General features: G+C 75.3%; 103 protein-coding genes (2 of these 103 cut by a window edge). 53 read left to right on the forward strand and 50 right to left on the reverse strand.

Features of this window, described 5'->3' with window-relative positions:
• On the forward strand, positions 1-1,486 hold the 3' portion of the coding sequence (locus SJY06_RS04775; protein ID WP_380165156.1) for a hypothetical protein. Its footprint begins 242 nt before the window's first position; only the last 1,486 of its 1,728 coding nucleotides appear in the window; its start codon lies off the left edge, out of view; the stop codon is at positions 1,484-1,486.
• A 37-nt stretch (positions 1,487-1,523) separates the two neighbouring features.
• Here the strand turns inward: SJY06_RS04775 and SJY06_RS04780 are convergent, their stop codons facing one another.
• Entirely contained in the window at positions 1,524-2,492 is a 969-nt protein-coding gene (locus SJY06_RS04780) for a hypothetical protein (RefSeq protein ID WP_380165158.1), read from the reverse strand.
• A 137-nt stretch (positions 2,493-2,629) separates the two neighbouring features.
• Between SJY06_RS04780 and SJY06_RS04785 the strand changes: the two genes are divergently transcribed.
• Together SJY06_RS04785 and SJY06_RS04790 are read left to right on the forward strand one after the other, a co-directional pair.
• A complete protein-coding gene (locus tag SJY06_RS04785) occupies positions 2,630-3,733 on the forward strand; it encodes a hypothetical protein (protein WP_380165160.1) in 1,104 nt (367 codons plus the stop codon).
• A 73-nt stretch (positions 3,734-3,806) separates the two neighbouring features.
• Positions 3,807-4,310 carry a DinB family protein gene (locus tag SJY06_RS04790; protein ID WP_380165162.1) on the forward strand — a complete coding sequence of 168 codons (504 nt, stop codon included), beginning with the start codon at positions 3,807-3,809 and terminating at the stop codon, positions 4,308-4,310.
• Positions 4,311-4,345: 35 nt separating this feature from the next.
• On the opposite strand, the gene SJY06_RS04795 is transcribed toward SJY06_RS04790, so the two are convergent.
• Both SJY06_RS04795 and SJY06_RS04800 read right to left on the reverse strand, forming a co-directional pair.
• The gene (locus SJY06_RS04795) at positions 4,346-6,079 is read right to left on the reverse strand and encodes an aminotransferase class V-fold PLP-dependent enzyme (RefSeq protein WP_380165164.1); all 1,734 of its coding nucleotides are present in this window, start codon (positions 6,077-6,079) and stop codon (positions 4,346-4,348) included.
• A 1-nt stretch (position 6,080) separates the two neighbouring features.
• Complete coding sequence (locus tag SJY06_RS04800; RefSeq protein ID WP_380165166.1) at positions 6,081-6,566, reverse strand: nitroreductase family deazaflavin-dependent oxidoreductase; 486 nt, start codon at positions 6,564-6,566, stop codon at positions 6,081-6,083.
• 114 nt (positions 6,567-6,680) lie between these two features.
• On the opposite strand from SJY06_RS04800, the gene SJY06_RS04805 reads away from it, so the two are divergent.
• Positions 6,681-7,259 (forward strand): DUF664 domain-containing protein, encoded by a 579-nt coding sequence (locus SJY06_RS04805; protein WP_380165168.1) that lies wholly within the window; start codon positions 6,681-6,683, stop codon positions 7,257-7,259.
• On the opposite strand, the gene SJY06_RS04810 is transcribed toward SJY06_RS04805, so the two are convergent.
• Positions 7,246-8,919: a hypothetical protein gene (locus SJY06_RS04810; protein WP_380165170.1), complete on the reverse strand. Its 1,674-nt coding sequence runs from the start codon at positions 8,917-8,919 to the stop codon at positions 7,246-7,248. The two genes, SJY06_RS04805 and SJY06_RS04810, sit on opposite strands and share 14 nt — an antisense overlap.
• Positions 8,920-9,149: 230 nt before the next feature.
• Between SJY06_RS04810 and SJY06_RS04815 the strand changes: the two genes are divergently transcribed.
• From SJY06_RS04815 to SJY06_RS04830, 4 genes are all read left to right on the forward strand, one after another.
• Positions 9,150-10,973, forward strand: a complete 1,824-nt coding sequence (locus SJY06_RS04815; RefSeq protein WP_380165172.1) for a tetratricopeptide repeat protein — start codon at positions 9,150-9,152, stop codon at positions 10,971-10,973.
• Entirely contained in the window at positions 10,970-11,680 is a 711-nt protein-coding gene (locus SJY06_RS04820; RefSeq protein ID WP_380165174.1) for a hypothetical protein, read from the forward strand. The genes SJY06_RS04815 and SJY06_RS04820 overlap by 4 nt, the downstream gene beginning before the upstream one ends.
• A gap of 37 nt (positions 11,681-11,717) precedes the next feature.
• On the forward strand, positions 11,718-12,407 hold the full coding sequence (locus tag SJY06_RS04825; protein ID WP_380165176.1) for an NADPH-dependent F420 reductase: 690 nt from the start codon (positions 11,718-11,720) through the stop codon (positions 12,405-12,407).
• Positions 12,408-12,476: 69 nt separating this feature from the next.
• Positions 12,477-12,686, forward strand: coding sequence for a hypothetical protein (locus tag SJY06_RS04830; protein ID WP_380165178.1), 210 nt, complete (start codon positions 12,477-12,479; stop codon positions 12,684-12,686).
• Here SJY06_RS04830 and SJY06_RS04835 read toward each other — a convergent pair.
• The 8 genes from SJY06_RS04835 to SJY06_RS04870 all read right to left on the reverse strand — a co-directional run bounded on the left by SJY06_RS04835 (position 12,659) and on the right by SJY06_RS04870 (position 22,316).
• Positions 12,659-13,159 (reverse strand): DinB family protein, encoded by a 501-nt coding sequence (locus SJY06_RS04835; protein WP_380165180.1) that lies wholly within the window; start codon positions 13,157-13,159, stop codon positions 12,659-12,661. The genes SJY06_RS04830 and SJY06_RS04835 overlap by 28 nt on opposite strands.
• A gap of 73 nt (positions 13,160-13,232) precedes the next feature.
• Positions 13,233-14,834 carry an SLC13 family permease gene (locus tag SJY06_RS04840; RefSeq protein WP_380165182.1) on the reverse strand — a complete coding sequence of 534 codons (1,602 nt, stop codon included), beginning with the start codon at positions 14,832-14,834 and terminating at the stop codon, positions 13,233-13,235.
• Between the two features lie 105 nt (positions 14,835-14,939).
• Positions 14,940-17,588 (reverse strand): choice-of-anchor I family protein, encoded by a 2,649-nt coding sequence (locus tag SJY06_RS04845; protein WP_380165184.1) that lies wholly within the window; start codon positions 17,586-17,588, stop codon positions 14,940-14,942.
• A 107-nt stretch (positions 17,589-17,695) separates the two neighbouring features.
• On the reverse strand, positions 17,696-18,373 hold the full coding sequence (locus tag SJY06_RS04850) for a M23 family metallopeptidase (protein WP_380165186.1): 678 nt from the start codon (positions 18,371-18,373) through the stop codon (positions 17,696-17,698).
• 34 nt (positions 18,374-18,407) lie between these two features.
• Positions 18,408-18,803 (reverse strand): hypothetical protein, encoded by a 396-nt coding sequence (locus tag SJY06_RS04855; protein WP_380165188.1) that lies wholly within the window; start codon positions 18,801-18,803, stop codon positions 18,408-18,410.
• On the reverse strand, positions 18,800-19,384 hold the full coding sequence (gene mug / locus SJY06_RS04860; protein ID WP_380165190.1) for a G/U mismatch-specific DNA glycosylase: 585 nt from the start codon (positions 19,382-19,384) through the stop codon (positions 18,800-18,802). Before mug ends, SJY06_RS04855 begins: the two co-directional genes overlap by 4 nt.
• A gap of 35 nt (positions 19,385-19,419) precedes the next feature.
• Positions 19,420-20,388 (reverse strand): hypothetical protein, encoded by a 969-nt coding sequence (locus tag SJY06_RS04865; RefSeq protein ID WP_380165192.1) that lies wholly within the window; start codon positions 20,386-20,388, stop codon positions 19,420-19,422.
• On the reverse strand, positions 20,385-22,316 hold the full coding sequence (locus SJY06_RS04870; protein ID WP_380165194.1) for a glycosyltransferase: 1,932 nt from the start codon (positions 22,314-22,316) through the stop codon (positions 20,385-20,387). Before SJY06_RS04870 ends, SJY06_RS04865 begins: the two co-directional genes overlap by 4 nt.
• A gap of 142 nt (positions 22,317-22,458) precedes the next feature.
• On the opposite strand from SJY06_RS04870, the gene SJY06_RS04875 reads away from it, so the two are divergent.
• From SJY06_RS04875 to fgd, 9 genes are all read left to right on the forward strand, one after another.
• Positions 22,459-23,577: a ferredoxin reductase gene (locus tag SJY06_RS04875; RefSeq protein WP_380165196.1), complete on the forward strand. Its 1,119-nt coding sequence runs from the start codon at positions 22,459-22,461 to the stop codon at positions 23,575-23,577.
• Between the two features lie 60 nt (positions 23,578-23,637).
• Positions 23,638-24,915 (forward strand): fatty acid desaturase family protein, encoded by a 1,278-nt coding sequence (locus SJY06_RS04880; RefSeq protein WP_380165198.1) that lies wholly within the window; start codon positions 23,638-23,640, stop codon positions 24,913-24,915.
• Between the two features lie 62 nt (positions 24,916-24,977).
• Positions 24,978-25,499 carry a hypothetical protein gene (locus tag SJY06_RS04885; RefSeq protein ID WP_380165200.1) on the forward strand — a complete coding sequence of 174 codons (522 nt, stop codon included), beginning with the start codon at positions 24,978-24,980 and terminating at the stop codon, positions 25,497-25,499.
• 10 nt (positions 25,500-25,509) lie between these two features.
• Positions 25,510-28,917, forward strand: coding sequence for an SNF2-related protein (locus tag SJY06_RS04890; RefSeq protein WP_380165202.1), 3,408 nt, complete (start codon positions 25,510-25,512; stop codon positions 28,915-28,917).
• A gap of 187 nt (positions 28,918-29,104) precedes the next feature.
• Positions 29,105-29,965: an HpcH/HpaI aldolase/citrate lyase family protein gene (locus tag SJY06_RS04895; RefSeq protein ID WP_380165204.1), complete on the forward strand. Its 861-nt coding sequence runs from the start codon at positions 29,105-29,107 to the stop codon at positions 29,963-29,965.
• A gap of 141 nt (positions 29,966-30,106) precedes the next feature.
• Positions 30,107-31,312 (forward strand): DUF418 domain-containing protein, encoded by a 1,206-nt coding sequence (locus tag SJY06_RS04900; protein WP_380165206.1) that lies wholly within the window; start codon positions 30,107-30,109, stop codon positions 31,310-31,312.
• Between the two features lie 67 nt (positions 31,313-31,379).
• Positions 31,380-32,369: an LLM class flavin-dependent oxidoreductase gene (locus SJY06_RS04905; RefSeq protein WP_380165208.1), complete on the forward strand. Its 990-nt coding sequence runs from the start codon at positions 31,380-31,382 to the stop codon at positions 32,367-32,369.
• Complete coding sequence (locus SJY06_RS04910; RefSeq protein WP_380165210.1) at positions 32,366-32,761, forward strand: STAS domain-containing protein; 396 nt, start codon at positions 32,366-32,368, stop codon at positions 32,759-32,761. The genes SJY06_RS04905 and SJY06_RS04910 overlap by 4 nt, the downstream gene beginning before the upstream one ends.
• Before the next feature lie 113 nt (positions 32,762-32,874).
• A complete protein-coding gene (fgd, locus tag SJY06_RS04915; RefSeq protein ID WP_380165212.1) occupies positions 32,875-33,894 on the forward strand; it encodes a glucose-6-phosphate dehydrogenase (coenzyme-F420) in 1,020 nt (339 codons plus the stop codon).
• A 21-nt stretch (positions 33,895-33,915) separates the two neighbouring features.
• Here fgd and SJY06_RS04920 read toward each other — a convergent pair whose 3' ends face one another.
• Positions 33,916-36,030 carry a putative bifunctional diguanylate cyclase/phosphodiesterase gene (locus tag SJY06_RS04920; RefSeq protein WP_380165214.1) on the reverse strand — a complete coding sequence of 705 codons (2,115 nt, stop codon included), beginning with the start codon at positions 36,028-36,030 and terminating at the stop codon, positions 33,916-33,918.
• 255 nt (positions 36,031-36,285) lie between these two features.
• Between SJY06_RS04920 and SJY06_RS04925 the strand changes: the two genes are divergently transcribed.
• Positions 36,286-38,073, forward strand: coding sequence for an FAD-dependent oxidoreductase (locus SJY06_RS04925; protein ID WP_380165216.1), 1,788 nt, complete (start codon positions 36,286-36,288; stop codon positions 38,071-38,073).
• A gap of 55 nt (positions 38,074-38,128) precedes the next feature.
• Entirely contained in the window at positions 38,129-39,175 is a 1,047-nt protein-coding gene (locus SJY06_RS04930) for a methanogen output domain 1-containing protein (RefSeq protein WP_380165218.1), read from the forward strand.
• On the opposite strand, the gene SJY06_RS04935 is transcribed toward SJY06_RS04930, so the two are convergent.
• Both SJY06_RS04935 and SJY06_RS04940 read right to left on the reverse strand, forming a co-directional pair.
• Entirely contained in the window at positions 39,130-41,010 is a 1,881-nt protein-coding gene (locus tag SJY06_RS04935; RefSeq protein WP_380165220.1) for a putative bifunctional diguanylate cyclase/phosphodiesterase, read from the reverse strand. The genes SJY06_RS04930 and SJY06_RS04935 overlap by 46 nt on opposite strands.
• Positions 40,938-41,651: a GAF domain-containing protein gene (locus tag SJY06_RS04940; protein ID WP_380165222.1), complete on the reverse strand. Its 714-nt coding sequence runs from the start codon at positions 41,649-41,651 to the stop codon at positions 40,938-40,940. The genes SJY06_RS04935 and SJY06_RS04940 overlap by 73 nt, the downstream gene beginning before the upstream one ends.
• Positions 41,652-42,060: 409 nt before the next feature.
• Here SJY06_RS04940 and SJY06_RS04945 point away from each other — a divergent pair, with 409 nt between their 5' ends.
• Complete coding sequence (locus tag SJY06_RS04945; RefSeq protein ID WP_380165224.1) at positions 42,061-43,038, forward strand: diguanylate cyclase domain-containing protein; 978 nt, start codon at positions 42,061-42,063, stop codon at positions 43,036-43,038.
• 88 nt (positions 43,039-43,126) lie between these two features.
• The gene (locus SJY06_RS04950; protein WP_380165226.1) at positions 43,127-45,223 is read left to right on the forward strand and encodes an EAL domain-containing protein; all 2,097 of its coding nucleotides are present in this window, start codon (positions 43,127-43,129) and stop codon (positions 45,221-45,223) included.
• A gap of 25 nt (positions 45,224-45,248) precedes the next feature.
• Here the strand turns inward: SJY06_RS04950 and SJY06_RS04955 are convergent, their stop codons facing one another.
• From SJY06_RS04955 to SJY06_RS05005, 11 genes are all read right to left on the reverse strand, one after another.
• Entirely contained in the window at positions 45,249-46,307 is a 1,059-nt protein-coding gene (locus SJY06_RS04955) for a copper resistance D family protein (RefSeq protein ID WP_380165228.1), read from the reverse strand.
• Between the two features lie 43 nt (positions 46,308-46,350).
• Positions 46,351-47,196, reverse strand: coding sequence for an ABC transporter permease (locus SJY06_RS04960; protein WP_380165230.1), 846 nt, complete (start codon positions 47,194-47,196; stop codon positions 46,351-46,353).
• Positions 47,189-48,127 (reverse strand): ABC transporter ATP-binding protein, encoded by a 939-nt coding sequence (locus tag SJY06_RS04965; RefSeq protein ID WP_380165232.1) that lies wholly within the window; start codon positions 48,125-48,127, stop codon positions 47,189-47,191. The genes SJY06_RS04960 and SJY06_RS04965 overlap by 8 nt, the downstream gene beginning before the upstream one ends.
• Positions 48,128-48,131: 4 nt before the next feature.
• Positions 48,132-49,487 (reverse strand): outer membrane lipoprotein carrier protein LolA, encoded by a 1,356-nt coding sequence (locus SJY06_RS04970; protein WP_380165234.1) that lies wholly within the window; start codon positions 49,485-49,487, stop codon positions 48,132-48,134.
• 102 nt (positions 49,488-49,589) lie between these two features.
• Positions 49,590-50,666, reverse strand: coding sequence for a hypothetical protein (locus tag SJY06_RS04975; RefSeq protein WP_380165236.1), 1,077 nt, complete (start codon positions 50,664-50,666; stop codon positions 49,590-49,592).
• Complete coding sequence (locus tag SJY06_RS04980) at positions 50,666-51,406, reverse strand: GNAT family N-acetyltransferase (protein WP_380165238.1); 741 nt, start codon at positions 51,404-51,406, stop codon at positions 50,666-50,668. The genes SJY06_RS04975 and SJY06_RS04980 overlap by 1 nt, the downstream gene beginning before the upstream one ends.
• Positions 51,407-51,571: 165 nt before the next feature.
• Positions 51,572-52,663 (reverse strand): PHP domain-containing protein, encoded by a 1,092-nt coding sequence (locus tag SJY06_RS04985; protein WP_380165240.1) that lies wholly within the window; start codon positions 52,661-52,663, stop codon positions 51,572-51,574.
• Between the two features lie 6 nt (positions 52,664-52,669).
• Positions 52,670-53,143, reverse strand: a complete 474-nt coding sequence (ispF, locus tag SJY06_RS04990; protein ID WP_380165242.1) for a 2-C-methyl-D-erythritol 2,4-cyclodiphosphate synthase — start codon at positions 53,141-53,143, stop codon at positions 52,670-52,672.
• Positions 53,144-53,151: 8 nt separating this feature from the next.
• Positions 53,152-53,973 carry a 2-C-methyl-D-erythritol 4-phosphate cytidylyltransferase gene (locus tag SJY06_RS04995; protein ID WP_380165244.1) on the reverse strand — a complete coding sequence of 274 codons (822 nt, stop codon included), beginning with the start codon at positions 53,971-53,973 and terminating at the stop codon, positions 53,152-53,154.
• Complete coding sequence (locus SJY06_RS05000) at positions 53,970-55,040, reverse strand: PIN/TRAM domain-containing protein (protein WP_380165246.1); 1,071 nt, start codon at positions 55,038-55,040, stop codon at positions 53,970-53,972. The genes SJY06_RS04995 and SJY06_RS05000 overlap by 4 nt, the downstream gene beginning before the upstream one ends.
• 37 nt (positions 55,041-55,077) lie before the next feature.
• Complete coding sequence (locus SJY06_RS05005) at positions 55,078-55,560, reverse strand: CarD family transcriptional regulator (protein ID WP_380165248.1); 483 nt, start codon at positions 55,558-55,560, stop codon at positions 55,078-55,080.
• A 228-nt stretch (positions 55,561-55,788) separates the two neighbouring features.
• On the opposite strand from SJY06_RS05005, the gene SJY06_RS05010 reads away from it, so the two are divergent.
• The gene (locus tag SJY06_RS05010; protein ID WP_380165250.1) at positions 55,789-56,424 is read left to right on the forward strand and encodes a hypothetical protein; all 636 of its coding nucleotides are present in this window, start codon (positions 55,789-55,791) and stop codon (positions 56,422-56,424) included.
• Positions 56,425-56,440: 16 nt separating this feature from the next.
• Here SJY06_RS05010 and SJY06_RS05015 read toward each other — a convergent pair whose 3' ends face one another.
• A complete protein-coding gene (locus SJY06_RS05015) occupies positions 56,441-57,121 on the reverse strand; it encodes a winged helix-turn-helix domain-containing protein (protein ID WP_380165252.1) in 681 nt (226 codons plus the stop codon).
• A complete protein-coding gene (locus tag SJY06_RS05020) occupies positions 57,118-58,320 on the reverse strand; it encodes a sensor histidine kinase (RefSeq protein WP_380165254.1) in 1,203 nt (400 codons plus the stop codon). The genes SJY06_RS05015 and SJY06_RS05020 overlap by 4 nt, the downstream gene beginning before the upstream one ends.
• Before the next feature lie 117 nt (positions 58,321-58,437).
• On the opposite strand from SJY06_RS05020, the gene phoU reads away from it, so the two are divergent.
• A complete protein-coding gene (gene phoU, locus SJY06_RS05025; RefSeq protein ID WP_380165256.1) occupies positions 58,438-59,109 on the forward strand; it encodes a phosphate signaling complex protein PhoU in 672 nt (223 codons plus the stop codon).
• A 19-nt stretch (positions 59,110-59,128) separates the two neighbouring features.
• On the opposite strand, the gene SJY06_RS05030 is transcribed toward phoU, so the two are convergent.
• The 3 genes from SJY06_RS05030 to mshA are packed head-to-tail and all read right to left on the reverse strand — an operon-like array spanning position 59,129 to position 61,843.
• Positions 59,129-59,887, reverse strand: coding sequence for a phosphoglyceromutase (locus SJY06_RS05030; RefSeq protein ID WP_380165257.1), 759 nt, complete (start codon positions 59,885-59,887; stop codon positions 59,129-59,131).
• Positions 59,888-59,900: 13 nt separating this feature from the next.
• On the reverse strand, positions 59,901-60,470 hold the full coding sequence (locus SJY06_RS05035) for a YbjN domain-containing protein (protein ID WP_380165258.1): 570 nt from the start codon (positions 60,468-60,470) through the stop codon (positions 59,901-59,903).
• Positions 60,467-61,843 (reverse strand): D-inositol-3-phosphate glycosyltransferase, encoded by a 1,377-nt coding sequence (gene mshA, locus SJY06_RS05040; protein WP_380165260.1) that lies wholly within the window; start codon positions 61,841-61,843, stop codon positions 60,467-60,469. The genes SJY06_RS05035 and mshA overlap by 4 nt, the downstream gene beginning before the upstream one ends.
• Positions 61,844-61,926: 83 nt before the next feature.
• Here mshA and SJY06_RS05045 point away from each other — a divergent pair, with 83 nt between their 5' ends.
• Positions 61,927-62,763 carry a class I SAM-dependent methyltransferase gene (locus SJY06_RS05045; RefSeq protein WP_380165262.1) on the forward strand — a complete coding sequence of 279 codons (837 nt, stop codon included), beginning with the start codon at positions 61,927-61,929 and terminating at the stop codon, positions 62,761-62,763.
• Here SJY06_RS05045 and SJY06_RS05050 read toward each other — a convergent pair.
• From SJY06_RS05050 to SJY06_RS05100, 11 genes are all read right to left on the reverse strand, one after another.
• A complete protein-coding gene (locus SJY06_RS05050; protein WP_380165264.1) occupies positions 62,687-63,811 on the reverse strand; it encodes a hypothetical protein in 1,125 nt (374 codons plus the stop codon). The genes SJY06_RS05045 and SJY06_RS05050 overlap by 77 nt on opposite strands.
• Positions 63,808-64,941 carry a sensor histidine kinase gene (locus SJY06_RS05055; protein WP_380165266.1) on the reverse strand — a complete coding sequence of 378 codons (1,134 nt, stop codon included), beginning with the start codon at positions 64,939-64,941 and terminating at the stop codon, positions 63,808-63,810. The genes SJY06_RS05050 and SJY06_RS05055 overlap by 4 nt, the downstream gene beginning before the upstream one ends.
• Before the next feature lie 38 nt (positions 64,942-64,979).
• Positions 64,980-65,660 carry a response regulator gene (locus tag SJY06_RS05060; RefSeq protein WP_380165268.1) on the reverse strand — a complete coding sequence of 227 codons (681 nt, stop codon included), beginning with the start codon at positions 65,658-65,660 and terminating at the stop codon, positions 64,980-64,982.
• Between the two features lie 266 nt (positions 65,661-65,926).
• Positions 65,927-66,373, reverse strand: coding sequence for a D-aminoacyl-tRNA deacylase (gene dtd, locus SJY06_RS05065; RefSeq protein ID WP_380165270.1), 447 nt, complete (start codon positions 66,371-66,373; stop codon positions 65,927-65,929).
• Positions 66,374-66,691 (reverse strand): DUF2516 family protein, encoded by a 318-nt coding sequence (locus SJY06_RS05070; protein WP_380165272.1) that lies wholly within the window; start codon positions 66,689-66,691, stop codon positions 66,374-66,376. It abuts the gene before it with no gap.
• 112 nt (positions 66,692-66,803) lie between these two features.
• Positions 66,804-67,817 (reverse strand): hypothetical protein, encoded by a 1,014-nt coding sequence (locus SJY06_RS05075; protein ID WP_380165274.1) that lies wholly within the window; start codon positions 67,815-67,817, stop codon positions 66,804-66,806.
• A 59-nt stretch (positions 67,818-67,876) separates the two neighbouring features.
• Positions 67,877-68,356 carry a helix-turn-helix domain-containing protein gene (locus SJY06_RS05080; protein ID WP_380165276.1) on the reverse strand — a complete coding sequence of 160 codons (480 nt, stop codon included), beginning with the start codon at positions 68,354-68,356 and terminating at the stop codon, positions 67,877-67,879.
• A 77-nt stretch (positions 68,357-68,433) separates the two neighbouring features.
• Positions 68,434-69,021, reverse strand: coding sequence for an aerial mycelium formation protein (locus SJY06_RS05085; protein WP_380165278.1), 588 nt, complete (start codon positions 69,019-69,021; stop codon positions 68,434-68,436).
• Positions 69,022-69,046: 25 nt separating this feature from the next.
• Positions 69,047-69,916, reverse strand: a complete 870-nt coding sequence (locus SJY06_RS05090) for a 3-keto-5-aminohexanoate cleavage protein (protein WP_380165280.1) — start codon at positions 69,914-69,916, stop codon at positions 69,047-69,049.
• Positions 69,913-70,920, reverse strand: coding sequence for a YgfZ/GcvT domain-containing protein (locus SJY06_RS05095; RefSeq protein WP_380165282.1), 1,008 nt, complete (start codon positions 70,918-70,920; stop codon positions 69,913-69,915). Before SJY06_RS05095 ends, SJY06_RS05090 begins: the two co-directional genes overlap by 4 nt.
• Complete coding sequence (locus SJY06_RS05100; RefSeq protein WP_380165284.1) at positions 70,917-71,456, reverse strand: FABP family protein; 540 nt, start codon at positions 71,454-71,456, stop codon at positions 70,917-70,919. Before SJY06_RS05100 ends, SJY06_RS05095 begins: the two co-directional genes overlap by 4 nt.
• 133 nt (positions 71,457-71,589) lie before the next feature.
• On the opposite strand from SJY06_RS05100, the gene SJY06_RS05105 reads away from it, so the two are divergent.
• Positions 71,590-71,973: a DsrE family protein gene (locus SJY06_RS05105; protein ID WP_380165286.1), complete on the forward strand. Its 384-nt coding sequence runs from the start codon at positions 71,590-71,592 to the stop codon at positions 71,971-71,973.
• Positions 71,974-72,197: 224 nt separating this feature from the next.
• Here the strand turns inward: SJY06_RS05105 and SJY06_RS05110 are convergent, their stop codons facing one another.
• The 3 genes from SJY06_RS05110 to SJY06_RS05120 form a co-directional block, all read right to left on the reverse strand.
• Positions 72,198-72,698: a DUF4395 domain-containing protein gene (locus SJY06_RS05110; RefSeq protein ID WP_380165288.1), complete on the reverse strand. Its 501-nt coding sequence runs from the start codon at positions 72,696-72,698 to the stop codon at positions 72,198-72,200.
• The gene (locus SJY06_RS05115) at positions 72,695-73,207 is read right to left on the reverse strand and encodes a TlpA family protein disulfide reductase (RefSeq protein WP_380165290.1); all 513 of its coding nucleotides are present in this window, start codon (positions 73,205-73,207) and stop codon (positions 72,695-72,697) included. The genes SJY06_RS05110 and SJY06_RS05115 overlap by 4 nt, the downstream gene beginning before the upstream one ends.
• A gap of 80 nt (positions 73,208-73,287) precedes the next feature.
• Positions 73,288-74,073: a hypothetical protein gene (locus tag SJY06_RS05120; RefSeq protein ID WP_380165292.1), complete on the reverse strand. Its 786-nt coding sequence runs from the start codon at positions 74,071-74,073 to the stop codon at positions 73,288-73,290.
• 48 nt (positions 74,074-74,121) lie between these two features.
• On the opposite strand from SJY06_RS05120, the gene SJY06_RS05125 reads away from it, so the two are divergent.
• On the forward strand, positions 74,122-74,823 hold the full coding sequence (locus tag SJY06_RS05125; RefSeq protein WP_380165294.1) for a winged helix-turn-helix domain-containing protein: 702 nt from the start codon (positions 74,122-74,124) through the stop codon (positions 74,821-74,823).
• Between the two features lie 67 nt (positions 74,824-74,890).
• Here the strand turns inward: SJY06_RS05125 and SJY06_RS05130 are convergent, their stop codons facing one another.
• On the reverse strand, positions 74,891-76,738 hold the full coding sequence (locus tag SJY06_RS05130; RefSeq protein WP_380165296.1) for a bifunctional metallophosphatase/5'-nucleotidase: 1,848 nt from the start codon (positions 76,736-76,738) through the stop codon (positions 74,891-74,893).
• A 221-nt stretch (positions 76,739-76,959) separates the two neighbouring features.
• Here SJY06_RS05130 and mshD point away from each other — a divergent pair, with 221 nt between their 5' ends.
• From mshD to SJY06_RS05230, 20 genes are all read left to right on the forward strand, one after another.
• On the forward strand, positions 76,960-77,976 hold the full coding sequence (gene mshD, locus SJY06_RS05135; RefSeq protein ID WP_380165298.1) for a mycothiol synthase: 1,017 nt from the start codon (positions 76,960-76,962) through the stop codon (positions 77,974-77,976).
• 12 nt (positions 77,977-77,988) lie between these two features.
• On the forward strand, positions 77,989-80,553 hold the full coding sequence (locus tag SJY06_RS05140) for an RNA degradosome polyphosphate kinase (RefSeq protein ID WP_380165300.1): 2,565 nt from the start codon (positions 77,989-77,991) through the stop codon (positions 80,551-80,553).
• A gap of 76 nt (positions 80,554-80,629) precedes the next feature.
• A complete protein-coding gene (locus SJY06_RS05145) occupies positions 80,630-81,778 on the forward strand; it encodes an extracellular solute-binding protein (RefSeq protein ID WP_380165302.1) in 1,149 nt (382 codons plus the stop codon).
• A 123-nt stretch (positions 81,779-81,901) separates the two neighbouring features.
• Positions 81,902-82,870, forward strand: coding sequence for a phosphate ABC transporter permease subunit PstC (gene pstC / locus SJY06_RS05150; RefSeq protein WP_380165304.1), 969 nt, complete (start codon positions 81,902-81,904; stop codon positions 82,868-82,870).
• Positions 82,867-84,051 carry a phosphate ABC transporter permease PstA gene (gene pstA / locus SJY06_RS05155; protein ID WP_380165306.1) on the forward strand — a complete coding sequence of 395 codons (1,185 nt, stop codon included), beginning with the start codon at positions 82,867-82,869 and terminating at the stop codon, positions 84,049-84,051. The genes pstC and pstA overlap by 4 nt, the downstream gene beginning before the upstream one ends.
• 31 nt (positions 84,052-84,082) lie before the next feature.
• Positions 84,083-84,862 (forward strand): phosphate ABC transporter ATP-binding protein PstB, encoded by a 780-nt coding sequence (gene pstB / locus SJY06_RS05160; RefSeq protein WP_380165308.1) that lies wholly within the window; start codon positions 84,083-84,085, stop codon positions 84,860-84,862.
• A 23-nt stretch (positions 84,863-84,885) separates the two neighbouring features.
• On the forward strand, positions 84,886-86,145 hold the full coding sequence (locus tag SJY06_RS05165) for an APC family permease (RefSeq protein ID WP_380169673.1): 1,260 nt from the start codon (positions 84,886-84,888) through the stop codon (positions 86,143-86,145).
• A 149-nt stretch (positions 86,146-86,294) separates the two neighbouring features.
• The gene (gene cysS, locus SJY06_RS05170) at positions 86,295-87,776 is read left to right on the forward strand and encodes a cysteine--tRNA ligase (protein ID WP_380165310.1); all 1,482 of its coding nucleotides are present in this window, start codon (positions 86,295-86,297) and stop codon (positions 87,774-87,776) included.
• Entirely contained in the window at positions 87,776-88,819 is a 1,044-nt protein-coding gene (gene rlmB, locus SJY06_RS05175) for a 23S rRNA (guanosine(2251)-2'-O)-methyltransferase RlmB (RefSeq protein ID WP_380165312.1), read from the forward strand. Before cysS ends, rlmB begins: the two co-directional genes overlap by 1 nt.
• 281 nt (positions 88,820-89,100) lie before the next feature.
• A complete protein-coding gene (locus SJY06_RS05180) occupies positions 89,101-89,874 on the forward strand; it encodes a sugar isomerase domain-containing protein (RefSeq protein ID WP_380165314.1) in 774 nt (257 codons plus the stop codon).
• Positions 89,875-89,955: 81 nt separating this feature from the next.
• Positions 89,956-91,389: an N-acetylglucosamine/diacetylchitobiose ABC transporter substrate-binding protein gene (gene ngcE, locus SJY06_RS05185; protein ID WP_380165316.1), complete on the forward strand. Its 1,434-nt coding sequence runs from the start codon at positions 89,956-89,958 to the stop codon at positions 91,387-91,389.
• Positions 91,390-91,421: 32 nt separating this feature from the next.
• Entirely contained in the window at positions 91,422-92,318 is an 897-nt protein-coding gene (locus tag SJY06_RS05190; RefSeq protein ID WP_380169674.1) for a carbohydrate ABC transporter permease, read from the forward strand.
• Positions 92,315-93,217 carry a carbohydrate ABC transporter permease gene (locus tag SJY06_RS05195; RefSeq protein ID WP_380165318.1) on the forward strand — a complete coding sequence of 301 codons (903 nt, stop codon included), beginning with the start codon at positions 92,315-92,317 and terminating at the stop codon, positions 93,215-93,217. Before SJY06_RS05190 ends, SJY06_RS05195 begins: the two co-directional genes overlap by 4 nt.
• A 16-nt stretch (positions 93,218-93,233) precedes the next feature.
• On the forward strand, positions 93,234-94,424 hold the full coding sequence (gene nagA / locus SJY06_RS05200) for an N-acetylglucosamine-6-phosphate deacetylase (RefSeq protein ID WP_380165320.1): 1,191 nt from the start codon (positions 93,234-93,236) through the stop codon (positions 94,422-94,424).
• On the forward strand, positions 94,421-95,443 hold the full coding sequence (locus SJY06_RS05205; protein WP_380165322.1) for an N-acetylglucosamine kinase: 1,023 nt from the start codon (positions 94,421-94,423) through the stop codon (positions 95,441-95,443). Before nagA ends, SJY06_RS05205 begins: the two co-directional genes overlap by 4 nt.
• Positions 95,440-96,279: a DeoR/GlpR family DNA-binding transcription regulator gene (locus SJY06_RS05210; RefSeq protein WP_380165324.1), complete on the forward strand. Its 840-nt coding sequence runs from the start codon at positions 95,440-95,442 to the stop codon at positions 96,277-96,279. The genes SJY06_RS05205 and SJY06_RS05210 overlap by 4 nt, the downstream gene beginning before the upstream one ends.
• Before the next feature lie 31 nt (positions 96,280-96,310).
• Positions 96,311-98,134 carry a glycoside hydrolase family 3 protein gene (locus tag SJY06_RS05215; RefSeq protein ID WP_380165326.1) on the forward strand — a complete coding sequence of 608 codons (1,824 nt, stop codon included), beginning with the start codon at positions 96,311-96,313 and terminating at the stop codon, positions 98,132-98,134.
• Positions 98,131-99,519, forward strand: coding sequence for an exo-beta-N-acetylmuramidase NamZ domain-containing protein (locus tag SJY06_RS05220; protein ID WP_380165328.1), 1,389 nt, complete (start codon positions 98,131-98,133; stop codon positions 99,517-99,519). The genes SJY06_RS05215 and SJY06_RS05220 overlap by 4 nt, the downstream gene beginning before the upstream one ends.
• Positions 99,516-101,306 carry a serine hydrolase gene (locus SJY06_RS05225; protein WP_380165330.1) on the forward strand — a complete coding sequence of 597 codons (1,791 nt, stop codon included), beginning with the start codon at positions 99,516-99,518 and terminating at the stop codon, positions 101,304-101,306. Before SJY06_RS05220 ends, SJY06_RS05225 begins: the two co-directional genes overlap by 4 nt.
• Positions 101,296-102,216 carry a MurR/RpiR family transcriptional regulator gene (locus SJY06_RS05230; protein WP_380165332.1) on the forward strand — a complete coding sequence of 307 codons (921 nt, stop codon included), beginning with the start codon at positions 101,296-101,298 and terminating at the stop codon, positions 102,214-102,216. Before SJY06_RS05225 ends, SJY06_RS05230 begins: the two co-directional genes overlap by 11 nt.
• Before the next feature lie 27 nt (positions 102,217-102,243).
• Here SJY06_RS05230 and SJY06_RS05235 read toward each other — a convergent pair whose 3' ends face one another.
• Positions 102,244-103,506, reverse strand: a complete 1,263-nt coding sequence (locus SJY06_RS05235; protein ID WP_380165334.1) for a DUF4032 domain-containing protein — start codon at positions 103,504-103,506, stop codon at positions 102,244-102,246.
• A gap of 89 nt (positions 103,507-103,595) precedes the next feature.
• Positions 103,596-104,726 carry an ABC transporter ATP-binding protein gene (locus SJY06_RS05240; protein WP_380165336.1) on the reverse strand — a complete coding sequence of 377 codons (1,131 nt, stop codon included), beginning with the start codon at positions 104,724-104,726 and terminating at the stop codon, positions 103,596-103,598.
• Positions 104,727-105,118: 392 nt separating this feature from the next.
• On the opposite strand from SJY06_RS05240, the gene SJY06_RS05245 reads away from it, so the two are divergent.
• From SJY06_RS05245 to SJY06_RS05265, 5 genes are read left to right on the forward strand one after another with little or no spacing between them, the layout of a single operon-like run.
• Positions 105,119-106,678: an ABC transporter substrate-binding protein gene (locus SJY06_RS05245; protein WP_380165338.1), complete on the forward strand. Its 1,560-nt coding sequence runs from the start codon at positions 105,119-105,121 to the stop codon at positions 106,676-106,678.
• Between the two features lie 19 nt (positions 106,679-106,697).
• Positions 106,698-107,639: an ABC transporter permease gene (locus SJY06_RS05250; protein ID WP_380165340.1), complete on the forward strand. Its 942-nt coding sequence runs from the start codon at positions 106,698-106,700 to the stop codon at positions 107,637-107,639.
• Positions 107,636-108,505 (forward strand): ABC transporter permease, encoded by an 870-nt coding sequence (locus SJY06_RS05255; RefSeq protein WP_380165342.1) that lies wholly within the window; start codon positions 107,636-107,638, stop codon positions 108,503-108,505. Before SJY06_RS05250 ends, SJY06_RS05255 begins: the two co-directional genes overlap by 4 nt.
• Entirely contained in the window at positions 108,505-109,545 is a 1,041-nt protein-coding gene (locus SJY06_RS05260) for an ABC transporter ATP-binding protein (RefSeq protein WP_380165344.1), read from the forward strand. The genes SJY06_RS05255 and SJY06_RS05260 overlap by 1 nt, the downstream gene beginning before the upstream one ends.
• Entirely contained in the window at positions 109,538-110,635 is a 1,098-nt protein-coding gene (locus tag SJY06_RS05265; RefSeq protein WP_380165346.1) for an ABC transporter ATP-binding protein, read from the forward strand. The genes SJY06_RS05260 and SJY06_RS05265 overlap by 8 nt, the downstream gene beginning before the upstream one ends.
• Here SJY06_RS05265 and SJY06_RS05270 read toward each other — a convergent pair.
• A complete protein-coding gene (locus tag SJY06_RS05270; protein ID WP_380165348.1) occupies positions 110,625-112,211 on the reverse strand; it encodes a hypothetical protein in 1,587 nt (528 codons plus the stop codon). The two genes, SJY06_RS05265 and SJY06_RS05270, sit on opposite strands and share 11 nt — an antisense overlap.
• On the reverse strand, positions 112,187-112,954 hold the full coding sequence (locus tag SJY06_RS05275; RefSeq protein ID WP_380165350.1) for an ABC transporter ATP-binding protein: 768 nt from the start codon (positions 112,952-112,954) through the stop codon (positions 112,187-112,189). The genes SJY06_RS05270 and SJY06_RS05275 overlap by 25 nt, the downstream gene beginning before the upstream one ends.
• Positions 112,955-113,050: 96 nt before the next feature.
• Between SJY06_RS05275 and SJY06_RS05280 the strand changes: the two genes are divergently transcribed.
• Positions 113,051-115,027, forward strand: coding sequence for a protein kinase (locus SJY06_RS05280; RefSeq protein WP_380165352.1), 1,977 nt, complete (start codon positions 113,051-113,053; stop codon positions 115,025-115,027).
• A gap of 142 nt (positions 115,028-115,169) precedes the next feature.
• Positions 115,170-115,343, forward strand: partial view of a pyridoxamine 5'-phosphate oxidase family protein gene (locus SJY06_RS05285; RefSeq protein ID WP_380165354.1) — the beginning only. It continues 300 nt past the right edge of the window; 174 of the gene's 474 nt are visible here — the first part of the coding sequence; its start codon is at positions 115,170-115,172; the stop codon falls past the right edge of the window.

The raw sequence follows: 115,343 nt of genomic DNA on the forward strand, positions 1-115,343 counted from the left end.
CACCACCGTCACCGACTTCCACGTCGAGGGCGGGCCGGACGACGTCGTGGCCTTCCTGGGCGCGGTGACGCGCAACCTGTCGGACCTGCCGGTCGCCCGGCTGCGGGACGAGGTGGGTGTCCTGCACGCGGAGCAGGCCCGCCGCGGCGGGTCCACGATGGACCGGCTCCTGTCGTGGCGCTACGGGGCGACGGACTACGGCCTGGGCGGGATGGACGAGGTCGGGCTGTCGACCCCGCCGCCCGCGGACGCGCTGCGGCACTGGGCCGCCCGACGGGCCGCGCGCGGCAACGCCGTGGTCTGGCTGTCGGGGCCACCACCGGCCGGTCTGCGGCTGCACCTGGCGGACGGCGAGCACGTCGCCCCACCCGACCCGAACCGCTGCGTCGCCGGCGCGTTGCCGGCCTGGTTCACCGACCACGACGACCTGGCCGCGGCCCTCGCGGTGGTGCCGCGCGGCTGGGCCTCGCCCGCGCTGCGCCACGTCGCGCAGGCCCGGCTGGTCGACCGGCTGCGGGTGGACCTGGCTGTGGCGTACTCGCCCGTCGCTGACTACTCACCGGTCAGCGGCGGCGAGGGCTGGCTGCTGCTGCACACCGACCTGGTCGGTGGTCGCCAGTCGGAGGGGGTCGGCCCGCTGCTGCGCCTGCTGGACGAGCTCGGCGGCGACGAGGGCGCCCCCGGCGCGGTCACCGACGCCGACGTCGCGGGCTTCCACGACGCGGCGCGACGCCAGGCCGCGGAGCCGTACGCGTGGGCGTCCGACCTGGCGAGGGCGAGCTGGGACACGCTGCTCCGGCACGTCGGCGACACCGCCGCCCCGACCGACGTCACCGCGGCCGAGGTCCGGGCCCGGGCCCGCGAGGCCGCCGCGTCGCTGCTGGCCGCCGTCCCCCGGGGCCTGGGCACCTACCGCGGTCGCTGGGTGCCGGCCCTGGCCACGACGGCCGACCCCGTGCAGGGGACCGTCCGTCGCGCCCTGGGGACCACCGAGACCGTGGTCACGTCTCCGGACGGGGTGTCACGCACCACGGAGGGCACCACGTGGACCGTCCGGCGGGACGCGGTGGCCGGGGTGCTGCACCGCCCGGACGGCCAGCGGGTGCTGGTGGGCGCGGACGGGGTCCAGCTGCTCGTCGAGCCCACCGTCTGGGAGGACGGCGCGGGCCTGGTCCGTGACGTCGACCGGACCTTCCCCGCCGACCGGTTCGTGGCCATGGCCCCCCGGGCGCCGGGCCAGGTGCCCGTGCCGCTGTCGACCGCCCCGGGGCCGCCCCGTCCCACCCGGACCGAGGTCCTCGACCGGTGGGTGCTGCGGCACCGACGCCTAGCGCTCGTGCTGTGGCTGCTGCTCGTCATGCTGGTCCTGGGTGGACCGGCCGCGTTCCTCGTGGTCGGTGGCGGGGGGCCGCCGCCCACGGTGGCGGTCCCGCTGTTCTGGGGGGCCGTCTACGGCGCCATCTGGTCGTTCCGGCGGCGCTACTGACCCGGCTCGTCGGCTCGTGCGCAGGTCGCGTCGTCGCTCAGCGGGCCGCGCCGATCTGCTGCAGCACCTCCACGTAGACGGTCCGCGGGTCGTCGGCCAGGTACGCCCAGAGCCACGACGGCCGTTGCCCGGTGCGGGCCAGGTGCAGCCGGGCCCGCCGCTTGTCGTCCACCGCGGCGAAGAACCAGCCGAACGCGTTGTGGGCCTCCACGGCCCGCGGGTGCTCGTCCCCCGCGGCGAGCAGGGGCTCCGACAGCGCGGCCATGAAGACCGCGTCCTTCTCGCGGCGGGCCGTCGCGTCCCGCTCTCCGGCGGCCAGGTACTCCAGGTGGGCCACCGGCAGCACCGCGGTGGTCGGGTGGCCGGGGGGGACGACCGCCGACGTCTGACGCACCAGGTCGAACATGGCATCGTGGCTGCCGCGCCACTTGGCGCTGACGGCCTGCAGCATCTGCAGGTGCGCCGGGAAGCACAGGGGTTCCTCACGGCGGGCCACGTCGAACCGGTGGACCACCTCGTCGCCGGGCACCCCGCGGACCCGCGCGGTCACCAGCCGGGCCAGCGCGCAGCCGGGGTGGTCCGGCACGGCTCGCAACCCGTCCAGGGCGAGGTCGTCGGCCTCCTCGACCAGGGCGTGGAACGCGCGGGCGGGGTCCGGTGCCGTCTCCGGCCCGGCTTCGCGGAGGCCCCAGGCCGCGTGCACGGTGGCGCCGGCGGCCAGACCGGCCGCGTCCGCGACGTCGGCCGGGGTGGCACCCGCCCGGGCCGCCGTCACCAGCTCGGCGTGCAGGTCGCGGGTCGCCGGGGCCAGCGCCTCCTGGGCCAGCAGCTGCCGCTCGACGTCGCCCCGCCGCGCGGTCACCGTCGACAGCGCCCGGCCCGCACGTTCCGCCGGGTCCCGGCCGGTGTCGGTGACCACGAGCAGGGCGGCGTCCAGCTCCTCGTCGACGTGGCAGCGGTCGAGCAGGACGTCGTCGACGCGGACACGGGGCTTGCGGCTCGGCACGCGGTGACCGTATCCGCGGGCCGGGTCGGTCGGGGCCGGTTCGCGGTCGGGCGACGCGGCCGGCCCAGCGTCGGCCCGGGTCCTGGCGACGGAGGCGCGCGTGCGGTCGGCCCCGGGCGTGCGCCACCATCGGGGTCGTGCCAGAGACCGCCGAGGAGGCGCTGCGACGTCGTCTCGACCCGGTCGTCGACGAGCTGTACTCGGCGGCCCCGTCGGGCTTCACCGCCCGCCGGGACGAGATCGCCGCCGCCGCGCGCTCCGAGGGTGACAAGGCCCTGTCGGCAGCGGTCCGCAGGCTCCGGCGGCCCACGACCGCCGCCTGGGCGCTCAACCTGCTCTGCCGTCAGGAACCCGACCTGGTGGGACAGCTGCTGGAGCTCGGCGGACTTCTGCGGCAGGCCCAGTCCGGTCTGGACGGCGCCGCCCTGAAGGACCTGGACCGGCAACGCCGCGGGGTGGTCGGGGCGTTGGCCCGGCGGGCGGCGGCGCTGGTCCAGGAGCACGGGCACACGGTGGACGCCGAGCTGACCCGGCAGGTGGAGCAGAGCCTGGCGGCCGCGCTCGCCGACCCGGAGGCCGGGGCGGCGGTCACGAGCGGGCAGCTGACCCGGGCGGTCAGCGCGGTCGGGTTCGGCGTCGCCCTGGACCCGGACGCCGTCGCCGTCCCCGAGCTGGTGCTGGTCGGGGCCCGCCGTCGACGCGACGGGTCCACCGGGTCCTCCCGGCGCCGGTCGACCACGCCGTCCGAGGGGGACCGGGGCGGCGGGCCTTCGTCGGGCGGCAGCCGCACCCGCTCGCTGGACGAGGCGCGGACACGCCGCGAGCAGGGGAGCGAGGAGCGAGCGCGGCAGGAGCGGGCACGGGAGGAGCGGGCGCGGGAGGCGCGTGAGCGCCGCGCCCGGGAGGAGCGGGAACGCCAGGAGCGGCAGCGGCTCCGCGCCCGGGCCCAGGCCGAGCTGCGTGCCGCCCGCGCCGCGCAGGTCGACGCCGAGCGGGTGGCGGAGCAGTCGGCCTCGCAGGTGGCCGCACTGCGGACCCGCGTGGACGGGCTGGAGGTCGAGCGCGACCGGTTGCGGGCCCGGCTCGCCGCCGTCGGGTCCGAGGCCGCCGACGTGGCCGACCAGCTCGGCCAGCAGCAGGGGCAGCAGGCGGCGGCGGACCGGGCGCTGCTCGCGGCCCGACGCGCCACCGCGAGGGCCGAGCGGCGGGCGGAGGAGGCCGACCGGCCCTCCGCACCCTGACGCGTGGGCCCGTCCCGTCGTCGGACCCGGCCCCTACCGTCGGGCCCACCACCCGGCGACGAGAGGACCGACCATGGCCGGCACGGACAGCGAGCGCGCGGACATCCTCCAGGCCCTGCGGACCCACCGTGCGTTCCTGCGCACCACGGTCCAGGGCCTGACAGACGAGCAGGCCACCCGCCGCACCACCGCGAGCGAGCTGTGCCTGGCCGGGCTGGTCAAGCACGTGGCCGTCACCGAGTCGCAGTGGGTGGACTTCGTCGAGCAGGGCACGAGCGCCATGGAGGTCGGCCCCGACGAGTGGGTCGAGCACGAGAACAGCTTCCGCCTGCTGCCCGGCGAGACCCTCGAGGGTGTCCTGGCCCGCTACGAGCAGGTGGCCGCCCGCACCGACGAGCTGGTGCTGACCGTGGACCTGGACCTGTCCCACGCGCTGCCCGAGGCGCCCTGGTTCACCCCGGGCGCGCGGCGCAGCGCCCGTCGGGTGCTGCTGCACGTGGTGGGCGAGACCGCCCAGCACGCCGGGCACGCCGACATCATCCGCGAGTCGCTGGACGGTCAGAAGACGATGGGCTGAGGCGGCCCGACGGTGCTGCCGGTCCGGTGGTGGGCTCAGCCGTGCGGCGGCGACGTGACCAGGCACTCGGCCGGCAGCTCGAACCAGCGCAGCCGCTCGAACTCGGCCGAGACCCGGCCCGTGCCGGAGCCCGGCTGAGCGGGCACCGACGCGGCCGCCCGGCGGCGGGCCACCAGCCGCTCGGCCTCGACCAGGTACCCGGCCAGGGCGCTCTCGGGGACCGGCTCGTCGTGGTGCGGGTAGCGCATCTGCCCGGTCACCGGGTCGTAGCTGACCTGGTCCAGGCGCAGCGGCGGCTCGACCGGCCCGTCCCGGTGCCGCCACAGGCCCGTCATGGGGTCGAAGGTGTAGTCGGCCAGCAGGTGCCAGCCGTGGCGGGCGACGAACGCGACCGCCGCCAGCACGTGGTCCACGACCGCGTCGGACACGAAGTAGTTGAGGTTGACCCGGACCCAGCCGGGGCGGATGCCGTCGCAGCCGAGCGCCGTCTCGCGTTCCAGGGCGTGCGAGCGCTCGGCGTCGATGCCCAGCAGCCGGTGCCCGTACGGCCCGGCGCACGAGCAGCCGCCGCGGGACTGGATGCCGAACAGGTCGTTGAGCAGGGCGACGACGAAGTTGTGGTGCAGGTGCCGACCCGGGTTGCCGGCGGCGTCCGGGCGGCGGACGACGAACGACACGATGGACAGCCTCTCGGTGTCGAGGTTGCCGAGGATCTCGATCTCGGGCACGGCCTGCCAGTGCGCCACGGCGCGACGCAGCAGCACCTGCTCGCGGGCGCGGATGACGTCGACGCCGACGGCCTGCTTGAGCTGGAACACCAGGCCGGCGCGGATGGACCCGACGATGGCCGGCGTGCCGCCCTCCTCGCGGTGCTCGGGGTCGCGCAGGTAGTGGTGCTCGGTCGAGCTGACGAAGCGGACGGTGCCGCCGCCCGGCACCACGGGCACCCGGTTGCGCAGCAGGTCGCGGCGCACCGCGAGCACACCCGGCGTGCCGGGCCCGCCGACGAACTTGTGCGGCGAGCAGAACACCGCGTCCATCCCCACCTCGGACATCCGCACGTCGACGTAGGGCGCCGCGGCCGCGAAGTCCCAGAACGACAGCGCCCCGTGCGCGTGCAGCAGGTCGGTGACGGCGCGGGTGCCGGTGACGATGCCGGTGACGTTGGACGCGGCCGAGAACGAGCCGATCAGCAGCGGCCGGTCGGCGTGAGCGAGCAGGGCCCGCTCCAGCGCGGCCAGGTCGACGTGGCCGTCGGCGTCCTCGGGGATGGTGACGACGTCGGCGATGCTCTCGCGCCAGGCCAGCTCGTTGCTGTGGTGCTCGAACGGCCCGATCAGCACCACGGGCCGCTCGGCCGCGGGGACGTGCTGCGACAGCCGGTACCGGTCCTCCAGGCCCGACGGCACCCGCAGCGACAGCAGCCCGACCATCTTGTCGATCGCGGCCGTGGCGCCGGAGCCGCAGAAGATGACCGCGACGTCGTCGTCACCGCCCAGGCCCTCGCGGACCAGGCGCCGGGCGTCCTCGCGCAGCCGGGTGGTCTGCAGCCCCGTGCCGCTGGACTCGGTGTGGGTGTTGGCGTAGCGCGGCAGCACCTCGTCGCGGACGAAGTCCTCGAGGAACGACAGGGCCCGGCCGCTGGCGGTGTAGTCGGCGTAGGTCACCCGCCGCGGTCCGTAGGGCCCGTGCATCACCTGGTCGTCGCCGATCACCGACTCCCGGATGCGCCTCAGCAGGGCCGGCTCGTCCGCCGGTGCCGTGGCCACGTCAGGTCTCCTGGCCGGACCGGGTACGCAGGACCAGCGCCTCGCGGACGCCGAACACCCGCCCGACCCGACGCTGCGCGGGCGTGAACGCGTCGGCGACGTCGGCCACGTCGACCACCTCGGCGGCGGTCACCACGTGCTCGGTGCCGTCGTGCCGCACCCCGGCCGGGCCCCCGGCCAGGACGTTGCGCACCCAGTCGGTGCCCCGGCCGTAGACCATCGCCACCACGAACCCGTCGGGTGTGCGGAGGGCGTCGACCGGGGTCTCGTAGGTCCGCCCGGACCGCCGACCGGTGTGACGCACCAGCGACGTCGTCGACCCGGCGACGCCGGCCGAGCCGCGCTGCCGCGGGTTCAGGTGGTCCCGGTTGAGCCGGCGCTGCGCACGGACCACGGCGGAGCCCTTGTCGCGCATCCCGACCAGCCACAGCAGCACCAGCGCGAGCAGACCGCCCGCCGCCAGCGCGAGGGTCCTGGTCACGCTCATGGCCGACCTCCCCGGTGCGACGCGCGACGTCCGTCGGACCTGATCGTCCCGCAGACCCGGGCGGGCGTCGAGACCCGGACGGGGCTGTCGGTGCGCAGGTCTACCGTCGCCGCCATGGCCGACGACGACGCGCCCCCGCCGTGGGAGCCGCCCCTGGCCGGTGACGAGGCCGCCCACCTGCTGGGGGCCCTGGACCGGCAGCGTGCGACGTTCCGCTGGAAGGCCGACGGCCTGGACGCCGCGGCGCTCGCCGCCCGGCTCGGCCCGTCCGCGCTGACCCTCGGCGGGCTGCTCAAGCACCTGGCCGCCGTGGAGGAGGAGATCTCCACCTGGCGCCTGGCCGGCGAGCGGCCGGGGGAGCCGTTCGACGTCGAGGCCGGCCACGACACCTCCTTCGCCACGGCGGCCGCCGACCCGCCGGAGCGGTTGTACGCCTGGTACGACGAGGCGGTGTCGCGCTCGCGGTCCCGCTTCGCCGCCGCCGTGGCGACCGACGGCCTCGGCGGCCGCGTCCACCTGGGCGCGCCCGACCTGGTGGTCAGCCTGCGGCGGCTGCTGTTCGACCTGCTGGAGGAGTACGCCCGCCACACCGGGCACGCCGACCTGCTGCGCGAGTCGGTCGACGGCCGGGTGGGCGAGGACCCGCCGGAGGACTGGCGCCCGCCGTGGGGGGACGCGCTCACCGTTCCGTGACCCGCTGCACCAGGGCGTCGAGCTCCTCCAGCGACTCCCGGGCGCTGTCGCGGGCGCGCTCCAGACCCAGTGCGACACCGCGGGCCAGGACCTCGTCCAGCCGCTTGTCCAGGGAGTCCTCGTCGAGCCGCTCCTCGTCGGCGAACGCCTCGTGGACCGCGGTGAGGGCCGCCCCCAGGGCCAGGTCCAGGACGGGCGACGGGTCGAACCAGGGCACCCGCTCCGGCTCGGGCCGCCGCACCGGCTCCCGGACCAGCCACGGGTCGATCTCGGGGAACAGCTTGGGCAGCGCCTCGGCCCAGACCAGGTCCAGGACCAGCCGGACGGACTGGCACGTGCTCGTGCGTCGGCCCAGCACGTCGCGGGCCTGCTTGCCGATGTGGCGCAGCAGCACGGGGTGGGCCTTGGCCAGCTCGACCCGGTCGGCGGTGGCCACGGCCTCCAGCACGCGGTCCTGCCACACCAGGTCCCACAGCAGCCGGCGGTTCATGCAGCGGATCGAGTCCGGCGGGCTGATCCAGGTGGCGATGTTGCGGTAGTAGGTCCGGATCCGGGCCAGGTGCGCCTGACCGGCCGCCGTGGCCAGGAAGCCCTGGTTCTTCGGCGGGACGGCGCCGGCCTCGCCCACCAGGTTGATGTTGACGAAGTGGTGCCAGGTGGCGTCGGTGACCACCCGGCCGACGCCGGCCAGGTGCCCGTCGTAGGCGGCGATCCCGCCGAAGGTGTGCCCCTGCGTGGCGTCCTTGCCGCCGGAGGTGGTGCCGGCCAGCACCGTGGAGGTGGCGACGACCTGCGGCAGCGGCTGCGGCCCGCCGGTGCCGGGCGGGTACTCGACGAACGACGCGCCGGCCACGGTGACGGTCTGCGTCGTGTCGGCCGGCTCGCGGCACTCGCCCTCGTGCGGGTGGTCCGGCATGACGGTGATCGCCCCGTCCGGCCCGCACAGCAGCGGGTGGGGGTAGACGGCCTCGAGCAGCCCGACCCGGGTCCGGTACCAGCGGGGCTGGATGGTCTGCGGCACGTCGTCGGACTGGTCGTCGAAGGTCGACGCGGCGTCGTGGCCGCGCCGGTTGGTGTCCTTGCGCCGGTGCCCGGCCATCGACACCTCGTCCACGCCGGGCGTGGAGGCCCACAGCCGCATCGACCGCACCCGGGGGATCCGCCCGCCCATCGCCTGGCCGAGGGCGGCGTGGTCGCCGGTGGCGAACACGCCCTTGCCGGCGGCCATGAACTCCGCGACCGCGCGGACCTCGGCGTCGTCGATGCCGGGTGAGGTCTCGATGCCGAACAGCCACAGCTGGTCGTAGTCGTCGACGCCGAAGTGGCCGCCGTCGTCGAACCGGAAGCCCGTGATGCGGCGGTCGATCCGGTTGTCGCCGTCCATCATCGCGTCGCCGCTGCGGGAGCGACGGTGCGCGAGCGTGATGACGAACCGTGCGGGGTAGGTGCCGCTCAGCAGGGTCGTGACGAACGTGCGCAGCCCGAAGGCGCCCGAGCCGAAGTCGAGCCCGCCGTCGGTGACCAGCAGCACCCGCACCGGGCACGGTCGCCACCAGAGCCGGTGCAGCAGCTCGGGCTGCAGCACGTGCAGGGTGTCGCGGCGCTCGACGAACTCGCGCAGCTCGCGCTCGGCGAACGGGGTCAGGCGTGGCTCGTCCATGACGTTCTCCTCCTGAGGCGCCGCGTCGGGGTACGCGGTCGGTTGCAGGAGGCCCGCCCGGACCGAGCGATACGGCCGCCCGGGCGTCGGACGGGCGCAGTCCGACCCTGGTCTGCGTCCGATCTGCGCGGTACGTACGGGTTCGTCGTCCGACCCCGGCGACCCTGGCGTCGCGACACTCCGTGACTCGTGACGGAACAGAGTCACCGTGTCACCATTCGTGCAGGTCAGTGGGCCAGGGCGGGGAGGGCGACGACAGCATGGAGGTGCTGGACGTGGTGCGTCGCGAGGCGGTCCTGGTGAGCGCCGACGTGGCGGGCTGGTCGCGGCTGCTGGCCGACGACGACATGTCCACCATCCAGGCCATCACGGGCTTCCGGGCGGTCGGCGAGGCCGTGGCCCGCGCGCACGGCGGCCGCCTGGTGGACTCGCCCGGGGACAACCTGCTGTTCGCGTTCCCCACCTCGCAGGCGGCGCTGGACGCGGCGCTCGACTTCCAGGCCGACGTCCGTCTGGCCAACGCCTCGCGACCACCGCAGCAGCAGATGCACTTCCGGATCGGGGTGGACCGTGGGTCGGTCGTCGAGCAGGACGAGCGCGTGTACGGCCACGGCGTCAACGTCGCCGCCCGGTTGGAGCGGCTGGCCCGGCCCGGCGGCATCTGCCTGTCCCAGGCCGTGCTCGACGCGCTGCAGCACCACCCGCCGCTGGAGGACATCGGCGAGCAGCGGGTCAAGAACATCGAGACCCCGGTCCGGGCCTGGTTCGTCGACGTGCCCGGGCAGGTGCGCACCGAGGTCGCCGTCGACCAGGCGCGGCCGACGCTGGCCGTGCTGCCCTTCGACGACCTGGGCGAGGAGCCCGACCGGGCCTGGTTCGCCGACGGCCTGGTCGAGGAGCTGCTGACCTCGCTCGCGGTCGGGCGCCACTTCCCGGTGATCTCGCGCAGCTCGTCGTTCGCGCTGCGCGGCAGCGGCTACGACACCCAGCAAACCGGCACCGCCCTGGGGGCCCGCTATGTCGTGGTGGGCAGCGTCCGGCGCGCGGCGGGCCGGGTGCGCATCGCCGCGCGCCTGGTCGACGTCGAGGACGGCGTCCAGGTGTGGGCCGACCGCTGGGACACCACCGTCGACGACGCGTTCGACACGCAGACCGAGGTGGCGCAGGCCATTGCGGTGGCGCTGCGCCCCGAGCTGCTGCGCGCGGAGTCCGTGCGGTCGCTGCGCCGCCCGCCCGCGGACCTGGACGCCTGGGACTACGCCCTGCAGGGGCTGTGGCACCTGCACCGCCCCGACGCCGTCGACAACGCCCGGGCTCGCGAGCTGCTGCAGCGCGCCGTCGACCGGGACCCCACGTCGGCGTTCGCGCACGGGCTGCTGGCCCACGCCCACTACCTCGCGCTGACCCACCACTGGACCGACGACGTCATGGTCACGGTGGCCTCGCTCGCCCGGCACGCCGACCTGGCCGTGGCGTGCGACCCGCAGGAGGCGGGCGGGCACCTGTACCGCGGCCTGGTGGCCTCGGTCCAGGGGCGACGCGACGACGCCGTGGCCTCGTTCCGCCGGGCCGTGGAGCTCAACCCCAGCCTGCCGGTCGCGCGCTCCCTGCTGGGGCAGTTCCTGGCCATGGGCGGGGACCACGAGGCCGGCGCCGCCGAGGTCGAGCACGCCATCCGGATCAGCCCCAAGGACCCGCAGCTGGCCTCGCTGCTGGCCGCACTCGGCCTGGTGCACTTCCAGGCCGGGGACTGGGCCGCGGCGCGGGAGGTCTGCGAGCGGGCGCTGGTGGTCAGCCCCGACTCGGCGCCGGCGCTGACCACGGTTGCCGCCACGGCGGCGCTGCTGGGCGACCTCGACCGGGCCCGGGCCGCCGCGGACGCGCTGGGCCGGCTGGCGCCGCGACTGAGCGCGGACACCCTGCGCCTGGTGTCGGCCAGCGGCCGGCCCGAGGTGGTCGAGCAGCTGCTGCGCGGGCTCGCGCTCGCCGGCTTCACGGGGGCGGCGGGCCTCGCCGTACCCCCGTCCCCGCCCGCCACGAAGGAGCCCGTGTGAGCAGCCTGCTAGACCCCGTGATCCCGCCCGTGCCGTACGCCGACGTCCGCGACACCCTGCAGACCGGTGACGTCCTGATGTTCGCCGGCGACAGCACGCTGGACTTCATGATCCAGACCCTCGACGAGGTGCAGGGCCTCGGCCCGTACTCCCACGTCGGCATGGTGGTCCGCGACGGGCAGGACCTGTACCTGTGGGACGCGCCGGGTCCGCCCGGCCCCGGCAACCCCACCTTCCCCGACCCGTGGGCCGCCGACCCGACCAACCGCGCCTACCCGCAGTCCGCGGGCCACGACGGCTGCCGGATCGCGCCGCTGGACCAGGTGCTCGCGTTCTACTCCGCCCCCGAGCTGGGCACGGCGTGGCTGCGACGGCTCAGCCCCGGGGTGAGCGAGGCCCAGGCGACCGCGCTGCGCATCTACGTCGACCGGGTGGACGGCCTGCCGTTCCCCACCCCGCTGACCACGGCGTTCCCGGCCAACTACGCCGCCGGCCTGGCCGGCGGGACGCTGTACACCGGCACGTACTTCTGCTCCCAGCTCGTCGCCGCCAGCTACCAGCACATGGGGCTGCTGGACATGGACCGGTGGCCGGCCAACAGCTACGTGCCGGGGTCGTTCGCCACCGACGACCCGACCAAGCTTCCGCTGGTCGCGCCCGCGTCGCTGGGGCCGGTGGTCCACTTCACGCTGCCCACGGGGTCCTGACCCGGAATCCCTACGCTCCTGCGTCGTTGAGGACGGTATGACGACATGGGGCTTCATCGGCAGCGGCAACATCGGCAGCACGGTCGCGCGGCTGGCCGTAGCGGCGGGGCACGACGTGGTGATGAGCAACAGCCGCGGTCCGGAGACGCTCACCGGACTGGTGGCCGAGCTCGGCGACGCGGCGCGGGCGGGCACGGCGGAGGAGGCGGCGCAGGCCGGCGACGTCGTGGTCGTGACCATCCCGCTCGGGGCCCGCGACCAGGTCCCGGTCGAGCCGCTGGCCGGCAAGGTCGTGCTCGACACCATGAACTACTACCCGGAGCGCGACGGGCAGGTCGCGGCGCTGGACGACGAGTCGACGACCACGTCGGAGCTGCTGCAGGCGCACCTGCCCACCTCTCACGTGGTCAAGGTGTTCAACAACATCTACTTCGAGCACCTGGCGGCCCTGGCCCGCCCGTCCGGCGCCCCGGACCGCAGCGCCCTGGCGGTCGCCGGGGACGACGCCGACGCCAAGGCGACCGTGGCCCGGCTGCTGGACGAGATCGGCTACGACACGCTCGACCTCGGGCCGCTGGCGGAGGGCTGGCGCACCCAGCGCGACACCGCCGGCTACGCCGCGGTCTACGTGGTCGACCCGCAGGACTGGTCCACGGGCTCGCGTCCGGTGACGGCGCCCGAGCTGGCCGAGACGGTCGCCAGGTCGCGCCGGTACCGCGACATGTGACCGAGCCGTGGCGTCCTGGCGAGACTCGGCTGACGGTGCCAGCATGACGGGGGAGGACGGGGAGGTCCGATGGAGTCTTTGCTGCCGATGACCGACGGGTTCCGCGCCGCGGCCGGCGCGTCGGGGGCGGCGCTGCCGTCGTGGGCCGGGCTGGTGGTGCTGGTCGTGCTGCTGTCGGCGGCGGTGTTCGTCCTGGTGCACCGCCGGGGCGGCCACCGGCGGGGGCACCGGCACGAGCACCGCGCCGGTGCTCAGGCCCGCAGCTGGCCCAGCGCGTAGGCCGCCTGCCCCAGGTGCTGCAGGTCGTCCTCCAGCACGCTCACGAGCCGGACCCCGACGGTGACCGGTGGGTCGTAGGAGTCGTCCACCACCCGGTCCAGGTCGGCGTCCGACAGCTCCTCCAGCGCGCGGACGGTGCGGGCGTGGACGGCCTCGGCGTACCCGCGGAGCAGGTCGGCGTCCACCCGCACGGCGTCCACCTGCGCCCGGTCGTGGCCGTAGCCGGTGTCGGCCTCGTCCAGCGGCAGGCCCGCGCGCCGGGACCAGCCCTCCGGCCAGACCTGCTGCTGGCCGGCGACCTCGGAGACGTGGTCGTCCTGCACCCGCAGCAGGTGCCACAGCAGCCAGCCGACCGGGTTGGCGTCACCGCCCGGTCGTCGGTCGAGGTCGCCGGGCTCGGTGCCGTCCAGCAGCGCGGTCACGCCGTCGTGCACCCGGTGGAAGCCGTCGGTGAGCAGGTCGGTGCTGTGCATGGGGGCAGGGGTACCCGGATCCACGCGCTCCCATGCCGCCCCGCCGAGGTCGGCGTGGGAGCGGGCCCGGGGCTCAGAGGGCGATGCCGAGCACCCAGGGGCCGAGCAGGTACACCGCCGCGGTGATCAGCAGCACGCCCAGCACGTTGAGCACGACCCCCGCACGCAGCATCTCGCCGATGGTCACGCGCCCGGTGCCGAAGACGATGGCGTTGGGCGGGGTGCCGACGGGCAGCATGAACGCGCAGGTGGCGGCCATCGCGGCCGGCAGCAGCAGGAGCAGCGGGTCGACGCCGATGCCGGTGGCCACCCCGGCCAGCACGGGCAGGAACGTGGCGGCGGTGGCGGTGTTGGAGGTGATCTCGGTCAGCAGCAGGACGCCGAGCGTCACGGCGGCGACCAGCAGGACGGTGGGCAGCACAGCCAGGCCCTCGAACTGCGTGCCGATCCACTCGTCCAGGCCGCTGGCCTGGATGGCGGCGGCGATGGCCAGGCCGCCGCCGAACAGCAGCAGCACGCCCCACGGCACGCCGCGCTGCACCGTCGGCCAGTCCAGCGCGGCGACCCCGCGACGGCGGCTGACCGGGACCAGGAACAGCGCCACCACGGCGGCCATGGCGATGCCGGCGTCGGACAGCTGGGCCACGAACGGGAACGCGGCGACCAGCCACGCGGCATCGGCCATGGGCTGGCGGAACACCCACAGCAGCGCGGTGACGACGAAGATGACGGCGACGGTGACCTCGCCGCGCGACATCCGGCCGAGCTTGGACAGCTCGTCCTTGATGACGCCGCGGCCGCCCGCGATCTCGGTCATGCCGGTGCGGAACATCACCCGGGTCAGCACCAGCCAGGCGACGACGACGAAGACGGCCGCGAGCGGGACGCCGACCGACATCCACCCCGCGAAGCTGACCTCGACGTCGTAGCTCTGCTCCATGACGCCGGCCATGATCACGTTGGGCGGGCTGCCGATCAGGGTGCCCAGGCCACCGATGGAGGCGGAGTACGCCACGGCGAGCATCAGGCAGGTGCCGAACCGGCGGACGTCGCGGTCGTCGTCGCCGGAGCCGGTCACCAGGCCCAGGACGCTGATCGCGATGGGCAGCATCATGAGCGCCGTCGCGGTGTTGGACACCCACATCGACAGGAACGCGGTGGCGACCATGATGCCGAGCACCAGCCGGGTCGGCCGGGTGCCGAACGCGCGCATCGTGACCAGCGCGATCCGGCGGTGCAGGTTCCAGCGCTGCATGGCCAGGGCGATGGCGAACCCGCCCAGGAACAGGAAGATGTTGGCGTCGCCGTAGGCCGCCGTCGCCTCGCCGATCTCGAGCACCCCGGCCAGCGGGAACGCGACGATCGGCACCAGCGCGGTGGCGGGAAGCGGCAGCGCCTCGGTCATCCACCAGACCGCGACCAGGGTGACGATGGCGGCGGTGACCCGGCCGGCCTCGGGCAGCGAGCCGTCGCCGGGCAGCAGCAGGTAGACCAGCACCGCCAGCACGGGGCCGAGCGGGATGCCGACCCACTGCCGGGTGGTGCGCACCTTCTCGGTCCCCGTGGGGGACTCGACCGGCAGCGCCCCGACCGCGGCGGCCTCGGGCGGCGGGGCGCCCTCGACCGTGGGTCCGGGCTCGCTGTCACCGGTCGGTCGTTCGACGGTGGCCGCCATGGCTGCTCCTCCTCGAGCGTGGTCGCCCCGGTCACCGGTCCCGGCGGGGGCGCTGCCGGGGACGATAGTGACGAAACGGGCGGGGGGCGACCACGCCGGGAGGGATCAGCGACGCGTCGGGCGCGCCTGCTCGGTGCTCACCTCGTACACGCGCAGCGTGTTGCTGACCTCGTGGGTGACCAGGACGAGCGGCCGGCCGGTGGGGCTGTCCGTCGCGCTGACCGACTCGAAGCCCTCCGGCGCCCGGTCGCCCTCGGCGTTGTTGGCGTCGAACGTGGAGTACTCGTACTCCACGAACGTCGGCGCGCTGGGCTGCGTCACGTCGAACACCATGATCCCGCCCTGCCGCTCCAGGCCGACCAGCGCGAGGGTCCGGCCGTCGGCCGTGACCGTGGTCAGGCCCTCGGGCTCGGGGCCCTTGTTGTCGCTGCGGTTGTCGGCGACCGGGGTGTCCTCGTTGTCGATGTTGAAGAAGCTCGGCACCAGCCGGGCGGACAGCTGCTCGATGGTGTCGCCGGAGTCCCAGACCAGCGCGCCGGCGGCGTCGCGCACGCTGAACGAGCGCGACCCGAAGGAGTAGACGCCCTCGGCCGGGTCACCGGTGTACGGGAACTCGGTGGTCAGGGTGAGCCGCTCCAGCGGGCCGTCGCCCACCAGGTCGTCGCCGCGGGACTCCTCGGCCAGGCAGTCGCCCCAGTCGCGGGCGTCGCCCTCGTTGGCCATCACCGTGAAGTCGCGGCCGCGCGAGGTGAACGACGCGATGCTGTCGGGCATGTACATGCCCCGCAGGCCCGGGTGGGTCCGGATGTCGATCGCCCCGTCCCGGTCGTTGGCGTCCAGGCCGTGGCCCTCCTGCGAGTGGTCGGCGTAGCCCAGCGGCACGACGTCGGTGACCTCGCCGCGACGCAGGTCGACCAGGGCCATGGCGTTGTTCTCCTGCAGGGTGACCCACGCGGTCCGACCGGTGCGGCCGACCGCGATGTACTCCGGCTCCAGGTCCTGCGCGACCGTGGCGCCGGGGCCGAAGACGCGCACGCCGTCGGCGCGCAGCGCGTCGGCGTCGAAGGCGTCGAAGCCCGCGGTGGTGACGTCGGCCTGGCTCAGCCGGCGCACCGGGCCGGTCATGTCGACCAGGCTGATGGACCCCTCCGGGTCCACGTAGGTCGGCTCAGGAGTGCTGGGGTCCTCGACGCAGTCCGGCTCGCCCTCGTTGGCGACCAGCAGCTGCCGGCCGGTCGGGGTGAACGTCACCATGTCGGGGTTGGCGCCCAGGGTCAGGGTGCGCTGCACGCGGCCGTCCAGGTCGGCCAGCACCAGGGTGCCGGGCTCGGTCTTGGGCTCGGCGATGACGCTGATCGCCGCGACGCCGCCGTGGATGTCGACGCTGCTGAGCGACCCGCCGTAGGCCGACAGGTCGAGCGTGCCGACGACGGTCGGGGCCAGCGGGTCGGCCAGGTCGACGAACGTCGCGCTCGCCGACGTGCCCGCGACGACGACCGCGCGGCGGGAGTCGGCGTCGAAGGCCGAGATCTCGGCGCCGTCGGGGATCGCGACGCCGCCGAGCGGGTCGAGCTGCAGCGACGGCAGGCCGCCGTCGCGGACGTCGACGGAGTACGACGCCCGTCGCTCGAGGATGCCGTCGGTCGCGACCAGGTCGACGACGACCGTGCCCTCGACCCCGGGGGTGGGGACCATCGAGGCGGTGCCCAGGGCGGCGCTGACCGCGTCCAGCGGGCCGCTGAGCGTCAGGGCCGCGGTGCCGTCACCGGTCACGGTCAGGTCGGCGGCCGCGGCCACGTCGAGGGTCCCGCCGGACACCGCGACGGTGACCGTCGGGTCAAGGAGCACGCCGTCGTCGCTCAGCGAGACCTCGAGGGCGACCGGGGTGTCGACGTCGGTGGTGCGCAGCACCGTGCCGTCGAAGCGGGGCGGCAGGTTGGTGGCGCCGTTGGGTGCGCCGGGGGTGATCAGGGCGCCGGGCGGGGTGTTCTCGGACGCCGAGGCGGAGAACACGATGCTCGACTGCTCGGGCGTGAACCCGATGCCGTCCAGGTCGCCGTTGTACCAGGAGCCCTGGTTGCCGAACGGGGTCGTGTCCCCCTCGATGCGCACGGCCACGTCGGGGGAGCCGGCGCTCTGCGTGAGCGTCTGCACGCCGGGCCCGTACAGCCGGTCGCCGGCGTCGCCGTCGATCCAGCCGAACGCGTCGACCAGGTCGGACTCGGCCAGGCCGTTGTCGAGCGCGCCGTCGTCGTCCAGGTCGTGGTCGGTGCCGACCACCGGGAGCACGCCGCGGACCAGGGCGAACGTGCCCTTGTTGGGGTCGACGACGTCGAGCGGGTCGGCGCCGGTGAGGTCCAGCACGTCGGCGCCGGCGGGCAGCGTGGGGCGGATGGCGGGGCCGGCCGCGACGACGATGCCGGTCGGGCCGACCGAGGTGACCGGCGACAGGTCCACCGCGGCGACGACCGTGCCGGGCTCGTCGTTCTGGTCACCCGACAGGAACACGACCGAGTACCCGGCCAGCGACGAGCCGGGCTCGGCCAGCACCTCGAGGAACTCCCAGCCGGAGTCCGGCCCGGGCGGGTTGACGCTGACCTCGTTAAGCAGCGGGGTGGTGGTGGCCGCGGCGCCCGCGGGCGGCTGGACGGCGACGATCGCGAGCGAGGCCAGGCACATGGTGGTCAGGGCGACGACGCCCTGGACCGGGAAGTCGGAGCCGAGGCGGCTCCGGGAGGGGGGGGTCGGGGGCACAGCAGGGCTCCTCGGATAGGCAGGGGATGGCCCGGAACCTAGGCAGCGCGGGTGGCCGGACGGCCTACGCGCGGTGAACGCCGGGGGAACGGTGGGGGGACCGGTGCTCAGTGCGCCTCGACGACCTCGCGCTCGCCGGGCACCCCCCGGTCGACGACGACCGCGGCGCCGCGCCGGGGACGCGTGAGGTAGGCCCCGAACACCACGGGCAGACCCTCGGCCCTCGTGCCGTCGGGACCGGTCATGGCCTGCAGGTGCACGTGCGGCTGTGTCGAGTTGCCGGAGTTGCCGCACGCGCCCAGCGGCTGACCGACCTCGACCTGGTCGCCCCGGTGCACCCGCAGCGAGCCGCGGCGCAGGTGGGCGAGCAGCACGTAGGCGTCTCGGTCCGCCAGCCGCAGGACGACGTGGTTGCCCGCCAGCCCGGCCGCACCGCCCCGGGCCGGCGACCGCTGCGTCACGGCGTAGGGGAGCAGGGTGAGCGGCGAGCGCCGGGCCTCGTGGTCCGGCTCGCCGTCGTGGACCCCGACCACCGTGCCCGCGACGGGGGCGAGGACGGGGACGCCGAAGCCGACGAAGCGGCCGGGCGGCTCCGTGCCCAGCCAGGTGCGACCGTCGCGGGTGGTGCCGCTGCGGCCCCGTGCGTCCACGGCGACGAAGTCGATGGCGTACGTGGTGGCGAACAGGTGCGTGCCGTGGCTCGGGACCCGCCGGGCGGGGCTGTTCTCCACGCGCCACGTGCCGGTGAACGGCAGCCGCAGCGCGACAGGCTCCGCTGCGGTCATCGACGCACCCCCTTGCCGGCTCCGACGGCCGAGGCTACGCCGGTGGGGCCGGGGGCAGGCGGTCCAGCAGGTGGCCCGGGCCGACGACCGTGACCCCGTCCGGCAGGCGGGCGCGCAGGCCCCGGTCGGCGGTGACCACGGTGCAGCCGGGCCCGTCACCGCTGCGTCCGGCCACCAGCCGCACGGCCTGCTCGACGACCTCGTCGTCCCCGGAACCCGGGGCGCGGACCAGGTGCAGGCCCGGTACGTCGCTCACCGCCCGGGCCCGGCCCTCCACGACGGCGACCACGGGCCCCAGGTCGGCCGCCGCGAGCCGGCCGAGCAGCCGCTGCGTCGCCCCCACCCGGTCGCGCCACCAGCCGTCCGGCCGGGACCCGACGACGTTGGCGACGTCGACGACCAGGACGTCCGGGGGCGTCGCGCCGGTCACCGGGTCGCCCCGTCCGCCTCGGCCTCGACCACCGCGCGGAGCTCGCCGAACAGCTGCGCCAGCGACGCAGGCGTGTGGTGCGCGTTGAGCCCGCTGGGGTTGGGCAGCACCCACACCCGCGACCCGCCCACCCGATCGTCCTGCCGGCCGAGGGCGGCGCGGGGCCGGCCGAAGGCCTGCCGGAAGGCCGTGACGCCCAGCACCGCCAGCCTGGCCGGCCGGTACGTCTCGACCTCGCCCGTCAGTCGGGCCGCGCCCTCGTGCAGCTCGGCGGTGGACAGCTCGGCCGCGCGGGCCGAGGCCCGGGTGGCGACGTTGGTGATGCCCAGGCCCAGGTCGAGCAGCTGCGCCTGCTCGGCGGGGGCCAGCTGCCGGTCGGTGAACCCGGACCGGTGCAGCGCGGGCCAGAACCGGTTGCCCGGCCGGGCGAAGTGGTGCCCGGTCCACGCCGTGTACAGCCCCGGGTTGATGCCGCAGAACAGCACCCGCAGCCCGGGGGCGAGCAGGGCGGGGACGGTCCGGTCCGCCGCGCCCAGCAGCTGCGCGCGGTCCGGCCCGCGCGGACGTCCACGGTCGGCCACGGCCCCAGCATGCCTGCTGCAGGGGGCCGTGAGCCTCAGCCGGTGACGACGGCCGCCGCCACCAGGACGCCCCACGTCGCCACGCAGCCCAGGCCCAGCAGCAGCCGCTGCCGGCGCGAGGGGGAGGCGGGCACGGTGGTCACGGTGAGCAGCACCAGGGCCAGCACGGCCACCAGCACGGGCACCGGTGCGCCGCCCCGGCCCGCGGCGTCGCCGATGGTCGACCAGGCCGCCACCAGCGCCGGGAACGGGGCCGGGTCGACGCCGAACCGCCAGTCCAGGTAGGTCCAGCCCAGCACCGCCGCCGCCGTGGGGAACAGCAGCACCAGCGACGTGGCCGTCGCGGCCCGGGACCGGTCGCGCAGCCGCCCCGGGGTCAGCAGCGGTGCCGCCAGCCCCAGCAGCAGCACGAGCGGCAGGACGGCGGGGTCGACGACCAGGGCGGCGGCGAGCAGCAGGCCGGCCACGAAGCCGCCGTGGGTGTCACCGCTGCCGGCGAAGCGCAGCACGCCGTCCAGGGCCACGACCAGCAGGCAGGCGGCCACGACGGTCGCGGGGGAGGCCAGCAGGTCGAGCACGGCCCCCGCGGCGGCCGAGACCGTCAGCACCAGGGCCACGACCAGCCACGCCGGCAGCGACCGGCGGACCAGCCGCTCGGCCACCGCGTGGACCGCGGCCCCGCCGGCCAGGGCGGCGCCGAGGTGCAGCGCCAGCACCCACGGGTCCGCAGGCGGACCGGCCGCGTCGGGGCGCGGCAGGTGCAGGTGCAGCACGGCCAGCAGCGCGGGGACCGACAGCAGCAGGCGCGTCCGGCGGCGCCCCGCAGGGGTCGCGGGCCAGCGCGGGGCGGGGGCCGTCCCGTCGAACCGGTCGAGGTCTCGGTCGAGGTCTCGGTCGCGGTCGAGGTCGCGGTCGCGGCCCTGGTCCGGCGAAGGCGGGCCGACCAGCGGCGCGGCCGTGCGGGGGGCGGGGACGTGACCGCCGGTCGCCCGGAGGGCGCTCACGGCTGCACCGGCACGTCGGACAGGCCGTGGTCGGTCTTCTCCCAGTAGTGCGGCCGGGTGATGAGCTGCCACAGCCCCTTGTAGGCCGCCACCGAGTGCAGCAACCAGTAGACCGGGTTGAGGATGGCCCACGGCACCAGGCCGTACCGCCGCCGCCGGAACGCGCCCATCATCGACACGTAGATCATCAGCGAGTTGCCCAGCAGCAGGTTGACCACGGCCGCCCACAGCACCCACCCGGGGAACAGCTCGCCGAGCCACGACGACGGCACCAGGAGCGAGAACAGGAAGGCCGCGTACAGCGGCGGTGCGAACAGGAAGCTGAGCGGCGTGCCGCCGACCAGGACGGCGAAGCCCAGGGTGGGCACGAGGCCGGCCTCGGCCACCAGGGTCCGGGGTCGTCGCAGGTGCACCAGCGTGGTCTGCATGTAGCCCTTGATCCAGCGGGACCGCTGCCGCACCCAGTTGCCGTACGCGCGGTTGGCCTCCTCGAACGTCGTCGAGTTGACCACCCCGACCGACAGGCCCGCGGCGGAGGCGCGGATGCCGAGGTCCGCGTCCTCGGTCACGTTGTAGGGGTCCCAGCCGCCCAGGCGGCGCAGCACGTCGGTGCGGAAGTGGTTGCTCGTGCCCCCCAGCGGGATGGGCAGCCGCAGCGCGTCCAGGCCCGGCAGCATGTAGTCGAACCAGAACGAGTACTCCAGCGTGAACATGCGGGTCAGGAAGTTCTCGTCCGCGTTCCAGTAGTTGAGCGCGGCCTGGACGCAGACCAGCGTGTCGTCGCCGGCCTCGCGCGCCCGGCGGAACGCCACCACGGACTTCTTGAGCTGGTCCCGGTCCGGGACGTCCTCCGCGTCGTAGATCACCAGCAGGTCGCCGCGGGCGAAGAACAGGCCCACGTTGCAGGCGCGCGGCTTGGTCTGCGGGCCCCCGGGCGGCACCGTGACGAAGGTGACCGTCTCCGGGGCCCCGGCCGCCATCGCCGCGTCGCGGGTCTCGTCGTCGCCCTCCTCCAGCAGCAGCAGGATCTCCAGCTTGTCCTTCGGGTAGTCGAGGTCGCCCAGGTTGCGCACCAGGTTGCCGACGATGTTGGCCTCCCGGAACACCGGGACCAGCACCGTGTAGACGGGCAGCTCGTCGTCGGCCAGGGCAGCGACCTCGTCGTCGGTGACGACCTGCTCCTGCTCGCGGCGCGCCCCCTGCAGCGACACGACGAACTTGAACGCCACCGCCAGCAGGTAGCCCGCGCCGACCACGGTGGAGGCGGCGACGAGCACCTCGAACGGCCGCAGTACGACCGCGACGAGCAGCAGCACCGCGACCACGACCCCGACCACCTGCTGCGGGCGGGACAGCACCGACCGGGCGGACTGCACGGGGGAGCGACGCCACAGCCCGTTGGCGGCGTCGTCGACGATGCCGTCGCGGAACACGGTGGTCAGGCCCTTGGCGATGTCCCAGGACGTCGTCACCGCGAAGTCGACCGGTGCGCCCAGCGCCGTCTCGACGCGCTCGCGCAGGGCGTCGTCGGGCAGGTCGGTGACCGCCACCCGGACCCTGCCGTCGGCCGCCCGGTCCACCGGCAGCCAGCCCTGCGACCGCAGCTGCTCGTGGTGCAGGCCGGTGACCAGGGCGGGGTCCAAGGTCGTGCCGGGCACGTCGACGAACGGCAGGTCCCAGGCCTCGGCCAGGGCGGTGTACAGGTCGATCCGCCGCACCAGGCCCGAGGACACGAGCACGTCGCCGAGCCGGGAGCCCGTGCGCGCGTGGGCCTCCAGGGCCCAGGCGAGCTCGGCGTCGGTGAGCAGGCCGCGCTCGCGCAGCACGGCGCCCAGAGGGCGGACGGCCGCGGCGCCCGGCGGGCTCCCCGCCCCCTCGCGCGGGCGCACGAGGGCGGGCACGACCGAGGTCGTCGGGTCTGCCGGCACGTGTGGCTCCTCCGTGGGTCGTCCAGGACGTCCCTGAGGTGTCGGCGCGTCCGGCCGGGCAGCACATGGGCCGAACGGACGGTGTCCGGACCGATTGACCTACGGTGTCGTAACTTACGCGACCGTAGGTTATGGTCGTCCGGTGCCGCTGCTCCCCACCCTCCTCCGTGCCGACGCCACGGGACCCGCACCCGTCCGCCGCCACCCCGGGGTGCTCACGGGTCTGGGCCGGCTGGCCGCCGCGGCCGTCACGCCGCTCGTGCCCGGTGACTACCTCGACCTGTTCGCGCCGCTGCGCGCCGGGGCCCCGCTGCGGGCCAAGGTCGTCGCCGTCCGCTCGGAGACGTCGGAGGCGACGACCCTGCTGCTGCGACCCGGGCGGGACTGGGCCGGCCACGTGCCCGGCCAGTACGTCCGGCTCGGTGTCGACGTCGACGGCGTCCGCCGCTGGCGCGCCTACTCGCTGACCTCGCTGGTCGACGCGCCCGACGGTCTGGTCGCGGTCACGGTCAAGGCCATCCCCGACGGGGTCGTCAGCGGCCACGTCGCCCGCCGGCTGCGGCCCGGGGCGCTGCTGCACCTGGACCAGGCCACCGGTGACTTCACCCTGGGGGTGCACCGCGGGCCGACGCTGTTCGTCACGGCGGGCTCCGGCATCACCCCCGTCATGGGCATGCTGCGCAACCACCTGCACGAGCTCGACGACGTCGTCCTGGTGCACTCCGCGCCGCGTCGCGAGGACGTCGTCTTCGGGGCCGAGCTGCGCGGCTGGGCGGCCGAGGGTCGGCTGCGCCTGGTGGAGCGGCACACCTCCGTCGACGGCCTGCTCGGGGTCGAGGCCCTGACCACGCTGGTGCCCGACTGGCGCGAGCGGCACACCTGGGCCTGCGGGCCGACCGCCATGCTCGACGACGTCGAGGCCCACTGGGCCGCCGCCGGGGTGGCCGAGCGCATGCACACCGAGCGGTTCCGCCCCACGGTCGTCGCCACCGGCGAGGGCGGCACCGTCACCTTCGCGGCCAGCGGCACTGTCGTGCAGGCCGACGGCGCCACGACGCTGCTGGACGCGGGCGAGGACGCCGGCGTGCTCATGCCGTCGGGCTGCCGGATGGGCATCTGCTTCGGCTGCGTCGTCGGTCTGCGCTCCGGCACGGTCCGCGACCTGCGCTCCGGCGAGCCGACCACCGCCGTCCCCGAGGACGGCATCCGCATCCAGACCTGCGTCTCGGCCGCGGCCGGTCCCTGCGAGATCGACCTGTAGGCCCGCCCCGATCCGAGCTCGCCCCCGCACGCCCCCAGACCTCTAGCTCCAGGAGTCCCCATGGCCACCAGCACCCGGCTGTCCACCGTGACCACCGAGCGCACGCTCACGCCCAAGCGCTCCGGCAAGCCCGACCCCACCGCGCACCTGGACGCCCAGCAGGTCGAGGCGCTGGGCCGCGAGCTCGACGCGCTCCGCAAGGAGGTCTTCGACTCGCGCGACGAGCACGACGCCGCCTACATCCGACGCGTCATCACAGTCCAGCGCAGCCTCGAGCTGGGCAGCCGGGCCGTGCTGCTGTTCTCCCTGTTCCCGCCCGCCTGGTTCGTCGGCACGGCCGGGCTGAGCGTGGCCAAGATCCTCGAGAACATGGAGATCGGCCACAACGTCATGCACGGGCAGTGGGACTGGATGCGCGACCCGAAGATCCACTCCACCGCCTACGAGTGGGACCACGCGTCGCCGTCGGAGCTGTGGAAGCACAGCCACAACGAGCTGCACCACACCTTCACCAACGTGCTGGGCCGCGACAACGACCTGGGCTACGGGATCATGCGGGTCGACGAGGACCAGCGCTGGTACCCCGCCTACGTCATGCAGCCGGTGTGGAACTTCTTCAACGCCTGCTTCTTCGAGTACGGCATCGCCGCCTACGACCTCGAGCTGGGCAAGCGGATCAACCAGGGCACCCTCGACGACCCGGAGTTCCGCGCGGACGTCCGCAAGGTGCTGGCCAAGATCCGCCGCCAGATGACCAAGGACTACCTGGTCCACCCCGCCCTGTCCGGCCCGTCGTTCCTGCACACCCTGGCCGCCAACGCCGTGGCCAACCTGGTCCGCAACGTGTGGACCCACTCGGTGATCATGTGCGGGCACTTCCCCGAGGGCGTCGAGACCTTCGCCAAGGACTCCATCGACGGCGAGACCCGCGGCGAGTGGTACCTGCGCCAGATGATGGGCTCGGCCAACATCCGCGGCTCCAAGGCCATGCACGTCATGACCGGCAACCTGAGCCACCAGATCGAGCACCACCTGTTCCCGGACATGCCCAGCAACCGCTACGCCCAGATCGCCCCCCGGATCCAGGACATCTGCGCGCGCTACGGCATCAGCTACACGACCGGCACGCTGCCGCAGCAGGTCGCGTCCGCCTGGCGCCAGGTCGTCAAGCTGTCGCTGCCGGACGACCACACCGCGGCGCAGACCGCGGCGCTGCTCGCGCGCGGCGCGGCCACGGGCGTCCGGCGCCGGGTCGGTGCGCTGCTGCGGTCCCGCCGGGCCGCGGCCGGGACCCCGGTTGCCGGCCCCACCGTCCGCCCGCTGCCGGTGGCGGCCTGACCGTCGTCCACCGCCCGCGCGGGCTCCCGGCCCGGTCGGCGCCGCTGCTGCTGGGTGCGGTCGTGCTGGGCGCGGTCGTGCTGGCGGGGTGCGGTGGTCCCGGGGTGCCCGCGGGGTGGACCGAGCAGGAGGTCGGCGGGGTCACCGTCGCCCACCCCGAGGACTGGGTCCCACTCCCCGAGGCGGCCCTCGGTTCCGGCGAGCTCTGGCGGGTCGGCCTGCAGGACGCGCCCACCGACGCCGAGGCCACGGTGCAGCTGCTGGTCGGCCCGGACCTGGGCGAGCACCGGTACGCGGCGGAGGCCATGGGGGTGCTGTCCGCCGGTGCCGTGATCGGCCTGCCGTTCGAGGACTGGCGCAGCGAGGGCCGCTCCGAGCTGGACGTGCCGGGCGCGACGAGCGCGGAGCGGTGGGACTTCTCCTACGAGGGCGACCCCGGAGGTGGGCGGGTCGAGGGGGTCTGGGTCGTCGTGGCCGACGTCGAGGACCGGCGCACCGGCGGCATCCAGCTGACCGGGGACCCGCTGGACCCCGAGGTGGTCGCCGACGTGGTCGACAGCCTGCGCTTCCGGGGAACGTCGTAGCCTCCTGCTCGTGACGGTGCACTGGACGGAGGCGATCGACGACGACGCCATCCGTGCCGTCGTCGGGGAGGCCACCTTCGACCGGGGGGAGGCCTACGCCCGCGAGGGCCGGGTCCAGCGGGTCAGCGGGACGGGGGGCGGGGCCCTGCTCGGCGAGGTCCGCGGCAGCGGGCGGGGCACGTACTCCACGCTGGTCACCCCCACCAAGGCGGCCTCGGCGCGGCGGCCGTGGACGGGGCGCTGCTCCTGCCCGGTGGGCGCGGACTGCAAGCACGCGGTCGCGGTCCTGATCGCGGCCCGGGCCGTGTCGCCGGGCACCCCGCCCGGGCAGCCGCCCGCGGGGCCGGGCTGGGAGGACCGGATCGGACGGCTGGTCCGCTCCGTCGCCGAGCCCGAGGACGAGCCCCAGGGGGCGCCGCTGGCCCTGCAGCTCGAGGTGGTGGACCCGGCCCCGGGGCTGCGGGTGCTGGGTCGCTCGCCCGACGCCCCCGCCCCGCCGCGGCGCCGGGTGCTGCTGCGCCCGGTCGTGCAGGGCGTGCGCGGGGCGTGGGTGCGCGGCGGCGCGTCCTGGCGCGAGCTCGAGCACGGCTTCTCCGCCTACGGCCGTCCGGTGCCGGACCCACGGCACCGCGAGGCGCTGCTGGAGCTGTTCGGCCTGCACCAGGCGCGGGCCCGCAGCCGCTACGGCGTCAGCGGGGAGCCGGCCGTGCACCTGGACGAGGTCGGGCCGTCGGCGTGGCAGGTGCTGCTGCGCCTGCTGGACGCCGGTGTGCAGCTGCTCACCACCGACGGCGAGGGCGACGTCGTGGTCGCCGACGCGCCCGGGGCGGCGGCGGTGGACCTGCGCCGCGACGACCCCGACGGTGACGCGACGCTCGAGGCCGTGCTGACCCTGGCCGGCGACCGGTTCACCGCCGACTCCGTCTGCGTGGTGGGCTCGCCGGCGCACGGCTACGTCGTCGAGGTCCCGTCGGGGTCGTCGGGGGCCCGTGGTGCGGCCCGACGCGTCGGCCCCGGGGCGGAGTCGCTGCTGGTCGACAGCCTGCTGCCGGCCGGCGGCCTGCTCCTGGTCGGCCTGGACGCCCCGGCCACCCCCCAGCTGTCGCAGATGCTGCACGAGGGGCACCGCCTCGACATCCCCGCCGCCGACCTGCCCCGGTTCCTGCGGGAGTACTACCCGGGCCTGCGCCAGGTCCTGCCGGTCACGTCCTCGGACGACTCGGTGCCGCTGCCGCAGGTGCAGCCGCCCACGCTGGTCCTCGCCCTGACCTACCTGGACGGGCACCGGCTCGCCCTGTCGTGGCAGTTCGACTACCGGGTGGGCGAGGAGTCCGTGCGCGTCCCGCTGGGGGCGGACGCCGGTACCGGTCCGGTCCGCGACCGGGTCGGCGAGAACGAGGTCCTGGCGGCCCTGACCTTCCCCGACCGCCTCGACGAGCCGGACCGGGCGCAGCTGCCCCAGCTGTGGACCGAGGTCGGCGGCGACCGGCTGCTGGTGCCGCGGCTGACCCTGGCCGGCCTGGACACCGTGGCGTTCACCAACGAGGTGCTGCCAGTGCTGCGCGACGGCGAGGCCGCCGGCGAGCTGGCGCTGGAGGTGTCCGGGACACCGACGGACTACCGCTACACCGAGGTCACGCCCGTCATCGAGCTGCGCACCACCGAGTCCGGCGAGCGCGACTGGTTCGACCTGGGGGTGACGGTGTCCGTCGACGGCGAGGACATCCCGTTCGAGCCGCTGTTCGTCGCGCTGGCCAACGGCGAGACCCACCTGGTGCTGGACAGCGGGACCTGGTTCAGCATCGACCGGCCGGAGCTGGAGCAGCTGCGCGTGCTCATCGACGAGGCCCGCGGCCTGCAGGACAAGGACTCCGGAGGCCTGCGGATCAGCGCCTACCAGGCCGACCTGTGGGACGAGCTCACCCAGCTGGGCGTCGTGCAGGAGCAGAGCGCCCGCTGGACCCGGGCCGTGCAGGGGCTGCTGGACGTCAGCGCGGTGCCCGAGGTCGAGGTGCCGCAGGGCCTGGACGCGAACCTGCGCCCGTACCAGCTGGACGGGTACCAGTGGCTGGCGTTCCTGCAGGAGCACGAGCTGGGCGGCGTGCTGGCCGACGACATGGGCCTGGGCAAGACCGTGCAGGCCCTGGCCATGGTGCTGCGCGCCGTCGAGCGGGGGGAGCGCTCGCCGTTCCTCGTCGTCGCGCCCACGTCGGTGGTGCCCAACTGGGTCCACGAGGCCGCCCGGTTCGCGCCCGGGCTGGTGGTGCGCGAGGTCAGCCGAACGACGGCCAAGTCGGGGGTGCCGCTCACCGAGCTCGCCGACGGCGCGCACGTCGTGGTCACCTCCTACGCGCTGTTCCGCCTCGACAACGACTCCTACGAGGCGCTGGAGTGGGCCGGCCTGCTGCTGGACGAGGCCCAGTTCGTCAAGAACCACCAGGGCCGCACCCACGTCTGCGCCCGGCGGCTGCGGGCGCCGTTCAAGCTCGCCATCACCGGCACGCCGCTGGAGAACAACCTGATGGAGCTGTGGTCGCTGCTGTCGATCGTGGCGCCTGGGCTCTACCCCAACCCCAAGCGCTTCGCCCAGCAGTACGCCACCCCGATCGGCAAGGGCGACACCGAGGCGCTGGCCCGGCTGCGCCGGCGGGTCCGCCCGCTGATGCGACGGCGGACCAAGGAGCAGGTCGCCACCGAGCTGCCGCCCAAGGTCGAGCAGGTGCTCGAGGTCACCCTCAACGCCAAGCACCGCCGGATCTACCAGACCCACCTGCAGCGAGAGAGGCAGAAGGTGCTGCGCCTGATCGACGAACCCGACCGCAACCGGTTCGCCATCCTGCGCTCCATCACCCTGCTGCGCCGGCTCTGCCTGGACCCGGCGCTGGTGGACGAGACCTACGCCGGGGTGGCGGCCAGCAAGGTCGACGTGCTGGCCGAACGGCTGCACGAGGTGATCGAGGAGGGGCACCGGGCGCTGGTGTTCAGCCAGTTCACCGGGTTCCTCGCCTCGGTGCGCGCCCGGCTGGAGGCCGACGGCATCGCCTACTCCTACCTGGACGGCAGCACCCGGGACCGGTCCCGGCGGCTGGAGGCGTTCCGGGCCGGCGACGACCCGGTGTTCCTGATCAGCCTCAAGGCCGGCGGCGTCGGGCTGAACCTGACCGAGGCCGACTACTGCTTCATCCTCGACCCCTGGTGGAACCCGGCCGTGGAGGCCCAGGCCGTCGACCGCACCCACCGGATCGGCCAGGGCAAGACCGTGATGGTCTACCGGCTCGTGGCCACCGACACCATCGAGGACAAGGTGATGCAGCTCAAGGAGCGCAAGCTCGAGCTGTTCAGCTCGGTGATGGACGACGGCGGCGCGCTCGGCGGCGCCCTGACCGGCGAGGACATCGCCGGCCTGCTCGAGCCCTAGCCGGTGTGCGGTGCACCGACCAGCGACACAGGAGGCGGCGTCGGTGGGGTTGTGCCGACGAGGCCGCGTGTCGTGTCGCTGGTCGGTACGGCGCCTTCCACGCGGTGCCGCCGGTGCTGTCTTCGGCTGCCGTCGCTGCTAGACAGGCGGGGACCGGAGACCGGCGCGCCGAGACCGAGGAGCCCAGATGACCACACGCCCCGAGCCGGACCCCGTGGCGACCTCCGACGGCAGCGGCGGCCCCGCGAGCAGCGGCGGCGAGGGGGTCGTCGCCCGCAGCAGCGGGCGGCTGCGGCGGAGGTGGGCCGCGGGGCAGCCGGCGGTGGGGGTGTGGAGCATGCTCGCCGACCCGTTCGTCGCGGAGCTGCTCGGCGCGTGCGACGCGGACTACGTGGTGCTGGACCTGCAGCACGGGGCCGCGACCTGGGCCGACCTGCCGATGCTGTGCCAGGCCATGCGGGCCGCGGGCCGGGCCCCGCTGGTGCGGGTCCCCTGGAACGAGCCGGTGCACGTCATGCGGGCCCTGGACTGCGGCGCGGCGGGGGTGGTGGTGCCGCTGGTCGACAGCGCCGAGGACGCCCGCAGCGCGGTGCGGGCGTGCGCCTTCCCGCCGGCGGGGGAGCGCAGCTGGGGGCCGATGTGGGGCGACGTGCGCGCCGACGGTGCGCTGCCGCCGGCCCAGCAGGACGCCGACGTGCTGTGCGTCGTCATGGTCGAGACCCGGGCCGGGGTGGACGCCGTGGCCGAGATCGCCGCGGTACCCGGGGTGGACGCCGTGTACGTCGGCCCCAACGACCTCGCGCTGGGCTGCGGCCACGGCCGGGCGACCTACCGGGACTCCGCCGCGGTGGACGCGCTGCTGCAGCAGGTCCTCGACGCCTGCCGCTCCGCCGGGACGGTCGCGGGGCTGCACTGCTCCGACACCGAGATGGCCGCCCACTGGGCCGGCCGGGGCTACGGCATGGTGACGACGGCCACCGACACCACGGTGCTGCGCCACGGGCTGGACGCGGCCTTCGCGGAGGTGGCCGGGCGGTTCGACCGCTGACCGGGTGGCCGGGCCGCCGACGACGGTCCACGGGGACGTCGTGCCCGGACGGTCGCGAACGGGGGTTCCCCCGACGCGCCGGGCCGGGTTGACTGGTCCGCGGGCCCGGTCCGGGGGGCCCTGACCGTCAGGGAGGTGGCCGTGACGCAGCAGCCGGAGCCGGCCCGAGCGACCGCGCCGACCGCGCTGGCGGAGCGGGCCGTGGCCCCCGACCTGGCCCGGGGGGCGATGCTCCTGCTCATCGCGCTGGCCAACGCGCACCTGTTCCTGCACGGGCACCCGGTGGGGGTGCGTGGCTACCCCGCCGACGGTTCGACCGCCGACCGCGTCGTCGCGTGGGTGCTCCTGACGTTCGTCGACGGTCGGGCCTACCCGCTGTTCGGGCTCCTGTTCGGCTACGGCATGGTGCAGCTGGCCCGGCGGCTCGAGCGCACGGGGACCACGGTCACGGCGACGAAGGCCCTGCTGCGTCGGCGGGGCCGCTGGCTCCTGCTCCTCGGGCTGCTGCACGCGACGCTGCTGTTCAACGGTGACGTCGTGGGCGCGTACGGCCTGCTGGGCATCCTGTTCGCAGGGGCCGTGCTGTCCGACGACCGGCGCCTGCTCGTGTCCGCCGGGGTCTGGCTGGTCCCGGTCGCCCTGCTCGGCCTGGCCATGGGCGCCCCGACGGGGCCCGACGTCACGGCGTTCTTCCCGTCCATGGGCACGACCGACCCGCTGGCGGCCGCCGGGTGGCGGGTCGTGGAGTGGGTCGGTCTGACGCTGTTCTACGTCCTGACCCTGGCGGCGGCGGTGCTCGGCGGGGCCTGGGCGGCCCGCCGGGGGCTGCTCACCCGGCCCGAGCAGCACGTCCGGTCGTTGCGGACCGGTGCGGTGCTGGGCCTGGGCGTGGCCGCCGCGGGCGCCCAGCCGCTGGCGCTGATGGCCACGCAGGTCTGGAGCGAGCCGACGGTCCTGGGCCTGCTGCTCGCGGCGTCCCTGCACCTGGTCAGCGGGTACGCCGGGGGCGTGGGCTACGCCTGCGTGGCGGGCCTCGTCGTGGTCGTCCTCCGTGGACGGCGGGGTGTGGTGGTGGAGGCGCTGGTCGCCACCGGCCAGCGGTCCCTGACCTGCTACCTGGCGCAGTCGGTCGTCTTCGTCTCGCTGCTGGCGTCCTACGGCGGCGGCCTGGGCGACGAGCTCGGCGTCGCCACGGTGTCGGTGGTCGCGGTGCTGACGTGGCTGGCCACCGTGGTGATGGCCGTCCTGCTGGCCAGGGCCGGCGCCCGGGGCCCGTTCGAACGGCTGCTGCGACGGCTGACCTACGGGCCGCGACCGGCCGTCCGGGCCACCCCGTACCCGGAATAGACGCGGGGTCGCGACGGCTGGAACGTGCAGCGCGGTCGCACCGGCCGCGTCCACCAGAAGGGCCCCGATGCGACTCCCCATCTCCGTTCTCGACCTCGCCCCCATCGGTCGCGACCAGACCCCGACCGACAGCATCGCCGCGAGCGTCGCCCTGGCCCAGGCGGCCGAGGAGCACGGCTACCGCCGCGTCTGGTACGCCGAGCACCACAACATGCCCAGCATCGCGAGCTCGGCCACGAGCGTGCTGATCGCCCACGTCGGCGCGCACACCCGCGAGATCCGCCTCGGGGCCGGCGGCGTCATGCTGCCCAACCACGCGCCGCTGACCATCGCCGAGCAGTTCGGCACGCTGGAGGCGATGTACCCCGGTCGGATCGACCTGGGGCTCGGGCGGGCACCGGGATCGGACCAGAACACGATGTACGCGCTGCGCCGCGACCCGGCCAGCTCGAACGCGTTCCCGCAGGACGTGCTGGAGCTGCAGGGGTACCTGAACGGGCAGACCCGCGTCCCCGGGGTCGACGCGGTCCCGGGCAAGGGTTCGGGCGTGCCGCTGTACGTGCTGGGCTCGTCGATGTTCGGTGCCCAGCTGGCCGCCGCGCTCGGCCTGCCCTACGCCTTCGCCTCGCACTTCGCGCCGACCATGCTGACCGAGGCCGTCGCCGCCTACCGCCGCGAGTTCCGGCCCTCGGCCCAGCTCGACTCGCCCTACGTGATCGCGGCGGTCAACGTGATCGCCGCCGACACCGCCGAGGCCGCCGGCGAGCACCGCCAGGCCGCCCGCCGCGCCCGGGTGCAGGCCCTGCTGGGCCGCGGTCGCACGTTCACCGACGCCGAGGCCGACGCCCTGCTCGACACCCCCGGCGGGCGGCAGGTCGACCAGATGTTCAGCTACGCCGCGGTCGGCACCCCGCGTGACGTGCGTGACTACCTGGACCGCTTCGTCGAGCACGCCGACGCCGACGAGCTCATCGTCGCCCACCAGCCCACGACGACCGAGGCGCGGCTGCGCTCGGTCGCGCTCCTGGCCGAGGCGATGACCGCGGTCGCCGTGTGAGCGAGTCCCCGGCGGGTGTACCGCTGCTCGTCGCGGGGTACACCGACCAGGTGCAGCAGGACGGTCCGGGGGGTGGTGGCTCCGACGTGGAGCGGTCGCTGATGGCCGAGGCGGACGCGGGGCCCAGGCTGCTGGCGTCGGAGGCGCTGCGGCTGCGGCAGGTGGTGCGCCGGCTGTCCGCCGGGCACGCCCTGGTGCTGCTGCGGCTGGACCAGGTCGTGGCCTTCGACGCGGCCGGCCTGGGCCTGCTGCTGGGCCTGCACCGGCTGGCCCGGCTCAACGGCGCCGGCCTGGTCCTGGTCCGCCCGACCCCGCGGCTGATGGCGGCGCTGCGACGCCGGGGGCTGCACCGGGTCCTCGTGGTCGACGGCTCGGCCCCCGACGTGCGCTGACGGGCAAGGGGCGCGGGGAACGGGCACCGGGCGCCGGGCACGTCGGGCAGCCCGCTGCGAGGATGGCCCGACGGCACCGTCCGACCCGGGGCGGGCCGCGAGGAGGCGGCACGATGGTCCACGCACTGCGGTTCGGGTACAAGGCGTCGGCGGAGCAGTTCGCGCCGCTGGAGCTGATCGACTACTCGGTGATGGCCGAGCGCGCCGGGTTCGACTCGGTGTTCGTCAGCGACCACCTGCAACCCTGGCGCCACACCGGTGGTCACGCCCCGGCCGCGCTGCCGTGGCTGGGCAACCTGCTGGCCCGCACGGAGCGCGTGGCCGTCGGGACCAGCGTCCTGACCCCGACGTTCCGCTACCACCCGGGCGTCGTCGCCCACGCGTTCGCCACCCTGGGCTGCCTCGCGCCGGGCCGCGTGATCCTGGGCATCGGGTCCGGGGAGGCCCTGAACGAGGCCCCGCTGGGGATCGGCTGGCCCGACGGCAAGGAGCGCTTCGCCCGGTTCAAGGAGGCCATCCAGCTGATCCAGGCGCTGTGGGCCGGCGAGCGGGTCACCTTCGAGGGGACCCACTACCGGACCGACGCCGCGACCATCTACGACCGGCCGGACGAACCGGTCCCGCTGTACGTCGCCGCCTCCGGCCCGGCCGCGACCAGGCTGGCCGGGCGGCTGGGCGACGGCTTCATCACGACGTCGGGCAAGGGCCGGGAGCTGTACACCGACACGCTGCTGCCGGCGCTGGCGGAGGGGGCGGGCAAGGCGGGCCGCACCGTGACGGACATGGACCTGATGATCGAGGTCAAGGTGTCCTTCGACACCGACCGCGAGGCCGCCCTGCAGGCGACCACCCACTGGGGCGCGCTGGCGCTGTCCAGCGAGGAGAAGACCAGCGTCGAGGACCCGATGGAGATGGAGCGCCTGGCCGACGCGCTGCCCGTCGAGCGGACGGCGAGGCGCTGGATCGTCTCCGACGACCCGGAGGAGCACGTGGAGCGGATCTGGGAGTACGTGGGCATGGGCTTCACGCACCTGGTGTTCCACGCCCCCGGCCCGGACCAGGCCCGGTTCATCCGCCAGTACGAGGAGCTCGTCCTGCCCCGGCTGCGCGAGCGCGCCGTCCGGCACGGCTGACCGGCCGGGGACGACCCGGGGTCACAGCGGGGCGGGTCGGCCCAGCAGGAAGCCCTGCGCGTACCGGGCCCCGGTGGCCCGTACCAGCTCCAGCTGGTGCTCGGTCTCGACGCCCTCGACCAGGCACTCGGCGCCCACGGCCTGGGTGAGCTCCACCGCGGAGCGGAGCACCGCCACCCGCCGGGCGTCCTCCACCCCGACCAGGAAGCTGCCGTCGACCTTGACGATGTCCACGGGCAGGTCGGCCAGGTGGCTCAGGCTGGAGTAGCCCGTCCCGAAGTCGTCCACCGCCACGCGGACCCCGAGCGCGCGCAGCTCCTCCAGCTGGACCAGGACGCTGGTCCGCGAGGGCAGCATCTGCGACTCGGTGAGCTCCACGACCAGCGACCCCGGCGGCGTCGAGGTGGCCGCGAGCGCCTCGCGCACCGTGGCCACGAAGTCGCTGCGGACCAGCTGCTGCACGGCCACGTTGATCGTCACCAGGCCACCGCGACCGGCGTCGACCTCCCGGGACCGGGCCAGGGCCTCGTGCACCAGCCAGGCCCCCACCTGCACCATGCTGCCGGCGGTCTCCAGACCGGGCAGGAACGCCGTGGGGGCCAGCAGGCCGCGGCGGGGGTGCTGCCAGCGCAGCAGCACCTCGTGGCCGACGACGGCGTCGGTCAGGACGTCGACGATCGGTTGCCGGTGCAGGACGAACTGCTGCTCGGCGACGGCCGCGCGCAGGTCGTCCTCCAGCACGGCCTGGTCGAGCACGGCGCGGTGGTGCTCCTCGGTGAGCACGGTGTAGCGGGCCTTGCCGCCGCTCTTGGAGGCGTACATGGCGATGTCGGCGTTGCGCATGACCGCGTCGGCGTCGACCTCGCCGGCCGGGGCCAGGACCACGCCCGTGCTGGCCCGCAGCGACACCTGCTGGCCCTCGACGTCCATGGGCTCGGCCAGCGCCCGGGACACCCGGTCGTAGGCGCGCCGCCAGCCCTCCTCGTCCGCGCAGCCCTCGAGCACGAGGACGAACTCGTCACCACCGAGGCGGGCGACCGTGTCCTGCTCGCGCACGCTGCCGCTCAACCGGTCCGCGACCACGCGCAGCACCTCGTCGCCGAACCGGTGCCCACGCGTGTCGTTCAGCGTCTTGAACCCGTCCAGGTCGAGGAACGCGATGGTGACGGCCCCGCCGTCGCGCTGGGTGCGCTGCAGCGCGTGCTCGATCCGGTCGCGCAGCAGCACCCGGTTGGGCAGGCCGGTCAGGGCGTCGTGGGTGGCCGCGTGCAGCAGCCGCTGCTCGTCGCGCCGCTCCCGCGTGACGTCGCGGAACGTGCACAGCACGCGGTCGTGGTCGATGGCGACCAGCACGTTCTCGAACAGCCCGGGCCAGCTGCCGTCGGCCCCCACCTCGACGAGCAGGCGCTGGGTCTGCTGGGTCTCGAACGCGGTCATGGTGTCCCGGTACAGGCCGGTCTGCTCGGCCTCGGGGAAGTAGTCGCGCATGGTGCGGCCGGTGAGCTCCTCCAGCGGCCGGCCCCGGGCGCCGGCCCGGCTCATCCGGACCAGCCGGGCGTCGACGACCGCACCGTGCTCGTCGCGCTCGGCGTGCAGCAGCGCGAGGCCGTCGGGGCTTACCTCCAGCGCGGCGTCCAGCACCGACCGCTCGGCCTCGACGGCCGCCAGCAGCTCGTCGGACACCAGGGCGGCGCGGGCCTCGGCCTCGACGTCCGAGACGTGCACGACGACATGCCGCACCGGGCCGGGGGCACCGTCCTCGGCATCGTCGACGGCGCCGTTCACCGGGGGCACGAGCGTCCAGGAGAACCGGGTCCAGCGGTGCCGGCCGTCGGCGGTCAGCAGCCGGCAGGTCAGCACCCCGCGGTCGCGGCCGGACTCGCGTGCCGAGGTCTCCACCGCGATCAGCGGCCGGTCCTGCGGCACCACGAGCTCGACGACGTCCGAGCCCGGCAGGGCGTGGTCCTGCGAGCCGAGCAGGGTCCGGAAGGCGGGGTTGGCGTCGACGACCCGGCCGTCGGTGCCGACCACCAGCGTCGCGACCGGGGACAGGTCCAGGACGTGCTCCAGCAACCGCCGCCGCACGTCGGCCGACGGCCCGCCGCCCACCGCCTCGTCGGGCCGTGCCTGGTCCACGTGCACCTCAGCTCCCGCGTCGTCCCGCCGAAGGGGGTCCACCCGGCGGGGACCCAGGGTGGCCTGTCCGCGACGCCAGGGCCAGCGCGCGCACCGCGTCAGCGGACAACCGTCCGAGATGTCCGTTTGCGGCCCGCCTCCCTTGACACCCTCGCGTCGCGGTCGCATGGTTGGTCCAACATTCAAGCGACCACCAGGCGGACGTTCGTCCGGTGATCGCCCATCCCGCACGACGCGGTCGGCGATGGAGGTCCCATGAGCACGTCCCCCTCACCCACGTCCCCCTCGGACGCCCCGGCGGTCGACGTCCTCGTGGTGGGCTCCGGCCCCGCAGGCGCTTCTGCCGCGCTGTTCCTGGCGACGTACGGCGTGCCGGTCATGATGGTCACGAAGTACGGCCGGCTGTCCGACACGCCCCGGGCCCACATCACCAACCAGCGGACCATGGAGACCATGCGCGACATGGGCCTGGAGCAGACCCTGCTGCGCGAGGCCACGCCGTGGGAGTACATGGGCAACACCACGTTCTGCACCAGCCTGGCCGGCGAGGAGCTGGGCCGGGTGCTGTCCTGGGGCACCGACGTCCGCCGTCACGCCGACTACGAGCTGGCCAGCCCCACCTCGATGCTGGACGCCCCGCAGACCGTCACCGAGCCCATCCTCGTGCAGGCGGCGCAGGCCCGCGGGGCCCGGGTCCGGTTCGACACCGAGTACGTGGGTCACGTCCAGGACGACGAGGGCGTCACCACCACCGTCCGCGACCGGCTGACCGGGGTCGAGCACCAGATCCGCTCGCGGTACCTCGTCGGGGCGGACGGGGCCCGCAGCCGCGTCGCGGCCGACCTCGACCTGCCCTACGAGGGGCCCGGTGCGGTCGGTGGCGCCCTGGGCATCATCTTCGAGGCCGACCTGTCACGGTTCGTCGCCCACCGGCCGTCGGTCCTGTACTGGATGCTGCAGCCGGGCGCCGAGCGCGAGGGTGTCGGCCTGGGTGTGCTCCGCATGATCAAGCCCTGGACCGAGTGGATGCTGATGTGGGGCTACGCCGTCGCCGACGGCCCGCCCGACCTGACCGACGACTACATCCGCGAGCTGGCCGTCAACCTGGTCGGCAGCGACGACTTCGAGATGACCATCAGGTCGCGGTCGCCGTGGACCATCAACCACCAGTTCGCCACCACCATCGCCCGCGGGCGCGTGTTCTGCGCCGGCGACGCGGTGCACCGGCACCCGCCGACCAACGGGCTCGGCTCGAACACGTCGATCCAGGACTCCTACAACCTGGCCTGGAAGCTGGCCCACGTGCTGCGGGGCACGGCGTCGGAGTCCCTGCTGGACTCCTACGACGCCGAGCGGGCACCCATCGCCCGGCAGGTGGTGGAGCGGGCCAACCAGTCCATCGCCGACACCGGCCGGATCATGGCTGCGCTGGAGCTGGACGACACCTCCGACCCCGACCGGCTCACCGCGGCGCTGGAGGCGCGCAAGCAGCCGGGCCCGGCGGGGGAGAAGGTCCGCACCGCCCTGCGCGAGGCCATCGCCTACAAGTCCTACGAGTTCAACGCCCACGGCGTCGAGCACAACCAGCGCTACGCCTCCACGGCCGTGGTGCCCGACGGCACCCCCATGCCGCCCTACCGCCGCGACCCCGAGCTCTACGCCCAGGCCACCACCTGGCCCGGCGCCAAGCTGCCGCACACCTGGGTGACGCGCGACGGGCACCGCACCTCCACCCTCGACCTGGCCGGCCGCGGCGAGTTCAGCCTGTGGACCGGCATCGGGGGCGAGGCCTGGGTCGAGGCGGCCGCGCGGCTCGGCGCCGAGCGGTCGCTGCCGCTGCCCGCCGTCGTCGTCGGCCCGGGGCAGGCCTACGAGGACCCCTACGGGCTGTGGGCCGACCTGCGGGAGACCGACGACGGCGGTGTCCTGCTGGTGCGCCCCGACCTGTACGTGGCCGCCCGGCACCGCAGCGCCCCGGCCTCGCCCGAGCAGGCCGAGCAGTGGCTGCGCGACGTCCTGACCCGCGTGCTCGGCCCGGTCTGAGCTGATACCCCGCCAAACCCTCGCGCCGTACGCCGCGGTCGGGGAGGATCAGGGGATGGACTGGTACCTGCACTCCCGCGACGCGGCGTCGTCGTGGGCGCTGCGGCAGGAGATCCGCTCCTACCTGCGCCGGCACGCGGAGCCGGGCTCGGACGTGGGCGACGCCGACCTGGTCGTCGAGGAGCTGGTCGGCAACGCGGTCCGCCACGCCGGCGGTCCCGTCTGGGTGTCGCTGTCCTGGCGGGAGCTGAGCCCCACGGTGCGGGTGCTGGACCTGGGTCCGGGCTTCGACCCGGCCCTGCTGGGCGACGTCGAGGTGAGTCCCGTCCAGCGCCCGCCGGAGGAGCCCGTGCCCGGGCTGGAGGACGTCGACCCGCTCCTGCTGGCCGAGAGCGGCCGCGGGCTGTTCCTGGTCTCGCACCTGGCGCAGTCGCTGGAGGCGCACGCCCGCACGGTGGGTGGCATGTCGGTCTCCGTGGTGCTGCCGGTCAAGAAGCGGCTGGCGCTCAGCCACGACCCGCCCCGGCAGACGGCCGGGGCGCTGCCGCTGGTCGACGAGGCGAACGAGGACGGCACGTTCGGCAAGGAGTCGTTCCTGCGGGCCCTGGTGGTGCAGCTGGCCCGGACGGTCGAGTTCCAGCACGGCCCCGACGCGGCCGAGGCGGCGGTGGCGCAGGTCGGCGCCGACGTGGGCGGGCGCATGGAGGAGGGGTACCGGCAGGCCGAGGCCGTGGTCGGCCGGCTGACGCCCGAGCAGGTGGGCGACTGCTACGTACGGCTCAAGCACGCCATCGACGGCGGGTTCCGGCTCGAGCACGCCGACGCGGACCGGATCGTGCTGACCAACGACCGGTGCCCCTTCGGCGACGTGGTCAAGGCGGCGCCGTCGTTGTGCCGGATGACGTCCAGCGTCTTCGGCGGCATCGCGGCCCGCAGCTCCGACGACGGGTCCGCCGCCGTGCTCCTCGAGGAGCGCATCGCGGTCGGGGACCCCGGCTGCCGCGTGACGGTCTACCTGGGGGAGCCGCCGAGCGCCGTGCTGCCGCTGGTGCACACCTACGGCGTGTCGGACCGCTCCGGAGGGCCCGCCGACCCGTCCTGAGCCGACGCCTCGTGCGGGGTCCCGGAGCCGCGTAGCCGGTCCAGCACCACCTCCAGGCGGGCCGGGCGCGCGTACCGGAAGCCCTGCACCCGCTCCACCCCGACGGCCAGCAGGGCCTCCGCCTGGGCCTGGGTCTCCACGCCCTCCACCACGAGCGGTACCCCGAGCGCGCGGGCCAGCGCGAGCGAGGAGTGCACGGCGGCGGACCCGGCCAGCGAGGCGATCCGGGTGACGAACCCCCGGTCCAGCTTTATGCCGTCCAGCGGCAGGTCGCTCATCCGCTCCAGCGTCGACCAGCCGGTGCCGAAGTCGTCGAGGTACACCCGGACGCCGCCGGAGCGCACCTGCTGCAGCACGGTCGCCGCCATGGGCGCGTCCTGCAGCACCGCGGTCTCGGTGACCTCGACCACCAGCGCCCGGCCCGGCAGCCCGTTGCGGGCCAGCAGCCCGGCCACGCTGCCCACCAGCGACGGCTCGCAGACCTGCAGGGCGGACAGGTTGACCATGACGGGCACCTCGCGGCCGCGGCCCCACCACGTGGCCGCGTCGTGCAGCGCCCGGGCCATGACGTGCTCGCCGAGGGCGACGGCGAGCCCGGCGCCCTCGGCCACGTCGACGACCTCGACCGGGGACAGCGCCCCCAGGTCGTCGTCGGTCCAGCGCAGCAGCGCCTCGACGGAGACCACGCGGCCGTCGTCGAGGGCGTGGACGCTCTGGTACTCCAGGCGCAGCCGGCCGTCCAGGTCGAGCGGGCTGCGTCCGTCCACGGGCGTGGACAGCGCCTCCCGCAGGTTGGAGGCCAGCACGAGCCGGCGCGCCACCACGTCGTCGGCCGCGGCGTACTCGCGCACCGGTTGACCGGCCCGTCGGGCGGCGTGCACGGCCACCTCGGCCCGGCGCAGCAGCTCGGCGACGGCCGTCACGGCGCGCTCGGGGACCGGGCCCTCGCCAGGACGCGGGTCGTAGGCGGCGGTGCCGACGCTGAGGCGGGGCACCAGGGTGACCGCCCGCACGCGCACGGGGCGGGTCAGCAGCCGTTCGGCCGCGTGGGCCCAGCCCCGGGTCACGCTCTGGTCGGCGTAGCCCACCACCGAGAACTGGCCGGCGTCGACGCGGGCCAGCACCTCGCCGTCGTTGCCCGGCAGCAGGCTGCGGACCCGGCCGGCGCTGACCCGCAGCAGCTCGTCGCCGACCTCGTGGCCGAACGACTCGTTGGTCTCGCCCAGGCCGTGCAGCCGCAGCGTCGTCACCCGCAGCGCCCGGCCGGGCGCGGCGGCGACCAGGGCCTCCACCTCGTGCTCCAGGCCCGAACGGCTCAGCAGGCCCGTCAGCGGGTCGGTGCGGTGGGCCTGCTCGAGCTGGGCCTGCGCCGTCCGGACGTCGGTGATGTCGATGAGCGACACCACCCAGCCGGTCACCTCGCCACCGGCGGGGCTCACCGGCACGGCGCTGGCCCGCCACGCCTGGCCGAGCAGGTCCAGGTCGAAGCGCACCGGGTCCGTCGGGGGGCCCGACCCGGCGTGCAGCAGCCGCTCGGTCACCGCGGGGCCCAGCACGGTGTCCAGCCCGGTGCCGACCAGGTCCGCCCCGCCGAGCAGGCCGCGGCCCTCGGTGCGGCGGACGACCCCGGCCCGGTCCACCTCGAGCACCGCGACCGTCGCGTGGCTCAGCACCGAGTCCAGCCCGGCCTGCACCCGGGCCTGCGGCCGCAGGTCGCGGATGCTGCCGCTGTACCGGGTCCGGCGACCGGAGTCGCTGCGGGTCACCGACAGCTCGACGGGGACCCGTTCCCCGTCCTTGGCCAGCGCGACCACCTCCAGCCGACGGCCCACCACGACGTGCTCCCCGCCCCGGCGCACCCGGGCCAGGCCGGACTCGTGGGCGGCGCGCAGGGCCGGGGCACCAGCAGGTCACCCACGGGCCGACCGATCATGTCCGCGGTCTCCCAGCCCAGCAGCGCGGTAAGGGCCGGGTTGACCTCCAGGACCACGCCGCGGTCGTCGATGACCACCACGCCGGACAGGCTGCCGCTGACGACGTCGGCGTGCAGCCGCAGCAGGTCGTCCGCGCGCTGCCGCTCCTCCACCAGTCCGACCCGCGCCCCCAGCAGCTGGGCCAGGTCCTCCAGCGCCGCCGTCTCGGCGTGGGTCCAGCCCCGGGGGTGGCGGTCGAGCACGGAGACCGTGCCGACGACCACGTCGTCGACCCGCAGCGGCACGCCGAGGAACGACACCAGGCCGAGCTCCCGGGCGGCCCCGGACCCCAGGGTCCGCGGGTCGAGCCGCAGGTCGCGCACCGACAAGGACCGGCCGGAGGCCACCACCCAGCCGCAGGTGCCCGAGGTGGCGGGCTCCCGCCCGCCGGGCTCCAGCCCCGCGGCGCGCCCGGCGGCCGCGACCACCAGCACCTGGGTGTCGTTGACCAGGGTGACCAGGGCGACGCTCGCCCCGGTGACGGCGCGGGCCAGCCGGGCCACCCGGGCCCACTCGGGGTCCCCGACGGCGGCCGTGGCCAGGGGCGTCCTCCACCCGGCGCAGCCGGGCCGGGTCGGCCAGCGGCTGCGTCAGCGGGTGCACGCCGAGGCCCGGCCCGGGCGGCCCGGGACCTGCGTCCGCGCTGGTCGGGGGCAGGTGCGGGGGCGTGGACGGCTCGTCGTGGGCCATGTGGCTGACGTCCTCCCCCGGGCCCTGCGGGCCGACGGACGGCCCGCAGGCGGCACCCGCGGTCGCGGTTCCCCTGCCCCCGAGGCTTCAGCCTGCCCCAGGAGCGGCCGATGTGCAGCCGTACGTCCCGATTGCGGCCGCACGAGCAGCGCACGAGCAGCACACGAGCAGCACACGAGCAGAGCGGCAGCGTGACGGGCCGCCCGATTCCGGAGGTGGACGGTGGTTCCGTCAGCAGCGGTGGAGGCCGGTACCGGCCCCGACCGGTCACGGTTCGCCGACGGGGTGGCCTCGGTGCTCGGGCACCTCCGCACCCACCACCCGATGACGCTGTGGGGGGTGACCCGGGTGGAGGACGGGGCGCAGACCCACCTGCACCTGCCGGAGAACGGCTACGGCCTCCTGGTGGGCGACCGGATGCCCTGGTCGGACACGCTGTGCCGGCACATGGTGGACGGGCAGGCCCCCCGGGTGGCCCCGGACACCGCCCTGGTCCCGGCCTACCGGGACGCCCCGGCGGCCCGGGAGCTGTCGATCCAGGCCTACGCGGGGGTCCCGATCCGGGAGCCCGACGGCACGCTGTTCGGCGTGCTGTGCGGGCTGGACCGCCGGCCGCAGCCCGACCTCGACGACCTGGCCCCGCTGCTCGAGCTCCTGCGCGGGCTGCTGGGGCACCTGCTGGCCACGGAGCGGGAGCTGGAGGAGGCCGGGCGGCTGGCGGTCTCGGCCGTCGCCGGGGCCGAGACCGACGCCCTGACCGGGCTGCTCAACCGGCGGGGCTGGGACCGGGCCGTCGCCCGGGCGCAGCGCCGGCTGACCGGCCTCGGCGACCCCTCGGTCGTGGTGGTGGCCGACCTGGACGGGTTCAAGCGCGTCAACGACGAGCTGGGCCACGGCGGCGGCGACCGGCACCTCGTCCGCGCCGCGGCCGCGCTGCGGGCCGCCGCCCGACCGCAGGACGCGGTCGCCCGCCTGGGCGGTGACGAGTTCGGCGTGCTGCTCACCGGCTTCCCCGGCACCGGTGCCGCGGCCCAGGTGGCGGTGCTGTCCGAGGCGCTGGCCGCGGTCGGGGTGCCGGCGTCCTTCGGCTGCTCGGCGGTGCGGGTCGGTGGCGACCTGGTGACGGCGCTCGCCCTGGCGGACTCCGCGATGTACGCCCACAAGCGCGGCCGCCGGGCCGCCCCCGCCGGTGCGTCCTGAGGCGCATGGGGAGGGGACGGGGCGTGACCGGCCGGCCGGCCGGTCGGCGACCGGGTGCGCCACCTCCCCGGCTGGCACCATGTCCGTCATGCCGCGTCAGGCGCCCGGCCCCCCCACCCCGTCCACCGGGCTCCGGGACGCCGTGCTCGACGCCCTGACCGGCCTGCCGGGTCGCGCGGGGCTCGACGGGCTCGACGGCGACGCCGAAGCCGTCGTCCACGTCGACCTCGACCGCTTCGCCGACGTCAACGCCCAGCACGGCTACCCCGTGGGCGACGCCGTGCTCGTGCAGTTCGCCGACCGGCTGCGCGCGCTCAGCGGACCGGACGACACGGTGCTGCGCCTGGGCGCGGACGAGTTCGCCCTGCTGCTGCACCGCTGCCCGTCGGTGGAGTCCGCCCGGAGCCTGGCCGAGCGGGTGGTCGACCGGGCCGCCGCGCCGTTCGTCGTGCGCCTGCCCGGTCGCCCCGAGGTCGAGGTCCGTCTCGGGGCCTCGGTCGGGCTCGCCCGACGCGCCGACGACGGCCCCTCGACCGGGGGGATGCAGGACGCGCGGGCGCAGGAGGCCCCGTCCGACGAGGTCGTCGAGCTGCTGCGCGAGGCCGACCGGGCCATGCGCCGCGCCAAGTCCGGCGGTCGGGGGACGGTGCGCGGACCCGAGCCGCGCCCGGCCGCCGGTCGGCCGGGCCGGCGCTCGCCGCACGTCGTGGAACGGCGGCTGCGGGTCGCCCTGGACCGGGGTGACCTGCAGGTGCACTTCCAGCCCGTCGTGTCGCTGCCCGACGGTCGCGTGGTCTCGCACGAGGCGCTGGCCCGCTGGACCGACGCCGAGCTCGGCCCGGTGCCCCCGGACGAGTTCATCCCCGTGGCCGAGCGCGGCGGCATGATCACCGACCTGGGGCTGTGGGTGCTGCGGCACGCCTGCGAGGCGGCCCAGGGCTGGCCGGCGGGGCCGCAGGGCGAGGAGGCGCCCGCCGTCGCGGTTAACGTCTCCGCCGTCCAGCTCACCGAGCGCCGGTTCGCCGACGACGTCCTGGAGGTGCTGCGCCGGACCGGTCTGCCCGCCCGGCGGCTCTGCCTGGAGATCACCGAGACGGCCGACCTGGCCGACCTCGACCTGGCCGTGGAGGTGCTGGCCCGGGTGCGCGCGGCGGGCGTCCGCACGGCCCTCGACGACTTCGGCACGGGCCGGTCCGCGTTGTCGGCCATGCGGCTGCTGCCGCTGGACGTGGTCAAGATCGACCGGGGGTTCGTCACCGGGCTGGCCCGGGACGCCACCGACGCCGTGCTGGTGCGCGGGCTCGTCGACGCCGCCCACCACCTGGGCCTGGAGGTGTGCGCCGAGGGGGTGGAGGAGCTCGACCAGGCGCTGGCCCTGGTCGGCCTCGGGGTGGACCGAGCCCAGGGCTGGCTGTTCGGCCGGCCGACGCCGCAGGCCTGCTCGGCCACGGCCCGGGCCGTCGAGGGCGTGGTGGGGGTCGTCGACTCCGTGGACGAGTTCACCGTCGTGGTCGACGCGGACCGCCGGGTGCGCTTCGCGTCCTCGGGGGCGCGGTCGGTGCTCGGGGAGGCCGTCCCCATGGGGCCGTCGGCGATCCGGCTCGTGCACCCCGACCACCGGGCGGAGTTCACGGCCCTGGTGGCCGACGCGCTCCCGGGCCGCAGCACGGAGGCCACGCTGCGCACCGCCGACGACGCGGTCAGGGGCGCCCGCTGGATCCGGGTCAGGGCGCAGGCCTTCCGGCGGCCCGGCGCGGTCGGGCAGGAGGTCGTCCTGACGGTGCGGGACGTGCACGACCGGGTCTCGGCCGAGACCGACGCGGCCGTGCTGGACCACGTGCTGCGCGCGGCCATCGACGTCGCCCCGGTGGCCATCGCGGTGTCCGACCTCGACGGGCGGCTGCTCCGGTCCAACGCCGCGTTCGCGTCGATGCTGGGCCGGCCCATCGACGGTCCCGACGGGGTCGTCGGCCGGTTCGTCGCCGACCTCACGCACCCCGACGACCGCGGCCAGGACGACGACAACCTGGGGCAGGTGCGCACGGGCGAGCGGCACCAGGTGGTGCACAAGCGGTACCTGCACGCCGACGGCACGGCGGTGCCGGCGGTCTGCGAGGTGCTGGTGGTGACCGCACCGTCCGGGCTGCCGGTGGCCCTGGTGGCGCACGCCCGGCCGCGCGGCTGAGCCCGGCGCGCGGCTGCGACGGCCCTCAGCCCAGTGGCGGTGACGTGCGCGCGAGGACCACGGCCGCGGCCACGGTCAGCACCATGACGGCCAGCTCCGCGACCACCAGCCGGGCGAACGCGCTCCGCCCCGCCCCCGTCGTCATGGCCTCGATGCTGCGGCGTCGGTGCCACCAGCCGAAGCCGACCAGGACCGCCAGCAGGAGCGCCTTGGCCAGCAGCAGCAGTCCGTAGGCGGACCCGAGCAGGTCGGCCACCGAGGACACCCGCAGCGACCCGTTGAGCAGCCCGGACACCCCGATGACGACCACGCACCACAGCGCCAGCGTGCTGAACGACGTCACGGTAGGCACCGCCGTTCCCGCCCGGACCCGCGGGTCGGCGAGCACGAGCACCGCCAGCACCGCCAGGCCGCCGATCCACAGCGCCCCGGCCACCAGGTGGACCGAGACGCTGGCCACGGCCAGCTCGTGGTCCTCGGCCGAGGCCGAGTGCCCGACGAACGCCGGCGGCACGAGGGCGCCGGCGGCCAGGACCAGCAGGCTGCGCTGGACCAGGGGGCCGGCGGCCACCTCCAGCCGGGAGGCGACCGCGAGCACGACCCCGGCCAGCACCACCAGCAGCAGCGCCCGCGCCTGCGGCAGGGACACGAACGCGCCCTGCACCTGCGCCGTCAGGACCGACGGCAGGGGTCGGCCCGACAGGTCGGAGGCCGTCAGCAGGTACACCGCGAGCGTGACGAGCGCCCAGCCGGAGGCGACCGGACCGAGCAGGCGGCGGGCGCGGGCCCGCAGGTCGGTCTCACCGGCGCCGGAGGCGATGGCGGCCACCAGCGTGCAGCCGACCGTCAGCACGCCCAGCACGTCCTGCAGGTAGCGCGCCAGCGGCAGCCCGGCGGTCGTGGCCGGACCGGGGTCGGCCAGCGTGGTCGGGGCGGCCCCGCCCGTGAGCGCCAGCAGCCCGAGGGTGACGACCGCCCCGGCCACCACCAGCAGCAGACCGGTCGTGAGCAGCGCCGCAGGCTCGGGGCCGGTGCCGCGCGCCCCGGCGGGGGCCGGGCCGGCGCTGCGGTCGGGTCTGCTCATGGTGGGTCCGAGTATGACCGATGGGGCGGCCGGGCAACCGCCGTCAGCTGAGGACGTCCTTGGTCGTGAACCGGGCCCAGGCCAGGGCGGAGAAGACGACGACGTAGCCCGCCTGCAGGACGGCGTTCAGGCGGAACGACTGCCACGCCACCGGGTCGCGGAGCACGTCGGCCACGTCGAACCAGCGGTAGGTCAGCAGCCACGGGTGCAGCCAGTCGATCTGGGGGATCTGGCCGAGCACCTGGGCGACGACGGCCAGGGTGACGGTCGCGGCCATCGCGCCGACCGGCACGTCGGTCAGCGTGGAGATGAACAGCCCCACCGAGGCCAGGCCGACCAACGACACCGTGACGTAGCCGGCGGCCAGCAGGGCCCGGCCGAACGACTCCCACGGCGTGATCACCCCGCCGGACAGCACGGCGACGTCCTGCGCGCCGAACAGCGCCAGGCCCACCAGCGCGCCGACGCCGACGACGGTCAGGGTGGCCGCGGCGCAGAACACCACCACCCCGGCGAGCTTGACCACCAGCAGGCGGCTGCGACCGGCCGGGCTCAGCAGCAGGTAGCGCAGCGTGCCCTGGCCGGCCTCGCCGGCCACGGTGTCGCCGGCCACCACGCCCACGGCCAGCGGCAGGAACAGCGGGACGCAGATGACCAGGGCGGTGATGCCGACGAACAGGCCGTTCTGCGTCACCCGGTCCAGGAACGGTGGCCCCTCGCCGGCGCCCGGTGCCTCGAAGAACCGGACCGCCAGCGCGATCAGCAGCGGAACGGCGGCCAGCACCCCCAGGATCGCGAGGTGGCGCCAGCGGCGGAACATGATCTGCAGCTCGCTGGCCAGCAGCGACGAGAACGGGGCCGGCCGGCCCCGTGCGGCGGTGTCAGGCAACGACCTCGAACCCCTCCCCGGTCAGCGCGACGAAGCGGTCCTCCAGGCTGTCGCGCCGGACCTCGACCCCCTGCACCCGCACCCCGGCCGCAACCAGCGCGGTCACCAGGTCCTCCACCGGCGGCGGCGGGTCCGGCAGCACGGCCCGCAGCGTGGCGCTGCCGTCGGGCCGGGCGTCGAGCCCGGCCCCGGCCAGCGTCCGCCGCGCGTCCTCGTGGTCGGGCGTGCGCAGCAGGAGCACCTGCTCGCCGCCGGCGCCCAGCTCGGCCAGCGTGCCCTGCGCCACCAGTCGGCCGCCGCTCATCACGCCGACGTGCGAGCAGACCTGCTCGATCTCGGCCAGCAGGTGGCTGGAGACCACCAGGGTGGTGCCGTCGGCGGCCAGCGAGCGGACCAACCCGCGCACCTCGCGCGTGCCCTGCGGGTCCAGGCCGTTGGTGGGCTCGTCGAGGACGAGCAGGTCGCGGGGGCGCAGCAGCGCCGCGGCGATGCCCAGGCGCTGCTTCATGCCCAGCGAGTACGCCTTGACGCGCTTGCCACCGGCGTTGGTCAGCCCGACCCGCTCGACCGCCTCGCCGATCCGGGTCCGCCGGGTGCGCGCATCGGCGTCGCGGTCGGCGGCGTCGAGGCGGGCCAGGTTGGCCGGCCCCGACAGCCACGGGTAGAACGCGGGCCCCTCGACCAGGGCGCCCACCCGGGGCAGCACGGTCCGCCAGCCCGACGGCATCGGGTGGCCCAGCAGCTCGACCTCACCGGACGTCGGGGCGGCCAGGCCCAGCAGCACGCGGATGGTGGACGTCTTGCCCGAGCCGTTGGGACCGAGGAAGCCGTACACCGCGCCCACCGGTACCGCCAGGTCGACGTCGGCGACGGCGACCTGGCGGCCGTAGGTCTTGCGGAGGCCTCGCGTGCGGACCGCGAGGTCGACCACCCGATCAGCCCGCGTAGGACTGCAGCGTGGCGGCGTCGACCGGGCCGACGAGCAGCCGGCCGTCGTCGGTCAGCAGGACGGTCAGCAGGGCGGTGCTGAACACCCGACCGCCGTCGACCTCGGTGGTGAGCTGCTCGAGCATCGCGGTGGGGTTCAGGTCCTGCGCGTCGCCCTCGGCGAACGGGTTGCCCTCGTCCCCGGTCGGCGCGGCGGACTCCTCGGTGGTGGCCGTCTCGGCGGCCTCGGTGCGGGCCTGGTCGGCGGCGGCGGTCAGCTCCTCCACGGGCAGCTCGAGCTCGACCGCGGTGGACCAGCCCTCGCCGTGGACGACGGGCTCGGCCACGTCGGGCCGATCGCCTTCGGTGGCCCCGGGGGCCGTGCCCGGCTCGTCGGCGTCCTGCTCCGCCTGCGCGGCCGCGTCCTCGGCGGCCTCCAGCGCGTCGACGACCGTGGTGCCGGGGGGCGGGGAGAACGCGAAGACGTCGGCGTCGGGGGCGGTCAGGTCCAGGTCGGTGAACCCGGTGACGAACGCCGGGTCGGCCTGGTCGCGGGCGCCGACCTCGACCTGCAGGACCAGGCCGGTCTCGGCGTCGACCGCCACCTCGACCGTGCCGACCAGGGTGGCGTCGTCGCGCGGCGTGGCGGTCAGCGTGTAGGCGTCCCGGCCGGCCACGACCTGCGCGTCGCCCACGGCGACCTCGGTGGTCTGGTCCGCGTCGGCCAGCAGGGTGCGGGCCAGCTCGGTCGGGGTCAGGTCGGCGTAGGGCGAGTCCTGCGCCTCGGCCCGGGCGGCCTCCGCCTCGGCCTTCGCGGCCTCGAGCTCACGGGCCAGCTCGGCGGCCTTCTCGGGGTCGGCCTGCTCGAGGTCGGCCTGCGCCTGGGCCAGGGCGGTCTCGGCGCGCTCGGCGATGGCGGTCAGGTCGTAGCGCGTGGCGGTGTCGTCGGCGGAGGAGTAGGTCCACACCTCGTCGCCGTCGCGGACCACGTCCAGCTCGGCGAAGTCGTCCAGCAGCGAGACCCGCTGCTGCTCGGGTCCGCCGACCCACACCCGTAGCTGGTTCTCGCCGCTGGCCAGGCGCATGAGCACCGACGCGGGGTCGGTGCCCTGGGCCTCGGCCTCGGGACCGCCGGCGCCCCCGGCCAGCGCCCCCAGGTCCGGCAGGCCCAGGTCCGCCACGGTCCGGACGGTGCCGGAGAACGGCGTGGGCTCGGCGTCGTGGACGCGCACGAGCAGCTCCTCGGCCGAGACCTCGGGCAGGTCGGGCGTGGCGTCGGAGGCGGCGGACGCGGCGACCCCGCCTCCCACCACGACGGCGGTGACGGCGACGGGGACGATCCAGCGGGCGTTGACAGCGGCCATGGACCTACGGTACGTCGCCGGTGCCGGCGCCACGCGGGGGGTACCCCCCGGACCTGGCGTCGGGCCCGCACCCCGGCCCGAAGGTCGGGCCGGGCGGCGCCGTCAGACCCGGCGGTCGGGCGGCAGCGGGAACCCCAGGTGGACGTGGTCCTGGTGGACCCGGTCGGTGAAGTAGCGAGCGGTCGGCTGCAGCTCCTCCGGCCCGCCGATGTCGGTGGCCCCGGCCTCCAGGGCCGCCTCCATGAACGCCCGCCAGGGCGAGGAGTCCTGGTCGATGACGGGGACCCCGTCCAGCGACCACACGTCCACGGCCCGGCCCACGGTGTGCGCCGACGGGCGCGTGGTGGCGAACACGTTGACCGGGTGGGCGGAGTAGAAGACGTGGACGCCGATCTGCCAGGTGCCGGCCAGCTCGATGAGCGCCTCGGCCACCGACGCGTGCACCACGCCCGAGCGCAGGTCGGCCCGGGCGATGCCGGGGATGGTGACCCGCTCGTCGTCGAGCAGGGCCTCGATCGCCGGGTCCAGGGGCGGCAGCGGCGGGTCGGGGAAGGCCGGCTGGACCGACGTGACGACCCAGCGGCCCTCACGCTCGGTGAGCCGGACGTCGGCTGCGAACGAGCGCCGCACCAGCTCGCCGTCGGCGTCCAGCAGCAGCTGGGTCCCGACCACCATCTGGCTGGCGCGGGTCTCGGCCGGGTTGAGGCCGCCGTACTGGGAGTAGGAGATGGCCAGGGCGGCGGGTCCGCTCCCCGGGAGCAGGCCCAGCAGGGGGCGGGCCACCTCGGGGTCCTGGCCGGTCGGCTCCAGGCGCCGGGCGAGCGCGTCGTCGTCACGGCCGTCGTCGTCGAACGACATGGCGGCGACCAGCAGGTCGACGGCCGCCTGCTTGCACTCCGGCAGCACCTCGCCGGCGGGCGGGCGCCACGGCTCGGGCCGCTCGGGCAGCGTGGGGACCGGGGCCGCCGAGGGCGGCGGCGGGGTGACGGTGACCGTGGTGGTCGGCCCGGGCGAGGCGGGGGTCGTCACGGTCGCCGGGGCGGCACCGGTCACCGAGGACGGTGCGACGGAGCACGCGGCCAGGCCACCGCCCCCGGCGGCGGCCGCGGCCAGCAGCAGCCCGCGCCGGGTCCAGCGCCCCGCCGCGTCGTCACGCTCGGGGCGGTCGGTCCCCGCCACTACGAACCCGCGGCCGGTGCGTCGAGGTCGAGCCGGTACTCGGCGACCCAGCGGCCGTCCCGGTGCCGCCGGACGCCCTCGCGGCGCCAGCCGAGCCGCTCGTACATCGCGGCGGCCCCGCTGACGGGGGCCCCCGAGGCGGGGTCGGCCACGTCCGTCACCAGCGCGACGTGGTCGGCGCGGGCCCGGCGGGCGGCGTCGGCGACGGTGTCGAGCAGGGCCCGGGCGCAGCCCTGGCCGCGCGCCGCCTCGCTGGTCACCACGGCATGCACCACGGCCACCCGCACCCGCCGCTCCGGTCGGTCGCGGGGCGGCTGACCCGGCTGGGCGCCCGTGCGGCCCGCGCCGCGGCCGGGCAGCAGGTGGCGGGCGTAGGCCCGGACCCGGGTGCGCAGGAACCGGACCAGCACCACCGGTCGGGTCAGCAGGCCCAGCGCCCCCCGCCACATCAGCGACCAGCGGTGACGGCGGAGCGTGTGGTGCAGGTACAGCCGCTGGTCCAGCGTGGCCAGCACGAACGCCACCACCTCGCCGTGGTGCACGACGGCCAGCCCGGTCGCGGCGGGCGTGTCCAGGAAGGTGGCGTGCCAGTAGCGCAGGAACCGGGGCCCGAGGCGGGGGAACAGCCCGTTGGGCAGCAGGCCCCGGTGCAGCCGGGCGGTCGTCACCGTGTCCACCGGGCGGAGCCGCCGCAGCAGGTACCCCGGCGGCAGCGTGGCGGTGGGCAGGTGCGTGGTCATCACGCGTCACGGTACGCCAGGACCCTGAGGATCCGGTCACAGCACGCATCGAATGTTGGACGTTGCGTGCCCACACGGGCCGACCGAGCGGTGAGCCGCCGCCGGCGGGTCGGTGCTCGCGGGTCGGTGCTCGCGGGTCGGTGCTCGCGGGTCGGTGCTCGCGGGTCAGTGCGCGCGGGTCCTCGCCAGCAGCCGGTCCACGTCCCAGGTGTTGACGACCCGCTCCGCGCTGACGCCCGCCCGCTCCACGCGCTCGCAGCCGAGCACCTGCCAGTCCAGCTGGCCGGGGGCGTGGGCGTCGGAGTCCACCGAGAACTCGCAGCCGGCGGCGTCGGCCACCGCGAGCAGGGCCATGGGCGGGTCGAGCCGCTCCGGCCGGGCGTTGACCTCCACGACCGTGCCGTGCTCGGCGCAGGCGGCGAGCACGGCGGCCGCGTCGAACGTCGAGGGCGGTCGCTCCTTGCTGCCCCGGCTGGCCCCGGGAGAGTCGGGGTTCCGCCCGCCCAGCAGCCGGCCCGTGCAGTGGCCGAGCACGTCGACCAGCGGGTCGGACACCGCCGCCAGCAGCCGGCGCGTCATGGCGGGGGAGTCCATCCGCAGCTTCGAGTGCACCGAGGCGACCACCACGTCGAGGCGCGCCAGCAGGTCGCGGTCCTGGTCCAGGCTGCCGTCGTCCAGGACGTCCACCTCGATGCCGCTCAGCACGCGCAGGTCCACGCCGTCGGCGTCCAGCTCTTCCTGCACGGTCGCGACCAGGTCCAGCTGGGCCAGCAGCCGCTGCACCGACAGGCCGTTGGCCACCCGCAGCCGGGGGGAGTGGTCGGTGACGGCCAGGTAGCGGTGGCCGAGCGAGGCCGCGGTGCGAGCCATCGTGGCCAGGTCGCTACCGCCGTCGCTGGCGTCGGTGTGGCTGTGCAGGTCACCCTGCAGCGCCGCGCGCAGGTCGGCGCCGCCGGCGACCAGCGGGCCGGCCAGGTCCTCGAGGTTGTCGCGGTAGGCCGAGCGGCCGTGCTCGACGACCTCGCCGACGACCTGGGCCGTGCGCTCGCCGATGCCGGGCAGCTCCCGCAGCGTGCCCTCGCCCGCCCGTCGGGCCACCTCACCGGGCGGCAGGCCCGCGACGACGGCCAGCGCGCGGCGGAAGGCCTGCACGCGCGGGGTGGCCGCGGCCGCCCGCTCGAGCAGGAACGCGATCCGGCCCAGCTCGCCGACCACGGCCGCCTCGGTCGGGGGGCGGGCGGCCTCGCGCGCCGGCACGGCCGCTCAGCCCCGCCGGACCAGGGCGGTCGCCACGGCCGCGGCGCCCTCGCCGCGCCCGGTCAGGCCCAGGCCGTCGGTCGTGGTGCCCGAGACGGTGACCGGCGCCCCGACGGCGGCCGACAGCACCTGCTCGGCCTCGGCGCGGCGGGCCCCGATGCGGGGGCGGACGGCGACGACCTGCACGGACACGTTGACGACCTGCCAGCCGGCGTCGCGCAGCAGCCGCGCCGTCTCGGTGAGCAGGGTGGCGCCGGAGGCCCCGGACCAGCGCGGGTCCGAGGTGCCGAACACCGCGCCGAGGTCGCCGAGCCCGGCCGCGGACAGCAGCGCGTCGCAGGCCGCGTGCGCCGCCACGTCGCCGTCGGAGTGCCCGGCCAGGCCCACGGCCTCGTCCGGGAAGTGCAGCCCCGCCACGTGGCAGGGCACGCCCTCGGCGAAGGCGTGCACGTCCACCCCGGTGCCCACGCGCAGGTCCATGCCGGACATCACAGCAGGTCGTCCCCGGCGGCGGCGAGCGCTGCGGCCACCAGCAGGTCGTGCGGCACCGTCACCTTGAGCGCCCGCGGGTCACCGGGGACCACGTGGACCGGGTGCCCGGCGGCCTCGACCATGCCGGCGTCGTCCCCGGCACCGGGGCCCGACGGGTCCGGGCCGGCGGCGGCCGCGTGGACCGCGCGCAGCAGGTCGGCGTCGAAGCCCTGCGGGGTCTGCACCTGGACCAGCTCGGCGCGGGGCAGGGTCTCGCGCACCACGAGCGTCCCGGCGACCTCGGGCCCGCCGGGCGCCTCGGGGCCGACCCGCTTGACGGTGTCCACCACCGCCAGACCCGGTACGACGGCGACCACGCCCCCGCGCACGGCGGCGGCGACCCGCTCCACCAGGCGGACCGGGGCCAGGGCCCGGGCGGCGTCGTGCACCAGCACCACCCCGGGCCCGGGGCCCAGGCCGTGCAGCCCGCGCGCGACGGACTCCTGCCGGGTGGCACCACCGACCACGACCGTCACCTCGACCGGGTGCCCGTCGGGGCGCAGCCCGGCCAGCAGGGCCAGCACCTCGTCGCGGTGGCCGTCGGGCACCACGACCGCGAGGCAGGACAGCAGGGGTCCGCCGTCCCCGGCCCGCGCGGCCAGCAGCCGGTCGCAGGCGTGGGCGAGCAGGGACCGGCCGGCCACCTCGACGAACGCCTTGGGCCGGGCCGAGCCCAGCCGGGTCCCCGAGCCCGCGGCCACCAGCACGCAGCCGACCACCGGGCGACCGTCGGCCCCTGCTGCGGTCGCCTCCGCTGCGGTCGTTCCGGCGGCGGTCACGTCGACGTCCCCGGGGCGGGGCGGGCGAACACCATGCGCCCGTTGGCCGTCGTGAGCACGCTGCTGACCACGACCGCGACGTCACGGCCCACGTGCCGCCGGCCGTCCTCCACGACGACCATGGTGCCGTCGTCCAGGTAGCCGACCCCCTGACCGGGCTCCTTGCCCGGGCGCAGCACCGTCACGGTGACACCGTCCCCGGCGCCGACCGGGGGGCGCAGCGCCACCGCGAGGGCATGCAGGTTCATCACCCGGGCCCCGGCCAGAGACGCGACCTTGGCCAGGTTGGTGTCCAGGGTCAGCAGCGCGGCGTCCCGGTCCAGGGCCATCCGCACCAGCTTGGCGTCGACCTCGGGCACCGACGGCGCCTCGTCGCCGACCACCTCCACGTCGACGCCGCCCTCGCTGCGCAGCGCGGCCAGCGTGGCCAGGCCGCGGCGGCCGCGCGCACGCCGGACGTCGTCCCCGGAGTCCGCCAGGCCCTGCAGCTCACCGAGCACGGGCGCCGGCACGACCAGGCGACCGTGCAGGAACCCCGCGCGGACCACGTCCACGACCCGGCCGTCCACGGCCACGGAGGTGTCCAGCAGCCGGGAGACCACGACGGTCGGGCCCGCCGAGGGCACGTCGGTGCCGGAGCCGATCAGCCGCAGCACCGCCTCGCGCCGCGCCAGGCCCAGCCGGTAGCCGACGGTGCCGGCGGCCAGCAGGACGAACACGAACACGGGCAGCAGGACCAGCGGGGCGCCGAGCACCAGCAGCGGCCAGCTGACGAACGCCGCGGCCAGCACCCCGACCCCGGCCCCGACCAGGCCGGACAGGATCTGCTCGGCCGAGCGTCCCGCCAGGACGCGTTCGGCCCGACCCACCCCGCGGGCCACCCCCCGGGCGATGCCGCCGCCGAGCACGTAGCCCAGGCAGGCACCCAGGAGCACCCCGAGGGTGGTGGGGGCGACGGGGACGCCGCCGACCTCGTCCCCGGGCACCAGGTCGCCGACCTGGGCACCCACCCCCGCCAGGAAGACCACCACGCACAGGCGCAGTGCCTCGATGACGGGGACGGGCACCGGACGCCCGGTGGACAGGGCGTTCAGGACGGACCGCTCAGGAGGAGAGGACCTCGTCGAGCATGGTCTCGGCGGCGACCTCGTCGGTCTTCTCGCAGAGTGCGAGCTCCGAGACGAGGATCTGACGGGCCTTGGCCAGCATGCGCTTCTCGCCGGCGGACAGGCCCTTGTCGCCGTCGCGGCGGTGCAGGTCACGGATGACCTCCGCCACGCGGATCACGTCGCCCGACGCGATCTTCTCCTGGTTCGCCTTGAACCGGCGCGACCAGTTGGTCGGCTCCTCGGCCTGGGGCGAGCGGAGGACCGAGAAGACCTTGTCCAGGCCTTCCTTGCCGACGGCGTCGCGTACGCCGACCAGGTCGACGTTCTCGGCGGGGACCCTCACCGTCAGGTCACCCTGTGCGACCTTGAGGACCAGGTACGCCTTCTCCACCCCCTTGATGGTCCGGGTCTCGACGGCCTCGATGAGAGCCGCTCCGTGGTGCGGATAGACGACTGTCTCGCCCACTGCAAACGCCATAGTTTTGTGCCCCTTTCCGAGGACCAGAGTACCACCGTCCGGTCGGTCGGTGAAGATCGTCCTACGGCATCGGTGCTGGTCAGCGCCCCAGATGCGCCACGGGGAGGTCTTGACATCGAGGGACCACGCCGCTACGCGCGCCTGGTTGACAGCCCCTGACCGACCGTTCGGCACCGGTTCGCCCGTGCCCGCTCCTGCCCCGCGCCCGCCGATCGCTAGCATCACGGGGTGACCAGCCTGACCCGCGCCACCGCCTCCCGCCCCGGCCGCCGTGCCGTCGCCCCCGTCGCCACCGCGGTCGCCGCGGGACTGCTGCTGGGTGGCTGCTCGTTCACCTCGCGCGACCTGACCCTGGAGCCGTACGCGCCCTCCGACGGGCTGCAGACGGACCTGGGTGACGTGCTGGTGCGCAACGTGCTGGTGGTCTCCGAGGGTGACGGCGCCCCCGGGGTCGTCAGCGGCGCGCTGGTCAACCGCGGCGAGGAGGACGCCACGGTCCAGGTCGAGGTGGGCGGGACGCTGGCCGAGGTCGACGTCGCCGCGGGGGAGACGGTGTTCCTGGGCGCCTTCGCCGAGCCGGACGGCGTGCTCGTGGTCGTCGACGCCGTCGACCCCATCGCCGGTGACGTCATCGACGTGGTCTTCACCGACCCCGCGCAGGACTCGGCCACGCTGGCGGTGGTGGTCGCCCTGCCCGAGGGGCCCTACGCCGAGATCACGCCGCCCGCGACCGCCGTCCCGCCGGTCGGGGCGAGCGCCGAGCCCTCGCTCGGGACGGACGTCGAGCCGTCGGCGGGGGCGAGCGTCGCCCCTGCTCCCGGGGCCTCGGTGGAGCCGACGGCGGTCCCGACGACCGACTCCTGAGCGCGGTCGGCCGGGCTCAGGTCTCGAACTTGTAGCCCAGCCCGCGCACGGTGACGATATGACGCGGTCGTGACGGGTGCGGCTCCACCTTGGAGCGAAGCCGCTTGACGTGCACGTCCAGGGTCTTGGTGTCGCCGACGTAGTCCGCGCCCCACACCCGGTCGATGATCTGGCCCCGGGTCAGCACCCGGTCGGCGTTGCGGACCAGCAGCTCCAGCAGCTCGAACTCCTTCAGCGGCAGCGCGACGGCCTCGCCCTTCACGGTGACGACGTGGCGGTCCACGTCCATCCGCACCGGGCCTGCCTCGACCAGCGCCTCGCCGCCGTCCTCGGCGTCCTCGCGGCGGCGCAGCACGGCCCGGATGCGGGCGATCAGCTCACGCACCGAGTACGGCTTGGTGACGTAGTCGTCGGCGCCGAGCTCGAGGCCGACGACCTTGTCGACCTCGCCGTCCTTGGCCGTGAGCATGATGATCGGGACCTTGCTGCGCCGGCGCAGCTCCCGGCAGACCTCGGTGCCGGGCGTCCCGGGCAGCATCAGGTCCAGCAGCACCAGGTCGGCCCCGTCGCGGTCGAAGGCGCTCAGGCCGTCGTCGCCCGTCTCGGCCACCGTCACCTCGTACCCCTCCCGCGTCAGCTGGTAGCTGAGCGCCTCGTGGAACGACGGCTCGTCCTCGACGACCAGGATGCGGGTCACGCGGGTCCTCCATGGGGGGCTGGGGCGGTCGGGCCGTCGTGGCCCGTCGGGGTGGTCGGGGTGGGCTCCTCCGGCGGGGCCGGGTCGGCGTCGGGCAGGCGCAGGGTGAAGGTCGAGCCCTGGCCGGGCCGGCTCCACACCTGCACGTCCCCGCCGTGGGCGTCCATGACGTGCTTGACGATGGCCAGGCCGAGCCCGGTGCCACCGGTCTGCCGGGAGCGGGCCGGGTCCACGCGGTAGAAGCGCTCGAACACCCGCTCCTGCTCCTCGACCGGGATGCCGATGCCGCGGTCGGTGACCTGCACCACCACCAGGCCGTCCTTGCGGCCGACCGACACCGACACGGTGGTCTGCGGCGGGCTGTACGACACGGCGTTGCCGACGAGGTTGCGCACCGCCGTGGTCAGCAGCTCCTCGTCGCCCAGGACCACCGCGCCGCGGATGCCGCCGCGGCGCAGCGTGATGCCGTGCTCGTCCGCGCGGGGGCCGACCTCGTCCAGGGCGTGCGCGACGACGTGGTCCAGCCCGACCTCCGCCCGACGGGGGGTGCCGTCCACCACCTGGACGCGGGACAGCTCGAGGACGTCGGCGACGAGCACGCCGAGCCGCCGGACCTCCTGCCGGATCCGCGCCGTGAACCGGCGCACCGCCTCCGGGTCGTCCACGGCCTGCTCGAGCGTCTCGGCCAGGACGCTGATCGCGCCGACCGGGGTCTTGAGCTCGTGGCTGACGTTGACCACGAAGTCCCGTCGCACGTCCTCCACGCGCATGGCCTCGCTCCGGTTCTCCAGGTCCAGCAGCAGGTACCGCTCGCCCAGGTCGGTCACGGTGGCCCGGACCTCCAGGTGCCCGTCGCCGACCGGGCCGCGGGGCAGGCTCAGGGTGCGTGGTCCGGCGCCGTCGCTGCGGCCCGGGCGCAGCAGGTCCCGCAGCTCCTCGTGGGCCAGGTAGCCGGCGCGCACCAGGCCCAGCCGCAGCGCCTCGTCGGAGGCGTGGACGACCCGGGCGTCGCCGGTGACCACGAGCGCGGGGGTGTGCAGCGCCGACACCGCACGGCGCAGCGGCTCCAGCTCGCGGGCGCGGCCGGCGCGGGCACGACCGGACGCGCCGCCGGTGCGTACACCGACGCCGAAGGCGGCGACGAGGGCCAGCACCGCCGTCACGGCCACGACGACCACCAGGGTCGCGGGGGAGCTCACGGACGAGCAGCCTACGGCGCCGGAGGCCCCGTCCGGTGTGCCCCGGGTCGGGGTCCGTGGCGACGGGTTCTGCCCGCCGCGGGACATCGGGGCCGACATGCACCAGGATGGTGGCCCGTGAGCCGATTCGACGAGGACCTGGCCTCGCTGACCTCCGGCATGGTCGAGATGACCGGCCTGGCGGCGCGGGCCATCTCGCGCGCGTCGGCGGCCCTGCTCGAGGGTGACCTGGAGCTGGCGGAGAGCGTCATCGCCGACGACGAGCGGCTCGACGCGTGGCAGTGGAGCCTCGACGACGACATCGTGTCGATGATGACCCGGCACGGAGCCCTGGTCGGCGACCTGCGTCGGCTGGTGTCGGGGCTGCGGGTGACGGCGGACCTGGAGCGGATGGGCGACCTCGCCCGCCACCTGGCCCAGGTGACCCGGCTGAAGTACCCCGAGCCGGTGGTGCCGGACACGGTCAAGCGGCACATCGCCCACATGGGCGAGGTGGCCGAGCGGATCGCGTTCAAGACCGGGGACGTGCTGGCCCGCCACGACGCCCAGCTGGCCCGCGAGGTCGACCGGATCGACGACGAGATGGACCGGCTGCACCGTGAGCTGTTCACCGTCATGCTCTCGCCCCGTTGGGACGAGCCGGTGTCGGTGGCCATCGACGTGACGCTGATCGGGCGGTTCTACGAGCGCTTCGCCGACCACGCGGTCAACGTGGCCAACCAGGTCGTCTACCAGGTCACCGGGCAGGACCCGGACCGCATCAGCGGCCCGGGCCTGCCTCCGGTCTGACGTCGGGCGGGCCTGCGGCTCAGCGCCCCTGGTTGGCGACGGCGGCGATGGCGTCGGCCGCCGCAGCCGGGTCGAGGTAGGTGCCGCCGGGCTGCGTCGGGACCAGCTCGCCGTCGACCTCGGTGAGCGTGTAGACGAGCGGGATGCCGGTCGGGATGTTGAGCCCGGCGATCGTGGCGTCGTCGATGCCGTCCAGGTGCTTGACCAGGGCCCGCAGCGAGTTGCCGTGCGCGGCCAGCAGGACGGTCTTGCCGCCCTTCAGGTCCGGCACGACGGCGGAGGACCAGTAGGGCAGCATCCGCGCCACGACGTCCTTCAGGCACTCGGTGCGGGGCATGTCGTCACCGAGGTCGGCGTAGCGGGGGTCACCGGCCTGCGAGTACTCGTCGCCGGGCTCGATGGCCGGCGGCGGGGTGTCGTAGGAGCGGCGCCAGAGCATGAACTGCTCCTCGCCGAACTCGGCCAGGGTCTGCTTCTTGTCCTTGCCCTGCAGGGCGCCGTAGTGGCGCTCGTTGAGCCGCCACGACCGCCGGACGGGGATCCAGTGCCGGTCGGCGGCGTCGAGGGCCAGGTGGGCGGTGGTGATGGCCCGGCGCAGCACGGACGTGTGGACGACGTCGGGCAGGATGCCGGCCTCGGTGAGCAGGGTGCCGCCGCGGGAGGCCTCGGTGCGGCCCTTCTCGGACAGGGGCACGTCGACCCAGCCGGTGAACAGGTTCTTGGCGTTCCACTCGCTCTCGCCGTGGCGGAGCAGGACGAGGGTGTACGTGTCGGTCATGACCCGGAGTCTGTCAGCCGGGGCCGGCGGCGTCAGTTCCGGTCTCGTCGTCGGTCCCGGTCTCGTCGTCGGTCCCGTTCTCGTCGTCGACCAGGCGCTGGAACGCGGCGAGGTTGGCGGCGTCCATGCCGCGCTCGGCGCGCCAGCGGGCCTCGCGCCGGATCGAGGAGGCGAACCCGAGCCGCAGCAGCGTGTCGAAGGCGCCGTCGGCCGTGTCCAGGACCGTGCCCATCAGGTCGTCCAGCACCGTGGGCGTCATGGCCGTGGTGGGCAGCCGGCCCACCAGGTAGACGTCGTCGTCAGGGTCCAGCGCGAACGCGACGCCGCGCAGCCGGGTGTTGCGGCGCAGCAGCCACCGCATCACCTCGGTGACGTTCTCCTCGGCGTGGCGCACGACGAACGCCGAGACGCTGACCGTGTGCTCACCGACGAGGACGGACACGGTGGTCACCAGCCGGTGCTCCCCGGGCAGGCGGACCACGAGCTCGCCGGGGCGCAGGCCCCGGTCGTGGTCCACGCCGGTGTCCTCCAGCCAGGTCCGTGCCACGGTGAGCGCACGCTGCGCCTGCGGGCCGAGGCTCACCCGGAGGCCTCGAGCAGACCCAGGGCGGCGGCGTCGGGACCGGGCCCGACGCGCCCGGCGGCCGGCCCGCCCGCGCGTCGCACGCCGGGTCGCCCGGCGAAGGCCGCGGCCGCGGCGTCGTACTGGCCCAGCATCTGCTCGGCCGTGCGCTGCCAGCCGAAGCCGGACGCGTGCTTCACGGCGGCCCGGCCCAGACCTTCGCGGCGCGCGGGGTCGGCGAGCAGCGGGCCGAGGACGTCGGACCAGTCCTGCGGGTCGTGGCCGGGCACCAGCACCCCCGTGACCCCGTCGCGCACGGCCTCCCGCAGCCCGCCCACGGCCGCCGCCACGACCGGGGTGCCGCAGGCCTGGGCCTCCAGCGCCACCAGCCCGAACGACTCGTTGTACGACGGCACCGTCACCAGGTCGGCCGCCCGGTACCAATCGGCGAGCTCGGCCCGGGGCACGGGCGGGCGGGTGAGCAGGATGTCGTCCACCCCCAGGGCCGCGGCCTGCTCCAGCAGCGCCGTCGGCCGGGCCAGGCCCGAGCCCGACGGCCCGCCCAGCACCGCGACGACCAGCGGCCGTGCCCCCGGTCCCCGGCTCGCCCGCAGCCGGGCCGCGGCGGCCACCAGCACGTCGGGCGCCTTGAGCGGCTGCAGCCGGCCGACGAACAGCAGCACGTCCGCGTCCGGCGGCAGACCGAGCCGGGCCCGCGCGGCCTCGGTGGACCCGGGCCGGAACAGCTCCAGGTCCACGCCCGGCGGGACGGCGGCGACGCGACCCGGGTCGGCCCCGTAGTGGCGGACCAGGTCGGCGGCCTCCTCGGCCGTGTTGGCCACCAGCCGGTCGGCGGCCTCGACGACCTGCTGCTCGCCGATCTCCCGACCCCGCGGCTCGGGTACGTCGCCGGCGGCCAGGGCGGCGTTCTTGACCTTTGCCATGGTGTGCATCGTGTGCACGAGGGGTACGCCCCAGCGCTCGGCGAACAGCCACCCCACCTGGCCGGACAGCCAGTAGTGGCTGTGCACCAGGTCGTAGTACCCGTCGGGGGCCTGCGCCGCGGCCCGCATCAGCCCGGCGGTGAACGCGCACAGCTGGCCGGGCAGGTCCTCCTTGGCGAGGCCCTCGTAGGGCCCGGCGTCCACGTGCCGCACCGACACGCCGGGGGCGAGCTCGACGACGTCGTCCTGGTCGCCGGCGGTCCGGCGGGTGAAGACCTCGACGGCCACGCCCTGGGCCGCCAGCCGCCGGGACAGCTCGACGACGTACACGTTCATGCCGCCGGCGTCACCGGTGCCCGGCTGCTCCAGCGGCGAGGTGTGCACCGACAGCATGAGCACCCGGCGCCCGGCCCAGCGCCTGCCTGTCGTGCTGCCGCGTGCGCCTGCCACGCGTCGACCGTACGCCCGCCCGGGCGCTGCGCGCGCCCCGGGACCGTCCTTGCGGTCCGGCCACCGGTCCCTAGGCTGCCGACGTGCCCGACCGCGCCCGCGCCGCCGCCCGGACCGTCCGACCGGCGGCCCGCCGCCCGGCGGGGCGCATCACCCGGGGCACCACCAACCCCAACCGGCTGCGGCGCTTCGACTCGTGGTTCGCCCGGCGGCACGCCGCCCTGCTGGCCGGGGCGCCCGACCCGCTGGTGGTGGACCTGGGCTACGGCCGCGCGCCGGTGACGGTCGTGGAGCTGGCGGGCCGGCTGCGGGCGGTCCGGCCCGACGTCGAGGTGCTGGGCGTCGAGATCGACCCGGAGCGGGTGCTCGCGGCGCGGCCGCTGACCGGTCCGGGGCTGTGGTTCGCCCACGGCGGGTTCGACCTGGCGCCGCTGCAGGGGCGCCGGGCGGTGCTCGTCCGGGCGTTCAACGTGCTGCGCCAGTACGACGAGCACGAGGTGGCGCCGGTCTGGGCGCAGCTGACCGGGTCCCTGGCGCCGGGCGGGCTGCTGGTCGACGGCACCTGCGACGAGCTGGGGCGGCTGGCGTCGTGGGTCGTGCTCGACGCCGAGGGCCCCCGCTCGCTGGTGCTGGGCTGGCGGCTGGCCGGGCTGGCGCGGCCCGGGGTGGTGGCGGCGCGGCTGCCCAAGGCGCTGATCCACCGCAACGTCCCCGGCGAGCCGGTGCACGCGTTCCTGGCCGCGCTGGACGCCGCCTGGGACACGGCGGCCCCGTGGCGGGACCTGGGGGCGCGGCAGCGGCTGGCGAGCACGGCGCGGGCGCTGTCGGCCGACGGCTGGCCGGTCAGCCGCGACCCGTGGCACTGGCGGCGGGGGTGCCTGGAGGTGGCGTGGTCGGCCGTGGCGCCGGCCGGACCGTGACCAGCAGCTCGTCGGCGGCCTCGTCGTGGTGCTCGACCTCGACGCGGACGTCGAGCTCGCGGTGGGCGGCCAGCCCGGCCCGGCAGGCCGCGGCCACCTCGGCCGCCTGCGGGGTGATGGCGACCAGGGTCGCCTCGGTCGGCCCGGCGAGGCGGATCGTGACCACACCCCGCTCGAGCCGCTCCACCAGCTCGACCGTGCAGCGCCGGACCGCGTCGGCGACGGCGGGCGGGCTCCCGCCGGGCTCGACGCCGGAGTCGTCGAGCAGCGTCACCTGCACGCCGCGGGTCCGGGCCGACCAGAGGGTCTCGCGCACCGCGGGGTCCACCAGGTGCCGGCCGCGGATCCCGTCGCGCAGCGCGGCCTCCAGCAGCCGGCACTCCGTGGCCAGCCGGTCGTCCACGGGTCCCCCGTCGCGCAGCCGGCGAAGCACCGGGGCCGCCTCCAGCTCGATCCGGGCCAGGCGGGAGCGCCGCTCCTCCTCCGCCGCGCGCGCCCCGGCCGACAGCCGGGCCGCCTCGAGCTGCTCGGCGTGGGCGCGGTCGACCTCCTCGCCGTACTGGCGGACCAGGCGCTGGATGCCGACCGCCACGACGACGGCCGCGGTGGGGGACACCACCCGGTACAGGCCGTCGTCCAGCCCGACCCCGGGTTCGAGGTAGGCCCAGCCGATCGTCGTGGCCGCGCTCAGGACGGTGCCGACGAGAGCGGCCACGGGCCGCCCGCGCAGCGCCAGCCCGCTGAGCGGGATCCAGACGAACGCCGGGAACCACAGCGCGTACCCCGGCCGCCCGTCCGGCAGCACGGACACCACGAGCAGGCCCAGGACCACCACGGCGGCCACCACGCCGGCGGCGGCCCAGGCCTCGCGCCCCGGCGGCCACGGCAGCAGGACCGCGACCACGGACGTGAGCCCCAGGGCGAGGGCCAGCAGGTACGGCCCCGGCTGCACGACGTCGTCGAGGCTCATCGCCCCCAACGCGACCAGCACGACGACGAAGCCGATGATGCCCGCCACGACGACACGGCCGGGCAGCTGGCCGATCACGACGCGTCCTCGGGCCAGCGGAGCCGGACGGTGGTGCCCGACCCCGTGGCGGTCACCACCTCGGCCCGGCCACCGACCCGGACCATCCGGTCCCGCACCGACACGGCGAGGCCCATCCGCTGCGGCGGTACCAGCGACGGGTCGAAGCCGACCCCGTCGTCGGCCACGACGACGTCCAGCCCGCGCCCGTCGGCGGTCCCGGCCAGGACCACGCCGATGTCGGGCACCGAGCCGGCGCCACCGCCGTGGCGGCGGGCGTTGCGGGCGGCCTCCAGCGCCGCGTCGACCAGCGCGGTGGCGACCTCGGGCGGGACGTCGGGACCGGGCCGGACGTCGAGGTCGGCGTCGGGGGCGACCACCGACAGCGAGGCCTGCAGCCGGCGGCCGACCTCGTCGCTGCTGACCCGGCGGCCGTCGACCAGGCCGTGCCGCTCGGAGCCGAAGGTCTCCAGCGCGCGGGCGGCCAGCTGCGGCAGCTCGGGGGCCCGGGGGGCGCGGACCGCGGTGTGCAGCGCCGCCAGGACCGTGTCGTGCACGACGGCGTCCAGCTCCCGCTGGGTGGCCAGGGCCGCCGCGGCCCGGGAGGCCAGGGCGCTGGCCCGGGCCGCGTCGTCGGCGATGGCGTCCAGCCGGGCCGCGGCCCGGGCCGAGCCGACGACCAGCACGGCGGGGCCGACGGCCAGCGTCAGCAGCAGGAAGGCCTCCAGGACCGCGACCGGCGTCGAGGTCGACCCGCCGACCGCCTGCAGCCGCAGCACGGCGTACACCACGCCGACCAGCACCCCGTAGGCCGCGCTGAGCGGGACCGAGCCCACGGTGGCCAGCACCCCCAGGGTGGGCGGCAGGACGAGCCACAGCCACGGCAGCTCCTCCTCGGCGCCGCCGACGTCGACGACCCCGGGCGACCAGAGCAGCAGGCACAGCGCGACCCCGGCGGCCAGGGCGACCGACGGCGGACGCACGTCCGCGATGCGCCAGGAGGCCACCACCAGCCACAGCGCCGGCCCGCCGACGACCACCAGGGCGAGCAGGTTCCACCAGGGCGCGAGCAGCGGCTGCTGGACCACGGCCGAGCCCACCCAGGCCGGCGCCGTCAGCACCACGAGGACCCCGGCGAGCCGCGCGGTCATCCGTCGCACCGCCGAGGTGCCGGGGCGGACGACCGGGATCACGTCTGCCGTTCCCTGGGGGACAGGCCCGGGGTGCTGACGTACCCGTCCTCGACCGCCCGGTGGTACAGGTCGAGCTTGGTCGTCGCCGGCCGGTCGACGTCGGCGTACTTGCGGCGCACCCGCAGCAGGTACTCCCGGAAGGACCCGAGCGAGATGTCCATCCGCCGGGCGGCGGACTTCATCGGCAGGCCGCTGGCGTACAGCGACAGCGCCTCGGCCTCCCGCTCCGACAGGGCCGGGCGGCTGTCGCCGCGCGCGGCGTCCAGCGTGGCCGCCCACTCGGTGGTCAGCAGCGGCAGGCCGGCGGCGACGTCACGCACGGCCGAGACCAGCGCGGGCGTGTCCTGGCCCTTGTGCACCACGCCCAGGGCCCCGGCCACCAGCGCCTCGCGCAGCAGGCCGGCGTCGGTGAGGCTGGAGTAGACCAGGACGTCGACCCCGGCCTCGACCAGCCGCTGGACGTTGTCGGCCGGGCGGGAGCCGTCGGCCAGGTGCAGGTCGAGCAGGACCACGTCGACGCCCGGCCCGGCCAGCAGCTCGGTCACCGTGCCCACCGCCGCGACGACCGTCACCTCGGGGTCGTCGGCCAGCATCGCGGCCACCCCGCGGCGCACGGGGACGTGGTCGTCCACCGCACCCACCCGGATCGGACCGTCGGTGTCGCGCCCACGCGCCATCGCTGGGTCCTCCTGTGCTCGGGTCGGGCCAAGCCTGCCAGTCGTCGTCGGGGCAGGCGGTGCGACGGGCCGGGCCCGGGGACGTACAAGTAAGGGCGGCACCCGGGACTCTCGTCCGCGGGTACCGCCCTTGCTTCCCCTTGCCCCTGCCTGCCGGCTGGTGAGTCAAGAGTACGACGAGGTCGCAGTGATCGACACGTTTACGCGGCTCGGATCGTGTCCTCTCTTTTGCGGACGCGCAGTCCAGAGCCTTGTCGGGCGATTTGTCAGGGTGTGTCGACGACTATCGTCACGGGGCCGTCGTTCACCAGGTGCACCCGCATGTCCGCGCCGAAGCGACCGGTCGCCACCGTGACGCCGCGGGCGCGCAGGGCGGCCGCCAGGTCGTCGACGAGGGGCTCGGCGACGGGCCCGGGGGCGGCGGCGGCCCAGGTGGGGCGGCGGCCCCGGCGCACGTCGCCCAGCAGGGTGAACTGGCTCACCAGCAGCACGCCGGCGCCGGCGTCGACCACGGAGCGCTCGCCGCGCATCACGCGCAGGCCCGCGACCTTGTCCGCGAGCCAGGCCACCTGGGCGGGGCCGTCGTCGTGGCCCACCCCCACGAGCACCACCAGGCCCGGGCCCGGCAGCTCCCCGACGAGGCGGGGCTGCGGGCGGTCGGGCTCGACGACGTCGACGTGCGCGCGCTCGACCCGCTGCAGGACGGCCCGCACTCAGTAGCCCCCGTACGGTCCCCTGCTCGGGCCGCCGCCGTAGGTCTTGACCGCGGGCCGGACGTCGGCGAGGTACACCCCGGAGGCCACCACGGACAGGATGACGAGCAGGCTGACGCTGCCGCCGACGGACACGAAGGCCAGCGCCAGGGCGACACCGAGCAGCACCGACCAGAAGGTCTTGGTGCGCTTGGAGGCGTACTCGAACGCCGCCGCGGGGCGGCGCAGGGCGTCGACGAACGCGAACACGGTCATCCCGAACGCGGCGACGGTGAGGACGAGCAGCACGATGCTCTGGGCGGAGCTGATGATCGGCACCCGCCCAGGGTAGGTCAGCCGCACGACGACGGGCCCCGGCGCCCGGCCGTTCCCCCGGGTGCCGGGGGACCGTCCGGGTGGAGCCGGGGCCCGTCGTGGGTGGGGCGGGGGGTCAGCTGCCGAGCTTGTCCGCGCCGTCGGAGACGGCGTCGCCCGCGGCGTCGGCGGCCTTGGTGGTGGCCGTGGCCGCCGCCTTCAGCGTGGACTGGGCGGTCGCGGTCCGCTCGGCCGCGGCCTTGCGGGCGTTGGTGGCGGCGGCCTTGGCCGGGGCGGCGGCGGCGCGACCGGCCGTGGCCTTGCGCGTGGTGGCCGTGCGGGTGCCGGTGGTGGCCTTGCGCGTCGTGGCCTTGCGCGTCCCGGCGGCCTTGCCCGTGGTGGTCGTGCCCGCGGTGGTCTTGCGCGTGGTCGTGGCCTTGCGCGTGGTGCCCGTGCGGGTCGTCGTGGCCGAGGTGCCCCGACGGGCCGCGGTGGACCCGCGCGAGGCGGTGTCCTGCGCGGTGTCGGCCGCCTCGGCGGCCGCGTCGGCCACGGTGGCCGCGACGGTGGCGGCACCCGCGGCGGCGTTGCTGGCCGCGGCGCCCCGGACGGTGGTCACGGCGGCCTTGGTGCGGCTGACGGCCACCTGGCCGCGGCGCACCAGCTCCTCGGACGCCTTCTGCCCGCGGATGCGCCGGGCGACGTCCTTGCCCCGGCTGGCGAGCTCGTCGTAGGACTTCTCGGCGCGACCGGCGAGGTCGATGGCGGTGCTGACGGCAGCGGTGGGCAGGGCCTGCAGCTGCTCGACGGCCTTGGTCGGCAGGGTGCGGACGTCGATCTCGCGGGCCTGCGCGCCGGCCTCGTGCGCGGCGCTGCGGGCGCCCCGGATGCGGGCCACGACCAGGTCGGTGGCGCCGAGGGCGGCGTACGCGCCGGAGGTGGCGGCGTCGACGACGGGGCGGCGGGGCGTGCTGGCCGGCGTGGTCCGGGTGGCGCCGGTGGTGGTCCGGGTGGTGGTCGGCTTGGTGCCGGTGGCCTTCGTGGTGGTGGTCGTGCGGCCGGCCGTGGTCGTGCGGGCCTTGGTGCCGCCGGCCTTGGTGGTGCGGGCCGTGGCCTTGCGCGTGCCGGGGTTGCGGGTGGTGGTGCTCATGGTGTCCTCCTGGTGCGTTCGTGGACCGGGCCGGATCAGGGGGCCCGGGGGTGCTGGGTTCAGGCGTCGCTGGCGGGTCGCGGTGTCCCGCGGCCGGCGGCGACGAAGCTGGCGTAGACGTCGAGCAGGGCGCGCTTCTGGTGCTCGTCGAGCAGGGGGTCCGCCGCCACCGCGGCGGGGACGTCGCTGCCGCCGACCTCGTCGAGCAGGCCGGCGCGGACGTAGAGGGCCTCCGCGGAGATCCGCAGCCCCTTGGCGATCTGCTGCAGCACCTCCGCCGACGGTCGGCGCAGGCCACGCTCGACCTGGCTCAGGTACGGGTTGCTGACGCCGGCCGCCTCGGCGAGCTGGCGCAACGACATCCGGGCCTGCTGGCGCTGCTCGCGCAGGTGGTCGCCGAGGTCGTTGACCTTGCTGCGAGCCCCGTTGACGGCGCCGCCGACCGAGCCGACCACGGTGCCGGCGACGGTCCCGGCCGCCGCACCCGCCCGCTCGGCCTTGCCGGGGCGACCCGGCTCGGCGGTGCTCTCGTCGCTCACGGATGACAGTCTGCAAGCAAACTGCTAACTATTGCAAGCGGAGCCCGGGTGACCTCGGTCACCCGGCGGCGCCGGGCTCAGCCGGGGGTCGTGCCCGGGCTCTCGCGGTCCAGCACGTCGGCCACGTCGAGCACGCCCTCGCGGTACCGGCGGCCGAGCTCGTCGCTCAGCGCGTCCGAGGCGCGTTGCACCGCGGCCCGCATCTCGCCGACCTCGCGCTGCAGGGCGTCCAGGTGGGCGACGGCCGCGGCCAGCGCCTCGTCGTCCAGGCCGCCGGGGTCGCTGATGGCGGGGTCGGCCACGGCCGCCTCGGCGGCCCGGCGGTGCTCACCCACCCGGCTCGGCTCCGCGACGACGTGCCGGCCCAGGCCGTGGCTGGCCGCGGGCGCGTCGCTCAGCGCGCGCGACAGGCTGGCGACCAGGGCGTCCGTGTCGCCGGGCAGGCCCGACCCGGCCCCACCGCCGGCGGCGCGAGCGGCCTGCTCGGCGCGCAGCAGGTCGAGCCGGCCGTGCAGCAGCCGGCGTGCGTAGCTGAGGTCGGTCTCCTCCTGCTCCGCCTCGCCCCGCCGGGACCGCAGCTCGTCCACGTCGATGTCGCGCAGGCCGGACAGGAAGTCGTCGGCCAGCACGTGGTCGATCCGTCGACGGCCCCCGGGCTGCTGCATGACGGCGATGGTAGGCCCTGACCCCTCAGGCCCGCTGCAGGCTCGTGAGGCCGAGCAGGTCCCGGGCCGCGGCGACGGCCATCGGCGGCCGCTGCAGCTCGGTGGCGACCCGGGCCGCCCGGGCGACCAGGTCGGCGTTGGAGGCGACGGGGACCGGGCCCTCAGGGCCCCGCCCCCACACCACCGTGTCCTCCATGCCGACGCGCAGGTGACCGCCGGCGGACAGCGCCGCCGACAGCACGGGCAGGTGGCTGCGCCCGATGCCCGTGGCCGACCAGGACGTCACCTGCTCCGGCAGGGCCGCCACGCAGGCCACCAGCGCGTCGGCGGTGCCGGGCATGCCGCCCGGCACCCCCATCACCAGGTCGACGTGCACCTGATCGCCCGCGGGCAGGCCCTCCCGGTCCAGCAGCCGCCGCAGCGTGCTCAGCTGCCCCAGGTCGAAGACCTCGAACTCGGGCACGATCCGGCGGTCGCGGCTGGCCCGGAACAGCTCGACGACGAACCCCCACGGGTTCATGAACACGTCGTCGCCGAAGTTGACCGTGCCCAGCGTCAGGCTGCACGAGTCGGGCTCGGCGTCCAGGACGGCCAGGCGGGCGTCCATCGGGTCGTGGACGCTGCCGCCGGTGGACAGCTGCACCACCAGCGAGCACGCCTCGCGGACGGCGGCGACCGTCTCTCGCACCCGGGGCAGGTCGAGCGTGGGTGCGTGGTCGGCGTCCCGGACGTGGATGTGGACCATGGCCGCGCCGGCCGCCTCGCAGACCGCGGCCTCGGCCGCGATCTCCTCCGGGGTGGTGGGCAGCTGCGGGACGTCGGCCCTGCGGTTCTCCGCGCCCGTGGGGGCGACCGTGATCATCGTGGTCGCCGGGCGGGCCAGGAACCGGCTCACGGGGTGACCAGCACGTCCTGGGAGGCGGCGACACCACCGGCGTCGAGCACGGCGTCCGCGGGGGTGTTGCGCTTGACGACGGCCAGGGCGACGGGACCGAGCTCGTGGTGGCGGGCGACCGTCGTCAGCCGGCCCACGACCTTGTCGCCGTTTCGGAGCTCGTCCCCGGGGGCGGGCAGGGTGTGCCCGGAGCCGTCCAGGTGCAGCAGCACGATGCGCCGGGGCGGCCGGCCCAGGTTGTGCACCCGGGCCACGGTCTCCTGGCCGCGGTAGCAGCCCTTCTGCAGGTGCACGGCGGTCCGCAGCAGGTCCAGCTCGTGGGGGATGGTCCTGTGGTCGGTCTCGCGCAGGTGCCGGGGGCGGCCCGCGGCCACCCGCAGCGCCTCCAGGGCCCAGGTGCCGGCCCGCGGCCGGTCGGCCAGGGCGGTGGCGACGTCGGCCCGGGGGACCAGCACCTCGCGCCAGGCCCAGCCGAGTCCGGGGTGGACGTCGTCGGCGCTGCCGTAGGCGACGGACAGCGGGCTGGTGCGCGGCCAGGGGTCCACCCAGGCCAGCGGCTCCCCGTCGACGGACTCCCGGCCCACCGGCTCGCCGAGCACGGCCCAGTCGGCGGTGACGTCGGCGACCTCGACCCGCAGCATGAACCGCATCCGGTCCAGGTAGGTGACCAGGTCGGCGGTGGTGCTCGCCTCCACCACGAGCCAGGTCGTGGTGCCGTCGTCGACCACGTGCAGGTCGTGCTCGACGTGGCCGTGCGGGCTCAGCAGCAGCGCCTCGACGGAGCGACGGGGCGGCAGGTCGTCGAGCTTCTGGGTCGACAGGCTGTTGAGCCAGGTGAGCCGGTCCGGGCCCGTCACGGTGACGACGCCGCGGTTGCTCAGGTCGACGACGGCCAGGCCCTCCTCGAGCAGGCGCTGCTCCTTGAGGGGGTCGCCGTAGTGCGCCGCCACCCCCGCGTCGAGGCCCTCGGCGCTCATCACGGCGTCTGCTGCGGTACCACTCATGCGACCTTCTTCAGCCGGGCGGAGGCGTGCGAGCTCATGCCGTGCCCGACGGCGACCATGTCCATCGCCCACAGCAGGTCCCCGGCGACGTAGCCGTAGAGCCGTGTGGCGGCGGAGTACTCCTTGGCGTCGCGGGACCGCGCCACCAGCTCGGTGCTCAGCTCGATCTTGCCGGCGTGGGCTTCGCCCAGGTACTGCTCGACGTAGCCCATCGGGTGGGCCAGGAGGAGCTCGACCTCGGTGCCGTCCAGGCCGGCCTCGCCGGAGGGGACGCGCCAGAAACCGGTCTCGGTGGCCAGGGGGGCGCCCAGGTTGCCGTCGGCGTCCAGGGCCCAGGTGCGGGAGTCCCAGCGCAGGAACGCGCGGCCGTCGTGGCTGACCACGACCTCCTGCCCGAACGGGACGGCCTCGTCCATCGTCGGGTAGACCACCTCGCCCGCACCCTGCCAGGTGCCGACGAGCCAGCCGATGGCCACCAGCGGACGGGCGAGGTCCTCGGGGATCTCGATCGGTCGGGGGCCGGAGGGGGAGGCCACGCTCAGCGCTGGCCGGCGAACAGCTTGTAGAGCACGACCAGGCTCACCCACCCGATCGCCAACGACGACAGGACGAGCAGTCCGGTGAACACGACCTCGAGCCACAGCACCCTCGCATCGTAGCCTCGCCACCATGACGACGACTGCGGCCGGGCCCGCCTCCGCACGTCTGGTGGTCAAGGTCACGTGCGGGGCCGAGGCGCCGGAGCGCTGCAACCAGGCCCTGACCGTGGCCGCGACGGCGCTGGCCGCGGGGGCGCAGGTGTCGCTGTGGCTGACCGGCGGGGCGGTGGACCTGGCCCGCACCGGGGCGGCGGGCTTCACCCTGGAGCACGCGGCCGACCCGCTGGAGCTGCTGGCCGCGGTCCTCGCCGACGGGCAGGTCACGGTGTGCACGCAGTGCGCGGCCCGGCGCGGCCTGACCGCGACCGACCTGCCGGACGGCGTGCGCATCGCCGGGGCGGCCGTGTTCGTCGCCGAGGCGCTCGACCCGACGACCACGGCGCTCGTGTACTGACCGCGGGGTGTCGTCGACCGGGCTGAGGCGCTCGCCCGCTGGACGACGTCGTGGTCGCAGCCCGCATCGACCGCGGTGGGGCCGCCGCGATCGATGACGCCTTGATCGCGGCGGTTGTCGATCGGATCAGGCCGCTCGTGGTCGATGACGTCTTGATCGCGGCGGTTGTCGATCGGATCGGGTCCCGCGTGGTCGATGACGTCTCGATCCCGGCCCCCGTCGGCTCAGGCGGTCGCGGTGGAGCGGGTCCGCAGCCGCAGCAGGACGCGGTAGCCGGCGCAGCCCAGGCAGATCCCGAATGCGGCGTTCAGCCCGGCCGCGAACAGGGCCACGGCGGCCGAGCCGACGACCGCGCCGGGCACGCCGAGACCGGCCAGGAGCAGGCCCACGCCGACCACCACGAGCCCGACGAGCTGCGCGAAGCGCGGGGCGGCACCGTCCTCCCACCAGGTCGGCGGCGCCAGCCGGGGCCGGACCGCGGTCCGGAACAGCAGGCCCCACGGGCCGCGGCCGGGGCCCAGGACGACGGTCGTGGCGAACAGCACGGCCTGCACGGCCAGCAGCCACCACGCGCCGGTCACCACCACGGCGGCCAGCACCAGCGACGTCATCGCCGCGCCGAAGCGCGGCCCTCGCGGGTCGACGGCGCGCGGCGGACGCGGCCCCGCGGGGCCGGGACCAGCCGGGGCCGGGCCCTCCGGGGTCGGGCCGTCCGGTGCCGTCACCGGTCCACCCCGGTCAGGTCGTCGGCGCGGTCCGCCGTGAAGGGGGCGCGGCCGGTGGCCAGCGCGGCCAGCGCCTGCCGGGCGACGTCGGCGTCGACGGGCCCGGGGTGCGCGCCGACCACCTGGCCGTCGGCGTCGGCGAGCAGCACCGTCGGGGCCGTCCGCACGTCGAACCGGGCCACGAGCGCCGGAGCCTGCTCGGCCAGGACGTGGTGCACGGCGACCGTGGGGTCGTCCGCCACCTCCCGGCGCAGCAGCGCCAGGGTCCGGGCGCAGTCGCTGCAGCTGCGGGTGCCGACGACGACCAGCGTCGCGGTACGGCCCGGCTCACCGAGCCCGGCCGGGGCGGCCTCGCCCGGCGGCACCAGCGGCCGGGTGCGGTGCTCAGCGGGTGGTGCGAAGGCCCGCCGGCCCCGACGGTGCTCGCGCAGCCGCCACAGCCCACCGACCACGAGCACGACGGCGACCACGCCGACGAGCAGGACGAGACGTTGCCAGACCGGGTCCACGGCGGCAGCAACGCCGGCCTCCGGCCCGGTCTTCCCCGTGTCCGGTGGGTGGGACGGCGTCCCGGCCGGCGCGCGGCGGCTCAGCCGACGGTGAGGCGCGCGCCGACGTGGACGGCGAGGCCGGCGGCGAGCACGCAGGCCGCGCCGGCGGACACCGCGGCCCGCCGGTGCGAGGTGGTGGGCTGGCGGTACAGCAGCACGTGCAGGCCCGCGGTGCTGGCCCCGGCGACCCCCCCGATCACCAGGGCCTCCGGCACGCCCACGGGCAGCGACGCGACGGCCGAGGCGACGGCGCCGGCCAGCAGCGTCCCGCTCAGCACGGACAGCGGCAGGGTGAGGGCCCGGGGCCAGGGCAGGGTCATGGTCAGCGCGGCCGCGACGCAGCCCAGCCCGCCGGCCACGGCGGGCCCCACGTTGCCCGTGCCGGCGTCGGCCACCAGCCAGCCGGTGCCGAGCAGGACCAGGGCCTGGCCCGTCACGGTGGCCGAGACCGACTCCACGAGCCGGGGCCGGCCGTCACGGCGTCCCATCTGGTGGACGAAGGCGGCGATGATGCCCAGGGCGAAGGTGGTGGGGATCCACACCAGGGCCTCGGGTCCGCCCACCGCCACGACCAGGGCGCCCACGGCACCCGTCGCGGTCACCACCCAGCCGACGCCCCAGCCGACCGGCACCTGGAGCAGCCGGGTCCAGCCGTAGCCGACCGCGGCGACCACGAGCACGAAGGCCACCGGGGCCCACCAGTGGCCGTAGGGGCCGCGCGACACCAGGGGCACCACGGCCACCGCCGTCGCCGCCACCAGCGCGCCGAGCAGGACGAGCAGGCGGGCGAGCACCGAGGCATCGTGCCACGACCGCTCGGGCACGCCCTATCCTTCGAGCGCAGCGGGGGGACCGGCGACGAGGAGGATCGTGTGGCGCGACTTGTGCTGCTCGGCGACGCCCTGAGCCCGTCGGCCCGCGCGCTGCCCGCCCTGGCGCTGCTGCCGCACCGGGTGGACGTGCTGCCGGGCGTGCCCGGGGCGCTGGTCGACCTGGGGGACGCCGACGTCGTGCTGGTGGACTGCCTGCGCGACCTGGCGGCGGCCCGCTCGCTGTGCCGGCTGCTGCGCACCACCTCCCCCGACCTGCCCGTCCTGGCGGTCATGACCGAGGGCGGCCTGGCGGCGGTCTCCGGCGACTGGGGCGTGACCGACGTCGTGCTCAACGACGCAGGCCCGGCCGAGGTCGACGCCCGGCTGCGGCTGGCCGTCACGCTGCGCGTGGCCCAGTCCACGGTCGACGAGACCCCGGGCGAGATCGTGGCCGGCGACGTCGTCATCGACGAGAGCACCTACACGGCCCGGGTGCGGCGGCAGGTGCTGGACCTGACCTACAAGGAATTCGAGCTCCTCAAGTTCCTGGCCACGCACCCGGGCCGCGTGTTCACCCGGGCGCAGCTGCTGCAGGAGGTGTGGGGCTACGACTACTTCGGCGGCACCCGGACGGTCGACGTCCACGTCCGTCGGCTGCGGGCCAAGCTCGGCCCGGAGCACGAGCACCTGATCGGCACGGTGCGCAACGTCGGCTACCGCCTGGTCGTCGGTCGCGCGGCCGTGGAGGAGGAGACGGGCTGAGCCCCTCCCCGGACGCACGGAGGGCCCCCGACCTGCTGGTCGGGGGCCCTCCGTATTCAGCCGCGGGTCACGGCAGGATCGTGATCCTGCCCTCGCCCGCCACCGGGTAGTCCGCCGCGGTGACCACGCCACCGAGGTCGTCGGTCAGGTACTGCGACAGCGCCTGCTGGTACTGCACGCCCAGGCGCGTGAACTCCTGGACGGGGTAGCCGTCGCCGCCGTTGAGCGAGAAGTCGTTCGAGGCCACCGGCAGCGTGCCGGTGAAGACGACCTGGCCGTCGGCGACCAGCACGGTGCCGTCGTCCAGGACGATGCTGCGGATCCGCTCGCCCGGGGTGACCTCGACGGTGGCGCCGTCGACGATCTGGGTGACGCGGGCCTGGCGCGAGGGGTCGATGACGATGCTGGCGCCCGAGATCTGGGCGAACGCGCCGTCACCGGTGCCGGGCAGGGACTTGGCGCCCTGCTCCAGGACGGCCTTGATGTCGGCCACGGTCATCTCCGGGGCGATGGACACGAAGTTGGCGAACGCCGCGATCCGGAACGTGTCCGCCTCGGTGAAGGGACCGACGGGCTGGTCGACGTTGCCGCGGATGCCGCCGCCGTTGTGGAAGGCGAGGCGAGGGGCGGGGACGCCGAACTCGGCGGCCCGCTTCTCGGCCGCCGCGAACATCATGTCCGCCATCAGGTTGCCGCCGTTGGACTCACGGCCGCGCACGTCCGGGGTCTGGAAGTCGAGGTTGACCTCGCTGGTGGCCAGCACGTTGGCGTCCAGCTCGTCGAGGTAGGCCTGGACGGGCTCCTCGACGTTCTCGACCAGGAACTCGTCGGGCTCGACCGCGTCGGGGCCGGTCGAGCTGACCCGGTAGACGCCCGAGGTGTCCTCGTCCCAGCTGAGGACCTCGCCGGAGGAGTCGAAGTTGAGCGTCAGCGCGCCCACGTAGCGCCAGCTGCCCAGCGTGGTGACGACCGGGACCTCGCTGCCGTCGGCGTCGGTGGACACCAGGGGGTAGTCGCCGGCCCGGACGTCACCGGGGACCAGCAGGTCGTCCGGCGTGGCCAGCAGCTCGGCGCCGCCGCCGCCGATGACGGCGTCGACCCCGGTCAGCTCGGTGACGAGGTCGATCTCCTCCTGGATGTTCTGCAGGTGGGACTGCAGCACGATGATGTCGACGCCGTTGTCGGTCAGCAGGTCGACCTGGGCCTGCGTGATGTCGACGAGCTCCTGCTCGGCCACGACCCCGCCGGGGGAGCTGATCGAGGGCAGCAGCGGGGTGGTCAGGCCGATGACGCCGATGCGCCGGCCCTTCTCGCGCACGACGGTGCTGGCCGCGATCGAGCCGTCCTCGGCCAGCGCGGTGAGCGTCGGCTCGCCCGACACGTCCAGGTTGGCCGAGACGAACGTCGTGTCCGGGACGGCCTCGATGAACCGGGCCAGGGTGGCCGGGCCGAAGTCGAACTCGTGGTTGCCGATCGCGAGCACGTCGTAGTCCAGGTAGTCCACGGCGAGGGCGTCGTAGAACGGCGCGCCGGGCTGGTTGCTGGCGTTGAACTCGGCCCCGGCCAGGTAGTTGTCACCGGAGTTCAGCAGCAGGAACCCGCGCTTGGACGACTGCCCGGCCGGCGCGCGGCCCGTCACCGAGCTGCGCTCGAGCCGGTCCACGACCGAGGCGAAGCGCGCCACGCCGCCGTACTCGGCCCCGTCGACGACGCTGGGGGTCAGGGCGGACTCGCCGTCGTTGTTGTGCGCGATCGTCAGCGTGAAGGCGGGCCGGGGGCCGGCCGCCTGCGCGGCGGCGGCCTTGCCTCGTTCCTTGGGGGCGGCGGACGCGGTGCCGGCGCTGGCCGCGCCGGTGACCGCGAGGGCCACGGCGGCGACGACGGCGACGGCGCCGCGGCGGGTTGCCTGGGACATATCACTCCTGGAAGTCGGTTCTACGGGGTCTCGCCCGCCCACCCCCGACGGGGACGGGACGGGCGCATGCTCACCCGGCCGTGGTGCATCCAGGTGAGCACCGGGTGAACGGTCCGCGAACTACCGTCCGATTACCAGCACCTGCGGTGTGTCATGACCCTGCGTGGTCGGGCCCTCGCTGGGCGTGCGGTGCCCGTGGCTGGGCTGGCTACAGTCGGCGCATGCTGCCGACGGACACCGACCACCCCGGCCCGGTCGCGGTCGAGCAGGCCGGGCGGCTCGGCCCGGCCGACGTCGCCGCCGTGCTCGCCCTGGTGCGCCGGGCCACCGACACCGACGGCGTGGCCCCGCTGTCCGAGCACGTCCTGCTGCACCTGCGCCAGGGCGGCCAGGAGCCGGGCCGGCACCTGATCGTCCGGGACCCGACGGCCGGGGCCGGGCTCGTCGCCTACGCGCACCTGGACCCCACCGACGCCGTCGAGGGGGCCTCGGCGGAGCTGGTCGTCGACCCGGGGCACCGGCGCCGCGGTCACGCCCGCCGTCTGGTCGAGGCCCTGCTGGGGCTGGCCGCGGAGCTGGCCGACGGCCGGCTGCGGCTGTGGTCGCACGGCGAGGCCGCCGACGCCACCGCCCTGGCCACCGCGATGGGGTTCGTCCGGGTGCGCGAGCTGTGGCAGATGCGGCGCAGCCTGTACGCGGCCCTGCCCCGGGTCGAGGTGCCGGCCGGGGTCCGGCTGCGCGGCTTCGAGCCGGCCGACGCCGACGCGGTCCTGGCCGTGAACGCCGCCGCGTTCGCCGAGCACCCGGAGCAGGGGCGGTGGACCCGGGCCGACCTCGACGCGCGGCTGCGCGAGGACTGGTTCGACCCGGCCGGGCTGATCCTGGCCGTGCGGGACTACGGTGGTACGGACGACGGCGAGCTGCTGGCCTTCCACTGGACCAAGGTCCACGGCGCCACCCGGCACAGCCACGACGAGACCGGCGACGGCCCGGACACGGCCGGCAGCCACGCCCACGAGGCCATCGGCGAGGTCTACGTGGTCGGGGTCTCGCCGGGCGCGCAGGGTCGCGGCCTGGGGCGGCTGGTCACCCTGGTCGGGCTGCGGTACCTGCGGGAGCGGGGGCTCACCCAGGCCATGCTCTACGTCGACGCGGACAACACCGCGGCCGTGCGGACCTACACGGCGCTCGGCTTCGCCCGGTGGGACGTCGACGTCCAGTTCCAGCGCCAGGTCTGACAGCATCTGCCCATGGCAACCGCCCGTCAGGCCGACCAGACCTCCGAGGACGCAGGCACGACCGCTGCCGCCGACCAGCCCGCCGCCGAGCGGGCGACGTCCGGGCGGAGCGCCGGCAAGCGGACCGCCGGCACGCGGGCCCCGGCCAAGCGGACGCCGGCCAAGCGGACGCCGGCGAAGCGGACGCCGGCGAAGCGGACGCCCGCCAATCGGACGCCCGCCCAGCAGTCCCCTGATCAGGCCCCGGCGGTGACGCCGGACCCGCCCCACCACGGCGCGCCCCGGCCCCACGACAGCGACGACATCGTCGAGCACCTCGGCGCCCCGGTCCCGCCCCCGGTGGACGAGCCCGACGACCTGCCCGAGGACCGGTTCGCCGACCGCGAGGTGTCCTGGCTGGCGTTCAACGAGCGGGTCCTGGAGCTGGCCGAGGACCCGGAGGTGCCGCTGCTGGAGCGGGCCCGGTTCCTGGCGATCTTCGCCTCCAACCTCGACGAGTTCCACATGGTGCGGGTGGCCGGGCTCAAGCGGCGCATCGCCACCGGCATCGCCGTCCGGGCCGCGTCCGGGCTGGAGCCGCGCGAGATCCTCCACGAGATCGCCCAGCGCACCGAGCAGCTGATGGGCCGGCACGCCCGGGTCTACCGCGACGACGTCGCGCCCGCCATGGCCGAGCAGGGCATCACGGTGCTGCGCTGGGACCAGCTCGACGACCACGCCTGCTCCCGGTTGACCGAGCTGTTCCGCGCCCAGGTGTTCCCGGTGCTGACGCCGCTGGCGGTGGACCCCGCCCACCCGTTCCCGTACATCTCCGGGCTGTCGCTCAACCTGGCCGTGGTGGTGTCCAACCCCGCCACGGGCAAGCAGCACTTCGCCCGGGTCAAGGTGCCGCCGGTGCTGCCGCGGTTCCTGCGGGTGCCCCACGAGCAGGGCGAGGACGACGACCGGGCCGACTTCGTGCCGTTGGAGGACGTCATCGCCGCGCACCTGGGGATGCTGTTCCCGGGCATGGACGTGGTGCGGCACTCGACGTTCCGGGTCACCCGCAACGAGGACCTCGAGGTCGAGGAGGACGACGCGGAGAACCTGCTCCAGGCCCTGGAGAAGGAGCTGCTGCGCCGCCGCTTCGGCCCGCCGGTCCGCCTCGAGCTGGCCGACGACATCGCGGAGGAGGACGCCGAGCTGCTGCTGCGCGAGCTGGACGTCACCCCCGACGAGGTCTACCGGCTGCCCGAACCGCTCGACCTGCGGGGTCTGTTCATCATGGCCGACGTCGACCGGCCCGAGCTGCAGTTCCCGAACTTCCTGCCCCGCACCCACCGCGACCTGGCCGAGGTCGAGACGGCCAAGGCCAGCGACGTGTTCGCCGCCGTCAGCCGGCGCGACGTGCTGCTGCACCACCCCTACGACTCGTTCTCGACCTCGGTGCAGGCGTTCCTCGAGCAGGCGGCCAACGACCCGCACGTGCTGGCCATCAAGCAGACGCTGTACCGGACCAGCGGCGACAGCCCCATCGTCGACGCGCTGATCGACGCGGCCGAGGCGGGCAAGCAGGTGCTGGCCCTGGTGGAGATCAAGGCCCGCTTCGACGAGCAGGCCAACATCAGCTGGGCCCGCAAGCTCGAGCAGGCCGGGGTGCACGTCGTCTACGGCATCGTCGGGCTCAAGACGCACTGCAAGCTGAGCCTGGTCGTCCGCCGCGAGCCGGGCGGGCTGGCCCGGTACTGCCACGTCGGGACGGGCAACTACAACCCCAAGACCGCGCGGATGTACGAGGACCTGGGGCTGCTGACCAAGGACCCGCAGGTCGCCGACGACCTGGCGGTGCTGTTCAACCAGCTGTCCGGCTTCGCGCCCAGCTCGTCCTACCGGCGTCTGCTGGTCGCGCCGCGGACGGTGCGTCAGGGGCTGGTGGACCTGGTCGAGCGCGAGATCAGCAACCACGAGCGCGGCCTGCCCGCGGGCATCCGCATCAAGGTCAACTCGATCGTCGACGAGGCGTTCATCGACTCCCTGTACCGGGCGTCGCAGGCCGGCGTGCCGGTCGACGTGGTCGTTCGGGGCATCTGCGCGCTGCGTCCGGGCGTGCCCGGCCTGAGCGACAACATCCGGGTCCGCAGCATCCTCGGCCGGTTCCTCGAGCACTCGCGGATCTTCGCCTTCGTCGGCGCGGGCGAGCCCGTGGTCTACATCGGCAGCGCCGACATGATGCACCGCAACCTCGACCGGCGCGTGGAGGCCCTGGTGCGCCTCGGCGACCGCCGCCACGTCGAGCAGCTGATGAGCCTGCTGGACACCTCCATGGACCCCGGCACCGCCTCGTGGCACCTGCAGGCCGACGGTCGCTGGGAGCGGCACCACGTCGACGCCGAGGGCCGTCCGCTGGCGGACCTGCAGACCATGATGATCGCCGCCCACGGGGGGCGTTCGTCGTCGCGCCGGGGGGGCGACGCTCGTCACCCAGCGTCCGGAGCCGGTGACGGCCTGACGTCGCCGTTATCGCGCCGTTACTGCGGTGCGGCGGGGTCGACCAAGGTTCGGCATCCGTTCACCTCCTGGTCATCTGGGGGGCTCTGAGGGGTCCCGCGGCCCGGTTAGTTTCGGGATGCAACGAGCCGAGCCCGCACCCCACGGGCCCCTCCAGGAGGTAACTGTGAAGCGCTCCACCCTGACCCGCGGCCTCATCCCGACCGCAGTCGTGCTCTCGCTCGCCCTTGCCGCCTGCGGCGGCGACGAGGCCGGCACCGACGACGCCAGCACCGACACCGGCGCGGCCGGCACGGATGAGTCCATGGACGACACCGACGCCGCGGCCGGCGGCGAGGAGCTCGCCGGCACGCTGGTCGGCGCCGGCGCCAGCTCGCAGCAGGCCGCCGTGCAGGCCTGGGTCGCCGGCTACAACGGCGTGCAGCCCGGAGTGACCGTCAACTACGACCCCATCGGCTCGGGCGGCGGCCGTGAGCTGTTCCTGGGCGGCGGCTCGGACTTCGCCGGGTCCGACGCCTACCTCGACGATGACGAGCTGGCCACGGTCGGCGACGTCTGCGCCTCGGGCGACATCGTCGAGCTGCCGCTGTACATCTCGCCCGTCGCCGTGATCTTCAACCTCGAGGGCTTCGAGACTGTCAACATGCCCCCGGAGGTCATCGCCGGCGTCTTCGCCGAGACCATCACCAGCTGGGACGACCCGGCCATCGCCGAGGCCAACCCCGACGCGGAGCTGCCCGCCACCCCGATCGTGCCGGTCCACCGCTCCGACGACTCCGGCACGACCGAGAACTTCACGTCCTACCTCGACACCGTGGCCGGCGACGTCTGGACCTACGGCGAGGTCGAGACCTGGCCGGGTGACCTCGGCGGCGAGGCCGGCGCCCAGACCGCCGGCGTCGTCCAGGCCGTCCAGGCCGGCGACGGCTACGTCGGCTACGCCGACGCCTCCCAGGCCGGCGAGCTGGGCACCGTGGCGGTGGGCGTCGGCGAGGAGTTCGTCGAGTTCTCCCCCGAGGCCGCGGCGACCGTGCTGGACGTCTCCGAGCGGGTCGAGGGTCGGAGCGACACCGACCTGGCCATCGACCTGGCCCGCGACACGCAGGAGTCCGGCGCTTACCCGATCGTCCTGGTCAGCTACCACATCGCCTGCGCTGACTACGAGGACGACGAGAAGGCCGGTCTGGTCAAGGACTACCTGACCTACGTGGCCAGCACCGAGGGCCAGCAGATCGCGGCCGACAACGCAGGTTCCGCCCCCATCTCGGACACCCTGCGCACCGACGTCCAGGCGGCGATCGACGCCATCCAGTGAGCGGCGGTCGGGGCTGAGGTCCTGACCAACCGCTGACACGCAACTGGACCAGAGACGGGTCGGGCGGTCACCATCTCGGTGGTCGCCCGACCCCGTCCCCCACTCAGCTCCGATTGGACGCCCATGACGACGGAAACGCGCAGCGCGCCGGAGTCCGCCGCACCACCGCCGCCGCCCGGTCAGAAGGCGCCGGTCCGCCCGGGAGACCGGATCTTCTCCGGAGCGGCCCTCGCCGCCGCCCTGACGATCCTGGTCACCCTGGCCGGGGTGGCGCTGTTCCTGTTCGTCCGCGGTTACCCGGGGTTCACGGCCGACGAGGAGGAGGTCGGCGCCGCCGGCTTCGTCGGGCTCGTCGTGCCGCTGCTCTTCGGGACCATCTGGGTGTCCGCCCTGGCCCTGCTCATCGCGGCGCCCGTGGCCATCGGCATCGCCCTCTACATCTCGCACTACGCCCCGCGCCGGGTGGCACGCACGTTCGGCTACGTCGTCGACCTGCTCGCCGCCGTGCCCAGCGTCATCTTCGGCTTCTGGGGCATCACGGTGCTCGCGCCGTACCTGGTGCCCGGCTACCAGTGGCTGGAGGCGAACCTCGGGTTCATCCCGTTGTTCACCGGGCCCACCGCCAACAGCGGTCGGGTCATGCTCACCGCCGCGCTGGTGCTCGCCGTGATGATCCTGCCGATCATGACGTCCGTCTGCCGCGAGGTGTTCCTGCAGACGCCGCGGCTGCACGAGGAGGCCGCCCTGGCGCTCGGGGCCACCCGCTGGGAGATGATCCGGATGGCGGTGCTGCCCTACGGCCGCTCCGGGATCATCTCCGGCGCCATGCTGGGCCTTGGGCGCGCGCTGGGCGAGACCCTGGCCGTGACGATCATCCTGTCGGTCGTGCCCGGGACGATCACGTTCAACCTGCTCAGCTCGCAGAACCCGTCGACCATCCCGGCCAACATCGCCCTCAACTTCCCCGAGGCGACCGGGGTCGGCGTCGCCGTGCTGGTCGCCACCGGCCTGGTGCTGTTCGTGCTGACCTTCCTCGTCAACTACCTCGCGCGGCTGGTCGCGGCCCGTGGCTTCTCAGGAGCAGCCGGATGAGCCCCCAGGACGAGCCCACCACCGTCGGCACCCGCCCCGACGCCCGCCCCGAGTCCGTGGCGGCGGCGGACGCGTCCGGGCTGACTCCGGAGCGCTTCGGCACGCCCGGCCCGCGCGAGCCCGTCGCGGCGCCCGAGCCGCCCCCCGGCAGCGGCATCGGGGGCAGGTTGCCGGCGGCTCTGTCGCCCGTCCTGCTGCTGGTCTGCGCGGCGGCCTCGGTCGGCATCCTGCTGGCGTTCTCGGCCTTCTCGTTCACCGGCGCGGCCTGCCTGACGGCGCTGACCTACACCGTGGCGATCTTCGTCGTGGGGGTCGTCGTCGAGGGCCGCCGCCGGGCCGTGGACCGGGTCGTCACCTCGCTGGTCACCATCGCGTTCGTGCTGGCCATGGCGCCGCTGCTGTCGCTGGTGTGGACCGCGGTGTCGCAGGGCCTGGTCCGTCTGGACCCGGCGTTCTTCACCGAGACCATGGCCGGGGTGGTGGGTGAGGGCGGCGGCGCCGCGCACGCCATCGTCGGCACCTTGCAGGTCACCGGCCTCGCGGCCCTGGTGTCCATCCCGGTCGGCATCATGGCGGCCATCTGGCTGGTCGAGTACGGCCGGGGGCCGCTCAAGGCGGCCATCACGTTCCTCGTGGACGTCATGACCGGCATCCCGTCGATCGTGGCGGGCCTGTTCGCCTTCGCGCTGTTCGCCACGGTCCTGGGCGACCCGGGCCACCGGTCCGGCTGGGCCGGCGCCATCGCCCTGAGCGTGCTCATGACGCCCGTCGTCATCCGCTCCTGCGAGGAGATGCTCAAGCTCGTGCCCGACGAGCTGCGCGAGGCGTCCTTCGCCCTCGGTGTCCCCCGCTGGCGCACCATCGCCAAGGTCGTGCTGCCCACGTCGATCGGCGGCATCGTCGCCGGCATCACCATCGCCATCGCCCGCGTCATCGGCGAGACCGCCCCGCTGCTCATCACCCTGGGCTTCACGGTCGGCTTCAACTTCTCGATGACCGAGGGCCGGGTCTCCACCCTGCCGGTGTACGCCTACGACCAGTTCATCCGCCGGGGCCTGCCGCCCGAGGCGTTCGTGGAGCGGGCCTGGACGGCCGCCCTCGTGCTCATCCTCATCGTCATGCTGCTCAACGGCATCGGCCGGCTCATCGCGTTCATTTTCGCCCCCAAGACCAACCGCTGACCCGGTCCGACCGGTACGAGAGGTAGCCCCAGTGTCCAAGCGCATCGAGGTCAACGACCTCAACATCTTCTACGGCAAGTTCAAGGCCGTCGAGGACGTCAGCATGGTCATCGAACCCCGTTCGGTCACGGCCTTCATCGGTCCGTCCGGCTGCGGCAAGTCGACCTTCATCCGGTCCCTCAACCGGATGCACGAGGCCATCCGCGGCGCCTACGTGACCGGCGAGGTGCTGGTCGACGGGCAGAACCTGTACGCGGCCTCGACGGACCCGGTCAACGTCCGCCGCCAGATCGGCATGGTGTTCCAGCGCCCCAACCCGTTCCCGACCATGTCGATCTACGACAACGTCATCGCCGGGTACAAGCTGAACGCCAAGCGGATGAACAAGAAGACCGCGGACGAGAAGGTCGAGAAGGCCCTGCAGGGCGCCAACCTGTGGAACGAGGTCAAGGACCGGCTCGGGGAGTCCGGCTCCAGCCTGTCCGGCGGTCAGCAGCAGCGGCTGTGCATCGCCCGCGCCATCGCGGTCGAGCCCGAGGTGCTGCTGATGGACGAGCCCTGCTCGGCGCTGGACCCGATCTCGACGCTCGCCATCGAGGACCTCATACAGGAGCTCAAGGCGCAGTACACGATCGTGATCGTCACCCACAACATGCAGCAGGCCGCGCGGGTCAGCGACCGCACCGCGTTCTTCAACATCGCGGGCACCGGCAAGCCGGGCAAGCTCATCGAGATGGACGCGACGACGACCATGTTCTCCAACCCCAAGGTCGACGCCACCAACGACTACATCTCCGGCCGCTTCGGCTGAGCGGGTCCGGCCTGGCCCGTCGGCTGGGCACGACCGACGCCGTCGTCATCGGTGTCGGATCGATGCTGGGCGCGGGCGTGTTCGCTGCGTTCGCGCCCGCGGCGCAAGCGGCGGGCGGGGCCCTGCTCGTGGGCCTGGCGCTGGCGGCTGTCGTGGCCTACGCCAACGCCACGGCCTCGGCCCAGCTGGCGGCGCAGTACCCGACCTCGGGCGGGACGTACGTGTACGGCCGGGAGCGGCTCGGGCCCTGGTGGGGCTTCCTGGCCGGCTGGGGCTTCGTCATCGGCAAGACCGCCAGCTGTGCGGCCATGGCCCTGACCGTCGCGGCCTACGTAGCCCCCGCGGGGTGGGAGAAGCCGGTGGCGGTCGCGGCCGTCGTCGCCCTGGCCGCGGTCGGCTACCGCGGCATCACCCGCACGGCCCGGCTCACGCGGGTCATCGTGACGGTGGTGCTGGTGGCCCTGGCGGTCGTCGTCCTGGCCGGGCTGGTGGGCGGTGATCCGCAGTGGTCGCGGGTGGTCTCCTCCGACGACGCCGCCGGTGGTCCGAGTGGCTGGTACGGCGTGCTGCAGTCGGCCGGGCTGCTGTTCTTCGCCTTCGCCGGGTACGCCCGGATCGCCACCCTGGGCGAGGAGGTCCGGGACCCCGCGCGCACCATCCCGCGCGCGGTCCTGCTCGCCCTGGGCGTGACGGTGGCGGTGTACGCCGTCGTCGGCCTCACCCTGCTGGCGGTGCTCGGGCCGGCGGGGACCGCCGCCACGGCCACGCCCCTGGCCGCCGTCGTCGATGCCAGCGGCTGGGCCTGGGCGTCGCCGGTCGTGCGGGTCGGCGCCGCCGCCGCGGCGCTGGGGGCGCTGCTGGCCCTGCTCGCCGGGGTCGGCCGGACCAGCCTGGCCATGGCCCGGCACGGTGACCTGCCGCGAGGGCTGGGCGCGGTGCACCCGCGGTACCAGGTGCCGCACCGGGCCGAGGTCGCCCTCGCGCTCGTCGTCTGCGTCCTCGTGCTGACGGTGGACCTGCGGGACGCGATCGGGTTCTCGTCGTTCGGGGTGCTGCTGTACTACGTCGTCGCGAACGCGGCCGCGTTCACCCAGGACGCGTCGCACCGGCGGTTCCCCCGGGCGCTGCAGGTCCTGGGTGCGGTCGGCTGCGTGGTGCTCGTCGTCACCCTGCCCGTGACGTCGGTGCTGGTTGGGGTGGGCGTCCTGCTGGTCGGGGTCGCCTACCGGTCCTGGGTCGGTCGGCGCGCGCCCCGGGACCGGCCCACGTCGATGGCGTCTTGATCCATGTGGGTGTCGACCGTGCGGAGGGCGGATCCGGTCGATGACGTCTTGATCCACGTGGGTGTCGACCGTCCGGGCGGTCCGGGCCCTGGCCGGCCCCCGCCGCCTGACCGGCGCGGCCGGCGGCCGGGCGCCCGTACCCTGGGCCGGTGCCCGAACCAGCCCCCTCGCCCGGCCTGCGCCTGCACGACAGCCTGAGCCGCACCACCGCCCCGCTGGACCCCGTGGTCCCCGGCCACGTCGGCATCTACGTCTGCGGGGCCACGCCGCAGACCAGCCCGCACATCGGCCACCTGCGGGCCCAGGTGGTCTACGACGTGCTGCGCCGCTGGCTGCTGCACGAGGGGTACCAGGTGACGCTGGTCCGCAACGTCACCGACGTCGACGACAAGATCCTGACCAAGGCCGCCGAGGCCGGGCGGCCGTGGTGGGCGCACGCCTACCGCTACGAGCGCGAGTTCACCGCGGCCTACGACGCGCTGCGGGTGCTGCCGCCGACCTACGAGCCGCGCGCCACCGGCCACGTGACCGAGATGGTCGAGCTGATGCAGCGGCTGATCGGCGCCGGCCACGCCTACCACGTGCCCGGCACGGCCGACGTGTACTTCGACGTGCGCAGCTTCGCCGACTACGGCCGGCTCACCCGGCAGGGCCTGGACGAGCTCGAGCCCGCCGACGACACCGACCCGGAGCTGGCCGGGCGCAAGCGCGACCCCCGCGACTTCGCGCTGTGGAAGTCGGCCAAGGACAGCGAGCCGGCCACCGCGTCGTGGCCGACCCCGTGGGGGCGCGGCCGGCCGGGCTGGCACCTGGAGTGCTCGGCCATGGCCACCCGGTACCTGGGCGCGGAGTTCGACGTCCACGGCGGCGGCCTGGACCTGCGCTTCCCGCACCACGAGAACGAGATCGCCCAGTCCAACGCCGCCGGTGACCCGTTCGCGCGGGTGTGGCTGCACTCCGCCCTGCTGACCACGGCGGGGGAGAAGATGAGCAAGAGCCTGGGCAACTCCCTCGGCGTGGCCCACCTGCTGGGCCAGGTGCGTCCCGAGGTGCTGCGCTACTACCTGGTCTCGGCCCACTACCGCAGCAACCTCGAGTTCTCGCCGACGTCGCTGACCGAGGCCGCGGCCGCGTGGGAGCGCATCGAGGGCTTCCTGCGCCGGGCGGTCGAGCTGGTCGGCGACGAGCAGGTCGACGGGCCCGACGCCCCCGCGGGCGAGGTGGCGGCCGGCTTCCGGGCGGCGATGGACGACGACCTGGCCGTGCCCTCGGCCCTGGCCGCGCTGCACGGCGTGGTCCGCGACGGCAACGCCGCCCTGGCCGCCGGGGAGCGCGACGCCGTCGGGTCGGCCGCGCGCAGCGTGCTGAGCATGGCCCGGGTGCTGGGGGTCGAGCCCGCAGGCGGCCCCGCCGGGGCGGACCGCAGCGCGCAGGCCCTCGAGCAGCTGGTCCGGGCCGAGCTCGGCGCCCGCGCCGCCGCCCGCGCCGCGCGCGACTGGGCCAGCGCCGACGCCGTGCGCGACCGGCTGGCCACCGCCGGCGTGGTCATCGAGGACACCGCCGACGGCGCCCGCTGGTCGCTGGCCGAGCCGAGCACCACCCGTGGATCCACGACGCAGGGAGACAGCTGATGCCGGGCAACGCCGGTCGACGAGGTGCGGTCCGCCGCGGCAAGAAGGGACCCTCCGTCGGCAGCGGCGGGCAGCGGCGCAAGGGCCTGGAGGGGCGGGGTCCGACGCCCAAGGCCGCCGACCGGCCGTCGCACCCGGCCAACGACCGCAAGCTGGCCAAGGAGTCGGCCGAGAAGAAGGCCGAGCGCGACGCCAAGGCCCTGGCCGGAATGCGCAAGGGCCGTCCCGGCGGCCCCGGCGGCCCCGGCGGCCCGGGCGGGGCCCGTCCGGGCAGCCGGCCCACCCGGCCGAGCCAGGGCCGTCGCTCGGGCACCGGCTCGGAGTACGTGGCCGGGCGCAACTCGGTGCTCGAGGCGCTGCAGGCGGGCATCCGCGCCACCGGGCTGTACCTGCAGGACGGCCTGGACTCCGACACCCGGGTGCGCGAGGCCGTCCGGCTGGCCTCCGACGCCCGCATGTCGGTGCTGAGCGTCGGCAAGGGCGACCTCGACCGGCTGACCGACGGCGCGGTCCACCAGGGCGTCGCCCTGCAGATCCCGCCCTACGACTACGCCCACCCCGACGACCTGCTCCAGGGCCGCAGGCGCAGCGACGTGGTCGTCATCGCCCTGGACGGGGTCACCGACACCCGCAACCTGGGCGCCGTGGTCCGCTCCGCGGGCGCGTTCGGCGCCGCCGGCGTCGTGGTGCCGTCCCGCCGCAGCGCCGGCATGACCGCCGGTGCCTGGAAGTCCAGCGCCGGGGCCGCCGTGCGCGTGCCGGTGGCCCGCGCCGCCAACCTGGCCCGCGCGCTGCAGGCCTACAAGGACGCCGGCCTGATGGTCGTCGGCCTGGACGCCCAGGGCGACGTCGAGCTGCCCCAGCTGGACGTCGAGGGCACCGGGGTCTGCCTGGTCGTCGGCTCCGAGGGCGAGGGGCTCAGCCGGCTCGTCCGCGACCTGTGCGACACGGTCGTGTCCATCCCGATGGCTGCGGAGACCGAGTCGCTGAACGCCGGCGTCGCGGCCGGCATCGTGCTGTACGCGGTGGCCCAGCAGCGCTGATCCCGACGCCCCGGTGAGCCCGGGTCGGCCTCGGCCGGCCCGGGCTCGCTGCTGCCCGGCCCGGGGTCCTGGTGGGCCGGCCGCGGTCGTCGACGACCGGTCGGGCAACCGTTGCCCTGCGGGCCTTGTGCCTGGAAACTTTTTACCCAAACATGGGTCGAAAGCCTTCCGGTGCTCGCTCGAGCGGTGCTAGCGTCCGATTCAGACCGATTGTCACAACAATCGATCAGAGTCAGTCATCGAGGTGATGACGCCTGCCCGCCGACCTCCAGGAGCCCACCGTGCCGTCCACGGCCCCCCCGAGCCACGTCCTCGCCTTCGAGCACGAGGTGACCAGCCGGCTCCAGCAGGTGTCGACCCTGGCCCGGGCCGGCGGCCTGGACGCCGCGGTCGAGCTGCTGGCCACGGCCATCGCCCGGGGCGGGGTCGTCCACGCGTTCGGCACCGGTCACTCGGAGGCCTTCGCCATGGAGGTGGCCGGCCGGGCCGGCGGGCTCATCCCCACCAACCGCGTGGCCCTGCGGGACGCGGTGCTGTTCGGTGACCACCAGCTGGCCGAGCTCGGGGGCAAGCCGCCGCTGGAGCGGGACCCGAACATCGCCCGGGACCTGTTCGCCACCGTGCGGCGCGAGCCCGACGACGTGTTCGTCATCGCCTCCAACTCCGGCGTCAACGGCTCCGTGGTCGGCATGGCGGTGCTGGCCCGGGAGCACGGCCACCGGGTCATCGCCGTGACCAGCCTGCAGCACACCGCGGCCGTGGCCCCCAAGCACCCCAGCGGCAAGCGGCTGGCCGACGTGGCCGACGTCGTGCTGGACAACCTCGCGCCCTACGGCGACGCCACCCTCGACCCGGTGGGCGGGGTCCCGGTGGGGGCGGTGTCGTCGCTGACCTCGGCCTACCTGGCCCAGCTGCTCACCATCGGCACGGCCGCCCGGCTGGCCGAGCAGGGCCTCGAGGTCCCGCTGTACGTGTCGGCCAACGTGCCCGGCGGGGACGAGCACAACCACGCTCTCGAGGCCCGGTACGGCGACCGCATCCGCCGCGGGGCCTGAGCCCCGACGAGCACCAGCACCAGCACCAGCACGGACGAGCACCAGCACCCGACGAGCATCCCGACGACCACGGAGCTGACCATGACCGACCCGACCAGCCGCACCCCGTTCCACCGGCGCCAGTTCCTGCGGGCCTCCGCCGTCGCCGGGGTCGCCGCCCCGCTGAGCATCACGCTCGCCTCCTGCGCGGCCTCGGGCAGCGGCCCCGACACCCCGGCCTCGGGCGAGGCCGCCGGCTCCGCGGGGCCCGTCGACGCCGACAACCCGTTCGGCATCGCCGCGGGCCCGGTCGACGCCGTCATCTTCGACGGCGGCTACGGCACCGACTACGCGTCGTTCGCCGGTGACGTGCTCGCCGAGCTGCACGACGGCGCCACGGTCGAGGTGACCGCCTCCACCACCATCGCCCAGCAGATGCAGCCGCGCTTCGTCTCCGGCAACCCGCCGGACCTGCTCGACAACTCCGGCGCCGGCGCGATCGGGCTGTCCGCCATCGTCGACGACCTCGAGGACCTGCAGCAGGTCATCGACTCGCCCAACGTCGACGGCACCGTCATCGCCGACACGCTGTACCCGGGCGTGCTGGACGTCGGCATGTACAACGGCAAGCTCGCGGCCATCAACTACGTGCTCACCGTGTACGCGCTCTGGTACTCCGAGAGCCTGTTCGAGGCCAACGGCTGGCAGCCGCCGCGCACCTGGGACGAGGCACTCGAGCTGGGGGCCGCGGCCCAGGAGCAGGGCAAGTACCTGTTCACCTGGGGCACCGAGGCGGCGTCGTACTACCTGACGCTCGCGGTGGACTCGGCCATCAAGCAGGGCGGTGACGACGTCCGCCTGGCCATGGACAACCTGCGCGAGGACGCCTGGAGCCTGCCGGCGGTCACCGACGTGCTGGCCGCCATGGAGCAGGTCGTCGCCCGGGGCTACATGCGTCCCGGTGGCGCGGGCACCCAGTTCACCGCCGCCCAGGCGCAGTGGAGCCAGGCGCAGGAGGCCCTGCTTTACCCGTCGGGCTCGTGGATCGAGAACGAGATGAAGGAGCAGACGGCCGAGGACTTCGTCATGACCGGGGCGCCCGCGCCCACGGTCGACGCCGACTCGGCGCTGCCGTACGAGTCGATCCGCAACACGCCCAACGAGCCGTACGTCGTGCCCACGCAGGCCGCCAACGCCGCGGGCGGCAAGGAGATGCTGCGCGTCATGCTGTCGCCGGAGACCGCGACCGAGTTCGCCCGGACCAAGCTGGCCTCGACCATCGTGCGCGACACCGTGCCCGAGGACGCGTTCGGCTCCACGGCGCTGGCGGCCCAGATCGACATGCTCGAGGCGGCCGGGGACCAGACGTTCTCCTGGAACATGGTCTCGACCTACGGCATGACGGCCGAGGTCAACGTGCTGTTCAACAGCTTCCTGTCCGGGGAGTCCGACGCGGCCGCGCTCGCCACCGGCATGCAGGAGCTGTTCGACCGGATCCGCGAGGACGACGCGATCGTGAAGATCGAGATCGCCTGATGGTCGGGCGGGCCGGGTTCGACCGGGTGAGCATGATCGTGGTGTTCCTGGGTCTGCCCTTCGCCCTGTACCTGCTGCTGGTGCTGTACCCGTTCACGCAGGCGGCGTACTACTCGCTGACCGCGTGGACGGGGTTCAGCGCCGAGCAGCCGTTCGTCGGGCTGGCCAACTACGCGCGGCTGGCGGGTGACGACCGGTTCCTCACCGCGCTCGGCAACAGCGCCACCCTGCTGCTGGTGGTGCCCGTGGTGACCCTGGTGCTCAGCTTCGCCCTGGCCGTCCTGGTGACCTTCGGCGGCTCCAGCCACGGCGGCGTCCGCGGGCTCGGCAGCGCCGGCTTCTACCGGGTCGTGTCGTTCTTCCCGTACGTGGTGCCGGCCATCGTCATCGGCATCATCTGGAGCCAGGTCTACAACCCGGCCAACGGCCTGCTCAACGGGGCGCTGACCGCGGTGGGCCTGGACCGGTTCGCCGACTTCGCCTGGCTGGGCAGCTCCGACACCGCCATGACCGCCTCGATCGTGGTCATCGTGTGGTCGTTCATCGGCTTCTACATGGTGCTGTTCGTCGCGGCCATCAAGGGCATCCCGGCCGAGCTGTTCGAGGCGGCCCGTCTCGACGGCGCCGGCCGGTTCCGCTCGGCGGTGCACGTGGCGCTGCCGGGGGTGCTCGGCAGCGTCCGCACCGCCTACGTCTACATGGGCATCCTCGCCCTGGACGCCTTCGTCTACATGCAGGCGCTCAACCCCAGCGGCGGGCCAGACAGCTCGACGCTGGTCATCACGCAGCAGATCTACACCACGGCGTTCTCGCAGGGGCAGTTCGGCCTGGCCTGCGCCATGGGGGTCGTGCTGGCAGTGGTGACGTTCGGCTTCGTCACCGCGGTGCTGTCGGTGTCGCGGCTCGTCGAGCGGCGGCTCGGCGCATGAGCGCGCCCGCGCTGCCGCGCCCACGTCCGCGCCCGCGCACCGAGACCGTGCGCCGACGCGGACCGGCTCCCCGCGGGGAGCGTGCGGTCGGCGTCACCTCGCACACCATCCTGGTGGTGTGGACCGTCCTCGTGCTCGCGCCGCTGCTGTGGACGGTCATGTCGTCCCTGAAGACCTCGCAGGAGATCTTCGCCTCGCCGTTCTCGCTGCCGGCCTCGCCCCAGTTCGGCAACTACGTCAGCGCCTGGACCACGGCCGGGATCGGGCGGTACTTCCTGAACTCGGTGCTCGTGGTGGGCAGCGCGCTGGTCATCACCATGCTGCTGGGGGCCATGTCGGCCTACGTGCTGGCGCGCTTCACGTTCCCCGGCCGGACGGTGGTGCGGACCCTCGTGGTCGCGGGGCTCACGTTCCCGGTGTTCCTGGCCGTGGTGCCGCTGTTCTTCATCCTGCAGCAGCTCGGCGTGCTCAACACCCTGCCCGGCCTGGTCGCGGCCTACGCCGCCTATGCGTACCCGTTCACGGTGTTCTTCCTGATGAGCTTCTTCGCCGACCTGCCGGGCGAGATCGGCGAGGCCGCGGCCCTGGACGGCGCGGGGGAGTGGCGCACGTTCTTCCAGGTGATGCTGCCCATGGCGCGGCCGGGGATGGCCTCGGTGGCGATCCTCAACTTCGTCGGCCTGTGGAACCAGTTCCTGCTGCCGGTGGTGCTCAACTCCGACCCCGACTCCTACGTGCTGACCCAGGGCATGGCGTCCTTCGCCTCGCAGGCGGGCTACTCGGTGGACTTCGGCGCGCTGTTCGCCGGGGCCGTGCTGACCATCGTGCCCGTGCTCGTCGTCTACCTCGTGTTCCAGCGCCGCCTGCAGGGCTCGGTGGCGCAGGGAACGTTCAAGTAGGCCGCGAGGTGACCCCGTGACCCCGGACCGGCCCGGTCCGCCGCCCGCCGCCGGGCCGGGGCCGGCTCTGGTGGTCCGCTCGGTGACGGCCGTCGACGCGGCCGGGACGGTGCCCGACGCCTGGCTGAGCAGCCGCGACGGCCGGATCACAGCCACGGGCACGGGCGACGGCTGGCGCGCCCACGCGGCCGGGGCCGAGGTCGTCGACGGCACGGGCCGCCTGCTGGTGCCCGGCTTCGTCGACCTGCACGTGCACGGCGGCGGTGGGCACTCCCACGAGGACGGCCCCGAGGCCGTGCTGGCCGCGACGGCCGCCCACGCCCGTCACGGCACCACCCGGACGGTGGTCAGCCTGGTCTCCGACACCGTGGTCGCGCTCTGCCGGCGCCTGGGTGAGGTCGCCGACCTGGCCCGCGAGCACCCCCACGTGCTCGGCAGCCACCTGGAGGGCCCGTTCCTGGCGCCGGCGCGCAAGGGCGCCCACGACCCGCAGCGGCTGGTCGACCCGACCCCCGAGGCGGTCGAGCGGCTGCTGGCGGCGGCGCGCGGGACGCTGCGGCAGGTGACGCTGGCCCCCGAGCGACCCGGGGCGACCGCGGCGGCCGAGGCGTTCCGGGCCGCGGGCGTCGTGGTCGCCGTGGGCCACACCGAGGCCGACCACGCCCTGGCCGCGGCGACCTTCGCCCGCGGGGCCCGCCTGCTGACGCACGCGTTCAACGCCATGCCCGGCGTGCACCACCGCGCCCCCGGCCCGGTCGTCGCCGCGGTGGACGACGGGTCCGTGGTGCTGGAGGTGATCCTCGACGGCGAGCACGTGCACCCGCGGGTGGTGGCGATGCTGCTGGCCGCCGCCCCCGACCGGGTGGCCCTGGTCACCGACGCCATGGCCGCCGCCGCGGCCACCGACGGCGACTACGTGCTGGGCGGGCTGGGGGTCACGGTGAGCGGCGGGCGCGCCGTGGTCACGGGCACGGACACCCTGGCCGGGTCGACGCTGACCATGGACCGGGCGCTGCGCACCGGCGTGGCGGCCGGGCTGCCCCTGCCGGCGCTCGTGGCGGCCGCCACGGCCACGCCGGCGCGCGTCCTGGGCCTGGGCGGCGTGGTCGGTCGGCTGGCCCCCGGGCAGCTGGCCGACCTCGTGCTGCTCGACGAGACGCTGCACGTGGTCTCCGTCCACCACTCCGGGCTGCCGGTGCGGGGGTGAGCGAGGACCTGCTGCTGGCCGTCGACGCCGGCGGCTCGGGGACCCGTGCCGTGGTCCTGCGCCCCGACGGCACCTGCCTGGGCCTGGGCGCGGGACCGGCCGGCAACCCCACCTCGGCCGGGCCGGAGCCGGCCCTGGCCGCCGTCGCGGGGGCGGCGAGCGGGGCGCTGGTGCGTGCCGGTCGCCCGGCGGCCGACGTGACCGACGTGCTGGTCGCGCTGGCCGGCGCCCGCGGTCTGCTGCCGGCGGGGCGGCTGGCGGCGGCGCTCGGGTTCACCGGCGCGCCCGAGCGGCTGCGGACCGTCCCGGACATCCTCGCGATGTACCACTCCGGCGCCTGGGAGCCCACCGGCGGCGCCGTCGTCGCCGGCACCGGGTCGGTCGCGGCCCGGGTGCAGGACGGCGCGGTGGTGCGGGTGCACGGCGGGTCCGGCTGGCTGCTGGGTGACGCCGGGTCGGGCCACGACATCGGGCGGGGGGTGGTCCGGGCCGTCGTCGGGGACCTGGACGGCATCGCCCCTGCGACGGCGCTGACCGGGCTGCTGCTGCAGGAGCTGGGCCTGGTGCGGGGCCCGGAGCTGGTGCGGGGCCGGCTCGTGACGCTGGACCGGCTGACGGCGCTGCTGTACGCCGAGCGCCCGGTCGCGCTGGCCCGCTTCTGCCCGCTGGCGTTCGCGGCGGGGGACGACCCGGTGGCGACGGGGATCGTCCGCCGGGCCGCCGACGACCTGGCCGTCCTGGTGCGCGCGGCCCGAAGCCACGGGGACGACGGGCCGCTGGTGCTGGGCGGCAGCGTGGTGCGCCACGGCCTGCTCGCCCCCGGGGCCGAGCCCGCCCCGTCGCTCGCGCAGGCGCTCGCCGGGGCCGACGTGCGCCTGGCCGCCGACGGCACGGTGGGGGCCGCGGTCGCCGCTCTGGCGGGCCCGGCCGGTCCCGACGGGCCTGCCGGTCCGGACGAGCGGGTCTTCGCGCGCGTGCGCGACGGGGTGGCTGCGCTGCGGGCCCGGCCCGGGCCGTGAGGCACGAGCGGCTGGTCGCCGTGCTGGACCTGGTGCAGCAGACGGGTCACGTCACGGTGGCGGAGGTGACCGCCCGGCTGCGGGTGTCCCCGGCCACGGCGCGCCGGGACCTCAACACGCTGGCCGAGCAGCGGCTGGTGCTGCGCACCCACGGCGGCGCCTCGACCGCCACGGCCGGGCGCGGCGTCCTGCCCGGTCCGGCGTCGCCCCGCCGCCCGGCCCCGGCGACGGCCGCGGCCCGCGCGGTGGTCCGGCTCGTCCGGCCGGGGGACGTGGTGGGCCTGGACGGCGGGCCCGGCACGACCGAGGTGGCCCGCCGGCTGGCCCGCGCCGACCACCTGTACCTGCCGGGGGCGGGCCGGGCGCTCACGGTGGTGACCAGCGCCGTCGACATCGCCTACGAGCTGGCCGTCCGGCCGCACGTGCGCGTGGTGCTCACCGGGGGCGAGGTGGCGGCGGACGGCTACGGGCTGGTGGGACCCGTCGCGGCCCGGTCGCTGGCCGACCTGGTGCTCGACCTGACCGTCCTCGGGGCCGACGGCGTGAGCCCCAGGTTCGGGGTCACGGCCGCCAACCCCGGTCGCGCCGAGGTCGGCCGGGTCCTGGCCGGCGCGGCCAAGCGGGTCCTGGCCGTGGCCGACGCCCGGGCCCTGGCCGCGGCGGCGGGCAGCCGGCTGCTCGACCTGGCCGAGCTGGACGTCCTGGTCACCGACGGCGAGCCGGACGACGAGCTGCTGCACGCCCTCTCCTCGGCCGGGGCAGACCTGGTCCGGACCGGGGACCTGCGGTCGGCGGATGCGGTCCGGACCGTTGACCGAGGTGGTCGCGGAAGGTAATTTCCCATGTCATGTCCAATATGGGAACAAAGTGACAGCGCCGTCCGGTCCCCTCCGCCCGAGCCGCCGCGGGGTCCTCGGCGGGCTGGCCGTGCTCGCCGGCACCGTGGCCGTCGGGGGACCCGCCGCCGCCTCGAGCCCGGGGCCGGGGCGCTCCCCGGGGCGGGAGCGGGCCTACGCCCGCACCACCCTGCGGCGGATGACGCTGGAGCAGAAGGTGGGTCAGCTGATGACCTGCTACGCCTACGGCGCCACGGCCGACACCCCCGACGAGCGCAACGTCGCGCTGTACGGGGTGTCCACCCCGGCCGAGGTCGTCCGCGAGATGCACCTGGGCGGGGTCATCTACTTCGCCTGGACCGACAGCGTCCGCGACCCGCAGCAGATCACCGCCCTGTCCAACGCGCTGCAGGACGCCGCCCTGGGCAGCGGGGCCGGCGTCCCCCTGCTGGTGTCCACCGACCAGGAGCAGGGCGTGGTGACGCGGTTCGGTCCGCCCGCGACCCCGTTCCCCGGCTCGATGGCGCTGGGAGCCGGGCGCAGCGCCGAGGACGCGCGGCTGGCCGCCGCCGTCACCGGACGCGAGCTGGCCGCCGTCGGCATCAACCAGGACTTCGCTCCGGTCGCCGACGTCAACGTCAACCCGCTCAACCCGGTCATCGGGGTGCGGTCGTTCTCCTCCGACCCCGACCTGGTGGCCGAGATGGTGGCGGCGCAGGTCGACGGCTACCAGCGCGACGGCGGGGTGTCGGCCTGCGCCAAGCACTTCCCCGGCCACGGTGACACCGCCACCGACAGCCACACGGCGCTGCCGACCATCGACCACACCCGGGCCGAGTGGGAGCAGGTGGACGCGCCCCCGTTCCGGGCGGCCGTGGCGGCCGGGGCCGACTCGATCATGACCGCGCACATCCTGGTGCCGTCGCTGGACCCGTCGGGGGACCCCGCGACGCTGTCGGCGCCGATCATGACCGGCGTGCTGCGCGGCGAGCTCGGCTACCGGGGCGTCGTGGTCACCGACAGCCTGGAGATGGCCGGCGTCCGGCAGCAGTACGGCGACGCCGAGGTCGCGGTCCGGGCCATCGAGGCCGGGGCCGACGTGCTGCTGATGCCGGCCGCGCCGCTGACCGCCCGGCAGGCCCTGCTCGACGCGGTCGCCTCCGGGCGGCTCAGCGAGGCCCGCCTCGACGAGAGCCTGGAGCGGGTCCTGGCGCTGAAGTACCGCCGCGGCGTGGTCGCCGCCCCGCACGTCGACCCGGACGCGGTCGCCGGGGTCGTGGGCACGGCCGAGCACATGGCCACGGCCCAGCAGGTCAGCGACCGGACCGTGACGCTGCTGCGCAACGACGACGACGTCCTGCCGCTGACGCCCGGCGCGCGGTCGGTCCTGGTCACCGGCTGGGGCGTGGCGACCACGGCCGCGCTGTCGCAGGCGCTGCAGCGGCGCGGGCACACCAGCACCGTGCTGGAGACCGGCGCCCAGCCCGGCGACGCCCGCACGGCCGAGGCCGTCGCGGCGGCCGCCGGGCGCGACCTGGTCGTGGTGCTGACCCAGAAGGCCTGGGACGCCGGGGTCACCGACCCCGGCCGACGGCAGCAGCGGCTGGTGGCCGAGCTCGTCGGCACCGGCACGCCGGTGGTGCACGTGGCGGTCCGCGACCCCTACGACGTGGCCTACCTGCCGGACGTCACCACCTCGCTGGCGACGTACTCCTACACCGCGGTGTCGATAGAGTCCGCGGCCCGGGTGCTGCACGGCGAGACGGCGCCGACGGCCACGTTGCCGGTCGACGTCCCCGTCGCCGGTGACCCCGACGACGTCCTGTACCCCTTCGGTTTCGGGGAGACCTGGTGAGCGCCGGCAGGGACGGTTCGACCGGCGGTGCGGCCGACGCCGCGGCCGGCGGTGCGGGCATCGGCCGGCGCGGCCTGCTGGGGGCCCTGGGGGCCGCGGGGGCGCTCGCGGCGCTGCCCGGCCTGGCCGCCCCCGCCGCCGCGGGGACCGCTGCGGCCGCGGCTCCCGGACGGCCCGGCGGGGTGCGCCCCGGCCGGGTCGTGCCCGGGGTCGACGTGCTTGCCGCGCGCGGCTGGTCGGACCTGGCCGGGCAGCGGGTGGGGGTCGTCACCAACCCCACGGGCGTGCTGATGGACCTGCGCCACGAGGTGGACGTCATGGCCGCCTCCGGCACGGTCGACCTGGTGGCCGTCTTCGGCCCCGAGCACGGCTTCCGGGGCACGGCCCAGGCCGGCGACTCCGAGGGCACCTACGTCGACGAGCGCACCGGGGTGACGGTCTACGACGCCTACGGCGCGGACGCCGACGCCCTGGCCGCGCTGTACCGCCAGGCCGACGTGGAGACGGTCGTCTTCGACATCCAGGACGTCGGCTCCCGCTTCTACACCTACATCTGGACCATGTACGACGCCATGGTGGCGGCCGCGCGCACGGGGGTGCGCTTCGTGGTCCTCGACCGGCCGAACCCGGTGGGCGGGTACGCCCGCGGTCCCATGATGACGACGCCGTACACGACGTTCGTCGGCAAGAAGGAGATCGTCCAGCAGCACGGCATGACGGTGGGGGAGCTGGCGCGCTACTTCGACGCGGAGTTCCTGGCCGAGGAGGCGGGCCGCCGGCTGACCGACCTGCACGTGGTGGAGGTCGACGGCTGGCGGCGCGAGCTGGTCTTCGCCGACACCGGCCTGCCCTGGGTCGCCCCCAGCCCCAACATGCCCACGCCCGACACCGCCCTGCTGTACCCGGGCACCTGCCTCTTCGAGGGGACGCTCAGCTCGGAGGGGCGCGGCACCACCCGGCCCTTCGAGTGGGTCGGCGACCCGGCCTACGACTGGCGCTGGGCCGAGGCGGTCGCCGGCTACGACATCAGCGGGGTGGCGGTGCGCGAGGCGTACTTCACGCCCACGTTCAGCAAGCACGCCGGGCAGGTGTGCGCCGGGCTGCAGGTGCACGTCACCGACCGCACCCGCGTCGAGGCCATCACGGTGGCCGTGGCCATGCTGGTCGAGGCCCGGCGCACCTACCCGGACTTCGCCTGGCGGCAGGACGCGTGGGACACCGCCCGGCCCTACTGGGTGGACAAGCTGAGCGGGTCCCCGCGGCTGCGCGAGATGGTCGACGCGGGGGCGTCGGTGGCCGAGGTGGAGGGCGCCTGGGCCGAAGAGCTCGCCGCGTTCGAGCGACGGCGCGGTCCGCACCTGCTGTACCGCGGGCGACGCCGGTGACGCCCGGCGCGCGCCCCGGCCGGGTCCTGCTCGCCCTGGTGCTCAGCGGGCTGCTGGTGGCCACGCTCGGCCCGGCCGGTGCCGCGACGGCAGACCCGGCCGAGGCCGGGCCGGCCCGCTTCGACGCCCCGCACCCGGGCTTCGCCCCGGCCGCGACCCGGCTGCACGACGCCACCCCGGTGCAGGCGGGTCTGGACCCGGCCCCGGTGCGGGCGGCGCTGGCCACCGTCGCCGCGGCCACCGAGCCGACGACCGGGCCCGACGGCGTCGTCCGGCCCCTGACGGCCGGCGCGGTCACGGTCATGGCGCACGACGGCGCGGTCGTGGCCCGGGAGGCCACCGGCTGGGCCGTGCGCTACGCCGACGGCCAGGGCACGGAGCTGCCGCGCGAGCAGTGGGTGCCGGCGGCCGAGGACACCGTGTGGGACATGGCGTCGGTGTCCAAGCTGTTCACCTCGGTCGTGCTCATGCAGCAGGTCGAGGCCGGCCGCGTCGACCTCGACGCCCCCGTCGCGACCTACCTGCCGGCCTTCGCGGCCAACGGCAAGGCCGACGTCACCGTGCGGCAGCTGCTCACCCACACCGGTGGCCTGCCGGCGTGGCTGCCGCTGCACAGCGCCTACCCCGACCGGGCGTCCCGGCTGGCCGCGGTGCTGGCCGCCGCGCCGGTGTCGGGGCCGGGGGAGCAGTACCTGTACAGCGACATCGGGATGATCACGGTGGGCCTGGTGGCCGAGCAGGTCAGCGGCCGGGACCTGGACGAGCTGGTCGCCGACGGCATCACCGGGCCGCTGGGCATGACCGACACCGGGTACGCCCCGACCGGCGACGTGCGCGACCGGGCGGCGGCGACCGAGTTCCAGACGGTGCCGGCGCGCGGCATGGTCCGGGGCGAGGTCCACGACGAGAACGCCTGGTCCCTGGGCGGGGTGGCCGGCCACGCGGGGGTCTTCTCGACCGCGGCCGACATGTCGGTGCTGGCCCAGGCCGTCCTGAACGGGGGCGTCTACGACGGCCGGCGGATCCTGTCGCGGGCCTCGGTCGAGGCCATGGTCACCGACGAGAACGCCGCGTTGCCCGGGCAGGACCACGGGCTCGGCTTCGAGCTGGACCAGCGCTGGTACATGGCGGGGCTGTCGGGGCCGCGCACGGCCGGGCACACCGGCTACACCGGGACCTCGCTGGTGCTCGACCTGTCGTCGCGGTCGTTCGTGCTGCTGCTGGGCAACCGGGTGCACCCGTCCCGGGAGTGGGGCTCGGTCAACCCGCTCCGGCGGGCCGTGGCCCAGGGCCTCGCGCTGGCGCTGGCCGTGCCGCCCCGGCGCGGTCCCACCGCCTGGTGGGCCGGCGCGCAGGACGCGGCCACCGCCACCCTGGAGGTCCCGGTCGAGCTGCCGGCCACGGGCGGCCGGCTCGGCTTCGACCTGTTCGTCGACACGGACGACTCCGACGTGCTGGCCCTGGAGGCCTCCTCCGACGCCGGCGCCACCTGGCGACCCGTGCCGTTCACCACCCGCGGGACCGGGACGAGGGTTCGGCACGAGGACGGGACGGTGTCGGCCTCCGGGCACCGCACCTGGTGGCGGGCGGAGGCGGAGCTGGCCCGTGACGACGGCGCGGCGGGCACGCTGCGGCTACGGTGGCGCTACACCACGGACGCGACCGAGCTGGGCCGCGGCGTACTCGTCGACGGGGTGCGGGTCACCACCCGTGGCGGTCAGGTCCTCGACGGCGAACGGCGCCCCGAGGTGTTCACGACGACGGGATGGACGGCGGTTGAGCGCTGACACCGGCCTGGACGTGCCGGCCGCACGGTCCGGCCCGGAGCCGCCGGCCCCCACGTCCCCCCTGCTCGTCCGGCTGCGGACGCTGCTGCCGTCGCTGCCCCCGGCGGCGCAGCGGGTGGCCCACCGGGTGCTGGACGACCCGATGGGCGCCTCGTCGCTGACCATCTCGCGGCTGGCCGAGGAGGCGGACACCTCCGTCACCACGGTCAACCGGTTCTGCAAGGCGCTGGGCCTGCCCGGCTACCCCGAGCTGCGGCTGTCGCTGGCCGCGGAGAACGGCGGCCCGGTCCCGCGCGAGCAGGTCGGGGCCGACATCGGGCCCACCGACACCCTGGCCGACGTCGTGGCCAAGGTCGCCTGGTCCGACGCCCGCGCGGTCGAGGAGACCGCGCAGCAGCTGGACACCGAGGTGCTGGCCGCCGTCGTTCGGGCCGTGGCCGCGGCGGGCCGGGTCGACCTGTACGGCATGGGGGCCTCGGCGTTCGTGGCCATGGACCTGCAGCAGAAGCTGCACCGGATCCGGCGGGTCTGCTTCGCGTGGTCCGACCCGCACGTGGCCCTGACCAGCGCCGCCCTGCTCGGCCCCGGTGACGTCGCCCTCGCCGTGTCGCACACCGGCACCACCTCCGAGCCGGCCGAGGCCCTGCGGGTGGCCGCCCGGGCCGGGGCCACGACCGTCGCCGTCACGAGCAACCCGGGCTCGCCGCTGGCCCGCACCGCCGACCTGGTGCTGACCACCGCGGTGCGCGAGACGACCTACCGCTCGGGGGCGACCGCGAGCCGGATCGCCCAGCTGACCTTGGTGGACTGCCTGTTCATCGGCGTGGCCCAGCAGGACCTCGCGGCCACCCGGTCGGCGCTGGCGGTCACGCGGGCGGCGGTCCAGGACCACCACGTCGGGCCGCGCTGAGGCCGCGTCCGCCCGCGTCGTCTCGGCTCAGTCGAGCAGGTTCGCGATCGGGATGGGCTCGGTGTCGTCGCCGCCGAGCACGGCCTTCTCGTCGCGGCGGTGCACCAGCTCGTCGGCCAGGTAGCTGCGCATCGCCTCGTCCAGGCCGACGTCGTGCCCGGCCGCCTCGGACATGAACCAGCGGTGCTGCAGCACCTCGTGGAACACCTCGGCCGGCTCGAGCTTGCCCCGCAGCTGCGGCGGCACCGAGCGGACCACCGGCTCGAACACCGTGCTCAGCCAGGTGTGGGCGACGATCTCCTCGTCCTCACCCTGCAGGTCGTTGGCGGCCGAGAACGAGTCCATGTCGTTGAGCAGGCGGCGGGCCTGGTTCTCCTCCACGTCCAGCCCGGTCAGTCGCAGCAGCCGGCGGGTGTGGTGGCCCGCGTCGACGACCTTGGGCTGGATCTGCACCGACGTGCCGTTGAAGTCGGTCGTGATGGCCAGCTCGCCCACGTCGAAGCCGAGCTCGTTGAGCCGTCGGATCCGCGCGTCGACCCGCCAGCGCTCGCCGAAGTCGAACGACTCCTCGTCGGTCAGCTCCCGCCACAGGCTCTCGTAGCGCTCGACGATGCGGTCGCTGGCCGCGAGCGGGTCGAAGTCGGCGTCCAGCAGCTCCCCGGCCTGCAGGTCGAACATCTCGCCGGCGATGTTGACCCGGGCCAGGTCGACGTCGTAGGCGCGCTGGCCGGGCGACAGGGCGTCGTGCAGCTCCCCGGTCTCGGCGTCGACCAGGTAGGCGGCGAACTCACCGGCGTCGCGGCGGAACAGCGTGTTGCTCAGCGACACGTCGCCCCAGTAGAAGCCGGTCAGGTGCAGCCGGACCAGCAGCACCGCCAGCGCGTCGATCAGGCGCGTCGCGGTGTCCGGGCGCAGGGTCTGGCTGAACAGCGCGCGGTAGGGCAGCGAGAACTGCAGGTGCCGGGTGATGAGCGCGGACTCCAGCGGCTCCCCGTCGGCGTCGTGGCGACCGGACACCACCGCGGTGGGCTCGACCGAGGGCACCGCGAGGCGGCGCAGGTTGCGCAGCATCTGGTACTCGCGCCGGGCGATGGCCTCGGTGATCTCCTTGACCGCGTAGACCTTGCCGCTGATCCGGACGAACCGGACGACGTGACGGCTGATGCCCCGGGGCAGGGCCGCGATCCGCTCCTCGGGCCAGGTCTCCAGCGGCAGCTCCCAGGGCAGGTCCAGAAGTCCGCTCTCGGCGGTGGTCGACGTGATCTGCAGCGAGCTGGACACGGGGGTCATGGTTCCTCATCCCGGGGCGGGTCGGGGGCGACGGACGGCGACGGGCGCCCTGCGTGACCGCAGGGCGCCCGTCGTCGGTGAGGGCCGTGTCAGGCGGTCAGCCGGGCCCCGCTGCTGATGTCGAAGAAGTGCACGTGCCCGGCGTCACCCGGGACCAGGTGCACCGTCTCGCCGCGGGTCGGGGGACGGCGACCGTCGGTGCGGGCGATGATGTTCTCGCCGCTGGTCCTGTCCTCGCCGCGCATGTCCGGGTCGTCGATGTCGACCTTCTCGGCCGCGTCGGTCGTCCCGTAGATGTAGGCGTCCGCGCCCAGCTCCTCGACGACGTCGACCTGCACGGGCAGGCCCTCGCCGGTGGTGGAGATGGTCAGGTCCTCGGGGCGGACCCCGACGGTGACCTTGTTGCCGGACGTCTTGGCCAGCGCCTCGCGCGAGATCGGCAGCAGCATCGTGCCGAACTGCGCGCCCTGGTCGTTGAGCGGCAGCGTCATCAGGTTCATGGCCGGCGAGCCGATGAAGCCGGCGACGAAGACGTTGTTGGGCTTGTCGTACATGTTCCGGGGGCTGTCGACCTGCTGCAGGATGCCGTCCTTGAGCACCGCGACGCGGTCGCCCATCGTCATGGCCTCGACCTGGTCGTGGGTGACGTAGACGGTGGTGACGCCCAGGCGCCGCTGGAGCGAGGCGATCTGGGTGCGGGTCTGCACGCGCAGCTTGGCGTCCAGGTTGGACAGCGGCTCGTCCATCAGGAACACCTGCGGGCTGCGGACGATGGCGCGACCCATGGCCACGCGCTGACGCTGACCGCCGGACAGCGCCTTGGGCTTGCGGTCCAGGTAGGGCGCCAGGTCGAGGATCTTGGCGGCCTCCTCGACGCGCTTGCGGATCTCGTCCTTGGCGACGCCGGCGATCTTGAGCGCGAAGCCCATGTTGTCGGCGACCGACATGTGCGGGTACAGCGCGTAGTTCTGGAACACCATCGCGATGTCGCGGTCCTTGGGGGGCATGTCGGTGACGTCGCGGTCGCCGATGTAGATGCTGCCGCTGGTCACCTCCTCCAGGCCCGCGAGCATGCGCAGCGAGGTGGACTTGCCGCAGCCGGAGGGGCCGACCAGGACGAGGAACTCCCCGTCGCCGACCGAGAGCTCGAGCTGGTCCACCGCCGGGGTCTCCGCCCCGGGGTAGAGCCGGGAGGCCTTGTCGAACGTCACTGTTGCCATGACCGTTGTGTTCCCTTCACCGGCAGGTACGTGCCGGACGATCCGTCGTGAAGGCGGCCCGGACGTCCCGGGCCTCCCGCCAGGTGCTGCCGTCGTCGTCGACGTGCGGTCGGTGCTCCGATGCACGAGGTGCCGGACGGCGGTGCCCGACCCGCTGATCCTGCCGCATGGTGGCGCCGGGGTCCACCGTGGGGTGCTGTCCACCCCGTCCCGAGGGGCGGGACGGCGGTTGCGAAGCCGTAACGAAGCCGCAGATCGGGCGTCCGCGGGTTGGTACCCGTCCGCAGGCCCCGGTAGGGAGGAGGTCAGCCCGAAGCCCTGCCCCCGAACGGAAAGGCCCCGCCGTGCGCCCCTGGACCCGTTCCGCCCGTCCTGAGACCACCCCCCGCCGGGTGGGTCCTGCCGTCGCCGGAGCGGCCGCCCTGGCCCTGGTGCTCGCGTCCTGCGGCACCGGCGAGGGCGTCGACGCCGAGGGCCTGGAGGAGGCGCCGGACCCCACCGCGTCGGCCGACGCAGGCGCCGACGGCGGGGCGCCCGCGGGCACGCTGGTCGCGGCCCTCGCCAACACCCCCGACCAGTTCGACCCGCACCAGACCACCAGCCAGGCGAGCTTCCAGGTGCTGGAGAACGTCTACGACACGCTCGTCGTGCCGAGCGCGGAGGACCTGAGCTTCGAGCCGTCCCTGGCCACGGAGTGGACCACGAGCGAGGACGGCCTGGAGTGGGTGTTCACGCTGCGCGAGGGCGTGACGTTCCACGACGGCAGCGAGTTCGACGCCGAGGACGTGGCCTACTCGCTCAACCGGATCATCGACGAGGAGCTGGCCAACGCGTTCCGGTTCGCGACCGTGGAGTCGGTCGAGGCCACGGGTGACCTCGAGGTGACCATCACCGTCAGCACCCCGAGCCCCAACCTGCTGGCCAACGTGGGCGGGTTCAAGGGCATGGCCATCGTCCCCAGCGAGTCCGCCGACCTGGACCTGGCCACGCAGGCCGTGGGCACCGGGCCGTTCGAGCTGGTGTCCACCTCCGCCGGCGGGGCCGAGCTGGCCGCGTTCGACGGCTACTGGGGCGAGGGCCCGAGCATCGAAGGGGTCGAGTACCGCTACGTCGGGGAGTCCGCCGCCGCGCTGACCGGCCTGGAGAACGGCGACATCGACTGGACGGACAACGTGCCGGCGCAGTCGATCGAGCAGCTGTCCGCCACCGAGGGCGTCGAGCTGGGCCAGACCGGCGGCAGCGACTACTACTACATGGCGTTCAACCAGACCCAGCCGCCGTTCGACGACGTCGACGTCCGCCGGGCGCTCGCGATGGCCATCGACCGCGAGGCCGTGACCGAGGCCGCCACGTTCGGCGCGGGCACCGTCAACCAGACCGCCATCCCGTCGGAGTCGTTCTGGGCCAGCGACTACGCCCCCTTCGAGCAGGACCCCGACCAGGCCGAGCAGCTGCTCGCCGACGCCGGCGCCGAGGGCCTGGAGTTCTCGGTCATGGTGCCGGACTCCGACGAGCCCGCCGTGGCCTCGGCCCAGGTCGTCGCCTCCCAGCTGGCCGAGGTGGGCGTCACCATGAACGTCGACACGGTCGAGACCGGCGTCTTCCTGGACCGGCAGGGCCAGGGCGACTTCGACGCGTTCAGCTGGGCCTGGGTGGGCAACATCGACCCGTTCGACTTCTACCACGCGCAGCACCTGAGCGACGCGAGCTCCAACTTCCAGGGCTACAGCAACCCGGACGTCGACGAGCTGCTGACCCAGGCCGCGACCGAGACCGACCAGGACGCGCGCAAGGACCTGTACGCCCAGGCCGAGCAGGGCATCGTCGACGACGTGTCGTACCTGTTCTACTTCAACCCCGACGTGGTCGAGGCCTGGAGCTCGTCGGTCAGCGGGTACACCGCACGACCGGACTCCGCCGTCAACTTCGAGACCGTCACGCTGACCGACTGACGCCGGACGGTCCGTCGACGTGAAGACCTACATCGCCTCCCGGCTGGCGCAGGCCGGTGTGGTGCTGGCCGGGGTGGCGGTGCTGGTCTTCTCGCTGATGCAGCTCGTGCCGGGCGACCCGGTGCGGATCGCGCTGGGCACCCGCTACACCGACGAGGCCGGGGCGGCGCTGCGCGAGCGGGCCGGCCTGGACCAGCCGGTGCTGGTGCAGTTCTTCACGTGGGCGGGCTCGGCACTCACCGGCGACCTGGGGGTCAGCTTCCGTTCCGGCGAGCCGGTGACGGCCCTGATCGTCGAGCGGCTGCCCGCCACCCTGAGCCTGGCGGTCGTGTCGATCCTGGTCGCGCTGCTCATCGCCGTCCCGCTGGGCACGATCTCGGCGCTGCGCCCCCGCAGCGCCGTCGACGGGGTGGCGACGGTGTTCAGCCAGGCCGGCATCAGCATCCCCGACTTCTGGATGGGCATCATGCTCATCGTCTTCGTCGCCCCGCTGCTGGCCCTGCCCACCGGCGGCTACACGCCGCTGACCGAGGACCCCGGGGCCTGGGCCCGGTCGGTGGTGCTGCCGGCCGTCACGGTCGGGGTGACCAGCGGCAGCATCCTCACCCGGTTCGTCCGCTCCGCCCTGCTGGAGGCGGCCGACGCCGAGCACGTGCGCACGGCCCGGTCCAAGGGCCTGGCCCGACCGGCCGTGCTGGGCTGGCACGTCATGCGCAACGCCCTGCTGCCGTTCGTCACCGTGGTCGGCGTCCAGCTGGCCTACCTGCTGTCCGGGGTGGTCGTCGTGGAGATCGTGTTTAGCTACCCGGGGCTCGGCGAGCTCGCCCTGCAGGCGGTGCAGGCCCGCGACTTCCCGCTGCTGCAGGGCGCGGTGCTGCTGTTCGCGCTGGTGTTCCTGCTCATCAACCTGCTGGTGGACCTGTCCTACGCCGCGCTCGACCCCCGGGTGGGTACCCGGTGAGCGGCCTGGCGCGGGCCCGGCGCACCCTGGGCCTGGTGGCCCGCCGGCCCGGCGGGGCGTTCGGGCTGCTGGTCATCGGGCTGGTGGTGCTGCTGGCGCTGGTGGACGACTGGCTGGTGCCGGGCGGGCCCAACCAGGTGTCGGTGCCCGACCGGCTGCTGGCCCCGTCGGCGCAGCACCCGATGGGCACCGACCAGCTGGGCCGCGACGTGCTCGAGCGCGTCGTCCTGGGGGCCTCGACCAGCCTGCAGGTCGGTTTCGTCGCCGTCGGGATCGCGCTGGTGGCGGGCGTGCTCGTCGGGCTGCTGGCCGGCTACTACCGCGGGCCGCTGGACGCGGTGCTGATGCGGTCGATGGACGTGCTGTTCGCGTTCCCCGCGATCCTCATGGCCATCGCCGTGCTGGCCCTGCTGGGCCCGGGCACCCGCAACGCCATGATCGCCATCGGCATCGTCTACATCCCCATCTTCGCCCGGGTCACCCGGGCCGCGGTGCTGTCGGTGAGCGAGGAGGTCTACGTCCGGGCCTCGCGCTCGGTAGGGGCGCCGGACGCGCGGATCCTGTTCAGCCACGTGCTGCCCAACGCGGCGCCGTCGATCATCGTGCAGACCTCGGTCAGCCTGGCCTTCGCGATCCTGTCCGAGGCGGCGCTGAGCTTCCTGGGCCTGGGTACGCAGCCGCCCAACTCCTCGTGGGGGTACATGCTGTCCGACGGGCGCGGGTTCCTGGAGCAGGCCTGGTGGATGGCGTTCTTCCCGGGCTTCGCGATCTTCCTGACCGTGCTGGCGTTCAACCTGCTCGGTGACGCGCTGCGCGACGTGCTCAACCCGCGTCGCCGCTCGCTGATGACGGCGGGGGGTGCGTGATGGCCCCGGCGGCCGGCCCGGCCCTGCAGGTGCGCGACCTGCACGTGTCGTTCCCCACCTCGCGCGGCCCGGCGCGGGTGGTCCGGGGCCTGGACCTGGCCGTGGACCCGGGCGAGACGCTCGCCGTGGTCGGCGAGTCCGGCTCCGGCAAGAGCGTGAGCATGCTGGCCGTGCTGGGCCTGCTGCCCGCCTCGGCCACCGTGACGGGCTCGGCCACGCTGGCCGGGCGCGAGGTGCTGGGCGCGAGCGAGCAGGACCTGCGGTCGCTGCGCGGACCCGGCGTGGGCATGGTGTTCCAGGACCCGATGGTCTCGCTCAACCCCGTCCTCACCGTCCGGCGCCAGCTGCTGGAGGGCCTGCGCGCCCACGCCGGGCGCGACGGCGCCCGCCGCGGCAAGGACGCGCTGCTGGCCCGGGCCCGGCAGCTGCTGGACGAGGTCGGCCTGCCCGACCCCGACCGGGCGCTGCGCGCCTACCCCCACCAGCTGTCGGGCGGTCAGCGCCAGCGCGTCATGATCGCCATCGCGCTGGCGCACGACCCGGCGGTCCTGGTGGCCGACGAGGCCACCACCGCCCTCGACGTCACGGTGCAGGCGCAGATCCTCGGGCTGGTCCGCCGGCTGCAGGACGAGCACGGCACGGCCGTGGTCTGGATCACCCACGACCTGGGCGTGGTCGCCGGCATCGCCGACCGGGTGGCCGTCATGTACAGCGGGCGCGTGGTCGAGACCGGCACCACCGACGCGTTGTTCGCGGCGCCGACGCACCCGTACACCCGGGGCCTGCTGGCCTCGCTGCCCGACATCGACGACCCGGCCACCGGCGCCGCCCGGGACGACCTGACGGCCATGCCGGGGCTGCCGCCCGACCCGGTGGACCCGCCCGCGGGGTGCGCGTTCGCGCCGCGCTGCCCCGTGGCCCACCCGGACTGCGTCGGGCAGCCGCAGCAGCTGCGCGAGGTCGCCCCCGGCCACGAGGCCGCGACCCGCTGCCCGGTCCCCGCCAAGACCCCCGAGCCGCAGGAGGTGGCCCGTGGCTGAGCCCGCGAGCACCGCAGGACCGGGTGGCACAGCAGGACCCGGTGGCCCCGCAGCGCCGGGTGGCACCGCAGGACCCGCCGGCGCGGGCCAGGACGACGCTGTCCTGGTCCGCGTCCGCGACCTGCAGGTCCACTTCGGCTCGGCCAAGCGGCCGGTGCGCGCCGTCGACGGCGTCGACCTCGACGTGCGCCGCGGCGAGACGCTGGGCCTGGTGGGGGAGTCGGGGTGCGGCAAGTCCACGCTCGGCAACGCCGTCCTGCGCCTGGTCGAGCCGACCGGGGGGACGGTCGAGCTGGACGGTACCGAGCTGACCGGCCTGGGTCGACGCCGGCTGCGGGCGGTGCGCCGCCGGGCCGTCATGGTGTTCCAGGACCCGTACGCCAGCCTCGACCCCCGCCGCAGCATCGGCGACGCGGTGGCCGAGCCCCTCGTGGTGCACCGGCTGCACGGCGACGCGGCGTCCCGGCGCCGGCGTGTGGGTGAGCTGCTGGAGCTGGTGGGCCTGCCGGCCGACGCGGCCGGCCGCTACCCGCACGAGTTCTCGGGCGGGCAGCGCCAGCGGGTGGGCATCGCCCGGGCCCTGGCCGGGGAGCCCGACCTGATCGTGGCCGACGAGGCGGTCGCCAGCCTGGACGTGTCGATCCAGGCGCAGGTGCTGAACCTGCTGCGCGGGCTGCAGCGCGACCTGGGCCTGACCCTGCTGTTCGTCAGCCACGACCTGGCCGCGGTGCGTCACGTCAGCGACCGGATCGCCGTCATGTACCTGGGCCGCGTGGTGGAGGTCGGCCCCGCCCAGCAGGTCACCAGCGACCCGCAGCACCCCTACACCAGGGCGCTGCTGTCGGCCGTGCCGCGGCCGGACCCGGCCGCCGAACGACGCCGGGAGCCCGTCCTGCTCAGCGGCGACGTCCCCAGCCCGACCGACGTCCCGTCCGGCTGCCGGTTCCGGACCCGCTGCCCGAGCGCGTTCGACGCGTGCTCGCAGGTGGACCCGTCCCTGCTGGACGTCGGGCCTGGGCACCAGGCGGCCTGCCTGCTGCACGTGCACGAGCCCGGCGGCGACGGCCGAGCCGCTGACGTCAGCGGCTGAGCCGCGCCAGCAGCTCGGGTCCGCGCCGGTCCATCAGGTCGCCGCCCACCCGCACCCCGACGGCCAACACGGCCGTGCCGTACCCGGCCCCGACGACGACCAGCGCCCAGCCCACGGCGGGGACGAACCACGCCCACACGGCCAGGCCGAGCAGGGGCGCGAGCAGCGGCACCAGCGCCAGCACGGCCAGGCCCTGCTGGACCAGGGCGGCGGTGCTGGAGCCGGGGTTGCCGGCGAACGGGTTGGCCCCCGGCGGGGGCACCGGGAACGGCAGCGCCACCGACGACACGGCCGCGACCCCGTTGCCCACCAGCAGGATCCCCACCGACAGCCCCACGGTGGCCGGCGCGAGCTCCGGCCGCCCCGCGACCACGGGACCGAGGACCGCGACCACCAGGGTGGCCGGCAGGCCCCAGGCCAGCAGGGCCAGCACCCGGGCGCTGCGGTCGTCCCGGCCGCGCGCGGCCGAGGCCAGCGTGGTCCACAGCGCGCTGCCGTCGTAGGCGAGCTCGTTGAGCATCGTGAAGGACAGCAGCAGCGCCAGCGCGGGCCCGGCGGCCAGGGAGACCCCGGTGGAGGCGTCGGTCAGCACGGGCAGCAGCACGAGCAGCCCGACCACCACGGGCAGGGCGATGACGGAGACGACGTACCGGGAGTCGCGGACCCAGTAGCGCAGGCAGCGCTGCAGCAGGGCCCCCCGAGGGGTGTCGGGCAGCAGGGAGCGCGACGGCGGGGCGGCCGCCGTGCGTCGGGACGTGGCGCGGGCCCGGCCCCGGCCGCCGGTGGGCCGCAGCCGCGACCGCAGGGCCCGGACGTACAGCCACCACAGGCCGGCCAGGGTGGCCACGGCGACGAGCGTGCGACCGCCCAGCACCGCCCAGCGGCCCTCGGCCGCGGCCCACGGCATGGCCCACACCGCCCCCAGCGGGGTCCAGGCCAGCACCTGCACCGCGGCGTCGACGGCCCCGGTCTGCAGCCGCTCGCCCAGCCCGGCCAGGGCGGGACCGCTCAGCCCCAGCAGCGACATGACGAGCACCCCGACGCCCACGCTGACCTCGCGGCCGCGCCGACCGGCCAGCACCGACGCCACGGACGTCAGCGCCGCCCGCGAGCCCAGCAGGCAGGTGGCCGTCGCCAGCACCGCGGCCACGAGCCCGACGAGCACCGACACCACCGGCAGCGGGCCACGGGCGAACGTGACCGCCAGGGCGGTCGTGGCCAGCAGCGTTCCCACGGCGAACGGCCCGACGGACGACGCGACGAGCAGGCCCGCGGCCAGGGTGCGCGGGGCCAGCGGCAGCAGCGCGAACCGGACGGGGTCGTTCATGACGTCGTCCGCGCTGGTCAGGACGGGCAGGGCGGCCCAGGCGACGACCGCCAGCGACCCGAACACCGTGACCACGGCCCCGGCCAGGTCGAGCCCGGTGAACCGGAGCCCGACCAGCGCGACGGCCGCGCCGGCGGCCACGAGGGCCGCGAACAGCACCCCCAGGACGAGCAGGACGACTTTCTCGGTCCCGCCCTCGGCCTGGTTGCGCAGCAGCGTCAGCCTCAGTCGGACGAGGACGCCAACCACGTCAGACCACCCCCCAGCTCACGCGAGCCGCCCGACAGGGCGACGAAGCGCTCCTCCAGGGTGCCGTCGCCGCGCACCTCGTCCACGGTGCCGGCCGCCACGACCCGACCGGCCACGATGACGGCCACGTGGTCGCAGAGCTGCTCGACCAGGGCCATGACGTGGCTGGACACCACCACGGTCCCGCCCCCGGCGGTGAACCGGGCGAGCAGGGCCCGGATGGTCGTGCCGGAGACCGGGTCGACGGCCTCGAACGGCTCGTCGAGCACCAGCACCCGCGGTCCGTGGACCAGGGCGCAGGCCAGGCCGACCTTCTTCTTCATGCCGGCGGAGTAGTCGACGACCAGCGTCCGGTCGACATCGGGCAGGTCGAGCACGTCCAGCAGCTCGGCCGCCCGCTCCGCGGCCTGGGCCCGGGGCAGCCCGTGCAGGCGGCCGGTGTACTCGACGAGCTCGGGGCCGCTGAGCCGGTCCATGGTGGCCAGCCCGTCGGGCAGCACCCCCAGCACGCGGTGCGCGCGACGCACGTCGGCCCAGACGTCCTGCCCGTCCACGGTCACCACGCCGGAGTCGGGACGCAGCAGGCCCGTGGCCATCGACAGCGTCGTCGTCTTTCCCGCGCCGTTGGGCCCCACCAGCCCGAACAGCGAGCCCGTGGGCACGGTCAGGTCCAGGTGGTCGACGGCCAGCGTGGCCCCGTAACGCTTGGTCAGCCCTTGGCAGGACAGCGCCCCCGACATCATGGTCCCGACGGTAACGGCACCGTCGGCGGGTGGTCGTGCGGCGTCCTCCGGACGGCCCACGCCGTACCGTTGCGGGGTGGACGGGCGGAGGTGGCGATGAACGGGACGCAACGCGTCGGCCCGTACCGCCTGCTGCGCGTCATCGGCGAGGGCGGCATGGGGGTCGTCCACCTCGGCCTGGCCCCGGACGACCGGGCGGTCGCGGTCAAGGTGGTCCGCCCGCACGTGGCCGCCGACCCGCAGACCCGCGACCGGCTGGCCCGGGAGGTGCGGTCGCTGACCAAGGTCCGCCACCACCGGGTCGCGGAGGTGCTGGACGCCGACTTCGACGCCGAGCTGCCCTATGTCGTCATGCGGTACGTGCCGGGCGAGGCGCTGGACGCCGTGGTGCGCCGCGACGGCCCGCTCACCGGGGCGGACCTGCACGAGATGTGCGTCGGGCTGTTCGAGGCGGTCTCGGCCATCCACTCCGTCGGGGTGGTCCACCGTGACCTCAAGCCCGGCAACGTGCTGGTGCTGGACGGCTCCCCGGTGGTCATCGACTTCGGCATCGCCCGGGCGCTGGACGACGTGTCGCTGACCTCGACGGGTCTGATGGTCGGCACCCCCGGCTACCTGTCGCCGGAGGTCCTGGACGGCACCGACGTGGGCAACGCGGCCGACTGGTGGGGCTGGGGTGCGGTCGTCGCGTTCGCCGCCACGGGCCGGCCGCCGTTCCGCAACGGCCCGATGGAGGCGGTGTGGGACCGGGTGCGGCGCGGGGCGGCCGACCTCGACGGGCTGCAGCCCGACCTGGCCCGGGTGCTGGCCGCGACGCTGCGTCCGGACCCCGCCGCCCGGCCCTCGCCCGCGGACCTGGCCGACGCCGTCGCGGGCCTGACCGGTCGCCGCCCGCAGCTGGCGGCCGCGCCCGGTGGCGTCGGCGCGGTCGCGGGCTCGGGCACCGGCATCGCCGAGGGGGTCGTCGCCGGGGCGGCCGCCGGGGTGCCCGCGCTCCGACCGGACCCGGCCCGGTCGGACCCGACGAGGCAGTCCGCGCGTCCGGACCCGACGACCCAGGCGCCGCGTCCGGACCCGACGACCCAGGCCCCGCGGCCCGACCCGACGACGCAGGCCCCGCGCCCGGACGCGGCGCCGGCCCCCGACCCGACGACGCAGCAGCCGCGACCCGACCCGACCCGGCCGGAGCGGCGCCCCGCGGCCGGGCCGCAGCCGGGGCGGCCGGCGCAGGCGCCCGCCACCCGCGTCATCGAGCGTCCGCCGCCGCCCGCGCCCGTGCGTCGGGCAGACCCCGGCCCGGTGGCCGCGCCGGCCGCGGACGTGGCCCGCACCGCCGTGCAGCCCGCCGTGCAGCCCGCAGTGCAGCCGTCCGTCGGTTCCGCGCCGCAGCCGTACCGGGACGCCCCCGCGGCGGTGCTCCCGGGGTCCTCGGCCGTCGCCGTGCCAGGCTCCGGCCCGGCCGACGGTCGTCCGCCCGCGCAGCCGAGCCGGGGTTACGGCGACGCGCCCGTCCCGCGGCTGCCGCGACGCCACGGCATGACCCTGCTCGGGCTGCTGGTGGTGGTGGCCGTCGCGGCTGTGACCCCGCTGGGGGCCGCGGTGCTCGGCCTGCTCTGGGTGACGCTGGCCCGGGCCGTGCAGTGGTCGCGGGTGGCGGCGGCGCGGACCCGGTGGCGCGAGGGCCGGCTCGGCGCGGGGGCCCGCACCGGGCTGACCCTGATGTACCCCGTCCGCCTCGTCGGGTCGCTGCTGGCCAGCAGCGGGTACCTGGCGGTCGGGGCGCTGGTGGTCTCGCCGCTGCTGCTCCTGGCGGCGGCCGTCCTGCTGCGCGACGGGCCCTGGGACAACTGGGCCGTGGTCCGGGCGACGCTGACCGACCCGCCCGTGCTGACCGCGGCCGTCGCGGTGGGGGCGGTCGTGGCGTGGTACGGCCCCGGCGGCGCCGCCGTGCGCGAGGGCTCCCGGGCCCTGACCGAGCCGGTCGCCCGCAGCCGCAACGGCCGGCTGGTGCTCGCCGGGCTGGCGGGCCTGGTGGTGGTCGCGGCCGTGCTCGTGGTGACGGCCGGCCTCTGAGGTGCGGCCGGGCGTTCTGAGGTGCGGTCGGCCCGGTGTTCTGAGGCGCCCGGCCGTCGTCCGGGGCGCCCGGTCGGCCCGGTGCGCACGCCGGGGGCTGCGGCGAGAGGCGGCACCGGCCCGCCGGTGACAGCGTGGGGTCATGACGACCGACACCGAGCGCACCCTCTCCGACGTCCTCGACGGCCTCAACATCGCCATGGTGGCCACCGCCGACAGCAGCGGCACCTGGCGGGCCCGGCCGTTGTCGCTGGCCGACCAGACCCGCGACGTGCTGTCGTTCCTGGTCAGCGAGCACGCGGACTGGGTCGCCGCG

It is taken from the genome of Jannaschia sp. R86511, from assembly GCF_042466345.1.
GTDB lineage: Bacteria > Actinomycetota > Actinomycetes > Actinomycetales > JBBAYJ01 > Aquipuribacter.

Excerpts from the sequence above, each read along its gene's own strand:
- SJY06_RS04790 (WP_380165162.1), top strand. The coding sequence starts at position 3,807 with ATGGCCGGCACGGACAGCGAGCGCGCGGACATCCTCCAGGCCCTGCGG.
- SJY06_RS04800 (WP_380165166.1), bottom strand. The coding sequence starts at position 6,566 with ATGAGCGTGACCAGGACCCTCGCGCTGGCGGCGGGCGGTCTGCTCGCG.
- SJY06_RS04805 (WP_380165168.1), top strand. The coding sequence starts at position 6,681 with ATGGCCGACGACGACGCGCCCCCGCCGTGGGAGCCGCCCCTGGCCGGT.
- SJY06_RS04810 (WP_380165170.1), bottom strand. The coding sequence starts at position 8,919 with ATGGACGAGCCACGCCTGACCCCGTTCGCCGAGCGCGAGCTGCGCGAG.
- SJY06_RS04825 (WP_380165176.1), top strand. The coding sequence starts at position 11,718 with ATGACGACATGGGGCTTCATCGGCAGCGGCAACATCGGCAGCACGGTC.
- SJY06_RS04830 (WP_380165178.1), top strand. The coding sequence starts at position 12,477 with ATGGAGTCTTTGCTGCCGATGACCGACGGGTTCCGCGCCGCGGCCGGC.
- SJY06_RS04835 (WP_380165180.1), bottom strand. The coding sequence starts at position 13,159 with ATGCACAGCACCGACCTGCTCACCGACGGCTTCCACCGGGTGCACGAC.
- SJY06_RS04840 (WP_380165182.1), bottom strand. The coding sequence starts at position 14,834 with ATGGCGGCCACCGTCGAACGACCGACCGGTGACAGCGAGCCCGGACCC.
- SJY06_RS04850 (WP_380165186.1), bottom strand. The coding sequence starts at position 18,373 with ATGACCGCAGCGGAGCCTGTCGCGCTGCGGCTGCCGTTCACCGGCACG.
- SJY06_RS04880 (WP_380165198.1), top strand. The coding sequence starts at position 23,638 with ATGGCCACCAGCACCCGGCTGTCCACCGTGACCACCGAGCGCACGCTC.
- SJY06_RS04895 (WP_380165204.1), top strand. The coding sequence starts at position 29,105 with ATGACCACACGCCCCGAGCCGGACCCCGTGGCGACCTCCGACGGCAGC.
- SJY06_RS04905 (WP_380165208.1), top strand. The coding sequence starts at position 31,380 with ATGCGACTCCCCATCTCCGTTCTCGACCTCGCCCCCATCGGTCGCGAC.
- fgd (WP_380165212.1), top strand. The coding sequence starts at position 32,875 with ATGGTCCACGCACTGCGGTTCGGGTACAAGGCGTCGGCGGAGCAGTTC.
- SJY06_RS04925 (WP_380165216.1), top strand. The coding sequence starts at position 36,286 with ATGAGCACGTCCCCCTCACCCACGTCCCCCTCGGACGCCCCGGCGGTC.
- SJY06_RS04930 (WP_380165218.1), top strand. The coding sequence starts at position 38,129 with ATGGACTGGTACCTGCACTCCCGCGACGCGGCGTCGTCGTGGGCGCTG.
- SJY06_RS04950 (WP_380165226.1), top strand. The coding sequence starts at position 43,127 with ATGCCGCGTCAGGCGCCCGGCCCCCCCACCCCGTCCACCGGGCTCCGG.
- SJY06_RS04955 (WP_380165228.1), bottom strand. The coding sequence starts at position 46,307 with ATGAGCAGACCCGACCGCAGCGCCGGCCCGGCCCCCGCCGGGGCGCGC.
- SJY06_RS04970 (WP_380165234.1), bottom strand. The coding sequence starts at position 49,487 with ATGGCCGCTGTCAACGCCCGCTGGATCGTCCCCGTCGCCGTCACCGCC.
- SJY06_RS04980 (WP_380165238.1), bottom strand. The coding sequence starts at position 51,406 with ATGACCACGCACCTGCCCACCGCCACGCTGCCGCCGGGGTACCTGCTG.
- ispF (WP_380165242.1), bottom strand. The coding sequence starts at position 53,143 with ATGGACCTGCGCGTGGGCACCGGGGTGGACGTGCACGCCTTCGCCGAG.
- SJY06_RS05005 (WP_380165248.1), bottom strand. The coding sequence starts at position 55,560 with ATGGCGTTTGCAGTGGGCGAGACAGTCGTCTATCCGCACCACGGAGCG.
- SJY06_RS05030 (WP_380165257.1), bottom strand. The coding sequence starts at position 59,887 with ATGACCGACACGTACACCCTCGTCCTGCTCCGCCACGGCGAGAGCGAG.
- SJY06_RS05055 (WP_380165266.1), bottom strand. The coding sequence starts at position 64,941 with ATGACCGCGCGGCTCGCCGGGGTCCTCGTGGTGCTGACGGCGCCGGCC.
- SJY06_RS05060 (WP_380165268.1), bottom strand. The coding sequence starts at position 65,660 with ATGGCGCGTGGGCGCGACACCGACGGTCCGATCCGGGTGGGTGCGGTG.
- SJY06_RS05075 (WP_380165274.1), bottom strand. The coding sequence starts at position 67,817 with ATGAGCACCACCACCCGCAACCCCGGCACGCGCAAGGCCACGGCCCGC.
- SJY06_RS05085 (WP_380165278.1), bottom strand. The coding sequence starts at position 69,021 with ATGCAGCAGCCCGGGGGCCGTCGACGGATCGACCACGTGCTGGCCGAC.
- SJY06_RS05095 (WP_380165282.1), bottom strand. The coding sequence starts at position 70,920 with ATGAGTGGTACCGCAGCAGACGCCGTGATGAGCGCCGAGGGCCTCGAC.
- SJY06_RS05105 (WP_380165286.1), top strand. The coding sequence starts at position 71,590 with ATGACGACGACTGCGGCCGGGCCCGCCTCCGCACGTCTGGTGGTCAAG.
- SJY06_RS05130 (WP_380165296.1), bottom strand. The coding sequence starts at position 76,738 with ATGTCCCAGGCAACCCGCCGCGGCGCCGTCGCCGTCGTCGCCGCCGTG.
- mshD (WP_380165298.1), top strand. The coding sequence starts at position 76,960 with ATGCTGCCGACGGACACCGACCACCCCGGCCCGGTCGCGGTCGAGCAG.
- SJY06_RS05140 (WP_380165300.1), top strand. The coding sequence starts at position 77,989 with ATGGCAACCGCCCGTCAGGCCGACCAGACCTCCGAGGACGCAGGCACG.
- pstC (WP_380165304.1), top strand. The coding sequence starts at position 81,902 with ATGACGACGGAAACGCGCAGCGCGCCGGAGTCCGCCGCACCACCGCCG.
- pstA (WP_380165306.1), top strand. The coding sequence starts at position 82,867 with ATGAGCCCCCAGGACGAGCCCACCACCGTCGGCACCCGCCCCGACGCC.
- rlmB (WP_380165312.1), top strand. The coding sequence starts at position 87,776 with ATGCCGGGCAACGCCGGTCGACGAGGTGCGGTCCGCCGCGGCAAGAAG.
- ngcE (WP_380165316.1), top strand. The coding sequence starts at position 89,956 with ATGACCGACCCGACCAGCCGCACCCCGTTCCACCGGCGCCAGTTCCTG.
- SJY06_RS05190 (WP_380169674.1), top strand. The coding sequence starts at position 91,422 with ATGATCGTGGTGTTCCTGGGTCTGCCCTTCGCCCTGTACCTGCTGCTG.
- SJY06_RS05195 (WP_380165318.1), top strand. The coding sequence starts at position 92,315 with ATGAGCGCGCCCGCGCTGCCGCGCCCACGTCCGCGCCCGCGCACCGAG.
- SJY06_RS05235 (WP_380165334.1), bottom strand. The coding sequence starts at position 103,506 with ATGACCCCCGTGTCCAGCTCGCTGCAGATCACGTCGACCACCGCCGAG.
- SJY06_RS05240 (WP_380165336.1), bottom strand. The coding sequence starts at position 104,726 with ATGGCAACAGTGACGTTCGACAAGGCCTCCCGGCTCTACCCCGGGGCG.
- SJY06_RS05260 (WP_380165344.1), top strand. The coding sequence starts at position 108,505 with ATGGCCCCGGCGGCCGGCCCGGCCCTGCAGGTGCGCGACCTGCACGTG.
- SJY06_RS05275 (WP_380165350.1), bottom strand. The coding sequence starts at position 112,954 with ATGATGTCGGGGGCGCTGTCCTGCCAAGGGCTGACCAAGCGTTACGGG.
- SJY06_RS05280 (WP_380165352.1), top strand. The coding sequence starts at position 113,051 with ATGAACGGGACGCAACGCGTCGGCCCGTACCGCCTGCTGCGCGTCATC.